The organism is Pseudomonas sp. MF6755 (genome assembly GCF_016405635.1).
GTDB lineage: Bacteria > Pseudomonadota > Gammaproteobacteria > Pseudomonadales > Pseudomonadaceae > Aquipseudomonas > Aquipseudomonas haemolytica.
In genome coordinates this window covers 114150-228134 of sequence record NZ_JAEKDA010000005.1, presented here as the reverse complement: position 1 = coordinate 228134, position 113985 = coordinate 114150, and the positions used below count along the sequence as shown (strand labels likewise).

At 60.8% G+C, this 113985-nt stretch carries 106 protein-coding genes and 1 riboswitch (2 of these 107 running past the window's edge); of the genes, 51 read left to right on the top strand and 55 right to left on the bottom strand.

Annotated features, from left to right (window positions below; genetic code table 11):
- The 7 genes from rdgB to JFT66_RS08195 form a co-directional block, all read right to left on the bottom strand.
- Positions 1-286: the start of an RdgB/HAM1 family non-canonical purine NTP pyrophosphatase gene (rdgB, locus tag JFT66_RS08225; RefSeq protein WP_034116242.1), read on the bottom strand. 311 nt of this gene lie to the left of the window's left edge; the window shows 286 of its 597 coding nt (coding positions 1-286); the start codon lies at positions 284-286; the stop codon falls past the left edge of the window.
- The gene (locus JFT66_RS08220; RefSeq protein WP_034116241.1) at positions 283-717 is read right to left on the bottom strand and encodes a DUF4426 domain-containing protein; all 435 of its coding nucleotides are present in this window, start codon (positions 715-717) and stop codon (positions 283-285) included. Before JFT66_RS08220 ends, rdgB begins: the two co-directional genes overlap by 4 nt.
- Positions 718-738: 21 nt before the next feature.
- Positions 739-1359 (bottom strand): methionine biosynthesis protein MetW, encoded by a 621-nt coding sequence (gene metW, locus JFT66_RS08215; protein ID WP_005792273.1) that lies wholly within the window; start codon positions 1357-1359, stop codon positions 739-741.
- A 7-nt stretch (positions 1360-1366) separates the two neighbouring features.
- A complete protein-coding gene (gene metX, locus JFT66_RS08210; RefSeq protein WP_153837448.1) occupies positions 1367-2506 on the bottom strand; it encodes a homoserine O-succinyltransferase MetX in 1140 nt (379 codons plus the stop codon).
- Between the two features lie 194 nt (positions 2507-2700).
- A complete protein-coding gene (locus JFT66_RS08205) occupies positions 2701-3288 on the bottom strand; it encodes a YggT family protein (RefSeq protein ID WP_034116239.1) in 588 nt (195 codons plus the stop codon).
- 25 nt (positions 3289-3313) lie between these two features.
- Entirely contained in the window at positions 3314-4132 is an 819-nt protein-coding gene (gene proC, locus JFT66_RS08200) for a pyrroline-5-carboxylate reductase (RefSeq protein WP_034116238.1), read from the bottom strand.
- A 33-nt stretch (positions 4133-4165) separates the two neighbouring features.
- Complete coding sequence (locus tag JFT66_RS08195; RefSeq protein WP_198859088.1) at positions 4166-4852, bottom strand: YggS family pyridoxal phosphate-dependent enzyme; 687 nt, start codon at positions 4850-4852, stop codon at positions 4166-4168.
- A 57-nt stretch (positions 4853-4909) separates the two neighbouring features.
- On the opposite strand from JFT66_RS08195, the gene JFT66_RS08190 reads away from it, so the two are divergent.
- On the top strand, positions 4910-5944 hold the full coding sequence (locus JFT66_RS08190) for a type IV pilus twitching motility protein PilT (RefSeq protein ID WP_198859087.1): 1035 nt from the start codon (positions 4910-4912) through the stop codon (positions 5942-5944).
- A 140-nt stretch (positions 5945-6084) separates the two neighbouring features.
- On the opposite strand, the gene JFT66_RS08185 is transcribed toward JFT66_RS08190, so the two are convergent.
- A complete protein-coding gene (locus JFT66_RS08185; RefSeq protein ID WP_153837451.1) occupies positions 6085-6723 on the bottom strand; it encodes a C40 family peptidase in 639 nt (212 codons plus the stop codon).
- A gap of 249 nt (positions 6724-6972) precedes the next feature.
- On the opposite strand from JFT66_RS08185, the gene JFT66_RS08180 reads away from it, so the two are divergent.
- Positions 6973-7401: a TM2 domain-containing protein gene (locus JFT66_RS08180; protein WP_034116234.1), complete on the top strand. Its 429-nt coding sequence runs from the start codon at positions 6973-6975 to the stop codon at positions 7399-7401.
- 140 nt (positions 7402-7541) lie between these two features.
- Here JFT66_RS08180 and JFT66_RS08175 read toward each other — a convergent pair whose 3' ends face one another.
- The 7 genes from JFT66_RS08175 to gshB form a co-directional block, all read right to left on the bottom strand.
- Positions 7542-8813 (bottom strand): dihydroorotase, encoded by a 1272-nt coding sequence (locus tag JFT66_RS08175; protein WP_162524798.1) that lies wholly within the window; start codon positions 8811-8813, stop codon positions 7542-7544.
- Positions 8810-9814, bottom strand: coding sequence for an aspartate carbamoyltransferase catalytic subunit (locus tag JFT66_RS08170; RefSeq protein WP_198859086.1), 1005 nt, complete (start codon positions 9812-9814; stop codon positions 8810-8812). Before JFT66_RS08170 ends, JFT66_RS08175 begins: the two co-directional genes overlap by 4 nt.
- Before the next feature lie 24 nt (positions 9815-9838).
- Positions 9839-10345 (bottom strand): bifunctional pyr operon transcriptional regulator/uracil phosphoribosyltransferase PyrR, encoded by a 507-nt coding sequence (gene pyrR, locus JFT66_RS08165; RefSeq protein WP_198859085.1) that lies wholly within the window; start codon positions 10343-10345, stop codon positions 9839-9841.
- A gap of 82 nt (positions 10346-10427) precedes the next feature.
- Positions 10428-10865 carry a Holliday junction resolvase RuvX gene (ruvX, locus tag JFT66_RS08160; protein WP_003195067.1) on the bottom strand — a complete coding sequence of 146 codons (438 nt, stop codon included), beginning with the start codon at positions 10863-10865 and terminating at the stop codon, positions 10428-10430.
- The gene (locus JFT66_RS08155) at positions 10865-11434 is read right to left on the bottom strand and encodes a YqgE/AlgH family protein (protein WP_017139445.1); all 570 of its coding nucleotides are present in this window, start codon (positions 11432-11434) and stop codon (positions 10865-10867) included. The genes ruvX and JFT66_RS08155 overlap by 1 nt, the downstream gene beginning before the upstream one ends.
- Before the next feature lie 86 nt (positions 11435-11520).
- A complete protein-coding gene (locus tag JFT66_RS08150; protein ID WP_034116230.1) occupies positions 11521-12426 on the bottom strand; it encodes an energy transducer TonB in 906 nt (301 codons plus the stop codon).
- 77 nt (positions 12427-12503) lie between these two features.
- Complete coding sequence (gene gshB / locus JFT66_RS08145; protein ID WP_034116229.1) at positions 12504-13457, bottom strand: glutathione synthase; 954 nt, start codon at positions 13455-13457, stop codon at positions 12504-12506.
- A gap of 239 nt (positions 13458-13696) precedes the next feature.
- Here gshB and pilG point away from each other — a divergent pair, with 239 nt between their 5' ends.
- The 6 genes from pilG (at position 13697) to JFT66_RS08115 (ending at position 23470) form a co-directional block, all read left to right on the top strand.
- Positions 13697-14104, top strand: a complete 408-nt coding sequence (gene pilG / locus JFT66_RS08140; protein WP_034116228.1) for a twitching motility response regulator PilG — start codon at positions 13697-13699, stop codon at positions 14102-14104.
- A gap of 46 nt (positions 14105-14150) precedes the next feature.
- Positions 14151-14516 carry a twitching motility response regulator PilH gene (gene pilH, locus JFT66_RS08135; RefSeq protein ID WP_034116227.1) on the top strand — a complete coding sequence of 122 codons (366 nt, stop codon included), beginning with the start codon at positions 14151-14153 and terminating at the stop codon, positions 14514-14516.
- Positions 14517-14528: 12 nt separating this feature from the next.
- Entirely contained in the window at positions 14529-15053 is a 525-nt protein-coding gene (locus JFT66_RS08130; RefSeq protein WP_034116226.1) for a chemotaxis protein CheW, read from the top strand.
- Positions 15050-17101 (top strand): methyl-accepting chemotaxis protein, encoded by a 2052-nt coding sequence (locus tag JFT66_RS08125; protein WP_198859084.1) that lies wholly within the window; start codon positions 15050-15052, stop codon positions 17099-17101. Before JFT66_RS08130 ends, JFT66_RS08125 begins: the two co-directional genes overlap by 4 nt.
- Positions 17102-17208: 107 nt before the next feature.
- Positions 17209-23022: an Hpt domain-containing protein gene (locus JFT66_RS08120; protein ID WP_198859083.1), complete on the top strand. Its 5814-nt coding sequence runs from the start codon at positions 17209-17211 to the stop codon at positions 23020-23022.
- Positions 23015-23470, top strand: a complete 456-nt coding sequence (locus JFT66_RS08115) for a chemotaxis protein CheW (protein ID WP_034116223.1) — start codon at positions 23015-23017, stop codon at positions 23468-23470. The genes JFT66_RS08120 and JFT66_RS08115 overlap by 8 nt, the downstream gene beginning before the upstream one ends.
- A gap of 147 nt (positions 23471-23617) precedes the next feature.
- Here the strand turns inward: JFT66_RS08115 and JFT66_RS08110 are convergent, their stop codons facing one another.
- Positions 23618-23905 (bottom strand): HigA family addiction module antitoxin, encoded by a 288-nt coding sequence (locus JFT66_RS08110; RefSeq protein ID WP_034116222.1) that lies wholly within the window; start codon positions 23903-23905, stop codon positions 23618-23620.
- Between the two features lie 435 nt (positions 23906-24340).
- Between JFT66_RS08110 and JFT66_RS08105 the strand changes: the two genes are divergently transcribed.
- From JFT66_RS08105 to madM, 10 genes are all read left to right on the top strand, one after another.
- Positions 24341-24595, top strand: a complete 255-nt coding sequence (locus JFT66_RS08105) for a DUF6124 family protein (RefSeq protein WP_198859082.1) — start codon at positions 24341-24343, stop codon at positions 24593-24595.
- Between the two features lie 252 nt (positions 24596-24847).
- Positions 24848-26518: a malonate decarboxylase subunit alpha gene (gene mdcA, locus JFT66_RS08100; protein ID WP_198859081.1), complete on the top strand. Its 1671-nt coding sequence runs from the start codon at positions 24848-24850 to the stop codon at positions 26516-26518.
- Entirely contained in the window at positions 26519-27352 is an 834-nt protein-coding gene (locus tag JFT66_RS08095; protein WP_153871379.1) for a triphosphoribosyl-dephospho-CoA synthase, read from the top strand.
- The gene (locus JFT66_RS08090) at positions 27352-27651 is read left to right on the top strand and encodes a malonate decarboxylase subunit delta (RefSeq protein ID WP_153837459.1); all 300 of its coding nucleotides are present in this window, start codon (positions 27352-27354) and stop codon (positions 27649-27651) included. The genes JFT66_RS08095 and JFT66_RS08090 overlap by 1 nt, the downstream gene beginning before the upstream one ends.
- The gene (locus tag JFT66_RS08085) at positions 27644-28486 is read left to right on the top strand and encodes a biotin-independent malonate decarboxylase subunit beta (RefSeq protein WP_034116217.1); all 843 of its coding nucleotides are present in this window, start codon (positions 27644-27646) and stop codon (positions 28484-28486) included. Before JFT66_RS08090 ends, JFT66_RS08085 begins: the two co-directional genes overlap by 8 nt.
- The gene (mdcE, locus tag JFT66_RS08080; RefSeq protein WP_034116216.1) at positions 28483-29253 is read left to right on the top strand and encodes a biotin-independent malonate decarboxylase subunit gamma; all 771 of its coding nucleotides are present in this window, start codon (positions 28483-28485) and stop codon (positions 29251-29253) included. Before JFT66_RS08085 ends, mdcE begins: the two co-directional genes overlap by 4 nt.
- On the top strand, positions 29247-29843 hold the full coding sequence (locus JFT66_RS08075) for a malonate decarboxylase holo-ACP synthase (protein WP_198859080.1): 597 nt from the start codon (positions 29247-29249) through the stop codon (positions 29841-29843). The genes mdcE and JFT66_RS08075 overlap by 7 nt, the downstream gene beginning before the upstream one ends.
- Positions 29840-30739 carry a malonate decarboxylase subunit epsilon gene (gene mdcH / locus JFT66_RS08070; RefSeq protein WP_153871382.1) on the top strand — a complete coding sequence of 300 codons (900 nt, stop codon included), beginning with the start codon at positions 29840-29842 and terminating at the stop codon, positions 30737-30739. Before JFT66_RS08075 ends, mdcH begins: the two co-directional genes overlap by 4 nt.
- A gap of 67 nt (positions 30740-30806) precedes the next feature.
- Positions 30807-31199, top strand: a complete 393-nt coding sequence (madL, locus tag JFT66_RS08065) for a malonate transporter subunit MadL (RefSeq protein ID WP_034116213.1) — start codon at positions 30807-30809, stop codon at positions 31197-31199.
- 5 nt (positions 31200-31204) lie between these two features.
- On the top strand, positions 31205-31969 hold the full coding sequence (gene madM, locus JFT66_RS08060) for a malonate transporter subunit MadM (protein WP_153871384.1): 765 nt from the start codon (positions 31205-31207) through the stop codon (positions 31967-31969).
- 123 nt (positions 31970-32092) lie between these two features.
- Here the strand turns inward: madM and JFT66_RS08055 are convergent, their stop codons facing one another.
- On the bottom strand, positions 32093-33013 hold the full coding sequence (locus JFT66_RS08055) for a LysR family transcriptional regulator (RefSeq protein ID WP_198859079.1): 921 nt from the start codon (positions 33011-33013) through the stop codon (positions 32093-32095).
- 145 nt (positions 33014-33158) lie between these two features.
- On the opposite strand from JFT66_RS08055, the gene trhA reads away from it, so the two are divergent.
- Positions 33159-33776 (top strand): PAQR family membrane homeostasis protein TrhA, encoded by a 618-nt coding sequence (gene trhA, locus JFT66_RS08050; protein ID WP_034116211.1) that lies wholly within the window; start codon positions 33159-33161, stop codon positions 33774-33776.
- A 28-nt stretch (positions 33777-33804) separates the two neighbouring features.
- Here the strand turns inward: trhA and JFT66_RS08045 are convergent, their stop codons facing one another.
- A complete protein-coding gene (locus tag JFT66_RS08045; RefSeq protein ID WP_034116687.1) occupies positions 33805-34707 on the bottom strand; it encodes a LysR family transcriptional regulator in 903 nt (300 codons plus the stop codon).
- Positions 34708-34814: 107 nt separating this feature from the next.
- Between JFT66_RS08045 and JFT66_RS08040 the strand changes: the two genes are divergently transcribed.
- Entirely contained in the window at positions 34815-36056 is a 1242-nt protein-coding gene (locus JFT66_RS08040; RefSeq protein ID WP_034116210.1) for a D-amino acid dehydrogenase, read from the top strand.
- 93 nt (positions 36057-36149) lie between these two features.
- Positions 36150-37067, top strand: a complete 918-nt coding sequence (locus JFT66_RS08035; protein WP_198859078.1) for a transporter substrate-binding domain-containing protein — start codon at positions 36150-36152, stop codon at positions 37065-37067.
- Positions 37068-37080: 13 nt separating this feature from the next.
- Here JFT66_RS08035 and JFT66_RS08030 read toward each other — a convergent pair whose 3' ends face one another.
- A complete protein-coding gene (locus tag JFT66_RS08030) occupies positions 37081-37800 on the bottom strand; it encodes a 16S rRNA (uracil(1498)-N(3))-methyltransferase (protein WP_153871387.1) in 720 nt (239 codons plus the stop codon).
- Between the two features lie 58 nt (positions 37801-37858).
- Positions 37859-39265 (bottom strand): adenosylmethionine--8-amino-7-oxononanoate transaminase, encoded by a 1407-nt coding sequence (locus JFT66_RS08025; RefSeq protein WP_198859077.1) that lies wholly within the window; start codon positions 39263-39265, stop codon positions 37859-37861.
- Positions 39266-39537: 272 nt separating this feature from the next.
- On the opposite strand from JFT66_RS08025, the gene JFT66_RS08020 reads away from it, so the two are divergent.
- Both JFT66_RS08020 and JFT66_RS08015 read left to right on the top strand, forming a co-directional pair.
- Positions 39538-40089, top strand: coding sequence for a cytochrome b (locus tag JFT66_RS08020; RefSeq protein WP_034116206.1), 552 nt, complete (start codon positions 39538-39540; stop codon positions 40087-40089).
- A 32-nt stretch (positions 40090-40121) separates the two neighbouring features.
- Positions 40122-40721, top strand: coding sequence for a YceI family protein (locus JFT66_RS08015; RefSeq protein ID WP_034116205.1), 600 nt, complete (start codon positions 40122-40124; stop codon positions 40719-40721).
- 68 nt (positions 40722-40789) lie between these two features.
- On the opposite strand, the gene JFT66_RS08010 is transcribed toward JFT66_RS08015, so the two are convergent.
- From JFT66_RS08010 to ahcY, 5 genes are all read right to left on the bottom strand, one after another.
- Positions 40790-42685 carry a DEAD/DEAH box helicase gene (locus JFT66_RS08010; RefSeq protein WP_034116204.1) on the bottom strand — a complete coding sequence of 632 codons (1896 nt, stop codon included), beginning with the start codon at positions 42683-42685 and terminating at the stop codon, positions 40790-40792.
- A 222-nt stretch (positions 42686-42907) separates the two neighbouring features.
- Positions 42908-43711 (bottom strand): substrate-binding periplasmic protein, encoded by an 804-nt coding sequence (locus JFT66_RS08005; protein WP_034116203.1) that lies wholly within the window; start codon positions 43709-43711, stop codon positions 42908-42910.
- 62 nt (positions 43712-43773) lie between these two features.
- Positions 43774-44856: a hypothetical protein gene (locus JFT66_RS08000; RefSeq protein WP_034116202.1), complete on the bottom strand. Its 1083-nt coding sequence runs from the start codon at positions 44854-44856 to the stop codon at positions 43774-43776.
- Between the two features lie 79 nt (positions 44857-44935).
- Positions 44936-45781: a methylenetetrahydrofolate reductase [NAD(P)H] gene (gene metF, locus JFT66_RS07995; protein ID WP_034116201.1), complete on the bottom strand. Its 846-nt coding sequence runs from the start codon at positions 45779-45781 to the stop codon at positions 44936-44938.
- Positions 45782-45959: 178 nt separating this feature from the next.
- Positions 45960-47369, bottom strand: coding sequence for an adenosylhomocysteinase (gene ahcY, locus JFT66_RS07990; protein ID WP_034116200.1), 1410 nt, complete (start codon positions 47367-47369; stop codon positions 45960-45962).
- Between the two features lie 21 nt (positions 47370-47390).
- Positions 47391-47497, bottom strand: a riboswitch (S-adenosyl-L-homocysteine riboswitch).
- 198 nt (positions 47498-47695) lie between these two features.
- Between ahcY and JFT66_RS07985 the strand changes: the two genes are divergently transcribed.
- From JFT66_RS07985 to JFT66_RS07975, 3 genes are all read left to right on the top strand, one after another.
- Positions 47696-48100, top strand: a complete 405-nt coding sequence (locus tag JFT66_RS07985) for an acyl-CoA thioesterase (protein WP_034116199.1) — start codon at positions 47696-47698, stop codon at positions 48098-48100.
- Between the two features lie 100 nt (positions 48101-48200).
- On the top strand, positions 48201-50120 hold the full coding sequence (locus tag JFT66_RS07980; RefSeq protein ID WP_198859076.1) for a patatin-like phospholipase family protein: 1920 nt from the start codon (positions 48201-48203) through the stop codon (positions 50118-50120).
- A 72-nt stretch (positions 50121-50192) separates the two neighbouring features.
- Positions 50193-51080, top strand: a complete 888-nt coding sequence (locus JFT66_RS07975) for a formate/nitrite transporter family protein (protein WP_034116197.1) — start codon at positions 50193-50195, stop codon at positions 51078-51080.
- Here the strand turns inward: JFT66_RS07975 and JFT66_RS07970 are convergent.
- Positions 51074-52333 carry a cation:proton antiporter gene (locus JFT66_RS07970; protein WP_034116196.1) on the bottom strand — a complete coding sequence of 420 codons (1260 nt, stop codon included), beginning with the start codon at positions 52331-52333 and terminating at the stop codon, positions 51074-51076. The two genes, JFT66_RS07975 and JFT66_RS07970, sit on opposite strands and share 7 nt — an antisense overlap.
- 102 nt (positions 52334-52435) lie before the next feature.
- Between JFT66_RS07970 and JFT66_RS07965 the strand changes: the two genes are divergently transcribed.
- Both JFT66_RS07965 and JFT66_RS07960 read left to right on the top strand, forming a co-directional pair.
- Positions 52436-53269: an EamA family transporter gene (locus tag JFT66_RS07965; RefSeq protein ID WP_034116195.1), complete on the top strand. Its 834-nt coding sequence runs from the start codon at positions 52436-52438 to the stop codon at positions 53267-53269.
- 31 nt (positions 53270-53300) lie between these two features.
- Entirely contained in the window at positions 53301-53687 is a 387-nt protein-coding gene (locus JFT66_RS07960) for an MAPEG family protein (protein ID WP_198859075.1), read from the top strand.
- Positions 53688-53747: 60 nt separating this feature from the next.
- Here the strand turns inward: JFT66_RS07960 and mltA are convergent, their stop codons facing one another.
- Positions 53748-54941, bottom strand: a complete 1194-nt coding sequence (gene mltA, locus JFT66_RS07955; RefSeq protein WP_153837473.1) for a murein transglycosylase A — start codon at positions 54939-54941, stop codon at positions 53748-53750.
- A 129-nt stretch (positions 54942-55070) separates the two neighbouring features.
- Here mltA and JFT66_RS07950 point away from each other — a divergent pair, with 129 nt between their 5' ends.
- Positions 55071-55520, top strand: a complete 450-nt coding sequence (locus tag JFT66_RS07950) for a c-type cytochrome (RefSeq protein ID WP_198859074.1) — start codon at positions 55071-55073, stop codon at positions 55518-55520.
- A 6-nt stretch (positions 55521-55526) separates the two neighbouring features.
- Here JFT66_RS07950 and JFT66_RS07945 read toward each other — a convergent pair whose 3' ends face one another.
- The 5 genes from JFT66_RS07945 to JFT66_RS07925 form a co-directional block, all read right to left on the bottom strand.
- The gene (locus JFT66_RS07945) at positions 55527-55922 is read right to left on the bottom strand and encodes a DUF1090 domain-containing protein (RefSeq protein ID WP_034116191.1); all 396 of its coding nucleotides are present in this window, start codon (positions 55920-55922) and stop codon (positions 55527-55529) included.
- A 39-nt stretch (positions 55923-55961) separates the two neighbouring features.
- Positions 55962-57623: an NAD-dependent DNA ligase LigB gene (gene ligB / locus JFT66_RS07940; protein WP_198859073.1), complete on the bottom strand. Its 1662-nt coding sequence runs from the start codon at positions 57621-57623 to the stop codon at positions 55962-55964.
- Positions 57624-57721: 98 nt separating this feature from the next.
- Complete coding sequence (locus JFT66_RS07935; protein WP_034116189.1) at positions 57722-58072, bottom strand: hypothetical protein; 351 nt, start codon at positions 58070-58072, stop codon at positions 57722-57724.
- Between the two features lie 212 nt (positions 58073-58284).
- Complete coding sequence (gene metK / locus JFT66_RS07930) at positions 58285-59475, bottom strand: methionine adenosyltransferase (protein ID WP_003194964.1); 1191 nt, start codon at positions 59473-59475, stop codon at positions 58285-58287.
- Positions 59476-59494: 19 nt separating this feature from the next.
- Complete coding sequence (locus tag JFT66_RS07925) at positions 59495-60490, bottom strand: ArsR/SmtB family transcription factor (protein WP_034116188.1); 996 nt, start codon at positions 60488-60490, stop codon at positions 59495-59497.
- A gap of 260 nt (positions 60491-60750) precedes the next feature.
- Here JFT66_RS07925 and tkt point away from each other — a divergent pair, with 260 nt between their 5' ends.
- The 6 genes from tkt (at position 60751) to fba (ending at position 66970) form a co-directional block, all read left to right on the top strand.
- Positions 60751-62748 carry a transketolase gene (tkt, locus tag JFT66_RS07920; protein WP_034116187.1) on the top strand — a complete coding sequence of 666 codons (1998 nt, stop codon included), beginning with the start codon at positions 60751-60753 and terminating at the stop codon, positions 62746-62748.
- A gap of 142 nt (positions 62749-62890) precedes the next feature.
- The gene (epd, locus tag JFT66_RS07915; protein ID WP_034116186.1) at positions 62891-63949 is read left to right on the top strand and encodes an erythrose-4-phosphate dehydrogenase; all 1059 of its coding nucleotides are present in this window, start codon (positions 62891-62893) and stop codon (positions 63947-63949) included.
- A 17-nt stretch (positions 63950-63966) separates the two neighbouring features.
- On the top strand, positions 63967-65130 hold the full coding sequence (locus JFT66_RS07910; RefSeq protein WP_153837478.1) for a phosphoglycerate kinase: 1164 nt from the start codon (positions 63967-63969) through the stop codon (positions 65128-65130).
- A 31-nt stretch (positions 65131-65161) separates the two neighbouring features.
- The gene (locus JFT66_RS07905; protein ID WP_034116184.1) at positions 65162-65389 is read left to right on the top strand and encodes a hypothetical protein; all 228 of its coding nucleotides are present in this window, start codon (positions 65162-65164) and stop codon (positions 65387-65389) included.
- A gap of 60 nt (positions 65390-65449) precedes the next feature.
- Positions 65450-65782 (top strand): MliC family protein, encoded by a 333-nt coding sequence (locus JFT66_RS07900; protein ID WP_034116183.1) that lies wholly within the window; start codon positions 65450-65452, stop codon positions 65780-65782.
- A 123-nt stretch (positions 65783-65905) separates the two neighbouring features.
- Positions 65906-66970: a class II fructose-bisphosphate aldolase gene (gene fba, locus JFT66_RS07895; RefSeq protein ID WP_003177554.1), complete on the top strand. Its 1065-nt coding sequence runs from the start codon at positions 65906-65908 to the stop codon at positions 66968-66970.
- Between the two features lie 59 nt (positions 66971-67029).
- Here the strand turns inward: fba and JFT66_RS07890 are convergent, their stop codons facing one another.
- Positions 67030-67695 (bottom strand): polysaccharide lyase family 7 protein, encoded by a 666-nt coding sequence (locus JFT66_RS07890; protein ID WP_034116181.1) that lies wholly within the window; start codon positions 67693-67695, stop codon positions 67030-67032.
- Positions 67696-68005: 310 nt separating this feature from the next.
- Between JFT66_RS07890 and JFT66_RS07885 the strand changes: the two genes are divergently transcribed.
- The 3 genes from JFT66_RS07885 to JFT66_RS07875 are packed head-to-tail and all read left to right on the top strand — an operon-like array spanning position 68006 to position 70968.
- A complete protein-coding gene (locus JFT66_RS07885) occupies positions 68006-70111 on the top strand; it encodes a putative bifunctional diguanylate cyclase/phosphodiesterase (RefSeq protein ID WP_034116180.1) in 2106 nt (701 codons plus the stop codon).
- A gap of 42 nt (positions 70112-70153) precedes the next feature.
- A complete protein-coding gene (locus JFT66_RS07880; RefSeq protein ID WP_034116179.1) occupies positions 70154-70654 on the top strand; it encodes a M48 metallopeptidase family protein in 501 nt (166 codons plus the stop codon).
- A 17-nt stretch (positions 70655-70671) separates the two neighbouring features.
- Positions 70672-70968 (top strand): winged helix-turn-helix domain-containing protein, encoded by a 297-nt coding sequence (locus JFT66_RS07875; RefSeq protein WP_153837481.1) that lies wholly within the window; start codon positions 70672-70674, stop codon positions 70966-70968.
- 107 nt (positions 70969-71075) lie between these two features.
- Here the strand turns inward: JFT66_RS07875 and JFT66_RS07870 are convergent, their stop codons facing one another.
- Positions 71076-71528: a GNAT family N-acetyltransferase gene (locus tag JFT66_RS07870; RefSeq protein WP_198859072.1), complete on the bottom strand. Its 453-nt coding sequence runs from the start codon at positions 71526-71528 to the stop codon at positions 71076-71078.
- 198 nt (positions 71529-71726) lie between these two features.
- Between JFT66_RS07870 and JFT66_RS07865 the strand changes: the two genes are divergently transcribed.
- A complete protein-coding gene (locus JFT66_RS07865) occupies positions 71727-72464 on the top strand; it encodes a substrate-binding periplasmic protein (RefSeq protein ID WP_198859071.1) in 738 nt (245 codons plus the stop codon).
- Positions 72465-72569: 105 nt separating this feature from the next.
- Here JFT66_RS07865 and yccS read toward each other — a convergent pair whose 3' ends face one another.
- From yccS to betI, 10 genes are all read right to left on the bottom strand, one after another.
- Complete coding sequence (gene yccS / locus JFT66_RS07860; protein WP_034116175.1) at positions 72570-74753, bottom strand: YccS family putative transporter; 2184 nt, start codon at positions 74751-74753, stop codon at positions 72570-72572.
- Positions 74754-74973: 220 nt separating this feature from the next.
- Positions 74974-76152, bottom strand: a complete 1179-nt coding sequence (locus JFT66_RS07855; protein WP_198809666.1) for an NAD(P)/FAD-dependent oxidoreductase — start codon at positions 76150-76152, stop codon at positions 74974-74976.
- 161 nt (positions 76153-76313) lie between these two features.
- On the bottom strand, positions 76314-77651 hold the full coding sequence (gene dbpA / locus JFT66_RS07850) for an ATP-dependent RNA helicase DbpA (RefSeq protein WP_231501119.1): 1338 nt from the start codon (positions 77649-77651) through the stop codon (positions 76314-76316).
- Between the two features lie 130 nt (positions 77652-77781).
- The gene (mdtD, locus tag JFT66_RS07845) at positions 77782-79209 is read right to left on the bottom strand and encodes a multidrug transporter subunit MdtD (RefSeq protein WP_153837485.1); all 1428 of its coding nucleotides are present in this window, start codon (positions 79207-79209) and stop codon (positions 77782-77784) included.
- A 35-nt stretch (positions 79210-79244) separates the two neighbouring features.
- A complete protein-coding gene (locus JFT66_RS07840) occupies positions 79245-80135 on the bottom strand; it encodes an alpha/beta fold hydrolase (protein ID WP_034116172.1) in 891 nt (296 codons plus the stop codon).
- Positions 80136-80379: 244 nt separating this feature from the next.
- A complete protein-coding gene (locus tag JFT66_RS07835; RefSeq protein WP_034116171.1) occupies positions 80380-81696 on the bottom strand; it encodes a TldD/PmbA family protein in 1317 nt (438 codons plus the stop codon).
- Positions 81696-83138: a TldD/PmbA family protein gene (locus tag JFT66_RS07830; protein WP_034116170.1), complete on the bottom strand. Its 1443-nt coding sequence runs from the start codon at positions 83136-83138 to the stop codon at positions 81696-81698. The genes JFT66_RS07835 and JFT66_RS07830 overlap by 1 nt, the downstream gene beginning before the upstream one ends.
- 205 nt (positions 83139-83343) lie before the next feature.
- Entirely contained in the window at positions 83344-85047 is a 1704-nt protein-coding gene (betA, locus tag JFT66_RS07825; protein WP_034116169.1) for a choline dehydrogenase, read from the bottom strand.
- A gap of 143 nt (positions 85048-85190) precedes the next feature.
- Positions 85191-86663 (bottom strand): betaine-aldehyde dehydrogenase, encoded by a 1473-nt coding sequence (gene betB, locus JFT66_RS07820; RefSeq protein WP_034116168.1) that lies wholly within the window; start codon positions 86661-86663, stop codon positions 85191-85193.
- 110 nt (positions 86664-86773) lie between these two features.
- Complete coding sequence (gene betI / locus JFT66_RS07815) at positions 86774-87367, bottom strand: transcriptional regulator BetI (RefSeq protein WP_034116167.1); 594 nt, start codon at positions 87365-87367, stop codon at positions 86774-86776.
- 391 nt (positions 87368-87758) lie between these two features.
- Between betI and JFT66_RS07810 the strand changes: the two genes are divergently transcribed.
- Positions 87759-89693 carry a BCCT family transporter gene (locus JFT66_RS07810; protein WP_235365370.1) on the top strand — a complete coding sequence of 645 codons (1935 nt, stop codon included), beginning with the start codon at positions 87759-87761 and terminating at the stop codon, positions 89691-89693.
- A gap of 186 nt (positions 89694-89879) precedes the next feature.
- Here the strand turns inward: JFT66_RS07810 and choV are convergent, their stop codons facing one another.
- The 3 genes from choV to JFT66_RS07795 all read right to left on the bottom strand — a co-directional run bounded on the left by choV (position 89880) and on the right by JFT66_RS07795 (position 92916).
- On the bottom strand, positions 89880-91058 hold the full coding sequence (choV, locus tag JFT66_RS07805; RefSeq protein WP_034116165.1) for a choline ABC transporter ATP-binding protein: 1179 nt from the start codon (positions 91056-91058) through the stop codon (positions 89880-89882).
- Entirely contained in the window at positions 91055-91900 is an 846-nt protein-coding gene (gene choW, locus JFT66_RS07800; protein WP_034116164.1) for a choline ABC transporter permease subunit, read from the bottom strand. Before choW ends, choV begins: the two co-directional genes overlap by 4 nt.
- A 68-nt stretch (positions 91901-91968) precedes the next feature.
- A complete protein-coding gene (locus JFT66_RS07795) occupies positions 91969-92916 on the bottom strand; it encodes a choline ABC transporter substrate-binding protein (RefSeq protein WP_034116163.1) in 948 nt (315 codons plus the stop codon).
- Between the two features lie 416 nt (positions 92917-93332).
- On the opposite strand from JFT66_RS07795, the gene JFT66_RS07790 reads away from it, so the two are divergent.
- A complete protein-coding gene (locus JFT66_RS07790) occupies positions 93333-94709 on the top strand; it encodes an L-serine ammonia-lyase (RefSeq protein ID WP_198859070.1) in 1377 nt (458 codons plus the stop codon).
- Between the two features lie 504 nt (positions 94710-95213).
- On the top strand, positions 95214-96317 hold the full coding sequence (locus tag JFT66_RS07785; protein ID WP_034116160.1) for a GlxA family transcriptional regulator: 1104 nt from the start codon (positions 95214-95216) through the stop codon (positions 96315-96317).
- 95 nt (positions 96318-96412) lie between these two features.
- Here JFT66_RS07785 and JFT66_RS07780 read toward each other — a convergent pair whose 3' ends face one another.
- The 5 genes from JFT66_RS07780 to JFT66_RS07760 all read right to left on the bottom strand — a co-directional run bounded on the left by JFT66_RS07780 (position 96413) and on the right by JFT66_RS07760 (position 100369).
- Positions 96413-96676: a hypothetical protein gene (locus JFT66_RS07780; protein WP_034116159.1), complete on the bottom strand. Its 264-nt coding sequence runs from the start codon at positions 96674-96676 to the stop codon at positions 96413-96415.
- Between the two features lie 255 nt (positions 96677-96931).
- Positions 96932-97408, bottom strand: coding sequence for a thioesterase family protein (locus JFT66_RS07775; protein WP_034116158.1), 477 nt, complete (start codon positions 97406-97408; stop codon positions 96932-96934).
- A 13-nt stretch (positions 97409-97421) separates the two neighbouring features.
- Entirely contained in the window at positions 97422-98387 is a 966-nt protein-coding gene (locus JFT66_RS07770) for an L-carnitine dehydrogenase (protein ID WP_198859069.1), read from the bottom strand.
- Between the two features lie 64 nt (positions 98388-98451).
- Positions 98452-99339 (bottom strand): 3-keto-5-aminohexanoate cleavage protein, encoded by an 888-nt coding sequence (locus tag JFT66_RS07765; RefSeq protein ID WP_034116156.1) that lies wholly within the window; start codon positions 99337-99339, stop codon positions 98452-98454.
- Positions 99340-99424: 85 nt separating this feature from the next.
- The gene (locus JFT66_RS07760; RefSeq protein ID WP_153871401.1) at positions 99425-100369 is read right to left on the bottom strand and encodes a choline ABC transporter substrate-binding protein; all 945 of its coding nucleotides are present in this window, start codon (positions 100367-100369) and stop codon (positions 99425-99427) included.
- A 194-nt stretch (positions 100370-100563) separates the two neighbouring features.
- On the opposite strand from JFT66_RS07760, the gene JFT66_RS07755 reads away from it, so the two are divergent.
- Entirely contained in the window at positions 100564-101508 is a 945-nt protein-coding gene (locus tag JFT66_RS07755) for a GlxA family transcriptional regulator (RefSeq protein ID WP_198859068.1), read from the top strand.
- Between the two features lie 68 nt (positions 101509-101576).
- Complete coding sequence (locus JFT66_RS07750) at positions 101577-102755, top strand: AAA family ATPase (RefSeq protein ID WP_153837495.1); 1179 nt, start codon at positions 101577-101579, stop codon at positions 102753-102755.
- A 31-nt stretch (positions 102756-102786) separates the two neighbouring features.
- Here the strand turns inward: JFT66_RS07750 and JFT66_RS07745 are convergent, their stop codons facing one another.
- Both JFT66_RS07745 and JFT66_RS07740 read right to left on the bottom strand, forming a co-directional pair.
- Positions 102787-103203, bottom strand: a complete 417-nt coding sequence (locus JFT66_RS07745; protein WP_198859067.1) for a DUF3010 family protein — start codon at positions 103201-103203, stop codon at positions 102787-102789.
- 41 nt (positions 103204-103244) lie between these two features.
- Positions 103245-103646, bottom strand: coding sequence for a lysozyme inhibitor LprI family protein (locus JFT66_RS07740; RefSeq protein WP_034116151.1), 402 nt, complete (start codon positions 103644-103646; stop codon positions 103245-103247).
- 218 nt (positions 103647-103864) lie between these two features.
- On the opposite strand from JFT66_RS07740, the gene JFT66_RS07735 reads away from it, so the two are divergent.
- From JFT66_RS07735 to etfB, 6 genes are all read left to right on the top strand, one after another.
- A complete protein-coding gene (locus JFT66_RS07735; protein WP_015373138.1) occupies positions 103865-104842 on the top strand; it encodes a dipeptidase in 978 nt (325 codons plus the stop codon).
- Between the two features lie 52 nt (positions 104843-104894).
- On the top strand, positions 104895-105425 hold the full coding sequence (locus tag JFT66_RS07730; RefSeq protein WP_034116150.1) for a DUF5943 domain-containing protein: 531 nt from the start codon (positions 104895-104897) through the stop codon (positions 105423-105425).
- A gap of 16 nt (positions 105426-105441) precedes the next feature.
- Positions 105442-107502 carry a dimethylglycine demethylation protein DgcA gene (gene dgcA, locus JFT66_RS07725; RefSeq protein WP_034116149.1) on the top strand — a complete coding sequence of 687 codons (2061 nt, stop codon included), beginning with the start codon at positions 105442-105444 and terminating at the stop codon, positions 107500-107502.
- A gap of 95 nt (positions 107503-107597) precedes the next feature.
- Complete coding sequence (dgcB, locus tag JFT66_RS07720; RefSeq protein WP_198859066.1) at positions 107598-109553, top strand: dimethylglycine demethylation protein DgcB; 1956 nt, start codon at positions 107598-107600, stop codon at positions 109551-109553.
- Positions 109553-110773 (top strand): electron transfer flavoprotein subunit alpha, encoded by a 1221-nt coding sequence (gene etfA / locus JFT66_RS07715; protein WP_198859065.1) that lies wholly within the window; start codon positions 109553-109555, stop codon positions 110771-110773. Before dgcB ends, etfA begins: the two co-directional genes overlap by 1 nt.
- Before the next feature lie 10 nt (positions 110774-110783).
- On the top strand, positions 110784-111554 hold the full coding sequence (gene etfB / locus JFT66_RS07710; protein WP_153871408.1) for an electron transfer flavoprotein subunit beta: 771 nt from the start codon (positions 110784-110786) through the stop codon (positions 111552-111554).
- A gap of 718 nt (positions 111555-112272) precedes the next feature.
- Here the strand turns inward: etfB and gbcA are convergent.
- Positions 112273-113568 carry a glycine-betaine demethylase subunit GbcA gene (gbcA, locus tag JFT66_RS07705; RefSeq protein ID WP_034116145.1) on the bottom strand — a complete coding sequence of 432 codons (1296 nt, stop codon included), beginning with the start codon at positions 113566-113568 and terminating at the stop codon, positions 112273-112275.
- A 282-nt stretch (positions 113569-113850) separates the two neighbouring features.
- On the opposite strand from gbcA, the gene gbcB reads away from it, so the two are divergent.
- Positions 113851-113985, top strand: partial view of a glycine-betaine demethylase subunit GbcB gene (gene gbcB / locus JFT66_RS07700; RefSeq protein ID WP_034116144.1) — the 5' end (the start) only. 966 nt of this gene lie beyond the right edge of the window; the window shows 135 of its 1101 coding nt (coding positions 1-135); its start codon is at positions 113851-113853; the stop codon falls past the right edge of the window.

The window sequence follows — 113985 nt, the reverse complement described above, 5'->3', positions numbered from 1 at the left end:
CGCCCTTGCCGTCGGCATAACGGGCCGAGTAGATCCCGGGTGCGCCGCCAAGAAAATCCACCGCCAGGCCCGAGTCATCCGCCAGCGCCGGCAGGCCGGAGATACGGGCGGCATTGCGTGCCTTGAGGATAGCGTTTTCGACGAACGACAGGCCGGTCTCTTCCGGCTCCACCTGGCTGAACTCGCCAATCGAGCGCAGTTGCACGGATTCACCGAGCATCGCCTGCAGTTCTTTGAGTTTGCCGGCGTTATGGCTGGCCAGTACGAGTTGGGTAAGGTTCATCATTCGGCCGGGAACAGTTCTTGGTTGAATTGGAAGCTATGGGCTTTGCCACCGGTTTCAACGTTGATGGTAAACGTCTTGTATTCGCGCTGGGTCACGGCGTAGGGCGCGAGATAGTTGATTCCACCTTTTTCGTTAATTTGCTTGAAGGTGAGGATCTCGCTCTTGCCGCCCAAATCCTTGATGGTGCCCGTCACTTGTGCGGCCACTGGGGTCACGCCCTTGATCACGGTGACATTGATCAAACCCTTCTCCTTGCTGCGCACCACGCCGACTTCCTGGGCGGTTTCCGGTTGCAGGAAGCTGGAAGTGAAGGTGTTGTAGTGAACAGTGATATCGCCGAAATCTTTCTTGCGATTAGCGTCGATAGCGTCTGCGGCCATGGCGCTCGCGCCCAGGCATGCGGTCAATAGAAAAACAGCCAAACGACTCATGAACGTCCCTCTTGAAGATGGTTAGACGGCAACTTTGTGGTCGGTCAGGCCAGGGCTGCTGACCCGGTAAATACCGATTTCGCCCAACAGATTGGGCCATAGCTTACTCGCCCAGCCGTGGCGATGCTGTTGATCGACGGCAAGACGGTTGATCACCTTGGCTTCACGCTCACCACACAATGCCTCGAAGTCTTCGAAGGTGCAGAAGTGGATGTTGGGCGTGTTGTACCAAGTGTACGGGAGGAAATCCGAGACCGGCATGCGCCCCTTGGTGGCCAGGTACCAGCGGCAGCGCCAGTGGCCGAAGTTGGGGAAGGTAATGATGCATTGGCGGCCGACGCGCAGCATTTCGTCGAGGATGCGGTCCGGGTAGTGCACCGCTTGCAGGGCCTGGGTCATCACCACGATGTCGAAGCTGTTGCTGGCAAAGTTGCCCAGGCCCTTGTCCAGGTCCTGCTCGATCACGTTGATGCCCTTGGCCACGCACTGGGCGATGTTGTCAGGGTCGTTTTCCAGGCCATAGCCGGTGACTTGCTTGTTGTCGCGCAGCCAGCTCAGCAGTTCGCCATCGCCGCAGCCCAGGTCGAGCACGCGGCTGCCGGCGGGGATCCAGTCTTGGATGATTTCCAGGTCGGCTCTCATGGCGTTCTCACAATACGATTCGATTCATATAGTTGCTGAAAGCCTGCAGATAACGTGGGATCGGAATCAGGAAGGCGTCATGGCCTTGCGGTGCGTCGATCTCCAGGTAGCAGACGTCTTTCTTGGCGGCCATCAGCGCATCCACCAGCTCACGGGAGCGGGCCGGCGAGAAGCGCCAGTCGGTGGTGAACGACATCACGCAGAACTTGGCCGTGGCGCCTTCGAAGGTTTTCGCCAGGTCGTCATCGAAGTTTGCGGCCGGGTCAAAGTAGTCCAGGGCCTTGGTCATCAGCAGGTAGGTGTTGGCGTCGAAACGCCCTGAAAACTCCTCGCCCTGATAACGCAGGTAGCTTTCCACCTGGAACTCGACGCTGTGGAAGTCGTAGTTGAGCTTTTCGCTCTTGAGGCCACGGCCGAATTTTTCGCCCATGGAATCATCGGACAGGTAGGTGATATGCCCGACCATCCGCGCCAGCATCAGGCCACGCTTGGGGATCACGCCGGCTTCCTGGAACGAACCGCCGTGGAACTCGGGGTCGGTGAGGATGGCCTGGCGCGCCACTTCGTTGAAGGCGATGTTCTGCGCCGACAACTTGGGCGCCGAGGCGATAGCCAGGCAATGGCGCACGCGGTCCGGGTAGCTGATGGTCCATTGCAGCGCCTGCATGCCGCCCAGGCTGCCACCAATCACCGCGGCCCACTGGCGGATGCCCAGCAGGTCGGCCAGGCGTGCCTGGCTATGCACCCAGTCTTCCACGGTCAACACCGGAAAGTCCGCGCCGAACGGCTTGCCGGTTTCCGGGTTGAGGCTGCTGGGGCCGGTGGAACCATTGCAGCCGCCGAGGTTGTTCAGGCTGACCACGAAGAATTTGTTGGTGTCGATGGGTTTGCCGGGGCCGATGCAGCTGTCCCACCAGCCGGGCTTGCGCTCGTCCACGCTGTGGAAACCGGCGGCGTGATGGTGGCCGGACAGGGCGTGGCAGATCAGCACGGCATTGCTCGCCGTGGCGTTCAGTTGGCCGTAGGTTTCGTAGATCAGGTCGTAGGCAGGCAACGAACGGCCGCAGGCCAGGGCCAGCGGTTCGCTGAAGTGCGCCACTTGAGGCACGACCAGTCCAACAGAATCGGGGGGGAAGGCAACTGGCATCGACCCTGCTCTCGTTTAAATGAGGCGTAAGTCTAAAGAGCGGGGCCCCTAGCGGCAAGCAATGGTCTGTACCAGTACGCAGATACAAAATGTGGGAGGGGGCTTGCTCCCGATAGCGGTGGATCAGTCACTCTTATGTCGACTGACACTCTGCTATCGGGAGCAAGCCCCCTCTCACATTTTTACAGCATATTTCAGATCAGGCCGAACAGCTCTTTTGGCATGAACGCGTAGAAAGCCAGGCGCGGAATCACCCAGCTTTGCAGCAACTGAATCACGATAAACGCAAAGATCGGCGAGATATCCAGGCCACCCAGGTTCGGGATCAGCCGACGGAATGGCGCCAGCACCGGTTCGGTAATCTGCGCCACCAGTTCAGCGCCCGGGCTGCGGCTGCCGGGTGCGACCCACGACAGGATCACGCTGATGATCATTGACCAGAAAATGATCTTCAAGAACAGCGAGAAAATACCGATCAGGCCCCAAGGCAACAGCAGCAGGGTGAAAGCCTGGTAGCCGTTGAGCATCAGGATCACCACGAACAGCAGGATCTGCAGCAGCAACGCCAGCACCAGCGACGACATGTCCAGGCCGAACAGGCTCGGGATCACCCGGCGCAGTGGCTTGAGCAGCGGTTGGGTGGCCTTGACTACGAACTGGCACAACGGGTTGTAGAAGTTCGCCCGCACCAGTTGCAGGATAAAGCGCATCAGCACGATCAGCAGGTACAGGCTGCCCAAGGTCTGAATGATGAAAATGGCAGCGTCATTGATTCCGAGCATGTTTGATTACCTTGGTAAGGGACGACTATTTGCCCAGTTGCTCAGCCATCTCGGCCGAACGATGTGCCGCGGCACCCAGTGCTTTTTCCACCAGGGCCTCAAAGCCCCCGGCCTGGAACGATTCGATGGCCGCTTGCGTGGTGCCGCCCGGGGACGTCACACGACGGCGCAGCTCGGCGGCATCCACATCGCTGCCGACGGCCATTTTCGCGGCGCCCAGGGCCGTTTGTTCAGCCAACTGCTCGGCGACGTCATGGGGCAGGCCCAGCTTGACGCCGGCGGCGGTCATGGCTTCGATCAACAGGAAGAAGTAGGCCGGGCCGCTGCCGGAGACCGCGGTGACCGCGTCCATCTGCTGTTCCTGCTCCAACCACACGGCGATGCCCACGGCAGACAGCAATTCCTGGGCCTGGTCGCGTTGTTGCGCCGTGACTTCGTGGGTGGCGTACAAGCCGCTGACGCCTTGGCGCAGCAGCGCCGGGGTGTTAGGCATGCAGCGTACGATTGGCTGGGCACCGAGCCAGGCGTTCATACTGGCGCAGGTGATACCGGCGGCAATCGACACCACCAGTTGATGGGGTTGCAAGTTCGGGCGCAGGGTCTCGCACACGGCTTTCATGGCCTGGGGCTTGACCGCCAGCACGATCACATCGACGCCGTGGATGGCCTCGGCGTTATCGGCGAAGGTTTTGATGCCGTGTTCGGCGCTGACGCGCTCGCGGGTCTCGGCGCCGGGGTCGCTGGCGCGGATCTGCTCGGCGTCCAGGCCCTTGGCCCGCAGGCCACCGATCAGGCTGGCCGCCATGTTGCCGGCGCCGATAAAGGCAATACGCGTGTTGCTCATGACAGGTCCTTATTCAGAGGGAAGTCAGCCATTTCATGGCTGGCCGTAGTCGCGGGCGCCAAACAGGGCGGTACCGATCCGCACCCAAGTGGCGCCTTGGGCAATGGCCGACTCAAGGTCATGGCTCATGCCCATGGAAAGTGTGTCCAGCGGCAGGTTCAGGCTGGCTTGCAGGTCGCGCACCCTGGCGAACGCTGCATCCTGTGCGGCCCGATCTTCAGTCGGCTCGGGGATCGCCATCAGGCCACGCAGTTTCAAGCGCGGCAGGGCGCTGATTGCATTCGCCAGGGCTGGCAGGTCGGCAGGCGTACAGCCGGACTTGCTGGCTTCGCCGCTGACATTGACCTGGATGCAGATATTGAGCGGCGGCAGGTCGGCCGGGCGTTGTTCGGACAGGCGTTGTGCAATTTTCAGGCGGTCCACGGAATGCACCCAAGCGAAGTTCTCGGCGATCGCGCGAGTCTTGTTCGATTGAATGGGGCCGATGAAGTGCCAACTCAAGGGCAGGTCGGTTAATTCGCTCTGTTTGCCCAAGGCTTCCTGCAGGTAGTTCTCGCCAAAGTCGTGCATGCCGGCGGCAAAGGCTTCGCGTACCGCCTGCGAGGGTTTGGTCTTGCTCACAGCCAGCAGGTGGATGCTGCTTGCGTCACGTTGCACGGCGTCGGCTGCGGCGCGGATGCGCTGGCTTACCAGGCCAATGTTGTCTGCTATCGTCGACATTCAAGTTGCGCCCGTGGATATGGAGTCCGCGGCATTCTACTGGAAATGGAAAGCCCTATGGATATCACGCAATTGCTGGCGGTCAGCGTAAGCCGAGGCGCCTCCGACCTGCACCTGTCGGCCGGCCTGGCACCGATGCTGCGCATTGATGGCGAAGTCTGGCCGATGGATTGGCCGGTGCTGAACGCGTCGCAAATGGTCGACCTGGTGTGCCCTTTGCTGAATAAACACCAACAAAAGGATTTCGAAACATCTCTTGAAACGGATTTTGCCTTCGAGTTGCCAGGGGTGGCACGCTTTCGGGTGAACGTGTTCCGCCAGGATCGCGGCGTGGGTGCCGTGTTTCGTACTATCCCGACTGAGGTCCAGAGCCTGGAAGAGCTTGGGTTGGGCGAGGTGTTCCAGGGTATCGCCCAGCTCCCGCGGGGCCTTGTATTGGTTACCGGGCCTACCGGTTCGGGAAAATCCACGACTTTGGCGGCGATGATCGACCACCTCAATCGGCATCGACGCCAGCATATCCTCACGCTGGAAGACCCCATCGAATTTATCCACAGGCCGAAAATAGCCCTGGTCACCCAGCGCCAGGTGCACCGTGACACCCACAGTTTCTCGGTGGCCCTGCGCTCGGCCCTGCGGGAAGACCCGGATGTGATCCTGGTGGGTGAATTGCGCGACCTGGAAACCATCCGCCTGGCGCTGACGGCCGCTGAAACCGGTCACCTGGTGTTTGGCACCCTGCACACCTCATCGGCTGCAAAGACTGTAGACAGGCTGATGGACGTCTTTCCAGCAGGGGAAAAGGCCATGGTCCGCTCGATGCTGTCGGAGTCGTTGCAGGCGGTGGTGTCCCAGGTACTGGTGAAGAAGGTCGGCGGCGGGCGCGTGGCTGCCCATGAAATCATGCTGGGCACACCGGCGATTCGCAATCTTGTCCGCGAAGACAAGGTGGCGCAGATAGTCTCTGCGATCCAGACCGGGGGGGCATTGGGGATGAAGACGTTGGATATGAGCTTGAAGGCGTTGGTCGGCGCGGGGTTGGTCAGCCGGGAAGAGGCGCGGGAGAAGGCGAGGGTGCCTGCAGACATATGAGGTCTTTCAGGCAATAAAAATCAAATGTGGGAGCGGGCTTGCTCGCGAATGCGGTAGATCAGCCAGCATATTCGTCGGCTGACACACCGTATTCGCGAGCAAGCCCGCTCCCACATTGTTTACTGCATTCCAGCTTTAGATCAGCGTTGCACGATCCGCAGGTTGTTGTTCTGCTCTTTCGGCAACACCCGCTTGGCAATCACGTAGTTCTTGTCCCAGAACGGCTTTTTCAGCGTGTCGATGCTCACCGACTTGCCACGACGTGGTGCGTGGATAAAGCGGTCGTTGCCCAGGTAGATGGCAACGTGGTTGACCTGGCGGCTCTTAAGTTTGAAGAACAACAGGTCGCCCGGTTTCAGGTCTTTGCGGTCAACCTTCAAGCCGTGGCCGCTAGCCATGGCGTTGGAGGTGCGTGGCAAATCCACCGCTTTTACATCGTTAAAGGCATATTTCACCAAGCCGCTGCAGTCGAACCCTTTACTTGGGCTGCTGCCGCCCCAACGATAAGGAGTACCGAGCACGTTGACGGCACGGCTGAGGACGTTGCTGCTTTGCTTGGTATTGACTGCCATCAGGCCTGGAGTCGCTTTACCGTGGGCCTTGCTCAGTTGAGTCGGGCGGTTGACGGTCAGCTTTACCGATTTGGCCGTGCTGGTTGTGCTGTGTACTTTAGGGGTGAAACCATTGACGTTCGGAAGTCGTTGCTCACGATTGGTGGCGTGGGCGGCCAGTGGCATTAATAGGCAGATGGTCAGCCATGTCTTGAAAAATGGTCGCATTAGGCGTGGCTCTTATGGGTTTGCGCGCAACTTTATAACAGCTTTTTGTGTCGTTCTGAGGCCGTTTGTCGACTGAACCTTGGGGTCAAACTCAGGAAAAACGCGACGAATTGCCGCAATTGTCCTACACAAGTCAGGTGGCATAAGGCTTTGAGGGCAGAAAGATACCATTTGCCATACGTCGGGCGCCTGTAAAAAAGTCACAAAGAAAATGAAAAAATTTATCTATCGAAGCAAAAGAGGTACTCCATGAACACCTATCAACAGGTTGGTCAGCAGCAAGATACCCATAGCAAGGTAATCGGTTACCTGCTGTGGATTTTCGGTTTCACCGGGGCGCATCGCTTTTATTACGGCAAACCCGTGACCGGTACGATCTGGTTTTTCACCTTCGGCTTGCTGGGCATTGGTTGGCTGATCGACTTGTTCCTGATCCCGGCCATGGACCGTGAGGCCGACTTGCGGTTTACCGCCGGGCCCATCGAATACAACGTCGCGTGGATTCTGTTGGCATTCCTGGGTATGTTCGGTGTGCACCGTATGTACCAGGGCAAATGGATCACCGGCCTGATCTACCTGCTGACCGGCGGTTTGTTCCTGCTTGGGGTGCTGTATGACTTCTGGACGCTGAATACGCAGATTTCGATTCGTAACGCCGAGCGCAATGCCGGGCGCTGATCTTTCGGCCATATAGAGAACCAAATGTGGGAGGGGGCTTGCTCCCGATTGCAGTGGGTCAGCTACAGATAAGCCGGCTGATCCGCCGCTATCGGGAGCAAGCCCCCTCCCACATTTACTATGCCCACTTCAGATCTGTCTTAAGCCTGGTAGCTGATCCGCCCATCCATCAAGGTGTACCGCACCGTCGCCGGCAGGCTATGGCCGATGAACGGGCAGTTTTCGCCCTTGGACAACCAGTGCTCCCCGGCAACCGTCGAGCTGCCCAGGTCGAACAGCACCAGGTCCGCCGGCGAACCTACCGCCAGCTTGCCCGCTGGCAGGCGCAAGGCCTCGGCCGGGCCGGCGCTCAGGCGCGCCAATAGCGTCGGCAGGTCGAGCAAGCCGTCCTCCACCAACGTCATCGCCAATGGCAGCAACAGCTCCACACTGCTAATACCCGGCTCGGTCGCACCAAACGGCGCCAGCTTGGCGTCTCGCTCGTGAGGCTGGTGATGGCTGGAAATCGCCGACACCACACCCGACTTTACCGCCGCCCGCAAACCGTCGCGGTCGGCCTTTGTGCGCAGGGGCGGCTGTACGTGATACAGGCTGGAGAAGTCGATCAACGCTTCATCCGTCAGGATCAGTTGGTACAGCGCCACGTCGGCCGTCACCGGCAAGCCACGGGCCTGGGCCTGGGCGATCAGGGCAACGCCACGGGCGCTGGTCAGTTGGCTGAAGTGCGCGCGCACACCGCTTTGCTCCACCAGCAGCAGGTCACGGGCCAGGGCCACGGTTTCGGCGGTTTCCGGAATGCCCGGCAGGCCGAGGAAGCTGGCCACCGCGCCTTCATGGGCCAGGCCGCCTTCGGCCAGGTCGCGGTCCTGGGAGTGGAAGATCACCGTCAAGTCGAAGGTGGCCGCGTATTCCAGTGCGCGGCACAGGGTGCGCGTACTGCGGAAACTCTCCAGGCCATTGCCGAAGGCCACGCAACCGGCGTCGCGCAGGGCGATCAGCTCGGCGAGTTGTTCGCCGTCCAGGCCTTTGCTCAGGGCGCCGATAGGGAACACCTTGCAATTGCCGGCTTCGCGGGCGCGGTCGAGGATCAGTTCGGTCACAGCCGAAGTGTCCAGCACCGGCTTGGTGTTCGGCGGGCAGCACAGGCTGGTCACGCCACCGGCGGCGGCGGCTTGGGTTTCGCTGTTGATGTTGCCTTTGCGGCTATAGCCCGGTTCGCGCAGCGCGACGTTCAGGTCCACCAGCCCAGGTGCGGCCACCAGGCCCTTGGCGTCGATGCTCTCGACGGCGCTGAAGCCTGCAGGCGCGGCGCCAATGGCGATAATCTTGCCGGCGTCCAGATGTAGATCGGTAACTTGGTCCAGGCCACTGGCTGGATCGATGACTCGGGCGCCGAGAATGCTGAGCTTCACTGGGCCTGCTCCTGCTCGAATTGACGTTGCGCGGTTTGCCCGCTCATGGCCATGGACAGCACGGCCATGCGCACGGCGATGCCGTAGGTCACTTGGTTCAAGATCACCGACTGCGGGCCGTCGGCCACCGCCGACTCAATTTCCACGCCGCGGTTGATCGGCCCCGGGTGCATCACGATGGCATCCGGCTTGGCTCCGGCCAGACGGGCAGTGGTCAGGCCGAACAGGCGGTAGAACTCGCCTTCGCTTGGCAACAGGCCACCGGCCATGCGCTCGCGTTGCAGGCGCAGCATGATCACCACGTCCACATCCTTGAGGCCTTCGGTCATGTCGGTATAGACCTTCACGCCGTACTGTTCGATACCGATGGGCAGCAAGGTCTTCGGTGCAATCACGCGAATATCCGGGCAACCCAGGGCCTTCAGGGCCAGCATGTTCGAGCGCGCCACCCGCGAGTGCAGGATGTCGCCGACGATGGCCACTGAAAGCTTTTCAAAACTGCCCTTGTGCCGACGGATGGTGAGCATGTCGAGCATGCCCTGGGTCGGGTGGGCGTGACGGCCGTCGCCGCCGTTGATGATCGCTACGTTCGGGCACACATGCTCGGCAATGAAGTGCGCAGCGCCGGAGTCGCCGTGGCGTACCACAAACATGTCGGCCGCCATGGCTTCCAGGTTGCGCAGGGTGTCGAGCAGGGTCTCGCCCTTGCTCGCCGACGAGGTGGACACGTTCAGCGTGATCACGTCGGCCGACAGCCGTTGGGCCGCCAGTTCAAAGGTGGTGCGGGTACGGGTGGAGTTCTCGAAGAACACATTGCAAATGGTTTTGCCGCGCAACAGCGGGACCTTCTTCACCGCCCGGCCACCGACTTCGAGGAACGAGTCGGCGGTGTCGAGGATTTCGGTGAGCAGTTCGCAGGGCAAACCGTCGAGGGACAAGAAGTGTTGCAACTGGCCCTGAGCATTGAGCTGCAGCGGGCGCTTGGCATCTAGAGGCGTCATCGCGGGGACTCTGTACAAGGCGGTTTAAAGGGCAAGGTCTTGCAGTTCGAGTTCGAGCGGCGTGGGACCGGACAATTTTACCCGCTGCCGGGCACAAAGTGACAGCGTAGCGCCGACCACGTCCGGGCTGATCGGCAATTCGCCGGCGTCCAGATCCAGCAGGCACACCAGGGTCACGCTGGCCGGGCGGCCGTAGTCGAACAGCTCATTCAGGGCGGCGCGGATAGTGCGGCCGCTCATCAGCACGTCGTCGATCAACACCAGGTGCTGGCCTTCGATCTCGAACGGCAGGGCCGACGGGCGCACTTGCGGGTGCAGGCCATTCTGGCTGAAGTCATCGCGGTAGAAGGACACGTCCAGCGTACCCAGGGGCGAATCGCTGCCCATCTCTTCCAGCAACGCCTGGGCCACCCACACACCGCCGGTGCGGATGCCGATAAAACGCGGCTCGCTGATGGCGCGGTGTTCCAGGTGCGCCTTGAGGCGTATCGCCATCTGGCTGATCAGTTCGGCGGGATTGGGCAGGCTCATGGATGCTCCTTCTAGGCCTTGCTCGGTGGGGTAGCGGCAAGGTCCGGGCTCAAACGTAAAAAGACGCGGCAAGCCGCGTCAGTCAGGATTCAAATAAAGCGGTGTTTTCATCCAGCCAACCCTGCAACAGCAAGGCGGCGGCGATGGCGTCCACGGGGTTGTCGCGGTAGCTGCCTTTCTGCCCGCCACGGTCGCGACGCTCACCCTTGGCTTCAAAGGTGGTGAGGCGCTCGTCGTGGGTATAGAAGGGCAGGTTGTAGCGGCCATTGAGGCGGCGGGCGAACTTTTCGGCGCGCAGGCACATGTCGCTGGGCGTGCCGTCCATGTTCAGGGGCAGGCCGACCACCACCGCATCAGGCTTCCACTCTTTGATGAGCGCTTCGACCTGGTTCCAGTCCGGCACGCCGTTCTGGGCCTTGAGGGTGCACAGCTCGCGGGCCTGGCCGGTGATGACCTGGCCGACCGCTACGCCGATCTGTTTGGTGCCGTAGTCAAAACCGAGGATCAGACGCAAAGCCATCAGGCGTGCCCCGCCTGGCTGGTCAACAGGCTGAGGTTGACCCGCAGCTTGGCCGCGGCCGCTTCCAGACGCAGTTCGCTGGCGGTATTGAACAGGATATCGGCATCGAACGGGCAGGTCAGCCAGGCATTGCTGGCCAGTTCAGCCTCCAGTTGCCCGGCTTCCCAACCTGCGTAACCGAGGGTGATCACGCTTTGCTCAGGGCCAACGCCGTCGGCGATGGCGAACAGCACGTCCTGGGAGGTGGACAGTGACACGCCTTCAAGGTCTACCGTGGCCTGGAACTTCGGCCCGGTGGGGTGCAGCACAAAGCCGCGATCAGTCTGCACCGGCCCGCCAATATAGATCGGCACACCTTGGCAACGAGCCGGTGGGTCTATTTCCGGGCGCAATTGCTCGAGGATATCGGCCAGGTTCAGCTCCTGAGGGCGGTTGACCACCAGCCCCATGGCACCATTGGCCGTGTGCTCGACGATGTAGGTCAAGGTCTGCGCAAAGTTCGGGTCGGCCATATGGGGCATGGCGATCAGGAATTGGTGCTTGAGGTAGGTCGGGCTGACATTTTTCATGTCCGCTAGTGTGGCGTTGGAGGGGCGAACTGACAAGCTGGAGTTAAGCCTCAATGGCAGTCGGTCGAGGCGCACTCGTCACAGCGTCAGTTGCTGGACAGCCGGTCGCCTTTGGCAAACTTCCAGGTACGGATGATTTCCAGGCGGTCCACGTCGTTCAAGTCGCCGCTGAACGGCGCAAAGGGCGCGGCCAGGCGCACGATGCGCTGGGCGGCCTGGTCCAGCAACGGTTGGCCGGAGGACTCCAGCACCTGCACTTCATACAGCGAACCATCACGGTTGATCGAAACCAGCAAGCGCAAGTTGCCATAAATCTGCTGGCGCCGGGCTTCGTCCGGGTAGTTGAGGTTGCCGATGCGCTCGACCTTCTTGCGCCACTCGTCCTTATACCAGGCACCTTTGTCGCGCATGGTCGAGGCGGCGTTCAGGCGGTAGATACGTGGGCGCTTGGCGTAAAGCTGTTGTTCATGGGCCAGTTCGGCTTCCAGGCTGGAAATTTCATCGGACAGCGTCGAACTGTCGAAGGTAGGTGCGGGTTTCACCGGCTCGGGCTTGGGTTCGGTCTTGGCTTTTTCGCGTTGGGTCGGGGCTTTTTGCGGCTTGGGTGCGACGGTGGTCACGGCGGCCTTGGGTGCAGCCTGCTTGACCTCGGGCTTGGGCGCCGGCGGCGGAGTGACCTTATTGACCTTGTTGTCGTGGAAGGGCGCGACTTCGGTAGTCTTGGGCACCGCTTTCTTGTCGAGGGTGCCGCTGCCTTGCTGGTTGTCCTGGGCGAGAAAGTCGGCCTTTTCGGGCTTCTTTTCGCTCTTGAACGTGGCGAGAGTGATTTCCATGGTCTTGGTGATCTGCTTGGGCTCCACCAGGGTGAAACCCACACCAAGAAGCAATGCAAGGTGAACCAGCGCGGCGAGAAACAGGGTAAATCCGAGCCGATCAGCCGGGCGCACGCCGCTGTGGGAGAGTTCGGGGGGCAGTTCGGACGGGAGTGTCATGACAAGAAAACCAACATCGCGCTTTTCACAGGTGGCGCATGATAACGCAATGTTGGTGAGTGTCCGGCTGTTCTATGTCACTTGGCTTGTAGCTTGCGTTCAATGGCTGCCATCAGCATTTCGCCGATGTTCGTGCCAAATGCGTTGTCGATCTCGCGAATACAGGTCGGGCTGGTGACGTTGATTTCAGTGAGATGCTCACCAATTACGTCTAATCCGACAAACAGCAGACCTTTTTCCCGCAGGGTTGGGCCGACTTGAGCTGCGATCCAGCGATCCTTGTCCGACAAAGGCCGTGCTTCACCACGACCACCGGCGGCCAGGTTGCCACGGGTCTCGCCCGCTGCCGGGATGCGCGCCAGGCAGTAATCCACCGGCTCGCCGTCGATCATCAGGATGCGCTTGTCGCCGTCCTTGATCGCCGGCAGGTAGGCCTGCCCCATGATCTGCTGGGTGCCCAGGGCGGTCAGGGTCTCGAGGATCACCGAGAGGTTCGGGTCGCCGGCGCGGTGACGGAAGATCGAGGTGCCGCCCATGCCGTCCAGCGGCTTGAGGATCACATCACCATGCTTGGCGGCGAACTCACGCAGCACATCGGCGCGGCGGCTGACCACGGTCGGCGGCGTGCACTGCGGGAACAGGGTGGCGAACAGCTTTTCATTGCAGTCACGCAGGCTCTGCGGCTTGTTGACGATCAGCACGCCGGCGCGTTCAGCCTGCTCCAGCAGATAGGTGGAATACACAAATTCCATGTCGAACGGCGGGTCCTTGCGCATCAGGATCACGTCGAGGTCACTCAGGGGGCTGTCGATTTCGTCCGAAAGCTCGAACCACTTCTCAGGGTTGGCGAACACCTGCAGCGGGCGCATGCGTGCGCGTGCCTCGCCGTCACCCTGGTAAAGATCGCGCTGCTCCATATAGAACAACGTCCAGCCGCGGGCCTGGGCGGCCAGGAGCATGGCCAGCGAACTGTCCTTTTTATAGGAAATGCTGGCGATAGGGTCCATGACAATGCCGACGCGAACGCTCATGGGGGATTTCCTCTAGCAAATTAGGGCGCATAAAAGTGGCGTCAGAGTGGCGCTGCGGCTGTTGTGGGTCAAGGAAAAACCACCGGGCGGGTGCCTCGATAGATTGCGCCCGGAGACTGTGCTAAAAAGACTGCCACAACGCAGCAGCCCTTGAATTCCAAGGCTTGCGGCGTTCATCCTGTGCAACATCAGGCAGTACACACCGAAAACCGATTCGCTGTGGCGATGGTAGAGCAGATATGGAACAGCATTCCAACGCCTTGAGGGTGATGGTGATCGACGATTCGAAAACGATCCGCCGCACCGCCGAGACTCTGTTGAAGAACATGGGGTGCGAGGTCATCACGGCTATCGACGGTTTCGATGCCCTGGCGCGGATTGTGGATCATCACCCGCACATTATCTTTGTCGACGTCATGATGCCGCGCCTGGATGGCTACCAGACCTGCGCCCTGGTGAAGAACAACCCGGCGTTCAAGTCGATCCCGGTGATCATGCTGTCCTCCAAGGACGGCCTGTTCGACAAGGCCAAGGGGCGTATCGTGGGTGTCGATCAGTTTTTGACCAAGCCTTTCAGCAAGGAAGAACTGCTGGGTGCGATCAAGGCCTATGTGCCTGCCTTCGCTGCAGTAGAACAAGCACACTGACGCCACCCCACAAGGGCCGGCGCCGACCAATGTAGTGGGGAAAACCATGGCACGTGTTCTGATCGTCGACGATTCGCCGACTGAAATGTACAAACTCACCGGCATGCTGGAAAAGCATGGTCACGAAGTTCTCAAGGCCGCCAACGGCGGCGATGGTGTGGCGCTTGCCCGCCAGGAAAAACCTGACGCGGTATTGATGGACATTGTGATGCCCGGCCTCAATGGGTTCCAGGCCACGCGCCAACTGACCAAAGACAAGGAAACCGAGCACATCCCAGTGATCATCATCACCACTAAAGATCAGGAAACCGACAAGGTGTGGGGTACTCGCCAGGGCGCCAAGGACTACCTGACCAAACCGGTGGACGAAGAGACCCTGATTGCCACCCTGAACAAGGTACTGGCCGGCTAAAGGCTCGCGATCATGACCGAGTCGCAAACCGCCTTCGAGCTGCTGCTGGACATCGACCGCCGCTGCCGCCTGCTGGCCGCCGATCTGCCGTCCCAGGAAACCCGCCTGCAACGCTGGAGCGGCATTGCTTTCCGTGTGGGGCCAAACGGGTACGTGGCGCCCATGGGCGAAGTCGCCGAAGTCTTGCATGAGCCGCGTTGCACCCTGATGCCCGGGGTCAAGCCCTGGGTCAAGGGCGTGGCCAACCTGCGCGGGCGCTTGCTGCCAGTCATGGACCTGGGTGGCTTCCTCGGCCTTGGGCTGTCCAAGGCGCGCAAGCAACGGCGCGTATTGGTGGTGGAGTTCAACGACCTGTTTGTCGGGCTGCTGGTGGACGAGGTAGTGGGCATGCAGCATTTCGCATTGGACGCATGGATGGCGAGCACCGCCTCCGGCGCGCCGTTTATCCAGGGCCAGTTCGACGGCGACCAGCAATGGCAAGTCTTCAGCCCCTTCGCCCTGGCCCAGGCCCCTGGCTTCATGGATGTCGCCGCATGAGTACCGTTACCACGCCCAAACCCCAGGCCGCCTCGCGCAGCCGTTCGCAGATCATCGTGCTATTTATCGCCTTGATCGTGTTCATCATGCTGCTGTTCGCCAACTTTGCTTACCTCAACACCCAGTCCACCTACGATAAACAGTACATCGGCCACGCCGGTGAGTTGCGCGTGCTGTCCCAGCGCATCGCCAAGAACGCTACCGAAGCCGCCGCCGGCAAAGCCGCCGCGTTCAAGCTGCTGGGCGATGCGCGCAACGACTTTGCCCAGCGCTGGGGCTACCTGAAAAAAGGCGACCCGCAAACCGGCCTGCCCGCCGCACCCAGCGCGGTGCGCGCCGAAATGCGTGCGGTGCAGACCGACTGGGAAGCGCTGCTGAAAAACACCGACGCGATCCTCGCCAGCGAGCAGACCGTATTGTCCCTGCACCAGGTGGCCGCGACCCTGGCCGAAACCGTGCCGCAATTGCAGCTGGAATCGGAAAAGGTCGTCGACATCCTGCTGCAACGTGGCGCCCCGGCCAGCCAGGTAGCTTTGGCCCAGCGGCAGTCGCTGCTGGCCGAGCGCATCCTGGGGGCGGTCAACACCGTGCTTGCCGGGGATGAAACCGCGGTGCAGGCCGCCGATGCTTTTGGTCGCGACGCTAACCGTTTTGGTGTGGTGCTCAACGGCATGCTCAACGGCAACCCGGGGCTGCGCATCACCCAGGTCGAAGACCATGACGCGCGGGCGCGGTTGGCGGAAATTTCCGAGCTGTTCGAGTTTGTCTCCGGCTCCGTGGATGAAATCCTCGAGACCTCGCCGCAGTTGTTCCAGGTGCGGGCCTCGGCGAGCCATATTTTCAATCTGTCACAAACCCTGCTCGATGAAGCCTCGCACCTGGCCACCGGTTTTGAAAACCTCGCCAGTGGGCGCAGCTTCGATACCATCGGCGGGTATGTGCTGGGCCTGCTGGCGCTGGCCTCGATCATCCTGATCGGTCTGGTCATGGTGCGTGAGACCAACCGCCAACTGTATGAAACTGCCGAGAAGAACGAGCGCAACCAGAACGCAATCATGCGCCTGCTGGATGAAATCGAAGACCTGGCCGATGGCGACCTCACTGTCACGGCCTCGGTCACCGAAGATTTCACCGGCACCATCGCAGACTCCATTAACTATTCCGTGGACCAGCTGCGCGATCTGGTCGCCACCATCAACCTCACCGCCGGGCAAGTCGCTGGTGCGGTGCAGGACACCCAGGCCACCGCCATGCACCTGGCCCAGGCGTCGGAGCATCAAGCCCAGCAGATCGCCGAAGCGTCCACGGCGATCAACCAGATGGCCCAATCTATCGACCAGGTTTCGGCCAACGCTGCAGAGTCCTCGGCGGTGGCGGAGCGCTCGGTGGAGATCGCCAACAAGGGCAACGAAGTGGTGCACAACACCATCCACGGCATGGACAACATTCGTGAGCAGATCCAGGACACTGCCAAGCGCATCAAGCGCCTGGGCGAGTCGTCCCAGGAGATTGGCGACATCGTCAGCCTGATCGACGACATCGCCGACCAGACCAACATCCTCGCTCTCAACGCGGCGATCCAGGCGAGCATGGCCGGCGATGCCGGGCGCGGGTTTGCGGTGGTGGCCGATGAAGTGCAACGGCTGGCCGAGCGCTCGTCGGCGGCCACCCGGCAGATCGAAACCCTGGTACGGGCGATCCAGGCCGACACCAATGAAGCGGTGATTTCCATGGAGCAGACCACCACCGAAGTGGTGCGTGGCGCACGCCTGGCTCAGGACGCGGGCGTGGCGCTGGAAGAGATCGAAGGTGTGTCGAAAACCCTGGCGGCGCTGATCCAGAGTATCTCCAACGCGGCGCAGCAACAGACGTCGTCGGCGGGGCAGATTTCCCTGACCATGAATGTCATCCAGCAGATCACCACGCAGACGTCGTCGGGCTCCACTGCAACAGCCGAGAGCATTGGTAACCTGGCGAAGATGGCCAGTCAGTTGCGCAGGTCGGTGTCGGGTTTCACCCTGCCTCCAGCCAAGCAGGTGGACGATTGAAATGCGATCAAAATGTGGGAGGGGGCAAGCCCCCTCCCACATTGGATCTCCTCTTGATTTGAGATCTGAGCAACACACGCAACCCATGAATTCTAAGCGGAGCAGTTATGGTTGATCGGCACGACTACGTGGCCCTCGAATGGGTCAAGGACGACATTGCCGAAACCCTGAAACAGGCTCGTTCGGCGCTGGACGCATACGTTGAAACCGGCGATGCCCTCGACGAGTGCCTGGCGGGTATCCACCAGGTGCATGGCGCGCTGCAAATGGTCGAGTTCTACGGCGCGGCGCTGCTGGCCGAGGAGATCGAAGAACTGGCCCTGGCCCTCCAGGCCGGTCGTGTCAGCCAGCGCGATGAAAGCATTCGCCTGCTGCAACAGGCCCTTGGCCAATTGCCGCTGTACCTCGACCGCGTGCACAGCGCCCGCCGCGACTTGCCGCTGGTGGTGCTGCCGCTGCTCAACGACTTGCGTAGCGCCCGGGGTGAAAGCCTGCTGTCGGAAACCAGCCTGTTCAGCCCGCAACTGCTGTCGATTACACCGCTGCCTGACGAAGCCCTCGCCCAACGGGCAACGCCTGGTTTGCATGAGCAGTTGCATCAATGGCACCAGTTGCTGCAACAAGCCCTCGCCGGATTGCTGCGTGAGGACCACGGCCCGAGCAACCTGGAAGACATGGCGCGGGTGTTCGCACGCCTCGAAGCGCTGTGCCAGGGCGCGCCTTTGTTGCCGCTGTGGCAGATCACCTCGGCCTTGGTCGAAGGCATGCTCACTGGCGTGATTGCCAACAGCCCGGCGCTGCGCAGCCTGCTCAAGGCCAGTGACAAGCAGCTCAAGCGCCTGCTGGTCCAGGGCATCGGTGGTATCAACCAGCCAGCGCCGGATGAGTTGCTCAAGAGCCTGTTGTTCTACGTTGCTAAAGTCACCCGACCGACGCCGCGCATGCAAAGCCTGAAAGAACGCTACGGCCTGGATGAAGCCTTGCCCGACAGCGCCGTGGTCGATGCCGAGCGTGCGCGGTTGGCGGGGCCGGATCGTAATGCCATGGGCTCGGTGCTCGGTGCCTTGTGTGAGGAACTGGTGCGGGTCAAGGAGCGCCTCGACCTGTTCGTACGCAGTGACCGTCAACACACCCACGACCTCGATGCATTGCTGGCGCCGCTGCGGCAAATCGCCGATACCCTTGCCGTACTGGGTTTCGGCCAACCGCGCAAAGTGATCATCGACCAACTCGCCGTGGTGCTGAGCCTGGTCCAGGGGCAGCGCGAACCCAGTGACGCGGTGTTGATGGACGTGGCCGGTGCGTTGCTCTATGTCGAAGCGACGTTGGCCGGGATGATCGGCACCGTCGAGCCGCAAAGCCGCGAAGAGAGTCGCCTGCCGACCACCGACCTGACGCAGATTCATCAACTGGTGATTCGTGAGTCCTGCCAGTGCTTGAAGCAGGCCAAAGAACTGGTGATCGACTGCATCGAGGCCCACTGGGACCGCCAGCGTCTGGAGTCGCTGCCGGAGCTGTTGAGCCAAGTGCGCGGCGCCCTGGCGATGATCCCCTTGCCGCGGGCGGCGAGCCTGATGCGTGGTTGCACCGACTATGTCGATGAGCAATTGATGGTCAATGACGCAGCGCCCTCCGAGGCGCAGTTGGCGCATTTCGCCGATGTGATCAGCAGCCTGGAGTACTACCTCGAACGCATGCTCCAAGATCCTGACGCGCCAGGAGAAAAAGTGCTGGAGCTGGCCACCCAGGGCTTGAGCGCACTGGGCTACCTGCCGGCGGAAAAACCCTGGCGCCAGGCCCTGGCTGTGCCCGATGGCGCGCTGTCCACCGAGACCGCACCGAGCCAGTCCCAATTCGATGCACTGGCCAGCCCCACCTCACGTCTCAACCCTCCGGCCTTGCAGCGTCCGGGCAGCCTCTTGCCGCCGCCAGCCGATGAAGCGCCGATTGACGATGAGCTGCGCGAAGTCTTCCTCGAGGAAACCGATGAAGTCCTCGGCGTACTGCATCGCTACCTGCCCAACAGTGCGGACAAAATCGCCCAGGGCGAAATGCGCCGCGCCTTCCACACCCTCAAGGGCAGTGGTCGCATGGTGCGCGCGCTGGTGGTGGCCGAGCTGGCCTGGGCCGTGGAAAACCTGCTCAACCGCGTGCTGGAACGCAGCGTGACCCTTGGCCCTGAGGTGCAACATGTGCTCGATGAGGCCGTTGCCCTGCTGCCAGAATTGATCGCCGATTTTGCCATCGACGACCAACGCCAGCGCGATGACGTCGACGCCCTGGCCGCCCGTGCCCATGCCTTGGCCAGCGGTACACACGCGTCGGTTGCCGAACCCCATGACCCGATGTTGCTGGAGATTTTCCGTAACGAAGCCCAGAGCCACCTGGACAGCCTCGACCACTTCCTGCAATTGGCCGCCGAGCATGTGCCGCTGCAGGTCACGGATGAACTGCAACGCGCCCTGCACACGCTCAAGGGCAGTGCGTATATGGCCGGCGTGTTGCCCATTGCCGAACTGGCCCGCCCGCTTGATCACCTGACCCGTGAATACAAGGCCCACCGCCTGCCGCTGGACCTGGACGAAGTGGAGTTGCTGCTCGAAGCCCAAGGGCTGTTCCAGCGCGGGTTGCGTGACCTGGGCAGCGATCCACTGGTGCCGATCAAAGACGCAGCCGACCTGATCAGCCGTACCCAAAGCCTGCTGGATAAGCAGCTTGCAGCACTGCTCGACGCTCCCAGTACCGGCCTGCGCATCAAGCGTGATCCACACCTGATCACCAATTTCCTGGCCCAGGGCATGGACATCCTGCTCGACGCTGAAAGCCTGCTGCGCCGTTGGCAGCAACACCCTGGCGAGCGTCAGGAACTCACGGCGTTGCTGGATGAACTGACCACCTTGGGCGAGGGTGCACACATCGCCGACCTGCACCCCATCGATGCGCTGTGCGAAGCCTTGCTCGACCTGTATGGCGCCGTAGAAGAAAGCAGCCTGGCGGTCAGCGAACGGTTTTTCCATGAGGCCGAACAGGCCCATGAAGCGCTGATCAATATGCTTGACCAGTTGGCCGCCGGCCAGGAAATCAGCCCGGCGCCGGCACGCGTGCAGGCCCTGCGCGAGTTGTTGGATGACGCACTGGACCCATCCGCTACCGGCCTGATCAAAAGCGACGGTAGTCGCGCCCTGAGTATCTCCGAGTTGGGCGCCGCCACTGCGCAGTTGGATCAGCAAACGGCAATGGACGACGAAATTGTCGAGATCTTCCTTGAGGAAGCCGTGGATATCCTCGACAGCGCCGGGCAGTCCCTCAAGCGCTGGCTGTTGGAGCCCGACAGCGCGGCGCCGTTGTCTTCGTTGCAACGGGACCTGCACACCCTCAAGGGCGGTGCGCGCATGGCCGAAATCGACCCGGTGGGCGACTTGGCCCATGAGCTGGAATGCCTGTATGAAGGCCTGGTGGACCGCCGCTATAGCTATTCCACCGAGCTGTCCCAGGTACTGATGGCCAGCCATGAACGATTGGCCTTGCAACTCGAAGAGCTGCAACACCAGCAACCCTTGAGCGGTGCTGCCGAGCTGGTCGCCAAGCTGCGCGAGCTGCGCCAGAGCAACACACCCGCAGCTCCGGTTGCTGTGGATCCGGCCTCGGGTGCCGACCCTGAATTGCTGGATATCTTTCTCGAAGAAGCCGCCGATATCCTCGACAGCTCAGGCAGCGCGCTGCTGCGTTGGCAAGCCGAGCCGGGCAATCGCCAGGAAGTGGAAACCCTGCTGCGTGACCTGCACACCCTCAAGGGTGGGGCGCGCATGGTCGAGATCGGGCCAATTGGCGATTTGGCCCATGAGCTGGAATTTCTTTACGAGGGGCTGTCTGCTGGTTTGCTCGCGCCGACCCAGGAGCTGTTTGCGTTGCTGCAAGGTTGCCATGACCGTTTGGCGCAGATGATCGACGCCGTAGCGGATGGATTGCCCGTTGGCTCGGTGGACAAACTGATCGAACGCATCAAGAGCCTGGTGCACCCCAGTGATGAACCGGTCATGCCGGTGGCGTTGCCGGCGGGTAAGGCCGAAGCAGTGATCGACCCCGCCGCCGACATGGTGAAAATCTCTGCCGACTTGCTCGACGACCTGGTCAACCTGGCCGGCGAAACCTCGATCTTCCGTGGCCGTATCGAGCAGCAGGTCAACGATGCACGCATCGCATTGAATGAGGTGCAAACCACCATCGAGCGTATGCGCGACCAACTGCGCCGGCTCGACAGCGAAACCCAGGGCCGCCTCCTCAGCCGCCAGCAGGCCGACGCCGAGCGCCTGGGCTACGAAGAGTTCGACCCGCTGGAAATGGACCGCCATTCGCAACTGCAACAGTTGGCCCGTGCGCTATCTGAATCGGCCTCCGACCTGCTCGACCTCAAGGACACCCTTGAGCGCCGCAACCAGGATGCCCATGACCTTTTGCAGCAACAGGCGCGCATCAACACCGAGTTGCAGGAGGGCCTGATGCGCACGCGCATGGTGCCTTTCGAGCGCATGCTGCCACGCCTCAAGCGCATCGTGCGGCAAGTGGCGCAGGAGTTGGGCAAGGATGTGGAGTTCATCGTCGGCAACGCCGAAGGCGAGATGGACCGCAACGTGCTGGAACGCATGGCGCCGCCCCTGGAGCATATGCTGCGCAACGCCGTCGACCACGGCCTGGAGTCTCGCGAAGTGCGGTTGCAGGCAGGCAAGCCGGAGAGGGGCCGCATCACCCTGGACCTGACCCACGAAGGCGGCGATATCGTTTTCGACATGCGCGACGACGGCGCCGGTGTGCCCCTTGAAGCGGTGCGGCGCAAGGCGATCAAGCGCGGCCTGCTCGCCCCCAATCAAGAGATCAGCGACCGTGACGTGTTGCAGTTCATCCTGCAGCCAGGCTTCTCCACCGCAGAAAAGATCACCCAGATTTCCGGGCGTGGTGTGGGCATGGACGTGGTGCATGAAGAAGTGCGCCAGCTCGGTGGCTCGATGGTGATCGATTCGACCCCGGGCGTGGGTGTGCACTTTCGCATTCGCCTGCCGTTTACCGTATCGGTCAATCGTGCGCTGATGGTGCAATGCGCGGACGACCAATACGCGATCCCGCTCAACACCATCGAAGGCTTAGTGCGCGTATTACCCCACGAACTGGCGGGGCACTATCAGCAAGACCCGCCGCATTATGAATACGCCGGCCAGCGCTACGAGTTGTTCTACCTGGGCGACCTGCTGCACACCGCCAGCCGCCCGAAACTGCTGGGCCAGTACCAGCCCGTGCCAGTGCTGCTGGTGCACTGCAATGAACGCCGCGTGGCGGTGCACGTGGATGCCATGGCCGGTACCCGCGAGATCGTGGTCAAGGGCCTGGGACCGCAGTTCTCCGGGGTGCAGGGCGTGACCGGCGCGACCATCCTGGGCGACGGCCATGTGGTGCTGATCATCGACCTGCTGGCGCATATCCGCGCCCGGCAACCGGCCTTGCCGGCCCAGGCGGTGGATGCGCCGCTGATCCTCAACGATCCACTGAAAAAACGCCCACTGCTGGTGCTGGTGGTGGACGACTCGGTCACCGTACGCAAAGTCACCAGCCGCCTGCTGGAGCGCAACGGCATGAACGTGCTCACCGCCAAGGACGGCATCGACGCCATCGCCCTACTTGAAGAACACACCCCGGACCTGATGCTGCTCGACATCGAAATGCCGCGCATGGACGGCTTCGAAGTCGCCATTCAGGTACGCAACGATCCACGGCTGATGCGCTTACCGATCATCATGATCACCTCGCGCACCGGCCAGAAACACCGCGACCGCGCGATGGCCATAGGCGTCAACGACTACCTCGGCAAGCCGTACCAAGAGTCGGTGCTGCTGGAAAGCATCGCCTACTGGAGCAAGTCCCATGCTTGACCACCGCACCAGCCAACTCACCGGCCTGCTGCTGCCCCTGGCCGACCGCCACCTGGTGCTGCCCAATGTCGCCATCGCCGAACTGATCGACTTCCAGCGCGGCGAACCGGCCAGCGATGCACCGCCGTGGTACCTGCGCCAGGTGACCTGGCGCGATCGGCAGATCCCCTTGATCAGCTTTGAAGCCGTGTGCGGTGAAGCCAGCGTGACCGGCGAACGTTCGCGGATCGTAGTGTTGAATGCCTTGGGTGGAAGGCCGACGTTGAAGTTTATTGCGCTGGTGATTCAGGGCATTCCGCGCTCGTACAAGCTCGATAGCGAATTGAGCTATGTGGATGTGCCGCTGTGCCCGCTGGAACTGGCGGCGGTGCAGGTGGGGGAACAAGTGGCGAAGGTGCCGGATTTGATGGGCATCGAAGCGCTCTTAGTTGAATCCGGCTTGGCTTGATTGCCCACCTATTCAAATCCCTATGAAGATCCAAATGTGGGAGCGGGCTTGCTCGCGAAAGCGGTGGGTCAGTCACTGATATATGGCTGACATACCGCTTTCGCGAGCAAGCCCGCTCCCACACTGAATTGTGTTCATCTCCAGACCTCAATCAATCCGCGCAAACCGCTCAATCACCGGTTGCTCCCGATGCTCGGCCTGCCACAAATCGTAGGCACTTTGCATCGACAACCATAACTGGGCTTTACTCACGCCCGCCCGCTCCAACCGAACGGCAAGATCCGGGCTGACCGGGGCGTGGCCATGCAAGATCCTTGAAAAAGTCTCGCTGGGTATTCGCAGGTGCTGGGCCATTCGGGCAAGGGTGATGCCTAGTGCTGGGATAACGTCTTCAAGGAGTATTTCACCTGGATGAGGTGGGTTATACATCGGCATGTTGGTACGTCCTCCGGCGATGGGCATTCAACCGCGAAGGCTAGAAGGGCCCGTTCCGAGCAACAACCCCAAAACGCCGTATGAAATTTCCTGTACGCCCCTCGACCCAAGAGGCTTCGGATTTTTCCTGCAAGATTTTGGGCCGCGCTTGAGCTTGTCGCGTGCAGCCAGCGCGCCTAGTTTTCGTCCCGTCATCGCAAAAAACGGTGACACGGACGTGCAAGTCCGGTTACATGTCGGCGCACAAACGCCCATAGCCATTCAACGGGCATTTTTTATGCCTGCTGTACTCGTTATGGCGGCTGTGCGTGGGAGATCCTTTGGGGTCTGCCGGGGTCCGATATGCCCGGTCTTGCACACCTGCGCACGGCTGCCACCTTCATTCGCGTGCAAGCGGAAGAGGGTAGCTTCCATCACATATCGGAGCTGTAAATCATGGTCAAACCTACCCCCAATCCACCTCTCTTCACCGTAAACCCCCACCAGAACACCGAAACCCTGCTGGTCAACGCCAGCGAAACCCTATCCTCCCTCAACGCACTCACCTGCAACCTGGCCTTTGACCTGGACACTTCCCAGCGCGCCATCATGCTTGGAATTCAGCAAATGGCAGAGTTGGGGCAGTTGTTGGTCGATAGGGCACTTGAGCAAATCAGCCCTTCGCCGGAATTTTCAAACGGTCCAAAATAGGGACTGATCGGTCCTTGTTTGGGACCGATATCTAACAGGCGCTACTGAGCAAATGTGGGAGGGGGCTTGCTCCCGATAGCGGTGTATCAGCCATAAATTTACTGGCTGACCCACCGCTATCGGGAGCAAGCCCCCTCCCACATTTTGATCTTCGTTACTCCAGGCGTAACGGTCTGTCGCTGAGCTTGATTGATGGCCCCCGAATTCACTCCTAAGGTACAGCCCCACGACAGCAAACCCCGTGGAGCGACCATGACAACAACCATCACCCCCGACTCGCGCTGGACGCGGCGGCGCGACGAGAAGCAGCGGCGGCTCGGGCTGGTCAAACAGTATGCAGACGGGGCGGTGTTGCCCAGCGACAAGATCGTCGCGGCCCTGGAAGCGCTGATCCTCCCCGGCGACCGCGTGGTGCTGGAGGGCAACAACCAGAAGCAGGCCGACTTCCTCTCGCGCTCCCTGGCCAAGGCTGACCCGGCCAAGCTCCACGATTTGCACATGATCATGCCCAGTGTCGGGCGCGCCGAGCACTTGGACTTGTTCGAGAAAGGCATCGCCCGCAAGCTCGACTTTTCCTTCGCCGGCACTCAATCCCTGCGCATCAGCCAGTTGCTGGAAGACGGCCTGCTGGAAATCGGCGCGATCCATACCTACATCGAACTCTATGCGCGCCTGGTGGTGGACCTGATCCCCAACGTGGTGCTCTCGGCCGGCTTCATGGCCGACCGCGCCGGCAATATCTACACCGGCGCCAGCACCGAAGACACCCCGGCGCTGATCGAACCCGCCGCGTTCAGCGATGGCATCGTCATTGTGCAGGTCAACCAGTTGGTGGACGACGTCACCGACTTGCCCCGTGTGGACATCCCCGCAAGCTGGGTCGATTTCGTGGTGGTGGCCGACAAGCCTTTCTACATCGAACCGCTGTTCACTCGCGACCCACGCCATATCAAGCCGGTGCATGTGCTGATGGCGATGATGGCGATCCGTGGCATCTACGAAAAGCACAATGTGCAGTCGCTCAACCACGGCATTGGTTTCAACACCGCTGCCATCGAGTTGATCCTGCCCACCTATGGCGAATCCCTCGGGCTCAAGGGCAAGATCTGCCGCAACTGGACGCTCAATCCGCACCCCACGCTGATCCCGGCCATTGAAAGCGGTTGGGTGCAAAGCGTGCATTGCTTCGGCACCGAACTGGGTATGGAGAACTACATCGCCGCGCGCCCGGATGTGTTCTTTACCGGCCGCGACGGTTCGATGCGCTCCAACCGGATGTTCTGCCAACTGGCCGGCCAGTACGCGGTGGACCTGTTTATCGGCGCCACCCTGCAAGTGGATGGTGACGGGCATTCCAGCACGGTGACCCGTGGCCGCCTTGCCGGTTTTGGTGGTGCACCGAACATGGGCCACGACCCACGCGGTCGCCGCCATGGCACGCCTGCCTGGCTGGATATGCGCCACGGCGATGCGCCAGAAGCCTTGCTTGAACGCGGCAAAAAACTCGTAGTGCAAATGGTCGAGACCTTCCAGGAAGGCGGCAAACCGACCTTTGTCGAGACCCTCGACGCGGTGGACGTCGCACGCAAAAGCGGCATGCCCCTGGCGCCGATCATGATCTACGGCGACGACGTCACCCACTTGCTCACCGAAGAAGGCATCGCCTACCTGTACAAGGCGCGTTCCCTGGAAGAGCGCCAGGCGATGATCGCCGCCGTCGCCGGGGTGACCGCCATCGGCCTGCGCCATAACCCCAAGGACACCGCACGCATGCGCCGCGAAGGCTTGATTGCTTTGCCTGAAGATTTGGGCATCCGCCGCACCGACGCCACCCGCGAGCTGTTGGCCGCCAAGAGCGTGGCCGACCTGGTGGAGTGGTCCGGTGGCTTGTACAACCCGCCTGCCAAATTCAGGAGCTGGTAAATGCGTGCTTTCAAACTGCATGAATTGAGCCTCGCCGATCGCCTGGCGGATATGGCCGTGGATGCGCTGATAGACGAAGCGGATTTGTCGCCCAAGCCCGCCTTGGTGGATCGGCGCGGCAACGGCGCCCATAGCGATTTGCACCTGGGGTTGATGCACGCGTCGGCGCTGTCGTTGTGGCCGATGTTCAAGGAAATGGCTGAGGCCGCGCTCGAAATCGGCGAAATCGGCTTGCCCTTGCGCGAAGCCCTGGGGCGTATTGGCCGCGAAGGGGAGCAAGCGATGCTCATCACCACCAACGGCGTAAATACTCATCGCGGCGCGATCTGGGCCCTCGGTTTGCTGACCGCAGCGGCCGCCCTGGAACCTCGCGCGATACCGCTGAATGCAGCCAAACTGGCCCTGCTCAATGACCGCTTCGCTCCGCAACCCATGAGTCACGGCGCTCAGGTGGCCCAACGCTACGGCGCACGTGGTGCCCGTGAAGAAGCGCAGTTGGGCTTCCCCGCCGTGATGCAACGCGGCTTGCCGCAACTGCACAAAAGCCGCCAGCGAAACGCCGGCGAGCAGAACGCACGCCTGGATGCCTTGCTCGCGATCATGACCGAGCTGGCCGACACCTGCGTGCTCTACCGCGCCGGCACCGAAGGCTTGACCACCATGCAACAGGGCGCCCAAGCCGTGCTCGACGCCGGTGGCAGCGCCACCCTCGCCGGTCGTCGCCAACTGCACGAACTGGACAACCAACTGCTGGCCCTGAATGCCTCCCCCGGCGGTGCCGCCGACCTGTTGGCCGCCTGCCTGTTTATCGACCGCCTCGACGGAGCGCTGTGATGGAAACCTTATCCTTTGAATTCCCCGCCGGGCAGCCCGGCAAAGGCCGTGCGCTGGTGGGTTGCGTCGGCTCAGGCGATCTGGAAGTACTGCTGGAACCCGGCACGGCCGGCACGCTGACCATCCAGGTGCAGACCTCCGTCAATGGCGCCGAGCAACGCTGGCAGCACCTGTTTGAACGCATCTTCCAAGAGCAGACGCCGCCTGCGTTGAAGATCGATATCCACGATTTCGGTGCCACGCCCGGTGTGGTGCGTTTGCGCCTGGAGCAAGGCTTCGAGGAGATCGGCCATGACTGACTTGCTTGCCAAACACAGCTTTGTCGAACTCGGTGCACGGCAGCGCGCCAAGGCGTTGTTGGATGCCGGTACCTACCGTGAACTGATCGACCCATTCCAGCGCGTCATGTCGCCGTGGCTCAGCCGTCAAGGCGTGGTGCCCCAGGCCGATGACGGTGTGGTGATCGCCAAGGGCAGTATCGCCGGGTTGCCGGTGGTGGTTGCCGCGATCGAAGGTAATTTCCAGGGCGGCAGCCTCGGTGAAGTCGGCGGCGCGAAGATCGCGGGCGCCCTGGAACTGGCCGCCGAAGACAACCGCAACGGCACCCCCACCCGCGCCGTGCTGCTGCTGGAAACCGGTGGCGTGCGCTTGCAGGAAGCCAACCTGGGCCTGGCCGCGATTGCCGATATTCATGCGGCGATTGTCGACCTGCGCCAGTACCAGCCGGTGATCGGCGTGGTGGCAGGCAGTGTCGGCTGTTTTGGAGGCATGTCCATCGCAGCCGGGCTCTGCAGTTACCTGGTCGTCACCCGCGAAGCTCGCGTGGGCTTGAATGGCCCGCAGGTGATTGAACAGGAAGCCGGCCTGCAAGAATACGACTCCCGCGACCGACCTTTCATCTGGAGCCTTACGGGCGGTGAGCAACGCTTCAACAGCGGCTTGGCCGACCGTTACGTGGCGGACGATGTAGCGCAGATCCAGCACACCGTCAGCACGCTGTTGCAGCAAGGAGCGCCCGACCAACAACGCAGCCGTCGTGCTGAGTTCTACCTGGGGCGCCTGGCCGAACTGGACGCGACGGCGCAAATCGAGCCGGCGACGGTTCGCGCTCTGTATCAGGGAGAACGCCCATGAGAGGGTTGCAGTGGTTTAACGCATTGAGCGCCGGTGCGACCCCCGTGAAGGGGTTGCCGGACTCATTGAAAGTCGCAGACGGCGTCTTGGGTGAACAGGCGGTGCGTTTTATCGCCGTGGTCACCGACCCCAATAACCGCTTCCCGCGTGCGCGCAATGGCGAAGTTGGCTTGCTGGAAGGTTGGGGGCTTGCCAAGGCTGTTGATGAAGCCATCGCGAGGGGTGACAAACGCCCGCTGATCGCCATCGTCGACGTGCCCAGCCAAGCCTATGGCCGTCGCGAAGAGGCTCTGGGTATCCACCAGGCCCTTGCCGCCGCCGCCGACAGCTACGCTCGCGCACGTCTGGCCGGCCATCCGGTGATCGCGCTGCTGGTGGGCAAGGCCATGTCTGGCGCATTCCTCGCCCACGGCTACCAGGCCAATCGCCTGATCGCCCTGCGCGACCCTGGCGTGATGGTGCACGCCATGGGCAAGGCCTCGGCTGCACGGGTGACGTTGCGCAGCGTCGAGGAGCTGGAAGCCCTGGCCGCCAGCGTGCCGCCAATGGCCTATGACATCGACAGCTATGCCAGCCTCGGTTTGCTCTGGGAGACCTTGTCGGTGAGCCAGATTGAACAGCCGACGCCGGACGATGTGGTGCGGGTCAACGACTGCCTGATGCAGGCTATCAACGATGTCGCGGGGCCTGATTTAAAAGGCCGCCTCGGCGCGACCCATCGCGCTGCCTCCAGCCACGTACGCCAGCTGCTGCGGGAACAATGGTGAACGCCCATGACCTGCTCTGGGGCATGACCTCGGCGCATCTGCCCGCTGACGCTCCGGCCTGGGTGCTGGATGCGCTCAGTGCCGGTCATCCGGTGGTGGTGCGGCGTGCCATCGCTGAGCGGGGCCAGGTGGCAGTGGGTGTACGCGGACGTTTGCGTGAGCAGCGTTTTGCGGCGGTGATGCCCATTGCCGCTGTGCAACGGCGAGTCATACCGGAGGCACTGTGCGGCGTGACCTCGCCTCGGAATCTACCGGCGTTGCGCGCGCTCGATCTACTGCGGCCGGTGTTGGCACACAAGGCATGGGGCGTCACCGGCAGTGCGGGTTTCGAGTTGGCCAGCGGCATTCAAGCGCTGCACGAGCAGAGTGACCTGGATTTGATCCTGCGCACACCTCAGCGGCTTGAACGCAGCGATGCCGAGGGTCTGCTGGCGATAGTGGACAGCGCTCCGTGCGCCGTGGACCTGCAACTGCAAACTCCCTTTGGCGCCGTCGCCTTGCGTGAGTGGGCTGGCGGATCACGGCGTGTTCTGTTGAAAGCCGCCGGCGGCGCGCACCTTGTGCTTGATCCTTGGCAGGCGGTGGTATGAGTAGCCTTCTGGTCTTTCCTGGGCAGGGCGCGCAACGACCAGGCATGCTCCAGGCATTGCCGGCTGATGTGTTGGAGCAAGCCAGTGATGCGCTGGGCGAGGACGTTCGCCAACTCGATACGGCGCAGGCCCTTGAGTCGACCCGCGCTGTGCAACTGTGCCTGCTGATCGTTGGCGTCGCCCATGCGCGCCAGTTGCACCACACGCCTGATTACGTGGCGGGCTTGTCCATCGGCGCCTACCCGGCGGCGGTGATCGCGGGGGCATTGGCGTTCGACGAGGCAATCAAACTCGTCAGCCTGCGCGGCGAACTGATGCAAAGCGCTTACCCACACGGCTACGGCATGACCGCGATCATCGGCCCGCCGTTATCCACCGTCGAAACCTTGCTGGCCGACATTCATAGCCCACAAACACCGGTTTATCTGGCCAATATCAACGCCGACAACCAGACCGTCATCGCGGGCAGCAACGAGGCGATGCAGCGTGTCGCCGAGCGCATCAAAGGCAACGGCATCGCCAAGCGCCTGGCCGTCAGTGTGCCGTCCCACTGCGTGCTGCTGGAGCAACCCGCCCAGGCCCTGGCCCAAGCTTTCGTCCCGCTCAAGGCGCCGCGTATCACCTATCTGAGCAGCACCCGCGCGCGGCCCATCCATAACCCCGAGCAACTGCGCGACGACCTGGCCTTCAACATGTGCCGCGTCGTCGATTGGCGCGGCACTGTGCAAAGTGCCTACGAGCGCGGTGTGCGCCTGCAGATCGAACTGCCCCCGGGCGCCGTACTCACCAGCCTGTCACGCCGCGTGTTTGAACAAGGCACGGTGATCGCCTGCGAAGGCGCACGCCTGGACACCTTGCAGGCCCTGCTGCAAGAGGAGGAGCGCCGCCACCGATAAAGCAGCACCCAAGGCTTTCGAAGCACAAAAACAACAATTTCGAACGAGCACTTTGAGGATAACAACCATGATTATTTACGGTGTGGCGTTTCTGGCGCTGTGCACATTGGCTGGCCTGTTTGTCGGTGAACTGCTGGGCAAATGGATGGGTATCCCGGCCAACGTCGGCGGGGTGGGTATCGCCATGTTGCTGTTGATCGGCCTGGGCAGTTACCTCGGTAAGCGCGGCTTGTTTACCGGCAAGTCGGAGCAGGGTGTGAGTTTCTGGGCCGCAGTGTATATCCCGATTGTGGTGGCGATGGCTGCCCAGCAAAACGTGTATGGCGCCATCAGTGGCGGGCCCATGGCGATTCTGGCCGGGACCGTTGCGGTGGTACTGGGATTTGCCCTGGTACCGGTGCTGGTGCGTATCGGTAACCGCGAACCTGTGGCGGCTGTTCCCACCAAAGAAGCCGGGTGATCGCCATGTACGAATCGATTATGAAAGTGATCACCGGCTACGGCTTGATCAGTGGTTTTGCCGTGATCGGCCTGACCATGTGGGTCTCGTATTGGATTTCCGACACCTTTACCAAAGGCCGCCTGCACGGCTCGGCTATCGCCATTCTGCTGGGCTTGTTGCTGTCGTATGTAGGCGGGGCCTTTACCGGTGGCTCGAAGGGTGTGGTGGATATTCCGCTGTTGTCAGGCATCGGCCTGTTGGGCGGCGCGATGCTGCGCGACTTCGCCATTGTCGCCACGGCGTTTGGGGTGAGTGTCGATGAGCTCAAGCGCGCCGGATACGCTGGCGTGCTGGCGCTGTTTGTTGGCGTGGGTTCGTCGTTTATTGCCGGGGTTGGGGTGGCGATGGCGTTCGGTTATACCGATGCGGTTAGCCTTACCACTATCGGCGCCGGGGCCGTGACCTATATCGTTGGCCCGGTGACCGGCGCTGCGATTGGGGCCAGTTCCGAGGTGATGGCGCTGTCCATTGCTGCGGGGTTGATCAAGGCGATTCTGGTAATGGTGATGACGCCGTTCGTGGCGCCGCTGATCGGGCTGAACAACCCGCGCAGTGCGGTGATCTTCGGTGGCTTGATGGGCACCTCCAGCGGTGTGGCGGGCGGCTTGGCGGCGACTGATCCGAAGCTGGTGCCGTATGGGTGTTTGACAGCGGCGTTCTATACGGCGCTGGGGTGTTTGCTGGGGCCATCGTTGTTGTTTTTGGTGATGAGGGGGTTGGTGGGCTGACCTGAGGATTTTCAGTGTCTGGACTGACGTAATCGGGGGCAAGCCCCCTCCCACATTTTGACCGAATTCTCAGGTTGGAACTCGGTCAAGTGTGGGAGGGGGCTTGCTCCCGATAGCGGTCTGTCAGGGTATCGCCTGCCGATTGGCATACATCCGACACTCGGCCAACAACGCCAGCAAGTTCGGGTCGCGCTCCTTGGCTTTCAAGAACACCACGCCGATATGCTGCTGCAACCGGTACCTGGGTTGCAACGGTATCAGCTTCACGCGGTTCTCATACACCGCCGCAATCCGCCCCGGCAGCAGCGCATAACCCACGCCTGAACTGACCATGCTCAGCAGCGTGAAGATGTCATTGACCTGCATCGCCACCTTCGGCTCGAACCCCGCTTGCTTGAACACCCGGTTGCCATCCTGGTGCGTGGCAAAACCCTGGGTGAGGGTGATGAAGGTGGCGTCGCGTACCTCGGCCAAGTCGATTTCCTGGTTGCGGTCCAGCGGTGAGTCGGCCGGGGTGGCGAGGAAGATGTCATCGCTGAACAGCGCGATCTGCTCACAGTCGGGGTCGTTGGCGTGTTCTTCGAGGGAGATCAGGATCGCATCGACTTCCATGTTCTTGAGCTTGTAAAGCAGGTCGAAGTTGGAGCCCAGGATCAGGTCGATATTCAGTTCGCTGCGCCGGATTTTCAGGCCCATGATCAACTGCGGCACGGTCTTGACCGTCAGCGAATACAGCGAGCCGAGCTTGAAGCGTTCGGCGGAGAACCCGGCGGCTTCGCGGGTCAGGCGCACGCTGTCGACCACATCGGCCACCAGTTTCTGCGCGCGCTCTTCGAGCACGTAGGCGCTTTCCAGGGGTGTGAGGTTGCGGCCTTCGTGTTTGAACAGCGGGCAACGCAGGGCGCTTTCCAGGGAGTGGATGGCGCGGTGCACGCTGACGTTACTGGTTTGCAGTTCGGCGGCGGCGCGGGCCAGGTTGCCGGTACGCATGAACGCCAGGAAGATTTCCAGCTTCTTGAGGGTGAATTCTTCGTCGATCAGCATGGCCGTGGGCTCTTGTTCGATTGCACTCGATTGTGCCCGTAAACGCTGCTGTCGTCGCCGGAACGTCACACGCCACTTGCACTCTTATGCGCAAGGCGGGACGCTTGTCCGCCTGTTCTTAAGGGTTGCAGGAGGTCGGTGACAGATGTACCACGGGGAACGTTTCAACGCCTGGAGCCATTTGCTCGGTGCAGTCGCGGCGTGTATTGGCGCCGTATGGATGTTGGTGGTGGCAAGCCTGGACGGCAGCCCCTGGAAGATCGTCAGCGTGGCGATCTATGGCTTTACCCTGATGGTGCTGTACAGCGCATCGACGGTGTACCACAGCGTGCAAGGGCGGCGAAAAGAGATCATGCAGAAGGTTGATCACTTTTCCATCTACCTGTTGATCGCCGGCAGCTACACGCCGTTCTGCCTGGTGACCCTACGCGGGCCGTGGGGCTGGACGTTGTTCGGGATTGTGTGGGGGCTGGCGGTGATTGGCATCCTGCAAGAGATCAAGCCGCGCTCGGAGGCGCGGATTCTATCCATCGTGATCTACGCGGTGATGGGCTGGATCGTACTGGTGGCGGTCAAGCCGCTGATGGCGGCGCTGGGTACGGCAGGGTTTATCTGGCTGGCGTCGGGCGGGGTGCTGTACACCGTCGGCATCATCTTTTTTGCCCTGGAAGATCGCCTGCGTCATTCCCATGGCATCTGGCATTTGTTTGTGATCGGCGGCAGCCTGCTGCATTTCGTGGCGATCATGCATTACGTGCTTTGACCTGTGGTAGCTGGCAAGCCAGCCCTGTCTACAATCGATCAAGCAACTCGCGCGCCCGGTTGCCGAAGATCTGCAGCAGGTCGGCTAACATATGCGGAGGCGGTTCGTTGGCGCGGGTCAGGGCGTACAGGGTAATCGGTAGCTGCGGGACCAGCGTGCGGATGCACATTGTCGCCGTGGAGGCACCGAGGGCCGTAAAGGGGTCGATCACGGTTATCCCCGCACCGGACTCAACCATGGCCCGCGCAAGGGAATAGGTTTGTACGGAAATGCTTATTTGCGGCGGTGGGTCGAGATTTTCCAGATAGCTGTCGAGCTTGGCCGCCAATGGATCAGCGCTGGAAAGACCAATCAGCGATGTATTGGCCAGTTCGGCCAAAGGTAATGGCCTATTTGATTCAGCCTCAGGCCAGTACGCCTTGGCGGCTAAAGCCACCAGCGCCCCGTTCGCCAGTACCTGGGAGGTGAGCCCAGGGTGGCCGGAGAAATTCAGGGTAAGCGCCAGGTCGATCTCACGCATCAATAACTGCTGTACGAGCTCGCGGCTATGGTCGCTGGACAGCTCACAGACCATGTCCGGGTAGCTGCGCTTCCATTCGAGTATGGATGGCGGCAGCAGTGACTGCGCCAGCGCGGGGATAGCGCCAATGCGCACGCTTTGCTTCGGCGCATGGCGCAAACTCTTGGCCAGGCGCAGCACCCCTTGCAGGCTCGTGGTGACTTTCTGGACTTCACTTTCCAGTGCCAGGGCTTCCGGGGTGGGTTGTAGTTTGCCGCGCACCCTGAGAAACAACGGAAAGCCCAACTGCAGTTCAGCGTGCTGCAACACCTTGCTCACCGCCGGTTGCGAGACGTGCAGCAACTGTGCGGCGGCACTCACGGAGCCTGTCTGACGGATGGCTTGGAAAATTTCGATATGTCGCAAGCGCATGGATTTCATAACCTTAACTTATAGGTGGCTTACCTTTATTCATTGTTCAACTTTTGTCACTTGAACCTACTCTGGATTTCGTTTCAATCCATGTGAGGTTTTTCGGAATGGCAAAGCGAGTATGTATCATCGGCGGCGGCGTCATAGGCTTGGCGAGCGCTTATGCATGTGTGCGTGCAGGCATGGAAGTCACCTTGGTCGAAGCGCAAAAAAAGTTGGGTAATGCCACCAGTTTTGCGAACGGCGGCCAACTGTCCTATCGCTACGTCACGCCCCTTGCCGATGCCGGCGTGCCACTCCAGGCGCTTGGTTTTCTGCTGCGCTCGGAGTCGCCCCTGAAACTCAGGCCCCGGCTGGACCTTTCGCAATGGCGCTGGCTCGCCTCTTTCATAGGGGCCTGCCGTTCCTCGGTCAACCGTACAAACTCCGCACATTTGCTTCGCCTGGCAGCGATGAGCCAGGACGTCTTGAACCGTTGGCGGGTAGAGGACCATCTGGAGGGGTTCAACTGGAAGCGCAATGGAAAACTGCTGACCTTCCGCTCTGCCGACAGCTTCGCACAGGGTCGGCGCAAATTGACTGATCCCCTCCAGCAACAGGTGCTATCGGCTGAAGACTGCCGCAAGCTTGAACCGTCCCTGATGGAAGGGACTTTTGTTGGCGGCATTTACAACCCCACTGAAGAAGTTGCCGATTGCCATGCATTCTGCCAGCAGCTTGGTGGGCATTTGGAGGCGTCGGGACGCTGCCGCATCGTCTACGGTCGCAAAGTGCGACGTATCCATGAAGCGTTTGGTGCGGCTGTGGCCGTGGAGCTTGAAGACGAAGTCATACCTGTAGAGAACCTGATCCTGGCGGCAGGCCACAACAGTCCCAGCCTGGGTTTGCCAGGTATGCATTTACCGCTTTACCCCCTCAAGGGCTACAGCCTTAGCGTGCCCATCGGCGAGCAGCACAGTGCGCCGAAGATCAATGTGACCGATTACGATCGCCGAACTGTTTATGCCCGCATCGGCGAAGAGTTACGTGTCGCGGCCATGGTCGACATGGTGGGTTTCAACAGCGCACCGGAACCTAAGCGCCTGGCGGTGATAAAACGCCTGGCTCGCCAGACGTTTCCGATGGCCGGGAATTATGACGCTGCGGTTGAATGGGCAGGAATGCGGCCAGCGACGCCCACAGGCCTGCCACTGATTGGCGCCAGTTCCTATCGCAATCTGTGGCTCAACCTCGGGCATGGCGCTCTTGGCTTTACGCTCGCGTGTGCCAGCGGCCAGTTGTTGGCTGAAATGATTGCAGAACGGTCGACTTCGATCGACGCCCATGTGTTTCTTCCCAGGGCAGCCTGACCTTTGATTATTGGAGTGTAAGAAGATGAACCCAGCTGTCTGGATAGGGCAAGTACTGGCTCCAACTACAGCTATAGCGAGCGATATTGCCCTATGCAAAAAACAGTCGTGAGCCGTAGCCTTTGCAAGGCTTGCGCTGCGGTTTCGTTGGTGTTGGTAGGGCACTTGGCATCAGCGAGCGAATTCAGCGCAACCTTGAAAAAAATCACGACGAACCAGCAAATTTCCGTTGGTTATCGTGATGCGTCAGTACCTTTCTCGTATATAGGCGATCAAAGCGGCAAGCCGATGGGGTATTCGGTGGACCTCACGCACAGGATCGTCGAGCGTATCCGGGAACACACCGGCCTGACAAACCTGCGCGTCAAGTATCGTCTAGTGACGTCCCAGACCCGCATTCCATTGGTGCAGAATGGCACCGTGGACCTGGAGTGTGGCTCCACCGGGGTGACCGCCGAACGGCAGAAGCAGGTGGCCTTTTCCTATGGGTTCATCTATGTGAAAGGGCAGCTATTGACGGCCCAAGACAGCGGCGTCAATGGCTTTTCCGATCTCAAGGGCAAGAACGTGGTAACCACCGCCGGCACCACCAACGAGCGCTTTCTCAAACGCTACAACGCCGAGCATCAGAGCAACATGTTCGTGATCAGCGCCAGGGATCATGGCGAAGCGTTCAAGATGCTCGAGACCGGCCGCGCCGTAGCGTTCTATATGGACGATGCATTGCTCTACGGCGAGCGCGCCAAGGCCCGGGACCCGCACCGTTGGGTGGTAGTGGGCAAGGAGCAATCGCGGGAGATCTACAGTTGCATGGTACGTAAGGACGACCCGCAGTTTCTCGCGGTGGTGAACCAGACCTTGGGCGATCTATACCGCTCGGGGCAGATCAACGGGATTTACCAGCGCTGGTTCGAGCAGCCGATTGCGCCGAATGGGTTGAACCTGGAATTCCCGATGACCAGCGAGTTGAAGGCGATCATCGCCCAGCCGGTGAGTGATCCGGTTGAGTGATCACCTCCCAGATTTAGAAGTCGCCCCAGAGTTGCTGGGCGACGGCCAGCGCTACCACGGGTGCGGTTTCGGTGCGCAATACCCGTGGCCCCAACCGCGCGGCATGGAAGCCAGCGCCCTGGGCGGTTTCAACTTCCCCATCCGTCAAGCCACCTTCCGGCCCGATCAGAAACGCCAGGCTTGATGGCTTGGCGTGGCTGACCATCGGCTCGGCCACTGGGTGCAGCACCAGCTTCAGGTCGGCGTCGACCTGTTTCAACCAATCCGCCAGCAGCAGCGGTGCATGAATGACCGGCACCGTCGAACGTCCACATTGCTCGCAGGCGCTGATCGCCACCTGGCGCCAGTGCAGCAGGCGCTTGTCGGCGCGTTCGTCCTTGAGGCGCACTTCGCAGCGCTCGCTGAAGATCGGCGTGATCGCGTTGACACCCAGTTCGGTGGCTTTCTGGATCGCCCAATCCATGCGCTCGCCCCGGGACAGGCCCTGGCCGAGGTGGGTGTGCAGGGGTGATTCGGCCTGGCCGGCGAAGCTTTCGGTTAGCTGCACGCTGACGCGTTTTTTACCGACTTCCAGCAACGTGCCCCGAAACTCTTGGCCAGAGCCGTCGAACAATTGCACGGCATCGCCCTCGCCCATGCGCAACACACGGCTGATGTAGTGTGCCTGGGCTTCGGGCAGTTCGTGATCACCAAGGCTGAGCGGGGTGTCGGTGAAAAAGCGGGACAGTCTCATTTCTGTTCTCTGAGGTGTGCAGGGCGGACGCGGAGCGTGGGTACGATCATGGGGAAGATCAGCCTGGGTCACGGAAGCCTGGGTGGAAGTCCTTGGGCACCGCCACACTGACTTTGCTGTTGGTGGCGATATCGATGCCTTCACTGGCGACCTCGGCGAGGAAGTCGATCTGCTCCGGCGTGATCACATAGGGCGGCAGGAAATACACCACGCTGCCCAATGGCCGCAACAGTGCGCCGCGTTCCAGGGCATGCTCGAAAACCTTCAGGCCACGGCGTTCCTGCCATGGGTAGGCGGTCTTGGTGGCTTTGTCCTGCACCATCTCGATGGCCAGCACCATGCCGGTCTGGCGGACTTCCGCTACATGGGGATGATCGACCAAGTGCGCGGTGGCAGTCGCCATGCGCTGGGCCAGGGCCTTGTTGTTTTCGATGACGTTGTCTTCTTCGAAAATATCCAGGGTCGCCAGGGCCGCGGCGCACGCCAGCGGATTGCCGGTGTAGCTGTGGGAATGCAGGAAGGCGCGCAGGGTTGGGTAGTCATCGTAGAAGGCGCTGTAGACGTCTTCGGTGGTAACCACCGCCGCCAGCGGCAGGTAGCCGCCGGTGAGGGCCTTGGACAGGCACAAGAAGTCCGGACGGATGCCGGCCTGTTCACAGGCGAACATGCTGCCGGTGCGACCGAAGCCCACGGCGATTTCATCGTGGATCAGGTGCACGCCGTAGCGGTCGCAGGCTTCGCGCAGCAGCTTGAGGTACACCGGGTGGTACATGCGCATGCCGCCAGCGCCCTGGATCAGCGGCTCGACGATGACCGCCGCGACGGTGGCGTGGTTGTCGGCCAGGGTCTGCTCCATGGCCAGGAACATGTTGCGCGAGTGCTCCTCCCAGCTCATGCCCTCGGGACGCAGGTAGCAATCCGGGCTGGGCACCTTGATGGTGTCGAGCAGCAGCGCCTTGTAGGTTTCGGTAAACAGCGGCACGTCGCCCACCGACATCGCGGCGATGGTTTCACCGTGGTAGCTGTTGGTCAGGGTGACGAAGCGCTTCTTGTTTGGCAGGCCACGGTTGAGCCAATAGTGGAAGCTCATCTTCAGCGCGACTTCGATGCAGGATGAACCGTTATCGGCGTAGAAGCAGCGGGTCAGGCCCTCAGGCGTCATCTGCACCAGGCGCTCGGACAGCTCGATCACCGGCTGGTGGCTGAAGCCCGCGAGGATCACATGTTCCAACTGATCGACCTGATCCTTGATGCGCTGGTTGATACGCGGGTTGGCGTGGCCGAACACATTGACCCACCAGGAACTGACGGCGTCGAGGTAGCGCTTGCCTTCGAAGTCTTCCAGCCATACGCCTTCACCGCGTTTGATCGGAATCAGCGGCAGTTGCTGGTGGTCTTTCATCTGGGTGCAGGGATGCCACAGCACCGCGAGGTCGCGTTGCATCCACTGGTTGTTCAAGCCCATCGGTTATCTCCTCGAAGCGGTCCTGCGGCGGGCGCAGGTGAAACAATCGCGCAAGCCTATGCAATGGTGGCGCGTGTCACAAGCCATTGTCAGAGAATTGGCAGTAAATGCAGGACGGTCTGTCACGTTTCTTGGGAATAGTCTTAATCCCTTGTTAATTTATGATGCCTAGCCTCTTCATCGTATTTCTCGATATTTCAAAGCGAAATTTTCCGCTTTAATTCGATAGGTAAATCGCTAGTCTTGGGCACAGTTCTTACGGGATTAAGTACATGCAGCTACGCAATTCGCCCGCCCGCTATGGCTGGGTCAGCATGGTTTTGCACTGGGGCGTAGCCTTGGTGGTGTTCGGTCTGTTCGCTCTGGGCCTGTGGATGGTTGGTCTCGACTACTACAGCGCCTGGCGCAAAGATGCTCCCGACCTGCACAAAAGCATTGGCATCACGCTGTTCGCCATCATGCTGGTGCGTATCGTCTGGCGCCTGGTCAGCCCACCGCCACCGCCGCTGGCTAGCTATAGCCGTATGACGCGGATCGGTGCGGCATTTGGGCACGCGTTCCTGTATGTGGGGCTGTTTGCCGTGATGATTGCCGGTTACCTGATTTCCACCGCAGACGGTGTCGGTATCCCGGTGTTTGGTCTGTTTGAAATTCCTGCCGTGGTTTCCGGTCTACCGGACCAAGCAGACACTGCTGGTTGGGTGCACCTGTACCTGGCCTGGGTGTTGGTGGTCTTCGCCGGCTTGCATGGCGTGGCCGCGTTGAAACACCACTTTATCGATCGTGATGCGACCCTGACGCGAATGCTGGGGCGCAAAGCCTGATGTTCAACCTCGACTCATAAGGAATAGAAAGCATGTTGAAAAAAACACTCGCTGCGTTGGCAATCGGTTCTGCCCTGCTGTCCGCAGGTTCGGCGATGGCTGCTGACTACGTGATCGACAAGGAAGGCCAGCACGCCTTCGTCGACTTCAAGATCAGCCACCTGGGCTACAGCTACATCACCGGTACCTTCAAGGACCTGGACGGCAAGTTCAGCTTCGACGCCGCCAAGCCAGAAGACGCGAAGGTTGAAGTGAATGTTCGCACTGCCAGCGTGTTCTCCAACCACGCCGAGCGCGACAAGCACGTCAACAGCGCAGACTTCCTGGAGTCGGGCAAATTCCCTGACGCCAAGTTCGTCTCCACCAGCGTCAAGCCAACCGGCAAGAACGCTGATGGCAAGCAGACTGCTGATGTAACTGGCGACCTGACCTTCCATGGCGTAACCAAGCCTATCGTGGTCAAGGCTACGTTCCTGGGCGAAGGCAAGGACCCTTGGGGCGGCTACCGTGCCGGCTTTGAAGGCACCACCTCGATCAGCCGTAAAGAGTTCGTTCCGAAGGGCATGGACGTAGGTCCACAGTCCGACGTGGTTCAGCTGTACATCACCTTTGAAGGTGTGAAAGCGAAGTAATTTTCGCCGCGCATACAAAAATGCCCCGCATCTTTCGATGCGGGGCATTTTTTATGGCGCGTTGAAACTCAGCGGTTGCGGGTCAGCAGCGCTGGTTTTTCACCACGAGGACGGCCTGGCAGTTGGTCCAACTGCTCGGGTGTCGGGAAGCGATCAGCTTTCGACTCCTTGTGGATGATCTTCGGCGCCGGGCCGCCACGCGGGTTTTGCACCGCTGGCTCGGACAGGCGTGGCTGGTCGTCACGGGCCGGGCGGCGGTTGTTGCTGCGCGAATCTTCGCGACGCGCCTGGCCATCACGCGGTGCACCATTACGCGGGCCGCTGCGCTTGGCAGGCGGGGTACCGGTGGTGCCGCCGCTGCTGTTGCGTGGACCGTTCTGACGACCGCCCTGAGGCTGGCCGCCACGCGGAGCACCTGCACCTGCACTGGCGCCTTGTGCCGGGGCACCTGGACGACGGCCACGGCCCTGGGCAGGCTTGGCCTGGGGCACGTAGTCGACGCGGTTACCGAAGTTATCCACATCGTCGTCGAGGAATTCGTCCGGGGCACGGTCGGCGGCTGCGGCGCGTGGTGGCTGGCTCGGCTGGCGCTGTTCGCGGGCCGGGGTGCCTTCACGAGGCTTCTGCTCACGGGCTGGGCGTTCGCCACGGCCGTTGGTCGGCGCTTTTTCCTTGCCGCCTTTGTCCTTGCCCTTATCGCGACGACCACCGCCGCCACCGCCGCCGTTCGGGCCATCGCCCTTCGGACCGCGTGGGTTGCGTGGGTTACGCACATCCGGACGCTCGCGCGCTTCAGGCTTCTCGGCCTCCACGGCGCTGGCATCGAAGCCCATCAGGTCGCCGTCGGCGATTTTCTGCTTGGTCATGCGCTCGATGCTTTTCAGCAGTTTTTCTTCGTCCGGCGCGACCAGGGAAATGGCCTCGCCCGAACGCCCGGCACGGCCAGTACGGCCGATACGGTGCACGTAGTCTTCATCGACGTTTGGCAGCTCGAAGTTGACCACGTGTGGCAGTTGGTCGATGTCCAGGCCGCGGGCGGCGATATCGGTGGCTACCAGGATGCGCACGGAACCGGCCTTGAAGTCGGCCAGGGCCTTGGTACGCGCGTTCTGGCTCTTGTTGCCGTGGATGGCGACGGCGGTGAGGCCGTGTTTGTCCAGGTACTCGGCCAGGCGGTTGGCGCCGTGCTTGGTGCGGGTGAACACCAGTACCTGTTCCCACGCGCCGGCGGTGATCAGGTGCGCCAGCAGTGCACGCTTGTGGCTGGCGGCCAGGCGGAACACGCGTTGCTCGATACGCTCGACCGTGGTGTTCGGCGGTGTGACTTCGATGCGTTCCGGGTTGTGCAGCAGCTTGCCGGCCAGGGCGGTGATGTCCTGGGAGAACGTTGCCGAGAACAGCAGGTTCTGACGTTTGGCCGGGAGGCGAGCGAGGACCTTTTTCACGTCATGGACAAAGCCCATGTCGAGCATGCGGTCGGCTTCGTCCAGCACGAGGATTTCCACGTGGGACAAATCGACGCTGCCTTGGCCGCACAGGTCAAGCAAACGACCGGGGCAAGCCACCAGCACATCAACGCCACGGGACATGGCTTGAACCTGTGGGTTCATGCCGACGCCGCCGAAAATGCAGGCGCTGACGAACTTCAAGTCGCGGGCATACAGCTTGAAGCTGTCGTGCACCTGGGCGGCGAGTTCGCGGGTAGGGGTCAGGACCAGTACACGCGGTTGGCGTGGGCCGTGACGCTGGGATTTGTCCGGGTGACCGTTGGGAAACAACCGCTCCAGGATCGGGAGGGCGAAACCGCCGGTTTTACCGGTACCTGTCTGAGCCGCAACCATGAGGTCGCGACCTTGCAACACGGCGGGAATGGCCCGCTGTTGCACCGGAGTAGGCTCGGTATAGCCCGCTGCCTCGATGGCGCGGACTAAAGCCTCGGAGAGACCGAGGGAAGCAAAGGACATGAGTAATCCTGTTTTAGTTAGGGCTTGGCCCAAAGGGATAATCTTGCCGGGCGTGAATGGCGCTTAGGGGAGCGCAATCCCGTCCGGTCCTGCTGCGTCTGGCGGGCACTCCACCGGCTCGCGCGGGCTGCAAAGCTGCGCAGTAGCTGGGTTGGGTGCCTTTTTCAAGACCTCAGCGGCCGGGCGTAAGCCTGGCGGAAAGGCCGGAGTATAACAGAGCAATCACGGTGCGCTGCTTTCCTGCTGCTCAACGGCGTGCCTGCGGGCTGGCATCGTCGCTGTTTGCGGGTGTATTCCAGCATATTTGGCACTCAAGGAGGCATAGGCCGGCTCTTGCTTGAAGCGCTTGAGCTCGGCGGCAAAGCGTTGTACCAGCAGGTCCATGCCTGCGCCACGCCGTACCGCGAGGAATTGCTGCTGGTGGCTGACTACCACCGATGCCTGGCTGACCTTGCCCTCCAGGCCCAGCGCCTTGATCACGTGCTGCCCTACTCGCCGGTCAGTCACCACCATATCGATACGCCCGAGCATGAGCTTGCCGAAATTGGCTTCATGGCTGGGGGCGGGTTCACGCTGGAATGCGCTGGACTCACTGAATGCATCGCCATAGAGGTAGCCGGGGGAAATACCAACGGTCAGGCCACGCAGGTCATCCAGCGTTTCGGCGGGGTGAGGGCGTTCGTTGGCGTAGAACAGCACGAATTCGACTGCTGACAAGGGCTCGCTGGGATAGAGCAGCAGAGCGTCACGGTCCTGGCTGTGGAAGATATCCAGCGCGCCGTCGGCATGGCCCTGTTCGAGCATCGCCAGGCAGCGCTTCCAGGGCAGGAACTGCCATTGCACCTCCACGCCCAGGCGCTGGAAGACGATCACAGTGGTTTCATAATCCAGCCCGGCCATGCTGCCGTTGTCCTCATAAACGTAGGGGGCCCAGGGCTCGGTGACAATGCGCAATTTCTCGCCATAAGCGGCCAGGCTCAGGCAAGCAAAAAGTGCAGCGGTCAACAGCTTGAAAAGGACAGGCATACCTGAGGTTACGACGCTCCCGGAAGAAAGAGAAGCTCTGGCACGCGCATTGGCGGGCGGCCTTATTTCACCGGAGCGTCCAGTAGGTGTTCGTGGATCGCGGCACGGCGCTCGCCCAGAATCAGGCGCACCACGGGGTTGGCGAACCAGTGTTCCAACTGGTGGGCATCGATCGGGCGCTTCTGGCGTTCTTCCTGGTTTTGTCGGGCCTTGTCCCACCAAACCGGGCCGCAGGCCTGGTCGAATTCGTTCTCGTGTTCGTAGCAGCCGTAGAGGATCTCACGGATGAACTGTTGCTGGTGCTTGGGCAGCAGCAGGGTAATCAGCTTGTACATCAGGCGCTGCAAGCGCGGCGGGCGCGGCAGGTGCGAGGAGACCTGGCGAGTATCGGCCAGGGCTTGCGCGCTGGTCGGGGCGCTGGCGTGCTTGGCGATCCACGCCTTGACCTTGGCCCGGAACAGCTGCTTGCGGCTCCAGTAATGATGGATCAGGTCTGGGCACTCGCGCACGTTGACGGTGCGGTAGGCGGCGATGGACAGGCAGAACTCTTCCAGGGTGTAGGCGCCCTGGGCGTGGGGGAACAGTTCATCCATCAATTCGATGGAGCGGTCGAGGATGTGGGCATCCTGTTGGGTCAGGCCCATGACCCCGGAGTTGAGGGTCATCATGTCATCGTCGGCCACGCCCATGTCCAGCAGGCGCTGGTGCAGGGCGGTGTAGAGGATGCTTTCGTGGTTGTCGCCGTACTTGGTGTAGAAGGCGTTGCACAGCAGGGTGCCGGGCTGTACGCGTTCGAACAGGGCCATGGGCGAATGGTGGAAGAAGGTGTCGGTGTCGATCAGCAACGCCACCGGGGATTCTTCCAATACTTGGCGCAGCACCACGTGTTTGGTGCGGAAGTGATAGCCGTGGGGCTCGCTCCAGCGTTTACGCGTGGCGTCGTCGAGGGGACGCACGCGTACTGGCAGCAGGCGATAAGGCTCGGGGTTGTCGCTGAATACCTGGATGTCCACGTTCGCGTCCGGGGTGTCCTGCAGGAACGCCAGTGCGCTGGCGATGCTGAAGACTGCTTCCTGGTGGTAGGTCTCGGCACCGAAGACCAGGTAGACCAGTTGCGGGCGGGAAGTCGGGGGCACTGTATTCATGGACTGCGGGGTTCCGTGGGTCACGTAAAACGACAAAGGCCCTCGTCTGGACGAGGGCCTTGGCACAACCGGTCAAGCCTTAGCGTGGCAGCTTGAGGTTGTTCCAGACAGCAAGGCTCGGTTCAGCCTGGTTCAGGGTATAGAAATGCAGCCCTGGCGCACCACCTTGCAATAATTGCTCACACATTTCGGTGATGACCTGCTCGCCGAACGCCTGGATGCTCTTGACGTCGTCGCCATAGGCTTCCAGCTGCTTGCGCACCCAGCGTGGGATCTCCGCACCGCAGGCGTCGGAGAACCGCGCCAGCTTGCTGTAGTTGGTGATCGGCATGATGCCCGGCACGATCGGGATGTTCACACCCATCGCCCGTACACGCTCAACGAAGTAGAAGTAGCTGTCGGCGTTGAAGAAGTACTGGGTGATTGCGCTGTTGGCGCCAGCATTGGCCTTGCGCACGAAGTTCTGCAAATCGTCTTCGAAATTGCGCGCCTGTGGGTGCATCTCCGGGTAAGCGGCCACTTCGATATGGAAGTGATCGCCGCTCTCTTCGCGGATGAAGCTCACCAGCTCGTTGGCGTAGCGCAGCTCACCGCTGGCCATGCCCATGCCGGATGGCAGGTCGCCGCGCAGGGCAACGATGCGCTTGATGCCGGCTTGCTGGTAATGGGTGAGCAGGCCGCGCAGGTCGTCCTTGCTGTCGCCCACGCACGACAAGTGCGGAGCGGCGGGAACTTTGACTTGGCTTTCCAGCTGCAACACGGTGTTGATCGTGCGGTCGCGGGTCGAACCGCCGGCGCCGTAGGTGCAGGAGAAGAAGTCGGGGTTGTAGCTGGCCAACTGCTTGGCAGTCGCCATCAGTTTTTCATGCCCAGCATCGGTCTTGGTCGGGAAGAACTCGAAGCTGTAGCGACGGTCTTGGGACATGGTAATAACCCTATGAAACTCAGATACCGGAAGTCATGCACCGATTTAATGTGGGAGCGGGCTTGCTCGCGAATGCGGTGTGTCAGTCGCCGAATGTATGGGCTGATACACCGCATTCGCGAGCAAGCCCGCTCCCACACAAGCCCGCCCCCACAATAGAGAGCGGGCAGCAGGCAAATCAGTAGCGGTAAGCGTGCGGCTTGAACGGACCTTCAACCGTCACGCCGATGTAGTCGGCCTGGGTCTTGGTCAGTTGAGTCACTACGCCGCCAAAGCCGCGGACCATTTCCAGGGCCACTTCTTCGTCGAGTTTCTTCGGCAGTACTTCCACGGTCAGGCGCTCGGCTTTCTGGGCCGGCGAGAGGTCGGCGTATTTCTGGCCGAACAGGAAGATCTGGGCCAGTACCTGGTTGGCGAACGAGCCATCCATGATGCGGCTTGGGTGGCCAGTGGCGTTACCCAGGTTAACCAGGCGGCCTTCGGCCAGCAGGATCAGGTAGTCATCGTTCTGCGGGTCGAAATCACCAGCGCCGGTACGGTGAACCTTGTGTACCTGTGGCTTCACTTCTTCCCATGCCCAGTTTTTGCGCATGAAAGCGGTGTCGATTTCGTTGTCGAAGTGACCGATGTTGCACACCACAGCACGCTTTTTCAGGGCTGCGAGCATGTTGGCGTCGCAGACGTTCACGTTACCGGTGGTGGTGACGATCAGGTCGATCTTGCCCAGCAGAGCCTTGTCGATGCTGGCGGCGGTGCCGTCGTTGACGCCGTCGATGAACGGCGAAACCACTTCGAAACCGTCCATGCAGGCTTGCATGGCGCAGATCGGGTCAACTTCGGAAACCTTGACGATCATGCCTTCCTGACGCAGGGACTGGGACGAACCCTTGCCCACGTCACCGTAGCCGATCACCAGGGCTTGCTTGCCCGACAGCAGGTGGTCGGTGCCGCGCTTGATCGCGTCGTTGAGGCTGTGACGGCAGCCGTACTTGTTGTCGTTCTTGCTCTTGGTCACCGAGTCGTTGACGTTGATGGCCGGGATTTTCAGCTCGCCCTTGGCCAGCATGTCCAGCAAGCGGTGTACGCCGGTGGTGGTTTCTTCGGTCACGCCGTGGACGCGGTCGAGGATCTGCGGGTACTTCTTGTGCAGCAGCTCGGTCAGGTCGCCGCCGTCGTCGAGGATCATGTTGGCATCCCATGGCGCGCCATCCTTGAGGATGGTTTGCTCCAGGCACCACTCGTACTCTTGCTCGGTCTCGCCTTTCCAGGCGAATACCGGGATACCGGCAGCAGCGATAGCGGCGGCGGCCTGGTCTTGAGTCGAGAAGATGTTGCAGGACGACCAGCGCACTTCGGCACCCAGGGCAACCAGGGTTTCGATCAGTACGGCAGTCTGGATGGTCATGTGGATGCAGCCGAGGATCTTCGCGCCCTTGAGCGGCTGCTCAGCGGCGTACTTGCGACGCAGGCCCATCAGGGCAGGCATTTCGGATTCGGCGATAAAGGTTTCGCGACGGCCCCAGGCAGCGAGGGACATGTCGGCGACTTTGTAGTCGTTGAAATCTGCAGGCGTAATTACAGCGCTCATGAAGAGCCTCCATTCGTAGTGTGCGAATGGGCGCCGTTGTGCGTTTAGTATCAGGCCAGGGCAACCGGGCCGGACAACGCCCCATCCGAGCCTGACAGGTTGAACCTGCTGCAGCGCCCCTCGGACAGGTGGCGGGAGAACGGTATCAATCGAAGATGACCGTTTTGAAGCGGGGGCGATTATAGCCGTGTACGCCGTACTTCCCAAGCCTTTCCGTCAGCGGCATGAAGATCGCTCATGGGGTTGATAGGCAATGGCTCATAGAGCTTGGGCCCAGGCTCTGCCATGATGTTTCCCATCATTTCGCAAGACGCTTTGGAGTGACCATGAACTTCCACACCCGCAAATGGGTAAAACCTGAAGACCTCAACCCCAACGGCACCCTGTTCGGTGGCAGCCTGCTGCGCTGGATCGACGAAGAAGCAGCCATCTACGCCATCGTCCAGTTGGGCAACCAACGCGTAGTGACCAAGTACATCTCCGAAATCAATTTTGTCAGCGCCTCGCGCCAGGGCGACATCATCGAGCTGGGCATCACCGCCACCGAGTTCGGCCGCACCTCCATTTCCCTGACCTGTGAAGTGCGCAACAAAATTACCCGCAAAAGCATCCTGACCGTGGAAAAAATGGTCTTCGTCAACCTCGGCGAAGACGGTTTGCCGGCGCCCCACGGGCGTACCGAAATCAAGTACGTGAAGGACCAGTTCAAGGACGACGGCCTTCCCGAGTAACACTTGCGCCGCGTGATTTGCTTTACCAAATCATTCCGCATGGATCATTCCGAGGCTCTCTCAACACTCAGGACTACATCCTGTAGAGAGAGCCCCGTGTATGAAAGTATCCAGTTCGGCTGTACACCATCAACCCCCACTGCCTCAAACCACCGACCAGGACGTGAAGACGCCTTTGGTCAAAGGCGTGGGCGAGCGCAACCTGAGTATTTATCGTCACGGCGATGGGCGTGTGGAGGTGGTGTTGTCACCGCCCCCGCCGGCACACTTGGTGCTCAGTGGCGGTGGCGCCAAAGGCATTGCTTTCCCGGGCATGGTGCAGGCGCTTGAAGGCGCCGACAAACTCAAAGGCATCAAGGTGGTCTCCGGCTCCTCTGCCGGTGCGATTTCCGCAACGCTGCTTGCCAGTGGCATGGACGCCCAGTCGTTCACGAAACTGTCGAACAACCTTGACCTGCCCAGCTTGCTCAACAGCAAAGACCCGGTGATGGCCTGGTTGCAGGATGCCAGTTCCACGCTTGGCAAGCTCGCCGGAAAACTGCCTGGCCCGGCCGGTAATATTTCTCAACTGCTGCTGACCCTGTTGCCGCGCCTGCAAACCGAGGCGCAGCCCCTTGAGGACTTGATTCGCAACGAATCGCGTCAATCGATTCTTGCCCATATCGCTGCGATGCCTGCGGCCAACCGACCACCCGAAGTCACGCAAATCGCCAGCAAACTCAGCGCCGGAGCAGGGCCCACCTTTCGCGACCTGGAGGTATTGAGCCGCCATATCCCGGCGATCAAGCAACTGAACATCACCGGCACGGGCATGTTCGATGGCCGCCCGCAGTTGGTGGTGTTCAATGCCAGCCTGACACCGGATATGGACATCGCCCGTGCTGCACGTATTTCGGGCGCGTTGCCGGGCCTGTTCAAAAGCCCGACCGAACAAGGCCATGGGTTCCAGACGGTCGCGCAGGTCACGGCTTTTCAGGATGGTGGACTGCTCCTCAATACGCCGGCCCCTGGTGTCATCGAGCGTTCTTTTCCAGAGAGCCCACTGGGCAAGGACGAATCGCTGATCGTCAAATTCGAGTCCGAAGATACGTCAGCACCGCCCCAAAGCGGAGGTGTTTTCAGTTATCTGGCGGACACTTTCACCGGCACGCCGCATACCGCTGCTGAGGCTTACCAAAATGACCGGCTCAACGATTTTGTGGCGCAGACGGTCACGTTGCCGCTGAACTCGGAAAAAGGTGATTTTCGCGGCCTGCTTAACGGTACAGTCAACTTCACCATGACCCCGGACCAGAAACAGTACTTGCAGGTCAAGGCCCATCAAGCGGTACTCGGGCACCTGGCAAAGCGCGAGGTGGTGCGTGAGCGCCACGAGTTCGCTTCGGTGGACGATGCCGTGATGGCGATGGATGATCAAATGCTGGCCAGTGTGCAGAATGAGCTGCAGAAGGACCCGGCCAGCGCAGACGCGTTGCGGTTTCGCAAGGAGGCGCAACAGGCATTACAGGCGCTGGACAGTGCAATTGCCGAAGCTAATCAGTCCAGCACGTCCCTGGTAATCACGCCCAAGTTAGCCTCGGCGCTACGCAACCTGGATGCCCTGGCGCGCAGGCCAGAGGATATCGACTGGCTTGGCAAGCGCCTGAATGCGCCGGGCCATCGTAATTTCCAGCAGCTTTTGCAGGTGGGCGCCAAGCTGGCATCGGGCAATGCATCAGGCATGTCCAAAGTGTTGGACAGTGCCATTGCTGAAATGCAAAGACGGGATATCAAGGTCAAGGCTGAAAACTTTACGCGGGAGGTTATTTACCCATCGCTATACCGGCCTGGCCAGCCGGCAGCCAACGTTGAGCTGTTACAGCGCGCGGTGCGTGACCTGGGCGAGGCAACGACCCCGGCTGACTTCAACAGCGTGCTCGACGGCATCATCAAATATTATCAAGCGCGCAATAAGCCCTGGAAAACACCGTTCAGCTCCACCACCGTGGAACAGGCCAAGGCCTGGCGTATTCCGGTTTAGTTGCCGAGGCCGCTGAACAGCTACCGCCGCGGCGTGTCGTAGCTACAGGCACCCCTTGGACTCTGGTACATCATGGCCACTCAAGCAGACGGCAAGACCCCCAACCTGTCGCAGGAAGAGCAGCAGGACGTTGACAAGAACCAGCCGCCGCGCGCGGCTGTGTTGCACGAAATCATCCGCACCCAAGGCGACCAGGAGCTGGAGCGCAGTGTCGCCGCCTTGTGGTGGTCGGCACTGGCCGCCGGGCTCACCATGGGCCTATCGCTGATGGCCATGGGGTTGCTCAATTCACGCCTGCCGGACGCTGAGGCATTCAAAGTGATTGCCAGCTTTGGCTATTGCGCGGGGTTTCTCGCAGTGATCCTGGCGCGCCAGCAACTGTTCACTGAAAACACTCTGACGGCCGTGCTGCCGGTCATGAGCAAGCCTACGCTGGGCAATGCCGGGCGACTGCTACGGCTATGGACAGTGGTGCTGGTGGGTAACCTGTGCGGTACGTTGCTGGTGGCTTACGTGATGTTGCACCTGCCGATTTTCGATACCAAGACCGACATGGCTTTCCTTGAGATCGGCCGCAAAATCATGGAAAACGACCCCGGGCAAATGTTTGCCAAGGGCATTGTTTCCGGTTGGATGATCGCGACTATGGTGTGGATGATCCCGTCGATGGAAAGCGCCAAGTTGTGGATCATCATCCTGATCACCTACCTGATGGCGCTAGGGGATTTTACCCATATCGTGGTTGGCTCGGCGGAAGTGTCGTACTTGGTGTTTGCCGGCGAGTTGCCGTGGAAGGACTTCTGGCTGGTCTTCGCCGGACCGACCCTGGCCGGCAACATCATCGGCGGCAGCTTCATCTTCGCGCTGATCAGCCATGCGCAAATTCGCAGCGAGACCAGCCTGCCGGGTAAAGCGGCTGCGGACCCAAGGCATCCGCAACAGCTCAATAAGGATCAGTGAAGTTCAGGCGTGGCCTGAGGCTCATCCCGGGTCACGTGCTTGACCAGCTTGCCGATGCTCAAGCCCTGCAACAGGATCGAAGACAGCACCACGATGTAGGTGATGCTCAGCAACAAGTCACGCTCCGGGCCGAGTGGCAGGGCCAAGGCCAGTGCTACCGAGACGCCACCACGCAAACCGCCCCAGGTGAGTATGCGGATCGTACCGCGTGGCACCGTGCGCCAGCGCCGCAGCAGCAGGATCGCCGGGGCCACGGTCAGCAGGCGCGAGAGCAGGATCGCCACCGCCAGCAAACTGGCCGCGAACACGTGCAGCCAGTTGAACGGCAATAGCAACAGCTCCATGCCGATCAGCGCAAACAGCAAGGCGTTGAGCATGTCATCGAGCAGTTCCCAGAAGCCATCCAGGTAGCGACGCGTCATGTCGTTCATCGCCAGCTTGCGTCCCAGGTTGCCGATGATCAGCCCTGCGACCACCATCGCAATCGGCGCGGAAACGTGCAGTTCCGAAGCCATGGCCGAGCCACCGATCACCAGGGCGAGGGTCAGCATGACTTCGATCTGGTGCTGTTCGATGCTTTTGATCATCAGGTACACGAGGTAGCCGATCAGCCCGCCAAAGACCACGCCGCCAATGGCTTCGTGGGCAAACAGCATGGCGGTGGCGCCCACGGTGGGTGTCTCACCCAACTGCGCGATGCCCAGCAGCACGGTAAACACCACCACGGCAGTACCGTCGTTGAACAGCGACTCGCCGACGATGGTGGTTTTCAACGGTTTCGACGCGTTGGCGGTACGCAGCACGCCGAGCACTGCGATCGGGTCGGTGGGGGAAATCAGTGCGCCGAACAGCAGGCAGTAGAGGAAGCTGACGTGCCAGCCAAACAGGGCGAAGATGTAGTATGCCAGGCTGCCGATCACCACGGTGGCAATCAACACACCAAAGGTTGCCAGCAGGCCGATGGGCCAGCGATAGCTGCGCAAATCGTTCAAGTTGACATGCAAAGCACCGGCGAACAGCAAGAACGAGAGCATCCAGTTCATCAGCAAATCGCCAAAGTCGATCTGGCCGATCAGTTGCTGGACGCGTTCCTCCAGGCCCGGGTAGCCGAGCACGCTCAGGCCTTGCAGGATCAGCGAGAAGATTAGCGCGGTGACCATCACGCCGATGGTCGGCGGCAGGCCGATAAAGCGGAAGTTCACATAGGTGAGCAGGGTGGTGAGGCAAATGAAGGCGGCGACAAGTTCAAGCATCCGGGGTCCTTGGAGCAGGGGAATGTAGGCGCACGGGTGCGCGGAGGCAGCGTTTAGTATAAACAGGTGCAGTTACATGAAGAATCAATTGAGGAGGTTCTAGTGGTAGCGACAGCACTGGTGCTGGTAGCGGCGTTGTTGCATGCGACGTGGAACACCTTGATCAAGTTCAGTGGCGAGCGCCTTTTAGTCATTGCCTGCATGGACAGCGTGGCGTTGTTGTTCGTGGTGTTTGCGGTGGGGTTTGTGTCCTTGCCGCCGCTGGAAATCTGGCCGTGGATCATTGCCTCGGCGTTGTTTGAATTGCTCTATCGCTATTTGTTGATCCAGGCCTATCGAGTCGGTGACCTGGGCCTGGTGTATCCGTTGATGCGCGGTTTGTCGCCGTTGGTGGTGCTCGTGCTGACCCTGGTGTTTGCCGGCGAAGTGCTGAGTACCCAGCAGGTTCTGGGGATCCTGCTGATCCCGTTCGGCATGTTGTGCCTGTTGTGGCAGGGCGGTGGTGGTGACCGGTTGCCCTGGTCGATGCTACCGGTGGTGTTGCTGATCGGCCTGTGTATTGGTTGCTACACCTTTCTGGATGGGCAGGCGCTACGGCGCTGGTCGCACCCGTTGGATTACCTGGTGTGGCTGACGCTGATCAGCGCCTGGCCGTTTCCGTTGCTGGCGCTGGTGCGCAAACGCGCGGCGTTCAGCCTGTTCTGGCGCACTCAGTGGCAGTTGGGGCTGAGCGTGGGGTTATGCGTGTTGTTGAGCTACGCTTTGGTGCTTTGGGCCATGCAGTTGGGCTCGATTGCCGAGGCCGCCGCGCTGCGGGAAGTCAGTGTGATCCTGGTGGTGTTGTTCGGTATGCGTTACCTGAAAGAACCTTTCGGCCGCCCACGGCTCATAGCCTGTGGGTTGGTGTTGATCGGCATGTTCGTGATGAAACTCTAACCGTCTGATAAATCCAAAAAAGGAATGAGTGATGACAGTGGCTTTCTGGTGTGTGTTGATCGCAATCTTTCTGCCGTACCTGTGCACAGGTGTGGCCAAGTTCAGCGGCGGCAAGTTCGGGCCGCGGCAGAACCACGACCCGCGTGCCTTCCTCGATTCCCTCGAAGGCTTCGCCAAACGCGCCCACAGTGCGCAACTCAACAGCTTTGAAGTGACCCCGGCGTTTGCCGCCGCTGTGATCATCGCGCACCTGGCCGGCACGGCGTCGCTGGTGACCCTTAATGTACTGGCGGTGCTGTTTATCACCAGCCGCCTGCTGTACATCATCTGCTACCTGGCGGACTGGGCGATGTTGCGGTCGTTGGTGTGGTTTGTGGGGATGGCTTTGATTGCGAGCTTTTTCTTCGTCTCGATCTAGGGGCTGACGCAAACCCTATGTGGGAGGGGGCTTGCTCCCACATTTGATTTTTAGCGCCTGTCAGGTACCTGCTGGTGCATCCGGTACCTGGGGCAACGTTGCACCCTTGGGCCACAACATCCAGATCTGCCCTTGTTGCTTCATATTCCCTGCCATCTCGCCCGCGGCGTCACCCGTGCCCCAGAACAAGTCTGCGCGCACTTCGCCAGTGATTGCGCCCCCGGTGTCCTGGGCCGCGACGGGTCTTGTGATCGGTGAGCCGTCGGGTTTAGTGGTCGACAGCCACAGCAGGCTACCCAGGGGGATCACCTTGCGATCCACTGCCACGCTGTAGCCGGCGGTCAGTGGCACGTTCAGCGAGCCGCGTGGGCCTTCGTTACTGTCGGGGCGGGCGCTGAAGAAGACGTAGCTGGGGTTGCTCGCCAACAGTTCTGGAATGCGCTGCGGGTGTGCCTTGGCCCAGGCGCTGATGGCGCCCATGGTCACATCTTCTTTTTTCAGCTCGCCTTGCTCTACCAGCCAACGGCCGATAGGGCGGTAGGGGTGGCCGTTCTGGTCGCCATAACCGACACGCAGCTGGCGCCCGCCGGCGAGTTGAATACGCCCCGAGCCCTGAATCTGCAGGAATTGCAGGTCCATCGGATCGGTCAGCCAGGCAATCGGTTTGGCGGTGGAGCCTTGGCTGTTGAGGGTGCTGGCGTCGTCATAGGGCTTGAGCACACGGCCTTCCAGGCGTCCGCGCAGGCGCTTGCCCTTGAGTTCGGGGTAGATGCTTTCAAGGTTGACGATGATCAGGTCATCCGGCACGCCGTATACCGGCACGTGGGCGCTGGCAGTTTCGGTCAGGCTGCCGGGGTAGACCGGCTCGTAGTAGCCGGTGATCAAGCCGTGTGGCGTGTTGTCAGCCGAACGCAGGCCGAATACATCCAGGTGCTCCTTGAGGAAGCCACGCACCGCCACGGCATCGCCGGGTACGCTGGCCGCTGCGGCGCAGGTCGTGCCCCAGACCGGGTCGGCCTTGAGGCGCTGGCAGGCGCTGCGCCAGGATTCAAACCCGGCCAGTAAATCGCTGTCGGAGACAACCGGCAAGGCTTCCCACGGAGCGCTTACATAGGTGGCTACAGCGTGAGGTTTGGCTTCTTCCTTGGCGACTTCCTTGCCGGTGTCTTTACCTGCATCGCAGCCGGCCAGCAGTGCGATCATCGGCAGAGCCAACGCCAGGCGGCGGCTCCAGGGTTTCAAGGTGACATTCATCTAAGCAATTCCTGAAGCGGTTGCCCGTGCTTCATTGCATTCGGACAACCCTTATTATTAATAGGGCTATTGGTCTTTGTGGGCGGTGCGAGGATACTGGCCGCCGTTTCCCGTGACCTTGAAGCCATCATGATGTTAAAAAAACTCACCGTTGTACTGCTGGCCTGCCTGGCCTTGTCCGCCTGTGGCGGGGTTGACCCCAATTCTCCCCTGGGTCAGCGCAAGGCGATCTTCAAGCAGATGCTCAAGACCGGCGAAGACCTGGGCGGCATGTTACGTGGGCGTATCCCGTTCGATGGCGCCAAGTTTGCTGAGGGTGCGGTCAAGCTGGATGCCTTGTCCCATGAGCCGTGGAAACACTTCCCGAGCGTGCGCGAAGAAGACCGCACCAGTGCCAAGGACGACGTGTGGCAAAAACAGGCGCAGTTCCAGCAACTGGCCCGCGACCTTGAGGCGGCCACCGGTGAGTTGGTGATCGCCAGCCAAGTGCAGCCCTACAAGGCCAGCAACCTGGGCCCGGCGGTGCAAAAAGTCGAAGATGCCTGCAGCGCCTGCCATAAACAGTTTCGCGACCACTGATCAGTTTTACTGGTCGAGTTCTTCCACCGCGTCCTGCAACTCTTTGCGCGATTCTGCCAGCTTGTCCTTACGCTTGTTGATCTTGTCCGGGTCGCCTTTTTTCATCGCCTTGTCGAGGTCGGCCTGACGGCGGCTGACTTCGTGCTTGGCGTCCAGCACCTTGTTCTCGCGCTCTTTGCGCAGGGAAGCATCGGTGCAGTGGGCGGTGACTTCAGCCAGGGCTTTTTCCAGACCGGCTTGTTGTTGGCTGTTACCGTGGGCCTTGGCCTGTTCAATTTGGGTGCTGATGGCCTGGCGCTTGGCGGCGCAGCCGCTGAGCGGTTGCACGTCTTCGGCGGCCAGCAGCGGCGTGGCCATGAAGGTTGCGAGGGTCAGCAGGGCAAAGGGGGCGAGAAATTTCATATAAAGCTCCAAGGTCGCAATCAGGTGGCCGGGCGGGGTTCAAAACCCATCTACCCCGGCTCCGCGTAATGTTTCAGCCAAGGCCTGTACCTGCGGGTCGCGAAAAAAAGCGCTGAGTTGCGCCGCGCGCCCCGGGCCGATGCCGTCTGAGGCCTGCCAGGCTTGGGTGTCTTTGGCGACCAGCGTCTGCCAGTCGCCTTCCAGGTTGTTGCGCGCCACCGGCGGTACGCCCAGGGCCTTGAGCCATTGTGAAAAAGGGCGTTGCCGAGCGCTTTGAATACTGTCGAGCACCCGCGCACGGGTGCGATCACCGAAGCCCTCAATGGTAGCAAGCTGCGTCGCATCCAGGGTTAACCAATCGAGAAAGCCTGCGATTAGACCGGCCTGGATCAATATGTTCCAAGTCTCACGGCCTATATGCGGCAAGGCCAGGCCTTGTCTGCCGCTCAGCCAGGTCAAGCGGGCGAGCAATTGATCTTCGCAGCCGGGATCCAGTTGCCAACAGCTCAGGGCGTGAAAATCCTGGGGGTCGGGTATCGGCACCTCCATGCGTGTTTCGTTGCGCAGGATCACCTCGTCCAGCCGAGGAATCACCTGGCCCGCCAGACTGATTGACACGTGGTCGCCAGGGCGGATATCCAGGATCTGCCAGCGTTTCAGGGAGCTGGCGCTGACCCGGCTGATCTGCCGATCATCCAGCCGAACGGGTTCCAGTTCGAGAATAGGGGTGATGCGCCCGGTGCGACCCACCCTGAACTGCACCTTGCGCACCAGTGCCAGGGCTTTGATAGTTGGGTACTTCCAGGCAACCATCCAGTAAGGCGCACTGGCTTGCCAGCGCTTGCCCGGCGCCCGCGCAGCCTGGTGCAGCACCACGCCGTCGCTGGCAAAGGGCAGTGGTGCGTTGTACCAATGTATGCGCCAATGCGCGGCTTCGCTGATGTCCACAATGGGATGACTGTAACGTTGGCTGTCGGTAAACCCCCAGTGGGCCAGGGTGGACAGGCGTTCGTTGAAGTCCGTGGGGCCGTCTGGCCAGGCCCAGACGAATAAACCGATCCCTGCCGCCTCGGCGTCGCTCAACTGGTGACGGTTCATCAGCCCGGCCACTTTGCTGCGCGCATTGAGCCCACCCTTCATTGATTGCACATGGTGGTCCAGACGCCAATAGAGTTCGCCTTGCAGCACCACATCAACTACATCTGGCAGTTGTTGGACGATGCCGGGGATCTTCGCAGCTGAGGCTGACCAGTCGTGCCCCAGCAAACCATCGCCTCGGCTGATGAGCTGCTGCAAGCGACCCTGACGATACACCAGGGTCACCGCGACGCCGTCGACCTTGGGCTGGACCCATACGTCTTGACGGGTGCTGAGCCAGTCACTGACTGCCGATGCGTCCAATAGCTTTTCCAGGCCCGTGTGCGCGACCGGGTGAGGTAATGTGCCGCGCGAACTGGCCAGCGGGTTGTCAGCTTTCGGCGTGGGCTGGCGAGCGCATTCGCGCCAATGCGCGAGGCGCTTGCGGGCCTGGTCATAGAGTTCGTCGCTGACAGGGGACTGGCCCTGACGGTGGTAACCGTCGTCCCACTGGCTGACTTGCCTGGCCAGGGTGTCGAGTTGCGGGTGAACGTCATCGGGGCACGCTTCGGCCCACGCCAAGCCCGGTAGAACGCTGATAAAAAAAGCCATTAACACATGCATGCTGAGCATCCTTGCCCGAAAGGAGCGCCCAGCCTAAGTGATTCACACGGCCACAAAAAAGCCCCGTCTGAGCGGGGCTTTTTACCGAGTGTTTCTGTTTACTTGAACAGACCACCCAAGGCTTTCACTGCGTCGTTGTTTTCAGCCTTGGCCTGCTGCTTTTGCTGCTTGGCGTCGACCTTGGCCTGTTTTTCAGCGATTTTGTTGCAAGCTTTGTTTACCTGTTCCAGCGCGGACTCATACGCCCGCACTTTCAAGATGTCGTTCTTGGCGTTGGCCGCATCGATCTTGGTTTGCAGGTCTTTGGCTTGCTGCTGGCAGTCGCCGGCATTGCCCCCACCGAGTTGGGCACTCAGGGCGCCGCTCAGTGCGTTCAGGTCGGCGGCATGGGCCGGCAGGGTGAACAGGCTGAGCAGAAGGGCGGCAGGGGCGAGCGTGGAAATGCGCATGAAAACCTCAATGTTCGATTGCCTGCGCGTTTATCCGTCCCGGGCGGGCGCAGTGCAATATCCAAATAAGGTGAAGGGCCCGAGAGGGCGCGGATTCTAGTGGGCCATCATTTGGCCTGCAAGCTTTGGATCCAAAAAATCTGAGATTGGCTTTCCAGACACTAAAAAGCCCCGCCGGGCAGGCCCGGCGGGGCTTTATGTACCTCGAACGATTACAGGCCGGCGGCGGTGCGCAGGTCGTTGGCGCGGTCGGTTTTTTCCCAGGTGAAGGTGCTGAAGGTGTCATCGCCAACAGTCTTCTGCGCAGGGGTACGACCGAAGTGGCCGTAGGCTGCGGTTTCCTGGTACATCGGGTGCAGCAGGTCGAGCATGGTGGTGATCGCGTAAGGGCGCAGGTCGAAGATCTCACGCACCAGCTTGACGATCTTGTCATCGCTGATCTTGCCGGTGCCGAAGGTATTCAGCGAGATCGACGTAGGCTGGGCTACACCAATGGCATAGGAAACCTGGATTTCGCAACGCTCGGCCAGGCCGGCAGCCACGATGTTCTTGGCCACATAACGACCTGCGTAAGCCGCGGAACGGTCAACCTTGGATGGATCCTTGCCGGAGAACGCGCCACCGCCGTGACGGGCCATGCCGCCGTAGCTGTCGACGATGATCTTGCGACCGGTCAGGCCGCAGTCGCCCACCGGGCCGCCGATGATGAACTGGCCGGTCGGGTTGATGTGGAACTGGGTGTCCTTGGTCAGCAACTCGGCAGGCAGCACGTGCTTGACGATCAGTTCCATCACGCCTTCGCGCAGGTCGGCGTAGGACACGTCCGGGTTGTGCTGGGTCGACAATACAACGGCGTCGATACCCACTACCTTGCCGCCTTCGTAGCGGCAGGTGACCTGGGACTTGGCGTCCGGGCGCAGCCATGGCAACACGCCAGACTTGCGCGCTTCGGCCTGCCTTTGCACAAGCTGGTGCGAGAAGGTGATCGGCGCCGGCATCAGCACGTCGGTTTCGTTGCTGGCGTAGCCGAACATCAGGCCCTGGTCGCCTGCGCCCTGGTCTTCAGGCTTGGCACGGTCGACGCCCTGATTGATGTCGGGCGATTGCTTGCCGATGATGTTCATCACGCCGCAGGTCGCGCCGTCGAAGCCGACGTCGGAGCTGTTGTAGCCAATATCGGTGATCACGTCACGAACGATCTGCTCGAGGTCGACCCAGGCCGTGGTGGTGACTTCGCCGGCGATGATCGCCACGCCCGTTTTCACCAGCGTCTCGCACGCCACGCGGGCGAACTTGTCTTCAGCGATGATAGCGTCCAGCACCGCGTCAGAGATCTGGTCGGCGATTTTGTCCGGATGCCCTTCAGACACGGACTCGGAGGTGAAAAGGGAGTATTCGCTCATCTCGATGTTTTCCTGATATTTACCGATGGTGAGTGTCGCCAGCCGGTCGCTGAAAATGGCGGACCTGAATCTGGAAACCATTACGTAAACCTACATAGAGGCTTTCCCCGGGAACGAGTCCCGCAGCGGTGGCCCAACGGGCCAGATCGTCCTGTTCAAAACCCAGCCAGAGATCACCGCAGGCCTCCTTGGCCCAATTCTGGTTGTGGCTGCATAAATCCGTAACCAGCAGGCTACCGCCGGGGTGCAGTAACCCGGCCATTTGCTTGAGGGCGTCGGCCGGGGCGGCGAAATGGTGCAAGACCATGTTCAGCACCACGCAATCGGCCCGCAGGCTGGTGTCACTCAGGGCGTCGGCCAACTGCAGCCGCACATTGCCCAGGGCTTCGCGCTCACAGAGCTGGCGCGCCAGCTCGAGCATTGCCGGGCTGTTGTCCAGCGCCGTGACCTGTTCAAAGCGGCGCGCCAGTTCCGGCAGGAAACCGCCGTCGCCAGGGCCGACTTCCAAGGCCGTGGCCTCCTTACTGAAGCTCAGCTTGTCCAACAGCGCCAGTACGCTTTCGCGGTACTGGGCCAACCCGGCGATCAGGTCCTGCTGGGCGCGAAACTTGTCGGCAACCCGGGAGAAAAAGTCCTGGCTGGCGGCGGCGCGTTGCCCGTGCACCTGGCCGATACGCGACTGCACATCGCTCGGCAGGCCCAGGTTGTCCACTTCTTCGAGCAGGGCAGCGTGCAATTTGCCGCCCAGCAGCTCGGTATGCGGCAGGGCGCGGCGGTAAAAAATCGCGTTGCCTTCGCGGCGCGTTGCCACCAGGTCGGCCTGGGCCAGTACCTTCAAATGGTGGCTCATGCCGGACTGGCCAATGGCAAAGATCTGCGCCAGTTCCAGTACCCCGAAGGAATCGTTTGCCAGTGCGCGCAATACGTTCAAGCGCAACGGATCACCGGCGGCCTTGCATAAGGCTGCCAATTCATCGCCGTTGTCAGGACGCAGGGAGGGCACGGGTAGGTTCATAAGGCCAGCAGTCTAGTGACGGGTGTAAATCCCTGCAAGGGCAATATCAAAAAGTTTTGATATTGATCGATAAGTGGCGGTTATAAGCAGCCGCTATAACCTTTAGACGAACCGGTTAAAGGTTTCTGCAAGCGATTGCCGCCCAAAGCACAGGAAAAACACCCTCAAGTGACTATCTGTCATTGCCCGCAGGCGGTGGCTGAGGGAAAATGCCGGTCCTTTTTTCCGTTTCTTCTATCTCAAACTCCAGGAGATCAGCGATGCCCAGCCGTCGTGAGCGTGCCAACGCCATTCGTGCCCTCAGCATGGATGCCGTGCAAAAAGCCAACAGCGGCCATCCCGGTGCCCCGATGGGCATGGCGGATATCGCCGAGGTACTTTGGCGTGACTACCTGAAACACAACCCGAGCAACCCGTCGTTCGCCGACCGTGACCGCTTCGTGCTGTCCAACGGCCACGGCTCGATGCTGATCTACTCGCTGCTGCACCTGACCGGCTACGACGTCACCATCGATGACCTCAAGAGCTTCCGCCAGTTGCACAGCCGCACCCCGGGCCACCCGGAATTCGGCTACACCCCAGGCGTCGAGACCACTACCGGTCCCCTGGGCCAAGGCCTGGCCAACGCTGTTGGCTTCGCGCTGGCAGAAAAAGTCCTGGGCGCGCAGTTCAACCGCCCTGGCCACGACATCGTCGACCACCACACCTATGTATTCCTGGGTGACGGCTGCATGATGGAAGGCATTTCCCACGAAGTTGCTTCCCTGGCCGGCACTCTGGGCCTGGGCAAGCTGATTGCCTTCTACGATGACAACGGCATCTCCATCGACGGCGAAGTCGAAGGCTGGTTCACCGATGACACCCCGAAGCGTTTCGAAGCCTACAACTGGCAGGTGATCCGCAACGTTGACGGCCACGATCCGGAAGAAATCAAGACCGCCATCGACACCGCTCGCAAGAGCGCGCAGCCGACCCTGATCTGCTGCAAAACCACCATCGGTTTCGGCTCGCCGAACAAGCAAGGTAAAGAAGACTGCCACGGCGCCCCACTGGGTGACGCGGAAATCGCACTGACCCGCGAAGCGCTGAAGTGGAACCACGGCCCGTTCGAAATCCCGGCCGACATCTATGCCGAATGGGATGCCAAGGAAAAAGGCCTGGCCACCGAAGCCGAATGGGACCAGCGTTTTGCTGCCTACTCTGCCGAATTTCCGGAGCTTGCCAACGAGCTGGTACGACGCCTGGCCGGTGACCTGCCTGCCGACTTCTCGGAAAAAGCCTCGGCTTACATCGCCGAAGTCGCGGCCAAGGGCGAGACCATCGCCAGCCGTAAAGCCAGCCAGAACACCCTGAACGCCTTTGGCCCGCTGCTGCCTGAGTTCCTCGGCGGTTCGGCTGACCTGGCCGGTTCCAACCTGACCCTGTGGAAAGGTTGCAAAGGTGTCTCGGCCGAAGACGCCAGCGGCAACTACATGTACTACGGCGTACGTGAGTTCGGCATGAGCGCCATCATGAACGGCGTGTCCCTGCACGGCGGCCTGGTGCCTTACGGCGCGACCTTCCTGATGTTCATGGAATACGCACGTAACGCCGTACGCATGGCTGCGCTGATGAAGAAGCGTGTGATCCATGTCTACACCCACGACTCCATTGGCCTGGGCGAAGACGGCCCGACGCACCAGCCGGTCGAGCAACTGACCAGCCTGCGCACCACGCCGAACCTGGATTGCTGGCGCCCAGCCGACGCGGTCGAATCCGCCGTGGCCTGGAAGCACGCCATCGAGCGTAAGGACGGCCCTTCGGCGCTGATCTTCTCGCGTCAGAACCTGCAGCACCAAGTGCGTACCGACGCGCAGATCGCCGACATCAGCCGTGGTGGTTATGTGCTCAAGGACTGCATCGGCGAGCCGGAGCTGATCCTGATCTCCACCGGTTCCGAAGTGGGCCTGACCGTTCAGGCCTACGACAAGCTGACCGCCCAAGGCCGTAACGTGCGCGTTGTGTCCATGCCATGCACCAGCGTGTTCGAAGCCCAGGACGCCGGCTACAAGCAATCGGTATTGCCCTTGCAGGTCAGTGCGCGTATCGCCATCGAAGCGGCTCACGCCGACTACTGGTACAAGTACGTGGGCCTGGAAGGCCGCGTGATTGGCATGACCACCTACGGTGAGTCGGCGCCGGCACCGGCATTGTTCGAAGAGTTCGGTTTCACCCTGGAAAATATCCTGGGTCAGGCTGAAGAGCTGCTGGAAGACTAAGGCTGTAGATTGGGGTGGCTGTACTGACGCCTTCGCGAGCAAGCCCGCTCCCACATTTGGAATGCATTTCAACTGTGGGAGCGGGCTTGCTCGCGAAGGCGGTGGCACATTCACCCCATTACCCAAGGTAATCGAGAACCCCATGCCTCAACCGCGCCCCTACAAAGTTGCACTCAACGGCTACGGCCGCATTGGTCGTTGCGTCTTGCGTGCTCTGTTCGAGCGAGGGGCGGCGGCCGGGTTTGAAATTGTCGCGATCAACGATCTGGCCGACATGGCCAGCATCGAATACCTGACACGCTTTGACTCCACTCACGGCCGCTTCCCCGGCGAAGTGCGGGTAGACGGCGATTGTCTGCATATCAATGGCGACTGCGTGAAAGTGTTGCGCAGTGCCACCCCCGAGGGCATCGACTGGGCGGCGCTGGGCGTCGACCTGGTGTTGGAATGCTCCGGTGCTTATCACACCCGTGCCGATGGCCAGCGTTTTCTCGACGCCGGTGCACCGCGTGTGCTGTTTTCACAGCCGATGGCCAGCGAGGCGGATGTCGACGCCACCATCGTCTACGGCATCAACCAGGATTGCCTGACCGGTGATGAGCTGCTGGTGTCCAACGCTTCGTGTACCACCAACTGCAGCGTGCCGTTGTTGCGCCTGCTGGATCAGGCGATCGGCCTGGATTATGTGTCGATCACCACGATTCACTCGGCGATGAACGACCAACCGGTGATCGACGCCTATCACCACGAAGACCTGCGCCGGACGCGTTCGGCGTTCCAGTCGGTGATTCCGGTGTCCACAGGCTTAGCTCGCGGCATCGAGCGTCTGTTGCCGGAACTTGCCGGGCGAATCCAGGCCAAAGCCGTACGGGTGCCGACTGTGAACGTGTCTTGCCTGGATATCACCATGCAAACCGTCAGCGACACTGATGCGACGGAGGTCAACCGGATACTGCGTGACGCCGCGACCAGCGGCCCGCTCAAAGGCTTGCTGGCCTACACCGAGTTGCCCCACGCCAGTTGTGATTTCAACCATGACCCGCATTCGGCGATTGTCGATGCCAGCCAGACACGCGTTTCCGGCCCGAGGCTGGTGAACATCCTGGCCTGGTTCGACAACGAATGGGGCTTTGCCAACCGAATGCTGGATGTCGCGGAACATTATCTGCACATCGCCTCTAAACAACCTCATCAACAGTAATTCAGGAACTGCGACCCATGACCGTGTTGAAGATGACCGACCTCGATCTGCAAGGTAAGCGCGTACTGATTCGCGAAGACCTCAACGTCCCAGTCAAGGACGGTGTTGTCACCAGCGATGCGCGAATCCTGGCCTCGCTGCCGACCATCAAGCTGGCCCTGGAAAAAGGCGCGGCCGTGATGGTCTGCTCCCACCTGGGTCGCCCGACTGAAGGTGAGTTCTCTGCCGAAAACAGCCTCAAGCCGGTAGCCGATTACCTGAGCAAGGCCCTGGGCCGTGACGTGCCGTTGGTGGCGGACTACCTGGGCGGTGTTGACGTTAAGCCTGGCGACATCGTGCTGTTCGAAAACGTGCGCTTCAACAAGGGCGAGAAAAAGAACAGCGACGAACTGGCCCAGCAATACGCAGCGCTGTGCGACGTGTTCGTGATGGACGCTTTCGGCACTGCCCACCGCGCCGAAGGTTCGACCCACGGCGTAGCCAAGTTCGCCAAGGTTGCGGCGGCGGGCCCGCTGCTGGCTGCCGAGCTGGATGCGTTGGGCAAGGCCCTGGGCGCTCCGGCGCAACCGATGGCTGCCATTGTTGCCGGTTCCAAAGTCTCCACCAAGCTGGACGTGCTCAACAGCCTGAGCCAGATCTGCAACCAGTTGATCGTCGGCGGCGGCATCGCCAATACCTTCCTGGCAGCAGCCGGTCACCCGGTGGGCAAGTCCCTGTATGAGCCGGACCTGCTCGACACCGCCCGCGCTATCGCCGCCAAGGTCAGCGTGCCGCTGCCGGTAGACGTGGTCGTTGCCAAAGAGTTTGCAGAAAGCGCCGCAGCCACCGTAAAGCTCATCGCTGACGTGGCCGAAGACGACATGATCCTGGATATCGGCCCACAAACTGCAGCCAACTTCGCCGAGCTGCTCAAGGCATCCCAGACTATCCTGTGGAATGGCCCGGTAGGCGTGTTCGAGTTCGATCAGTTCGGCAACGGCACCAAAGTGCTGGCTAAAGCGATCGCTGAAAGCTCGGCCTTCTCCATCGCTGGCGGTGGCGATACCTTGGCGGCCATTGATAAATATGGCGTTGCTGATCAGATCTCCTACATTTCCACCGGTGGCGGCGCCTTCCTCGAATTCGTCGAGGGCAAGGTCCTGCCGGCCGTGGAAGTGCTGGAAACCCGAGCCAAAGGTTAAGGCTCGCGTGATCAGGAAAAGGAGTGTTCCCATGATCAAGTCGTTGGCACTGGTGATCGCAGCGGGCCTGTTGGCCGGCTGCGGCAGCACACCCAGCGCGGCGCCCGACGCGGATAACGCCACGGCACCGTTGAGAAAGAGCTGTTACCAGGCTGACTGGCAAGCCGAGACGATGCCGGTTATCAACAAGCGCATCGGCAACGAACGGCTGGAGAAATATGACTCCGCGCCCAACGGTCAGGAACAGGGTTGCCCATGACGGGTCTGATCCACTAACCGACAGCCACGGCGACCCCAGGTCGCCCTGCGAGGATTGGCAATGAAAGGCGTTTTCGCCCTGGCAGCCCTGGTCTTGCTGGCCGGCTGCAGCAGCATGAATATGTTCAACAAGGCCGAGCCGGCCGACAAGTGGACCACCTGGACCTGCGACAGCAAGGCCGAGGTCAACTGGCGCTTTGCTAACCAAGACCGTTCGCAGGTGGATGTACGCCTCGGCGGTTCGGACCAGGTTTACCGTCTCAAGCAAGAAATTGCCGCCTCGGGCGTGCTGTTCAGCGACGGCCAGTTGGCGTTTCACACCAAAGGTGAGGAAGGCCTGGTGTACTGGGTTGCCACCGATGATTTGATTGGGCGCGGCTGCAAAGCCAACTGAACCCGACAGCAATAACGATTCAGCAGTTCAAGCTTAACCCCTTGATCTGCAATAACTTGAATAGCAGTCGCCGCTACGGCAGGCTTGCACGATTAACGACCCTCGACCGGGAGAGACAACACAATGGCACTTATCAGCATGCGTCAAATGCTGGACCACGCAGCCGAGTTCGGCTACGGCGTCCCAGCCTTTAACGTCAACAACCTTGAGCAGATGCGCGCCATCATGGAAGCCGCTGACAAGACCGACTCCCCCGTGATCGTCCAGGCTTCGGCCGGTGCGCGCAAATACGCCGGCGCCCCATTCCTGCGCCACCTGATCCTCGCCGCCATCGAAGAGTTCCCGCACATCCCGGTGTGCATGCACCAGGACCACGGCACCAGCCCTGACGTGTGCCAGCGCTCCATCCAACTGGGCTTCAGCTCGGTAATGATGGACGGCTCCCTCGGCGAAGACGGCAAGACCCCAACCGACTACGAGTACAACGTACGCGTTACCCAACAAACCGTGGCCATGGCTCACGCCTGCGGCGTTTCGGTTGAAGGCGAGCTGGGCTGCCTGGGTTCGCTGGAAACCGGCATGGCCGGCGAAGAAGACGGCATCGGCGCCGAAGGCGTGCTGGATCACAGCCAGATGCTGACCGACCCGGAAGAAGCCGCCGACTTCGTCAAGAAGACCCAGGTCGACGCCCTGGCCATCGCCATCGGCACCAGCCACGGCGCCTACAAGTTCACCAAGCCGCCTACTGGCGACGTGCTGGCCATCGACCGCATCAAGGAAATCCACAAGCGCATCCCTAACACCCACCTGGTGATGCACGGTTCTTCCTCGGTACCGCAAGAGTGGTTGGCGATCATCAACCAGTACGGCGGCGACATCAAAGAAACCTACGGCGTACCGGTTGAAGAAATCGTCGAAGGCATCAAGTACGGCGTGCGTAAGGTCAACATCGACACCGACCTGCGCCTGGCGTCCACGGGTGCGATGCGTCGCCTGATGGCCACTAACCCAAGCGAATTTGACCCACGTAAATTCTTCGGCGCTACCGTGACTGCGATGCGTGATGTGTGTATTGCGCGCTACGAAGCTTTCGGCACTGCTGGTAATGCGTCGAAGATCAAGCCGATCTCGTTGGAAGCGATGTACCAGCGGTATTTGAAAGGTGAGTTGAACGCTAAGGTAAACTAAGCCTCAGTCGTTAATAAAAAACCCGCAGAGATGCGGGTTTTTTGTGCCTGTTAAAACGTTTATTCGTGATCAATATCCAGCTTCGCAAACGTTACCCGTGCGCCTTCCTTGCTGTCCCCGCTGTTGTCCTGCACATACACCCCCGCCTTGAAGTACAACGGCTTGTCGCCCCAGGCCGCGCCAATGCGTTCATTCCACTCGCTGTCGGCGGCATACACGCTGAGCAGCCCGGCTTTGTTGAGGTTGATTACATAGGTGAAGCTCTTCTCCAGCGGCACATTGGAGGCGACGATGATCACCCGGCTTTCGGCTTCATCCGGGCGCATGCGCACCTTGGCGACGATGTTGCCGGTCTGGGTTTTTTCCTTGAACTGGTACTCCAGTTTGATCAGCGGTTTCTGGCTGTCGTAGGCGTGGATCTGGCCGATCACGATCTTGCCGGAGGAGGGCACTTGGTTAACTGCCAGCGTGGCGCGCAGGAAGTTGTCGGCTTCGGGGTAGGTCCAGTTGCGCAGACGCCCGTCGGCGTAGGTTTCGCGCAGTTCGCTGCGCGGGTAGATGGCGTTTTCGGTGCGGGTGCCGGTGACGGGGGTCCAGAACTGCACATCGCTGCCTTCGGCCTGGAAGTATTGATCGTTGAAGCCGCTCAGCAGCTTCGGTGTATCGATGGTCGTAGGCGGGGAGCCGACCGGAATGCTCAGGTTCCAGGTGGAAAGGTCGATCATGGTGTTGGCCTTTTACAGAGGGTGAAGGCGTTGGCCCAAGGGCCTTACAGGTTCTTTATAGGCGGTGACCTTGGGATTGTTAAACAATTGCTGGCAATTTCTTGGCGTCAAAGGAATGCCAAAAAGCCATGTTGCCCATGAACCGCGGGCTACAGGCTCTGACCGTTAGTCGGCTTCCCCGGCTTTGGCGCAATGAGGGCATCTACGTCACTTCTGCTTTTTAGGATCCAAGGCTAGAGTGAGGCCTCAAAGTTTGTCCGGGTTTTCTGTCAGAAATGACCGGAGTTGCTCCTTAAGGAAGAGACGTAGCATGGAATGCGCTCCACATTACGGTGATGGCAATTCGGTTCTTCTGGTGGTCGATGACTACCCGGAAAACCTGATCAGCATGCGCGCTCTGTTGCAGCGTGATGACTGGCAGGTGATGACCGCAGCTTCGGGCCTGGAAGCGCTGGAACTGCTACTGGAGCATGACGTCGACCTGGTACTGCTGGATGTGATGATGCCCGGCATGGACGGTTTTGAAGTCGCTCGCCTGATGCGCGGCAATCAGCGTACGCGCATGACGCCGATAATTTTCCTGAGTGCCAACGCCCAATCGGCAGCTGCCGTATTGGAAGGCTATGCCAGCGGCGCTATTGATTACCTGTTCAAGCCCTTTGACCCGCATATCCTCAAGCCCAAGGTGCAGGCGCTGCTGGAGCATCAACGCAATCGCCGTGCCTTGCAGCGCCTGAGCCATGACCTGGAGTTGGCTCGCGCCTTCAATGCCTCGGTGCTGGATAACGCCGCCGAGGGCATTCTGGTGGTGGGCGAAGCCAGTGTGATTGAGTACGCCAACCCGGCGATCTCGCGGCTGCTGAATGCCACGATGGCCGAGTTGCAGGGCGAGAGTTTCCTGAGTTTCCTGCAAAAACCCCATGTGCCCACTTGGTTGGGGTTCCCGATGTACGAGGCGTATCGCAAGGGCGAGACGTGGCGCCAGCACGACGCCATTTTGCGCACTGGCCGTGGCCAGCAGGTGCCGGTGGCGTTGTCCTGCGCGCCCTTGCCCGCCGAGCAGAAGGCCATGGTGGTGACGGTGCTGGACATGTCTGAAGTGCGTCATCTGCATCAGCAATTGGAATTCCAGGCCGTGACCGACCCATTGACCGGCTTGCTGAACCGGCGTGGCTTTCATCAGGCGGTGGAAAACACCTTGCTGCGCAGCGAGCGCAACGAGCAGGCACTGGTGTTGCTGTACCTGGACCTGGATGGCTTCAAGCGAGTCAACGATACGCTGGGCCACGACGCTGGCGACCGCGTGCTGCGTTGGGTGTCTGAACAGATGCAGGCGTGTCTGCGTTCCTACGACATTCTCGGGCGCATGGGCGGAGACGAGTTCACCGCGCTGCTGGAGCTGGAATTCCCCGAGCAGGCAGCGAAGATTGCGGAAAAGCTGATCGAGCGGGTGTCTGTGTGCCAGCAGGTCGACGGCTTGGAGGTGATGCTCGGCGTCAGTATCGGTATCGCGACGTTCCCGGATTGCGGCTCGGACCTGAACGGCCTGCTGCGGGCGGCGGACATCGCCATGTACGAAGCCAAGCGCGCCGGCCGTCAGCAATATCGTTATTACGATCAGGAAATGAACGGCCGCGCCCGCTCGCGGCTGATGCTCGAAGACAGCGTGCGCAACGCCATTCAGAACAAGGATTTCACCCTGGTGTACCAGCCCCAGGTGTCTCTGGAGGATGGGCGTTTGCGTGGCGTCGAGGCGCTGTTGCGCTGGCAGCATCCGAGCGTCGGCGATGTGCCGCCGGGTTTGTTCTTGCCGCTGCTGGAAGAGGCGCGCTTGATCAGCCAGCTGAGCGCCTGGATCTACCAGCAAGTTGCCGCCCAGCGCCAGGCCTGGCAAGCCACCTTCGACCCTGAGCTGGTGCTGAGCGTGAGCCTGAGCAGCAGCCAGTTCAATATGCCCAACCTGGCCAACCAACTGCAGCAGGTACTGGAGCGACATGGGCTGCGGGGGCGGCAGTTGGAGGTGGAAATCGGCGAGGACTGCCTGATGAGTAATCTTGAAGAGTCCACCAAACAACTGCAGTTACTGCGCCGGATTGGGGTGCGAATTGCCCTGGATGACTTTGGCACGGGCCATTGTTCCCTGGCCCATTTGCGCGACTTGGAATTCGACACCCTTAAGCTTGACCCACGACTGGTAGCCCGCCTGCCTGGATCGGCGCGGGATGCGGCGATGGCCCACAGCATCATCCAACTGTGCGGGCATTTTGATGTGCTGGTGATCGCCGAAGGTGTGGAGACCGTTGAACAAACCGAGTGGCTCAAGGCTAATGGCTGCACCTGTATCCAGGGCCCGTGGGCGGCGCTGCCACTGATGGCCGATGACGTTGCCGGTTGGTCGTACCCTCGCGCGCGTTGAATTCGCTACACTGGCGCCCGTCCCAATTGCGTTGCAGACCCCATGACCGCGTTGAAATACCTCCAGGCCTACCCCGCTGCGCTCCAGGAGCAAGTGCGACAACTGATCGCCAAGGATAAGTTGGGTGCCTACCTGGAAGAGCGTTACCCCGAGCGTCACGCCGTGCAGAGCGACAAGGCCCTGTACGCCTACGCCCTGGCCTTGAAGCAGGAGCATCTGCGCAACGCACCGTCTATCGATAAGGTGCTGTTCGATAATCGGCTGGACCTGACTCATCGCGCCCTGGGTTTGCACACCACGATTTCCCGAGTGCAGGGTGGCAATCTCAAATCCAAAAAAGAGATTCGCATCGCTTCACTGTTCAAGGAGGCTGCGCCAGAGTTTCTGCGCATGATCGTGGTGCACGAGCTGGCGCACTTCAAAGAGTCGGACCACAACAAAGCGTTCTATAAACTCTGTGAATACATGATGCCGGGCTACCATCAGGTGGAATTCGATCTGCGCGTGTACCTCACCTGGCGCGATTTGCAAGGCAAGCCCTAACCCCAAGGCGACTGACCATGGATGTGAGCAAGACCAAAAGCAGCTTCTACCGCCGCCTGTACGTGGCGTACTTGATCGACAGCCAGGTGGCCAGCAGCGTCCCGGCGCTGACCGAGGCTACCGGCATGCCTCGACGCACGGCCCAGGACACGATTGCGGCGTTGGCTGACTTGGATATCGTTTGCGAGTTTGAACAGGAAGAGGGTGCCCGCAACCATGCCGGGCATTACCGGATTCGCGAGTGGGGTGCGATTGATCGGGGGTGGATCGAGGCCAATCTTGCGTCGATCAAGCAAGTGCTGGGTTATCCCTGAGGCAGGGGGGCGGCTGGTCTGGCGCCATCGGGAGCAAGCCCCCTCCCACATTTTGAATATGTTCACAAATCAAAATTGTGGGAGGGGGCTTGCTCCCGATGAGGCCCTCAAGCTCGCCGCATACCAATATGTGGAATGTCGTCCTCCAGGTATTCTTCGCCCGCCACCACAAACCCATACCGCCCGTAATAGCCCTGCAAGTGCGCTTGCGCCGACAGATAAATTGGCGTTTCTGGCCAGATATCCTCTATACGCTTGAGTGTCTCTTCCATCATTTGATGCCCAAGCCCGGTGCCCCGTGCCACCTTTGCTACGATGACGCGGCCGATCACCACGTCGCCGCCCTGGGATTCCGGGTCTAGTAACCGCAGGTATGCCACCAGCTCGTCATTTTGCCAGGCCATCAGGTGGTGGGTGTCACCCGCCAGGTCCTGGCTGTCAATGTCCTGGTAAACGCATTTTTGCTCGACGACGAAGACCTCGCTGCGCAGGCGCAGGATGGCGTATAGCTGTTCCTTGCCCAAGTCGTCGTGATGTTTGCAGACCCAATCAACCGTCATGATGTGTGCTCTTATAAAGACGTGTCACGGATAGTAAGCGCGGCAGGCGCCACTGTCTAAAATCGGCAATTTTGTGAATGGCGTCAATTTGCCATCATTCAGTGCGTGCGGCGTTGGCTTCTTTGTGTAATCTGCAATGCACGCTCATTGATGAGCTACTGTTATCAGGCCACCGCCTGCCCGCCAAGGACTTTAAGCATGCCGCGATTGACTCGTGCCGTTGCTTTGATCGTAGTGCTGCTGCTGGCTCAACCGGCGCTGGCACAACGCCTGCGCCTGGTGGCGGATGGCTGGCCACCGTTTACCGATGCCACCTTGATCAATGGTGGCTTGGCCACGGACCTCGTCACTACGGCGCTGGCGCGTGCGGGGTACGCCAGTGATTTTGAGCAGGTGCCCTGGGCTCGGGCGTTGAAGGGTGTGGGTGATGGGCGCTACGACGTGCTGATCAACGCCTGGTATGACGACGCCCGCACGCAGCTGGGGCAGTTTTCCGGCGAGTACTTGCTCAACCGTGTGCGCTTTCTCAAGCGTAGCGACGACTCGATCGACTATCACAGCCTGGAGGAACTGCACGACGAGGCCATCGCTGTGGTGCGCGGTTACGCTTATTCGGCGGCGTTTGATCAAGACACCCAGTTACAAAAAGTGCCGGTGCATAACTTCGCCATGGCCGTGCGCATGCTGGCGGCGCAGCGCGTGCGGTTGACACTGGAGGATGAATACGTAGCGCGTTACTACCTGGCACGGGAGTCACCACGGGTACGCAATGCCGTGGCGTTTGTGGGCAAGCCGCTGAGCGAGAACAGCCTGCATATCCTCGTCAGTTTGAAGAATCCCGAGCATGCGCAGATCGTCGCCAGTTTTGATCGGGAGATTGCCAGGATGAAGGCTGATGGCAGTTATGCGCGGTTGATGAAGGCGCATGGGATGTAGCGTGCTTGCGGGCCTCATCGGGAGCAAGCCCCCTCCCACATTGGCTCCGCGTATGTCTTTTGGAATGCGGTCGAATGTGGGAGGGGGCTTGCTCCCGATAGCGGTCTATGCCGCGCTGGTATCTTTGATCAGATGCGCCGCCAGTGTGCGCAACGGCCCCAACTGCCGACAGATCAACGCCAATTGCGTCTGCACCAACCGTTGCCCCTCATCAATCTCATCCGGCATTTGCTCCAGCTCTGCCGCCAATGCCTCCTCGGCATCACTCTGAATCGCAATCGGCTGTTTATTCGCCAGCCCGCTTGCGATTTCATCGATGCTCATCGCCAGGGTGTGGCCGGCACCGTCGATCAAATGCTCGCGCACATCGGTCGGCAGCAGCGTTTCTCGATGCGCCCCCAGCCCCGACAAATAGCTGAGCAAGGTGTGTGACAGCACCAGAAAGCGGAAGCCCACGTCGGCCTCCTTACGGAAGTGCCCCGGTTCCATCAGCATGTTCGCCAGGGTGGTGGACAGCGCGGCATCGGCGTTGTGGGCGTTGCGGCGGGCCAGGCGGTAGGCCAGGTCGTCGCTCTTGCCGGCGGCGTATTGCTGCATGATCTGGCGCAGGTAGATGCTGTTGCAGGTCAGGGTGTTGGCCAGCACTTTGTTCAAGCGCCGGCCTTGCCAGTCCGGCAGGAACAGGAATACCGCCAGGCCCGCGATCAGGCTGCCGAGCAAGGTGTCGAACAGCCTTGGCAGGAACAGCCCGTAGCCATCGCCCACCTGGTTGAAGCAGAACAGCACCATCAGGGTAATCGCCGCGGTGGCCAGGGTGTAGCGCGTGGTGCGGTTGATAAAGAACACCAGGCCCGCAGCGATGGCGAACATCGACTGCACCACGGGGTTGGGGAACAGGTCGAACAGCGCCCAGGCCACGGTGAGGCCGATGGCGGTGCCGATGATCCGCTGGCCGAGCTTGCGCCGGGTCGCACCGTAGCTGGGCTGGCAGACAAACAGGGTGGTGAGGATGATCCAGTAGCCTTGGGAGGCGTGGATCGCATGCAGGGTGCCATAGCCGATGGTCAACGCCAGGGACAGGCGCAGGGCGTGGCGAAACAGCAGCGAGGTCGGCGTCAACTGGGTACGCAGGCGCGTCCACATTTCCTTGAGGTTGCGCGGGGCGCGGTCGAGCAGGTTGCTGTCGGTCGCGTCGGCCAGGGCATCGGGGTTGCTGGCGTCACCCAGCAGGCGGTCGAGGGTGGACAGGTTGGCCGCCAAGGCACGCAACGAACGCAGCAGGCCACGCCAGGCCGGGTTGCTCTGGATGCGCAGGTGTTCCAGGGAGGCGTTCAAATCGCCGAGGGCTTGGGCGAAGCTGTCGTCATAGATGAACGGTTGGCGCAGTTGGATCGATTCGGCCAGGGTCTGGCACGCCTTGCCTTGCTGGCGCAGCAGGCGCTGGCAGCGGAACAGCACATCGCTGTGGAAAAAGGCGTCGGTGAGCGCGTTGTAGGGGTAGTGGGAGGAGCTGGCGCGCTCGTGGATGTCTTGGGCCAGAAAGTAGAGTTTCAGGTAGCGGCTGACCTTCGAGCCTGGCCGCCCGTTGCCGACGCGATGCAGGATGATTTCCTTGGCCGCATTCAGCGCAGCGACCACCCGGCCATTTTGCTGCGCCAATTCCAGGCGTCGCGCTTCCACATCCAGCTGGCGGATCGGCTCGAACAGAGACGACTTGAGCTTGAGGTAGCGCCCCAGTTCACGGAATAACCGTGCCAGGCTCTGCTGCACCGGCTGGTTGGAAAACAGCGCCTGCCACAGCACCGACAGCACGCCGTACCAGGCGGCACCGGCCACCAGCAGCAGCGGCTCGTGCCAGAAGTCCGTGACGGCACCGCCGCGCTGGTCTACGCCGATCATGGTGTAGACCGACAGAATCAAGGTGGCTGAGGCAATCGCGCCATAGCGTTCGCCCAGGGCGCCGAGCATGGTCAGGCAGAAACTGGCCAGGGCCAGCGCGATGGCAAAGATCCACGGGTAAGGAAACAGCAGCTCCACTGACAGCGCAGCGATGCTGAAGCACACCAGCGTTACCGCCAGGGCATTGAGGCGGCCTTGCCAACTGTCATCGGTCTCGGCCAGGGCGCTGGCGATGATCCCCAGGAACAGCGGGATCAGCAGCGTCATTTCATCCTGGTACCAACACAGCGCCATGCTGCCGGTGAGGGCGATGAACACCCGTACGCTGTAGCTGAATTTATCCAGCGCCCACAGGCGCCGCATGGACTGCTTGAACGAGGTCGATGACATGAAGTCTGGAGTCTTCCGGGACAGTGCCGCTAAATTGAGCTATCAAGGACGCCACGGCAAGGGTGGTGATCACATACAACTGCAAATTTTCTTCAGGCACACCGCAAATCAAAATGTGGGAGGGGGCTTGCTCCCGATTGCAGTGTGTCAGCCAGAACATCTGTGACTGATACACCGCTATCGGGAGCAAGCCCCCTCCCACATTTTTTACTGCGTCGTGTCAAACAAACTGAGCTGCGGCGTAACCGGAAGCCCAGGCCCACTGGAAGTTGAACCCGCCCAGGTGGCCCGTTACATCCAGCACTTCCCCAATAAAGTACAAACCAGGGCTTTTCAGCGATTCCATGGTCTTGGACGACACTTCCCGCGTATCCACCCCACCCAATGTCACCTCGGCGGTGCGATAGCCCTCGGTGCCCGCCGGCACCAATTGCCAGCTACCGAGCTTTTGCGCAATGTCGGCGATTTCAGCGTGGGTGTACTGCTTCATCGGCTTGGACACAAACCAGATCTGCGCCAACAGGTTGGCCATCTTCTTGGTGAAAATTTCGCCCAGCAGGGTTTTCAACTCGCTGTTGGGATGCTCGACCTGTTGCTGTTGCAGCCAGGCATGGGCATCGTGATCGGGCAGCAGGTTGATTTCCACCGTGTCGCCGGATTCCCAATAGGAAGAAATCTGCAAAATCGCCGGCCCGCTCAGGCCGCGATGGGTAAACAGGATGTTCTCGCGAAAGCTCTGGTCGTTGCAGCTGACCAGGCAATCCACCGACGTACCGGATAACTCGCCGCACAATTCCTTGAGCTGGTCGGTGATGGTGAACGGCACCAGCCCGGCGCGGGTCGGCAGCAGTTCGTGGCCGAATTGCCTGGCCACTTGATATCCGAAACCGGTGGCGCCCAGGGTCGGGATCGACAGGCCGCCGGTGGCGATCACCAAGGATTCGCAGCGCAGCTCGCCCAAGGTGGTTTGCAACTGATAGCCGCTGTCGATCCTGGCAATTTCCTCAATCGAAGTGTCCAGGTGCAGGCTCACGCCGGTCTGGATGCACTCATCGAGCAGCATGCCAAGGATGTCGCTGGACTTGTTATCGCAGAACAACTGGCCGAGTTTTTTCTCGTGGTAGGGCACACCGTGCTTGGCCACCAGCGCGATAAAGTCCCACTGGGTGTAGCGCGCCAGGGCCGACTTGCAAAAGTGTGAGTTGTGCGAGAGGAAGTTGGCCGGCTCGGTGTACATATTGGTGAAGTTGCAGCGGCCACCGCCGGACATCAGGATCTTCTTGCCGGCCTTGTTGGCGTGGTCGATCAACATCACCTTGCGCCCACGCCCGGCGGCGGTCAGTGCGCACATCAAGCCTGCGGCGCCGGCGCCAATGATCACAACTTCGGTCGAGCGCACAGCAATGTCCTCATACAAGTTCTAATTTGAAATACAGTCAAATGTGGGAGGGGGCTTGCCCCCGATAGCAATCTGTCAGTTACAGATGTACTGACTGACACACTGCTATCGGGGGCAAGCCCCCTCCCACATTTTAATCTCCACTCGGCAGGAGAGATTTTTTACAGGATCCGAACACGCAACGACCGGCCCTTGATCTTGCCGTCATTCAAGCGCTGCAACGCCTGCTTGGCGATCCCGCGTTCCACGGCCACGAATGCCTGGAAGTCGAAAATCGCGATCTTGCCGACCTGGGCGCCCGGGATGCCGGCTTCACCGGTCAACGCGCCAAGGATGTCGCCTGGGCGAACCTTGTCTTTACGCCCGGCTGCGATGCACAGGGTGCTCATCTGCGGCAGCAGCGGACCACCGCTTTGCGGCTTGAGGTTGTCCAGTTGGTCCCAGTTCAGTGGTGATTTCTGCAACTGCTCGATGGCCTGGGCGCGGTGCGCTTCGGACGGCGCCACCAGGCTGATGGCGATACCGGTCTCGCCGGCACGACCGGTACGGCCTACACGGTGAATGTGGATTTCCGAGTCGCGGGCCAGTTCGACGTTGATCACCATGTCCAGCGAGTCGATGTCCAGGCCACGGGCGGCGACGTCAGTGGCTACCAGCACCGAAGTGCTGCGGTTGGCGAACATCGCCAGTACCTGGTCACGGTCGCGCTGTTCCAGGTCGCCGTGCAGGCCGACGGCGGAAATGCCTTTGGAGGTCAGGTGGTCGACGGTTTCCTGCACCTGCTGCTTGGTGAAGCAGAACGCAACGCAGGAGGCCGGGCGGAAGTGCGCCAGTACCTTGGTCACGGCGTCCATGCGCTCTTCCGGGGAGATCTCGTAGAAGCGCTGTTCGATCTGGTCGTCGGAGTGAAACGCTTCGGCTTTCACCTGTTGCGGCGCCCGCATGAACTTGGACGCCAGTTGCTTGATGCTGACCGGGTAGGTGGCCGAGAACAGCAGGGTCTGGCGGCGGGGCGGGGTCTTGCTGATGATGTCTTCGATGGCGTCGTAGAAGCCCATGTCGAGCATGCGGTCGGCTTCGTCGAGGATCAGGGTGTTCAAGCCGTCCAGTACCAGCGAGCCTTTGCGCAGGTGCTGCTGGATGCGGCCCGGGGTGCCGACGATGACGTGGGCGCCGTGCTCCAGGGAAGCGATCTGCGGGCCCAAGGACACGCCGCCGCACAGGGTCAACACCTTGATGTTGTCTTCGGCACGGGCCAGGCGGCGGATTTCCTTGGCGACCTGGTCGGCCAGCTCACGGGTCGGGCACATCACCAGCGCCTGGCAACCGAAGTAACGCGGGTTGATCGGGTTCAACAGGCCGATACCGAACGCGGCGGTCTTGCCGCTACCGGTCTTGGCCTGGGCAATCAGGTCCAGCCCTTTGAGGATCACCGGCAAGCTTTGCGCCTGGATCTGCGTCATCTCGACATAACCCAGCGAGTCGAGGTTAGCCAGCATGGCGGCGGACAGGGGCAAAGTATTAAAAGCGGTGGCGATGGTAGTCACGGGACTGGCTCTGCAAAACAAAATGTCGCGCAGTGTAACAGGCCCCCTTGGGTTTCCCCGCAAGTTCTCGACGAGAAGCCCGTTAGTGCTCGATGTCGTGCTCGCGGCTGACCACGCGTTTGCCGTCTTTTGGCGACAGTTGCAGGAAGATCGCCGCGGCCAGCATCGCCATGATGCCTACGGTGAGGAAGGTCAGCTGGAAGGCGCCAAGTACACTTTCCACGCCGTCATTGCCGGTTTCGGCGGTAAAGCCGCCGAGCAGTGCGCCGGCACAGGCCACGCCGAGGCTCAGGGATAACTGCGCCACCACCGACAACAAGCTGTTGCCACTGCTGGCCTGGGCGTCGTCGAGGTCGATCAGGGTCACGGTGTTCATCGCGGTGAACTGCAAGGAGTTGATCGCTCCCAGCACCGCCAGCATGCCCAGCAGCAGCGGGTAGGGCGTGTGTTCGCTGACCAGGCCCATGCTCGCCAGCATGATGCCCAGGGCCAACGTGTTGCCGGTCAGCACGATGCGGTAGCCGAGGCGCTCGATCAGCGGCCTGGCCACGGACTTGGCAAACATCGCTGCCGCAGCCAGCGGCAGCATGCTCATCCCGGCTTCCGCCGGTGAGTAGCCCAGCGCCACCTGTAACAGCAGCGGTACCAGGAACGGCAACGCGCCGCTGCCCAGCCGTGCGAACAGATTGCCCAGGATGCCCACGGCAAAGGTGCGGGTCTTGAACAGCACCGGGGAGAACAGCGGGTTATCGATATGCCCGGCGCGCAGCCAGTACGCTGCCAGGCACGCCAGCCCGCCGAACAGCAGCAACATCACCCGCAGGTGCGGCAGGTGCAGTTCGCCCAGGCCCTCCATGGCGATGGTGATCAGCACCATCGCCGCGCCGAACAGCAGGAAACCCAGGCCGTCGAAGCGTGTGCGCTCACTGCCACGCAGGTCGGGGATGAACTTCCACACGGCGTAGCAACCGATCATGCCCACCGGCAGGTTGATCAGGAAGATCCAGTGCCAGGTCAGGTATTGCACCATCCAGCCGCCCATGGTCGGGCCGAGCAAGGGGCCGAGCAGGCCGGGGATGGTGATGAAACCCATGATGCGCACCAGCTCGGAACGCGGATAAGCCCGCAGCACCACCAGCCGCCCGACCGGCAGCATCAGCGCACCGCCCAAGCCCTGGATCACCCGAGCACCCACCAGCATGGTCAGGCTGCTCGATAGTGCACACAGTAGAGAGCCGATGCTGAACAGCATGATCGCGCCAAAGAAGATCTTCTTGGTACCAAAGCGGTCAGCGATCCAGCCCGACGCGGGAATCAGCAAGGCGACGGTGAGCATGTAGGCGATCACCACGCCCTGCATACGTAGCGGGTTTTCTGCGAGGTCCCGGGCCATGGCCGGCAGTGCGGTGTTGAGAATCGTCCCATCCAGCGACTGCATGAAGAAGGCAATCGCTACCACCCAGGGTAGCCAGCGGGCGGTCTTGGCATCGAGAGGGGCGCGATCAGGCATGGGAACCCTTTTATTAGCAGGCTATGTGTCGGCGATTATGCGCCATCCGTCGCTCCTTTTCCCACTGGCGGTTCGTCTAAATCCGACAACGTTGCATGCTCCCCCACCAGGAAGTCCAACAGCGCACGGTGCACCGCCAACGCAGCTTCCCGGGACTCCAGGTCCAGCAGATGGCCGGTGTGTTCGGCGACGGCAAAGCTACTGCGGCCCACATACTGCTTGAACAGCCGGGCCTCGGCCGCCGGGGTGTATTCATCCAGAGCGCCGTTGAGGAAGTGCACCGGTGTTTCAATCTGCTTGAGCGCTGGCAAATAGTTGCCATCACCCAAGGCCAGCACTTGGTGGATATGAAAGCGCGCCTGGCGATACTCGGTGGTGGCCATGTTCGACAGGTGCCGGTGGTTGTTGCGCTTGAGGCGGGGAGACAGGTATTTGCCGACCGTCTCGTTGAGCAGGTGGCCGACCGCGGACTTGTCATCGGCGTCGATCAGCACGCGCACGCGCTCTACGTATTCGAGCATGGCCTGGTTGAGGTTGGGTGCCAGGGCCATCACCACCGAGCTTTCGATGGAGGGGGGGTTGTGCGCCAGGGTCAGCAGCGTGGAGATGCCGCCCCACGAGGCGGATACCAAATGGTTGACCTCGAAGCGCTCTACCAGGGCGCGCAGGATTTGCACCTCGTCGTCCTTGGTGACCAGGTCGAGGTCGGTGTTGTGCTCGCGCGAGTAGCCGGAGAACGGCAAGTCGAACAGGAGCACATTGAAATGCTCGGCCAGGCATTTACTGGTGCGGGCAAAGGAACGCGTGGTGGACAGGGCGCCATTGACCATCAGCACGGTTTTTCTTTCTGGGTTGTTACCGAGCTGCTCTACGTGAACGTTGTAGTGCTTGAACAGCCTTTCAATGACAAAACTTCCATGGTTCATGTCAACGCTCCAGCTTGCCGTTTCCCGGGCAAGGTCATGCATCACGTGCGGGCACGTGGGTGGGGTGGCGGGATGCCACTAACCGTTATAACGAGGTTTTTTGCAGGCGACAACCAGGCGCACGCTCAAGACCGTGAGTTAAGAAATAGCGGTAGGAAACGGCGAAAAGGCTGACTCAGAAGGGCCAATAGCCCCTGTAGGAACGCGCGAGTTCGCGCCTACAGAGGGCTGGGGTCAGCGGGGTTTACAAGGTCAAGGTCAGGCGCTTGACCAAGGCACCTGGCAGCAGGTTGGAGGCAGTATTGCGCTGGCTGTAAGTGCTGGCCGACAGCAGCAACTCCCGATCAGCGGTCAGGGCTTCGAGCTGCGAACCGAGCAATTGATAGACGCTGTCATCAAAGCGCATGGTGCTGACCGGTGCCTTGATCTCGCCGTTTTCCACCCAGAAAGTGGCAAAGCGCGTCATGCCGGTCAGGCGTGCCGCCGGCAGGTCGGAGTAGTTCAGGTACCACAGGTTGCTGATGTACAGCCCTGTGCCCAACTGCTTGAGGATATCGGCCTGGGCCAGGCTGCCTGCCGCCACTTGCAAGGCGCTGGGTGACTCGTCGCTGCTGGCGCCGTTGGTGCTCAAGCCGTATTCGGCGGCGCTGCGAGAGTTGATCAACTGGCCCTCGGCCTTGCCTGCCTTGATCAGGGTTACGTCTCCACGCGGGTAGCCTTCGGTGGAAAACGCCTGGCTGAGGGAGCCACTGATCTGTTCGTTAACGGTCACCAATGGGCTCAACGACTGTTCACCGGCGTACAGGCGTTGCAGCGAGCTGCCCTTGCTGGCAATGGCCTGGGCCGAAAAGCCGCCCCACGTGATGATGCTGATGATTTCTTCCAGTGCTGCTGGCGCAAGGTAGGCGCGGTACTGGCCGGGCGCCAGGTTGTGCAGCGGGCGGCCGAGAAACGCCAGTTGCTCACGGGCCTGTTGGAAGCGTGCGACGAATTCGGCGCTATTCCAGGTGTGCCCGGCGTAGCTGGCCTTCACCGCTTCACCATTGGCGTGGAACAGGCTGAAGTCGAAGTTGAAGCTATTGGCCTGGTGCCAGCCGAACGCCCCTGATGAACTGGCGAAACCACGGCTGATAGGGCCGGCGGCGTAGAAACCGACCAGGTCCACGCCTTCGGCAGCCTGGCGGATGTCTTCCAGTACCTGGGCGAGTTCCGGCAGCGGTCGAACCTGTTCGTTATGGCTTTGCCAGGCGTTGTGGTTCAGCAACAGGTACGGGTCACGCGGCAGCAGCGGCAAGGTTTCGCGCAGCTGTTGCAGGCCATCGGCCAGGCGTTGGCGATCCACGTCTGGCTCGCCGGACAGGGTGATGCCCAGGTCTGCGTGGCGACCATCGTTGATCAGCTTGAGGTTCAGGCTGGCCTGTTGTACCTGGCCGGCCTGGCGCACCTGCGCGTGGTTGAAACGCACGAATTCGGACGATTCATCCGCATAGCCGAGGTGAAAGTGTTCCTTGTCGGTGACGGCCTGCTTGAGCCAGTCCACCAGTGCCTTGAAATGATTCATCAGGCATCGCCCCCAAATACGTCAACGTTGCTGAACACACAGGCCGGCGACGCATGGCCGACACGTATCACCTGGTTGGGCTCGCCTTTGCCGCAGTTCGGCGTGCCCAATACCTTGAAGGTGCTGGCATCGCCGACGGCGCTGAGGTTGCGCCAGAACTGCGCGGAAATCGCCCGGTAATTGGGGTTCTTCACCACACCCTTGAGCTCGCCGTTTTCAATCAACTGGCCCCATTCGCAGCCGAACTGGAACTTGTTGCGCGCATCGTCGATGGACCACGAGCGGTTAGTCGACATCAGGATGCCGTTTTCAATGCCACCCACCAGTTGCGCGAGGCTTTTATCGCCGGCCTCGATATTCAGGTTGGCCATGCGGTCGATGGGCGGGCGGTTCCAGCCGCAGGCGCGGCTGTTGGCAACGCCAGGCAAGTCGGCGCGAAATTGCGACAACGCACCGCCCAAGGGCTTGAGCAGCAGGCCATCGCGGATCAGGAATTGCTTGCTGGCGCGGGTGCCGTCGTCGTCATGACGGTAGCTGGCCAGTTGCTCAGGGATGTCTGGGTCGAAGGTCACGTTGAGCAACGGTGAACCGTATTGCAGGTGGCCGAAGTCGCTGGCCTTCACAAAACTGGTGCCGGCATAGTTGCGCTCATCACCGAGGATGCGGTCCAGCTCCAGCGGGTGGCCGATGGATTCGTGGATCTGCAGGATCATCTGGTCAGGCATCAACAGCAGGTCACGTTGGCCGTGGGGCGTATTCGGTGCGAGCAGCAATTGCAGGGCTTCGTCGGCCACCTTGCTGGCGGCGCCCACCAGGCCGAAGCGCTGGATCACACCGGCACTGCCTTGCTGGCCGAAGTTGGTGCCGCCCAGGGTGCGGGTCTGGCTATCGTTGCCGTCGAAGGCAGTGACGCTCAGGCCGGGGAAGACGAAACGCTGGGCCTGGCGCAACTGCGCGCCAGCACTGTTGAGGTAGATCTGTTCAACCCGGGTGGTGCCCAGGCTGACTTCCCAGGTTACCAGGCGTTCATCCTTGGGCACGGCGGCAGACTCATCGCCGAGCAATTGGTAGCAATCGCTCAGGGACGGGAAAGGCTGGTCGAGGTCGGGGGACAGGTAGTCGGCAACGTCACTGGAAACCGGCTGCTGGTGCAGGTCGAGCAGGGCGTGGGGCTGGATCAACCGGGCTTGCTGTTCGGCACGCTCGAGCGCGGCTTGCAGGCCGGCCAGGGACATATCGTTGGTCGCGGCATAGGCTTCCACGCCATTGAGACGCACGGTGAGCATGGCGCCTTCATCGTGACCCAGGTGTGGCGGCTCGGCGACGTTCTTGCGTACCGACAGGTACTGGCCGGATTCGCGTACGTAGCGCAGCGAGAAGAATTCAGCGCGGGTGCGCAGGGCACTGAAGTGCTTTTTGAGTGTGGCGTGGTGTTCGAACATGGGGCCTTCCTTGTGGGCGGCTCGGCGCGGGCAGGCAAACAGAGTAGGCCTGGGCTGGGAGCTGATCAAGGAAAGTGTAGAGGGGAGGTTTTGTAGTGTCTTTCAGGGCCTCTTCGGGAGCAAGCCCCCTCCCACATTTGATTGGATTTACACAGTCAAAGGTGGGAGGGGGCTTGCTCCCGATGAAGGCGCCGCGGTGTATCAGTTACTGCGCAGTAGGACCTACTTCACGCAACGGCTTGCCACGTACCGGCGCCTCGCCTGCCACGTAGTAGTCGGCGGTGCTGCGCGGCAGCGGCTGGCGGCCACGGATCTTGTCGGCGATTTTCTCGGCGATCATGATCGTCGGCGCGTTCAGGTTGCCGGTGGTGATGATCGGCATGATCGACGCATCGACCACTCGCAGGCCCTGCATGCCATGCACGCGGCCTTCGCCATCCACTACGGCCATCTCGTCGGTGCCCATCTTGCACGAGCAGGACGGGTGGAACGCGGTTTCGGCGTGCTCACGGATGAACTTGTCCAACTGCTCATCGGTTTGCACTTCAATACCCGGGCTGATTTCGCGGCCACGGTATTGGTCCAGTGCCGGCTGCTGCATGATTTCACGGGTCAGGCGGATGCCGTCGCGGAATTCCTGCCAGTCCTGCTCGGTGGCCATGTAGTTGAAGAGAATGCTCGGGTAGTCCCGTGGGTTCTTCGACTTCAGTTGCACGCGGCCACGGCTTGGCGAACGCATGGAGCCCATGTGTGCCTGGAAACCATGCTCTTTCACACCGTTGCTGCCGTTGTAGTTAATCGCTACCGGCAGGAAGTGATACTGGATGTTCGGCCATTCGAATTCCGGACGCGAGCGGATAAAGCCGCCGGCTTCGAACTGGTTGCTGGCGCCGATGCCAGTGCCGTTGAACAACCACTCGGCACCGATGGCCGGCTGGTTGTACCAAAGCAGCGACGGGTACAGCGACACCGGTTGGGTGCAGGCGTATTGCAGGTACAGCTCAAGGTGGTCCTGCAGGTTTTCGCCGACGCCTGGCAGGTCGTGGACCACCGGGATGTCGAGGCTTTCCAGCAGTTTGGCCGGGCCGACGCCGGAGCGTTGCAGCAGTTGCGGCGAAGCGATTGCGCCGCTGCACACCAATACTTCTTTGCGTGCACGGGCTTCAACGCGCTCTTCGGCGGCGCCGATCAGGTAACGCACGCCAACCGCACGCTTGCCTTCGAACAGCACTTTGTCGGTGAGGGCGTGGGTGACGATGGTCAGGGTCGAACGCTTTTTAGCCGTGTCCAGGTAACCGCGAGCGGTGCTGGCGCGACGGCCGTTTGGCGTGACGGTACGGTCCATCGGGCCGAAGCCTTCTTGCTGGTAACCGTTCAAGTCTTCGGTACGCGGGTAACCGGCTTGTACACCAGCTTCGACCATGGCGTGGAACAGCGGGTTGTTGCCCGCTTTCGGCGTGGTCACGCTGACCGGGCCGTCGCCACCGTGGTAGTCGTTAGGGCCGATGTCGCGGGTTTCGGCTTTACGGAAATACGGCAGGCAGTCGAGGTAGGTCCAGTTTTCCAGGCCTGGAAGTTTTGCCCAGTTGTCGTAGTCCATGGCGTTGCCACGGATGTAGCACATGCCGTTGATCAGCGAAGAACCACCCAGGCCCTTGCCGCGACCACATTCCATGCGGCGGCCGTCCATGTGTGGCTCTGGATCGGTTTCGTAGGCCCAGTTGTAGCGACGGCCTTGCAGCGGGAACGCCAGTGCGGCAGGCATCTGGGTACGGAAATCGAGACGGTAGTCAGGGCCGCCGGCTTCCAGCAGCAAAACGGTGACGCCTTCGTCTTCGGTCAGACGGGTCGCCAGGGTGTTACCGGCGGAGCCGGCACCCACAATGATGTAATCGTATTCTTGGGACATTGAATGCACCCTCTATGAAGTGTGGTCAGGTCGGGCCACATCGGGAGCAAGCCCCCTCCCACAATTTGAATTGTGAATACCTTCAAATGTGGGAGGGGGCTTGCCCCCGATGGCGGCCTCAAAGGCAACACAAAGCTCGGGATTTAGAACACCGAGGCGTAGTCGCCCAGCTCAACCTGTACCGATTTGATGCGGGTGAAGTTGTTCAGCGAGCTGATGCCGTTCTCACGGCCCACACCGGATTGCTTGTAGCCGCCGACCGGCATCTTGGCGTCGGACTCGCCCCAGGCGTTGATCCAGCAGATACCCGCTTCCAACTGATGAATCACGCGGTGAGCGCGGTTCAGGTCCTTGGTCACCAGACCAGCGGCCAGGCCGAAGTCGGTGTCGTTGGCGCGGCGGATCACTTCTTCTTCGGTTTCGTAGGTGAGGATGCTCATCACCGGGCCAAAGATTTCTTCACGCACGATGGTCATCTCATCGGTGCAGTCAGTGAATACGGTCGGGGCAACAAACGCGCCTTTGGCGAAGTCGCCATCGGTCAGACGGTCGCCGCCGCACAATACACGGGCGCCTTCTTCCTTACCTTTGGCGATGTAGCCGAGCACGCTTTCCATGTGGGCGAAGCTGACCAGCGGGCCGAAGTTGGTGTTTTCGTCCTGCGGGTCGCCGACACGGATGCGCGCAACGCGCTCAACGATCTTGGCTTCAAACGCAGCTTGCAGGTGCTTAGGCACGAACACACGGGTGCCGTTGGTGCAGACCTGGCCGGAGCTGTAGAAGTTGGCCATCATCGCGATGTCGGCGGCGCGATCCAGGTCGGCGTCTTCGAACACGATCAGCGGCGACTTGCCGCCCAGTTCCATGGTCACTTCCTTGAGCGACGAGCTCGAAGCGCTGGCCATGACTTTCTTGCCGGTGTCGGTACCGCCAGTGAACGAGACTTTCTCGATGCGCGGGTGCTCGGTCAGCCAGGTGCCGACTTCACGGCCGCTGCCGGTCAAGACGTTGAACACGCCTGCCGGAACGCCAGCTTCGGTGTAGATCTCGGCCAGTTTCAGGGTGGTCAGCGAGGTGACTTCGCTTGGCTTGAAGATCATCGCGTTACCCGCGGCCAGGGCCGGTGCGGATTTCCACAGGGCGATCTGGATCGGGTAGTTCCACGCGCCGATACCGGCGACCACGCCCAGCGGCTCACGGCGGGTGTAGACAAACGAGGTGTCGCGCAGTGGGATCTGCTCACCTTCGATGGCGGGCACCAGGCCGGCGTAGTATTCCAGCACGTCAGCGCCGGTGACGATGTCGACGTATTGGGTTTCGGAGAAGGCTTTGCCGGTGTCCAGGGTTTCCAGGGCGGCCAGTTCATCGTTGCGCTCGCGCAGGATGTCAACGGCGCGACGCAGGATGCGCGAACGCTCCATGGCGGTCATGGCGGCCCAGATTTTCTGGCCTTTTTCAGCGCTGACCACGGCACGCTCGACGTCTTCTTTCGTGGCGCGTTGCACTTGGGCGAGAACTTCACCGTTAGCCGGGTTGATGGCTTCAAAGGTGGCATCGCTGCCAGCGTCGCTGTAGCCGCCGTCAATGTAGAGTTTTTGCAGGTCGAAACGGGCCATAAAGTCCTCGCAAGTGCATAAGTGGTTGGCGTTACCCGCCGAACAGTGGGCCATGGGGTTGTGGCAACACTGAGCGGCAGACGTTCAGGGGTTGAGCGTTTGTAAGTGCTCTAACTCACCTGCTTGGCCAATTGGAAATCCATGTATTCGTAAGCGATCCGTTGCGCCTGCTCCGTGTCGAAAGCGTCTCCCGACAGGGCGCCGCGCAACCACAAACCGTCGATCAAAGCCGCCAGGCCGCGGGCTGCGCTGCGAGCCTCAGGCAACGGCATCGCACGGCGGAACTGGCAGCACAGGTTGGAATACAGGCGGTGATCGTTGATCCGCTGCAACCTGTGCAATGACGGGTGATGCATGCTGGTGGCCCAGAAGGCCAGCCAGGTTTTCATTGCCGGGCCGTTGACCTGGCTCGCGTCGAAGTTGCCTTCGATGATCACCTGAAGGTGCGCCCGTGGGCTGTCATCCTTCAAGGCACGCCTGCGTTCCTGGACGTTCTCGATCAGCACATTCATCAGGTAGCGCATCGTCGCTGCGATCAGACCGTTCTTGTCCTGAAAATAGTGACTGATGATGCCGTTCGAGACGCCTGCCAGACGCGCAATCAGCGCAATGCTGGCATCTCCCATCCCGACCTGATCGATCGCCGTTAGCGTGGCTTCGATCAACTGCTGGCGGCGTATGGGTTGCATACCGACCTTGGGCATGTAGCACCTCTCCTTAGGCCTGCCGATGGGCGACGAACGTCCGTCGGCTTGAGGGCCAGTCTATTTTGTTTTGATTGAACGTTCAATCAACAAAGAATAAGATCTGCGACAAATGGTCGCTGCCTACAGAAATTTCCTACCTGCTGGCCGCAACCGCTGACACCTGTAAAAACCCTTGAAACAGGCCAGATCAAGGCCTGCCCACCACGTTGGTGGGGCTCAGGAATTTTCGGGGAGTCTTTATAACACCCGTCCGTCGACTGCCGAAAAATCGATGTCCCGGGATAACCGCTGCCTTGTGTTTCTCTCTCGCACTGCCTGGAGCATCTGCGCCATGAGTTCTGCCTCTCTTATAAAGACCCCGCCGGAAAAGGTCCGGGTCAACGGTTGGGTGTTCTACACCTCCACCGCGCTGATTCTGTTGTTGACCGCCATCCTGATCATCGCCCCGCAGGAGGCCGGGCGCATGCTCGGCGTAGCACAGGCCTGGCTTTCCAAAAGCTTCGGCTGGTACTACATGGTGGTGATCGCCGCTTACCTGGTGTTTGTGGTCGGCCTGGCGTTTTCGTCCTACGGGAAATTGAAACTGGGTAGTAAAGACGACACCCCGGACTTCAGCTACGGCGCCTGGGCCGGCATGTTGTTCTCGTCGGGTATCGGTATTTCGCTGTTGTATTTCGGTGCGTCCGAGCCGTTGGACCACTACTTCAACCCGCCCGAAGGCGCTGCCGCCAGCAATGGTGCGGCCCGCCAGGCGCTGCAACTGACTTTCCTGCACTGGGGCCTGCACGGCTGGGCGATCTACGCGCTGGTCGGCCTGGCCGTGGCGTACTTCGCCTACCGTCACAACCAGCCGCTGGCCTTGCGTTCGGCGCTGTACCCACTGGTGGGTGAGCGTTGGGTGAAGGGCGCGGCCGGCCACGCAGTAGACGGTTTCGGTATGTTCGTGACCCTGCTGGGGCTGGTGACCAACCTGGGGATCGGCTCGATGCAGGTGTCGTCGGGGCTGGAAAACCTGTTCGGCATGGAACACAGCAACACCAACCTGCTGATCGTGATCATCGTGATGAGCACCGTGGCGACCATCGCTGCCGTATCGGGTGTGGAGAACGGCATTCGCCGTCTGTCCAACCTCAACATCGTATTGTTCAGTGGCTTGCTGATCTTCGTGCTGCTGTTCGGCCCCACCCTGCACCTGCTCAACGGTCTGGTGCAGAACACCGGTGATTACCTCAACGGCATCATCCTGAAAACCTTCGACCTCTATGTGTACGAAGGCGATGCCGACAAGACCGAACGCTGGATGGGCCTGTGGACCCTGTTCTATTGGGCCTGGTGGATTTCCTGGGCGCCATTCGTGGGCATGTTCATCGCACGTATTTCCCGTGGTCGTACCGTGCGTGAGCTGGTGGCTGGCGTATTGCTGATCCCGCTGGGCTTTACCCTGGCGTGGCTGTCGATCTTCGGTAACTCGGCGCTGGACCTGGTGTTGAACCACGGCGCCGTGGAGTTGGGCAAGACGGCGCTGGAACAACCGTCCATGGCCATCTATCAATTGCTTGAGCATTACCCTGCGTCGAAAGTCGTCATCGGCGTGTCGATCTTCGTGGGTTTTGTGCTGTTCCTGACACCGGCGGATTCCGGCGCGGTGATGATGGCCAACCTTTCCTGCAAAGGCGGCAACGTCGACGAAGATGCGCCGCACTGGTTGCGGATCTTCTGGTCGGTCGTGATCACCCTGGTGACCATCGGCCTGCTGTTTGCCGGTAACTTCGAAGCCATGCAAACCATGGTGGTGCTGGCAGGCCTGCCGTTCTCGGTGGTGCTGATCTTGTTTATGTTCGGTTTGCACAAGGCCATGCGTCAGGATGTGGCAATCGAACAGGAGCAGGCGCAGTTGGCCGAGCGTGGCCGCCGTGGTTTCAGCGAGCGCTTGACCGCCCTGGATCTGCAACCGAGCCAGGCCACCGTGCAGCGCTTTATGGACAAGCACGTAACGCCGGCGCTGGAAGAAGCCGCGGTTGCGTTGCGTGAGCAGGGCTTGGAAGTGCAGACCCTGCTGGGTAAATCCAAGCGCTGCATCGGCGTGCGTATCGAGATGGAGCAGGGCAATCCGTTTGTCTACGAGGTGAGCCTGGACGGTTACTCGGCGGCGCCGGCTGACTTGCCTGAAGAAGAACGCACCCGTTACTACCGTGCCGAGGTGTACCTGCACAATGGGCCGCAGGAGTATGACCTGATGGGCTTTACCCAGGAACAGATCACCCGGGATGTGCTCGATCAGTTTGAAAGCCATCGGCAGCTCCTTGGCCGTGTCTATAGCTGATAGTTGAAACCTGGTGGTGTCCTCACTGACACCACCTGCTCTCTGTTGAAATAGAGATCAAATGTGGGAGGGGGCTTGCTCCCGATAGCGGTGTGTCAGTCAGTACATCTGTTACTGATACACCGCTATCGGGAGCAAGCCCCCTCCCACATTGACCCAGTTCCTGCAGTTGTTTTGCAGTGTCTGTCAGCCCAGGTTCTTGCCTAAGAGGGCATGGTAGAGCTCACTGTCACCCAAGATCCCCACCACCTTGTTGTTGTCATGCAACACCAGCTTATTCCCCGTCTGGTAGCGAATCTGCAACGCATCGCGCATGCCGATGTTCGAGTCCACCAGCGTCGGCACGCGGCCCAACCCTTCCACCGCTTGCCCTGGCGCCCAGTTCTGCAAATTCATCACCACGCCATTCTGGCGTGCGCCCTGGATGGTGTTGCCTTCGGCCAGGTCCAGCCATGAGTCGCCGCCCGGATCAAGACACACCGAGCCATTCACCCGCGTGCAGTTATCCAGGGTGCGCATCAGGCTGCGCCCGCACAGTACGTTCAACGGGTTGGTGTGGGCGACGAAGGTGCGTACATAGTCGTCTGCCGGGTTCAGCACGATCTCTTCCGGCACGCTGTACTGGATGATCTTGCCGTCTTTCATGATTGCGATACGGCTGCCGAGCTTGAGTGCCTCGTCCAGGTCGTGGCTGACAAACACGATGGTCTTGCTCAGCTTGCGTTGCAGCTCCAGCAGTTCATCTTGCAAACCCTGGCGAATCAGCGGGTCGAGGGCCGAGAAGGGTTCGTCCATCAGCAGGATATCGGCGTCCATCGCCAGCGCACGGGCCAGGCCGACACGCTGCTGCATACCACCGGACAGCTCGTCGGGCTTCTTGTTGCGCCATTGGCTCAGGCCCACCAGTTCGAGCTTTTCATCCACCAGGGTGCGCCGTTCTTTCTCCGGGCGGCCCTGCATTTCCAGGCCGAAGCTGATGTTTTCGCGCACTGTCAACCAAGGCATCAAGGCAAACTTCTGGAACACCATGGCGATGCGTTTGGTTCGCATCATTTTCAGCTCGGCCGGGGTGCAGGAGGCGATGTCGATCTGGCGACCTTCATGCTCCACAAACAGCTGGCCACGGCTCACGGTGTTGAGACCGTTGATGCAGCGCAGCAGGCTCGACTTGCCGGAGCCCGACAGGCCCATCAGCACGCAGATCTCGCCTTTCTCGATATCCAGGCTGGCGTTTTCGACGCCGACAATCTGCCCGGTTTTTTTCAGGATCTCGTTACGGCTCATGCCCTGGTCCAGCAGCTTGAGCGCTTCGCGTGGGTCTTTGGAGAAGATCACGTCGACTTTGTCGAATCGGATAATGCTCATGCATCACCCCCTACTTTAGCGTCGGGTTGTTTGCAGATACGGTCGAGCATGATGGCGAGCAACACGATGGCCAGGCCTGCTTCAAAGCCCAGGGCAATGTCGGCCGTGTTGAGTGCGTTGACCACCGGCTTGCCGAGGCCGTCGGCACCCACCAGGGCGGCGATCACCACCATCGACAACGACAGCATGATGCATTGGGTAATGCCGGCGGCGATGCTCGGCATGGCGTGGGGCAGTTCAATGCGCGAAAGCAACTGACGGCGCGAGCAGCCAAAGGCCTTGCCGGCGTCCATCAACTCTTGCGGCACATCGCGGATACCCAGGTAGGTCAGGCGGATAGGCGCGGCAATCGCGAACACCACCGTGGAAATCAGCCCAGGCACCACACCCAGCCCGAAGAGGGTCAGGGTAGGGATGAGGTAGACGAAGGTCGGTACGGTCTGCATCAGATCGAGCACCGGCCGCATCATGGTGTAGAACAGCGGTTTGTGCGCGGCAACAATGCCCAGCGGCACACCGATGACCACGCAGACCAGGGTGGCAAACAGCACCTGTGCGAGGGTCTCCATGGTTTCCTGCCAGTACCCCAGGTTGAGGATCAGCAGAAAGGAGGCAATGACAAATACCGTCAGGCCCCACTTGCGTTGAATGAAGTGAGCCAGCAGCGCAATCAGACCGATCAATGCCAGCGGATTGAACCAGGTCAGCGCAAACGTCACGCCGTGGATCATCGTTTCCAGGGTCGATGCGATTGCGTCGAAATAGTTGGCACCGTGTTGGGTCAACCAGTCGACGAAGGCAGCGATGTACTGGCCTAGTGGGATTTTCTGTTCAGTCAGCATGGTAGTGAATGTCCACATGCGAAGGGAAAACATCCCGGGCCAGCGCACCGGCCCGGGGTCAGCGGGTGCTATTTGGCGAGGTAAGCTTTAACGGCATCGAGCCCTGGTTTGCCATCAACGGTGGTGACACCGGCGAGCCAGGTGTCGAGCACTTGCGGGTTCTTCTGCAGCCAGGCCTTGGCGGCGGCGTCGGGCTTCATCTTGTCGTCCAGGACGTTACCCATCAGGGTGCTTTCCATGTTCAGGGTGAACACCAGGTTTTTCAGCAACTGGCCGACGTTGCTGCATTCCTGGGTATAGCCTTTGCGGGTGTTGGTATAGATGGTGGCCTGGCCGTAGTTGGGGCCGAACGAGTCGTCACCGCCGGTCAGGTACTTCATCTTGAAGCGGGTGTTCATCGGGTGCGGTTCCCAGCCGAGGAACACGATGGCCTGGCCGCGCTTGGTGGCGCGTTCAACCTGGGAAAGCATCCCGGCTTCGCTGGATTCCACCACCTTGAAGCCAGCGTCTTTCAAGCCGAACTGGTTCTTGTCGATCACGGTCTGGATGGTGCGGTTGCCGTCGTTACCCGGCTCGATACCGTAGATCTTGCCGCCCAGCTCATCCTTGAATTTGGCGATATCGGCGAAGTCTTTCAGGCCCTTGTCATACAGCGCCTCGGGTACGGCCAGGGTGTACTTGGCGTTCTCCAGGTTGGCGCGCACGGTTTCCACGGTGCCGGCATCACGGTACTGCTTGATGTCGTTTTCCATGGTCGGCATCCAGTTGCCGAGGAAGATGTCCATGTTCTTGCCGTCGGCCAGGGACTTGTAAGTCACAGGTACCGAAATCATCGTGGTGCGCGGCTTGTAGCCCAGGCCCTTGAGGATTTCGCTGGTGGTCGCGGTGGTGACGGTGATGTCGGTCCAGCCGACATCGGAGAAGTTGACGGTCTTGCACTGTTCCGGTTCTGCAGCGTGTGCCACAACTGGCAGACTCAGCATGGCGGCCAACAACAACGAGGGTGAACCTTTCATCGGGGTAGACTCCTGTGTCTTTTTCTGGCGGCGTTCGCCGCGCTTTATAAGTGTTGCGGTTGGAGCGTGCGGTGAAGCTCTGGCACGGTGCCTTGCAAACGAGTCGAGACTGATCATGTACCAGTGAAAATCTGACGCCTACAGGGGGCGTCGTATCCAGTACAGGGATGGTCGTATCCAGTGTCGGTGACGTCGCTTACAGATTTTTTCCACGACAAAACTGCAGTTTTAATCGATCTGCACCGCAAAAAACGGCCAAAACGCCTGCTCGCTCAGGGGCGACGCTGGTGAGCATGAGTACGTCGGTGTGAGACGCCGTGAGCGACAACAAAAGCCTGATGATGCCGCCATCTGGGCGATCTGAGCGTAGCAGCTTGTTGATGCCTGGCCTGTGCTCAATGAGGAGTTTCACGGCAATGGCTATCAGTGTTTTCGACCTGTTCAAGATCGGCATCGGGCCTTCGAGTTCTCACACCGTCGGCCCCATGCGCGCCGCGGCGTTGTTCGTCCAGGCGTTGCGTGAACGTGACGTGTTGGAACAGGTGCGGCGTGTCGAAGTTCAGCTCTACGGCTCGCTGTCGGCCACCGGCATCGGCCATGGCAGCGACACCGCGACCATCATGGGCCTGATGGGCGAGTGGCCGGACGCAATCGACCCGTCGCAAATCGGCGTGCGCATTCACACCCTGCGTGAAACCGACACCTTGTTGCTCGACGGCCGCCTGCCGGTGCCTTTCGTATGGGCGCGGGACATGCGCCTGCTCGACGAAAACCTGCCGTTCCACCCCAATGCCATGACCCTGGTGGTGTGGGGCGATGACGGCGAACTGCACCGTGACACCTACTATTCGGTTGGCGGCGGCTTTGTAGTGGATGAGGCCCAGGCCCGAAGCGGTGTGGCCGATAGGGACCGCACCGAACTGCCTTACGATTTCTCCAGTGCGGCGCAGCTGTTGCAGTTGTGCAACACCCACAACCTGCGCGTCGCCGAGCTGATGCTGGCGAATGAAAAGACCTGGCGCACCGAAGATGAAATCCGCAGTGGCTTGATGAAGCTCTGGCGTGCCATGCAGGACTGTGTGGAGCAGGGCTTAAAGCACGAAGGCATCCTGCCCGGTGGCCTCAATGTGCGCCGCCGCGCCGCCAGGTTGCACCGCAGCTTGCAGGAGCTGGGCAAGCCCAATGTAATCGGTTCGACCTTGAGCGCCATGGAGTGGGTCAACCTGTTCGCCCTGGCGGTCAACGAAGAAAACGCCGCCGGTGGGCGCATGGTGACGGCGCCCACCAACGGCGCAGCGGGGATCATCCCGGCGGTACTGCACTACTTCATGAAGTTCAGTGAGGAAGTCACCGAAGCCAACGTGGTCGACTACCTGCTTGGTGCGGCGGCGGTGGGGATTCTGTGCAAAAAGAACGCCTCAATCTCCGGTGCCGAAGTCGGCTGCCAGGGCGAAGTCGGTTCAGCCTGCGCCATGGCCGCGGCCGGCTTGGCGGAGATTCTCGGCGCCACGCCGGAGCAGGTGTGCAACGCCGCCGAAATTGGCCTGGAACACAACCTCGGCCTGACCTGCGACCCGGTCGGCGGGCTGGTGCAGGTGCCGTGCATCGAGCGCAATGCGATTGCGGCGGTGAAGGCGATCAACGCGGCGCAAATGGCCCTGCGTGGCGACGGCCAGCACTTTATCTCCCTGGACCGAGTGATCCGTACCATGCGTGACACCGGGGCGGATATGCATGACAAGTACAAAGAGACGTCGCGGGGTGGGTTGGCGGTGAGTGCGGTGGAGTGCTGAGACCGAGTCGCCTGTATCGGGAGCAAGCCCCCTCCCACATTTTGAATTGTGAATACCTTCAAATGTGGGAGGGGGCTTGCTCCCGATAGCGGCAGTTCAAACAATACTGCTCATAAAGTGAGCACCTGGATCCCAATGCGCCACCTTTTAGCGCGTCGCAAACAGATAAGTAGCTCCCAAACGATTTCTCCTCCAATACTCGCCCATCGTGCGTTGGGTGACAGACTTTTCCCGCGCCCGCAAAGCGCCTTCCCACAAGTGCTACCGATTTGCTCACGCTGCTTGAGCAGGACGGTTCCTACGCTTTTTTCGGCCATATCCCGCACTTCCCGCACGGGCTTATATAGACGCATCAACAGGTCGTTTTCAGGAGTTATTGAATGGCCATTCAATTTTAGGCATGGCATTTGCTCTATCAATTCAAAGCCTCTCCTTTCCAGGGCGAGCGCAATAACAAGAGCCTCGCCTGAGGCCATCACCCGCTTTGTGTGAGGAGATACCGCGATGACGTCGTTCAACTCCGGGGCCCAACCCCAGAACCGTGCGCCTCAATCCATCGGCTTTCTGCTGCTGGACAATTTCACGCTGATTTCCCTGGCTTCGGCAGTGGAACCGCTGCGCATGGCCAACCAGTTGTCCGGCCGCGAGCTGTATCGCTGGACCACCCTGAGTGTCGACGGCAACCAGGTATGGGCCAGCGACGGTCTGCAAATCACTCCCGATGCTTCCATGCACAAAGCCCCGGCCCTGGACACCGTTATCGTGTGCGGCGGTGTGGGGATCCAACGCACGGTCACCCGTGAACATGTGTCGTGGCTGCAAGGCCAGGCGCGCCAGTCTCGGCGCCTGGGCGCGGTATGTACCGGCAGTTGGGCCTTGGCCTGCGCGGGTTTACTCGACGGTTTTGATTGCAGTGTGCACTGGGAATGCCTGGCGTCGATGCAGGAAGCCTTCCCGCGCGTGTCCATGAGCACGCGCCTGTTCACCCTCGACCGCAACCGCTTCACCAGTTCCGGCGGCACCGCGCCGCTGGACATGATGCTGCACCTGATCAGCCGTGACCACGGTCGTGAATTGTCGGCAGCGATCTCCGAGATGTTCGTGTACGAACGCATCCGCAATGAACAGGATCACCAGCGCGTACCGCTCAAGCACATGCTCGGCACCAACCAGCCGAAGCTGCAGGAAATCGTCGCGCTGATGGAGGCCAACCTGGAAGAGCCGATCGACCTGGATGAGCTGGCGGTGTACGTCGCCGTATCGCGCCGGCAGTTGGAGCGGCTGTTCCAGAAATACCTGCACTGCTCGCCATCGCGCTACTACCTCAAGCTGCGCCTGATCCGTGCCCGGCAACTGCTCAAGCAAACACCCATGTCGATCATCGAAGTGGCGTCGGTGTGCGGGTTTGTCTCTACGCCGCACTTCTCCAAGTGCTACCGCGAATACTTCGGCATACCGCCGCGCGATGAGCGCGTAGGTTCCAATACCACCCAGCAAGTGGCGATGATGCCGATTCCGCAGGCATTGGTGTTGTCACCGTTGTCGGGGCCGATGTCGGCGTTGAGCCAGGCGCGCAATGAGTCGACTTTCGCGAGCGTACGGCTTTAGATCGAGTTGACTGCATCGGGAGCAAGCCCCCTCCCACATTTTGAATTGTGAACACCTTCAAATGTGGGAGGGGGCTTGCTCCCGATAGCGATCTATCAGGCACCAGAGTTCTGCTTGAACTGCACCAAAGCCGGCAACAACTGCTTATCAATAGCCTGGCGCACAGCCGGCAGAATCGTCGCCTTGCCGGTGTACATCTGCTCCACCATGCCCTTGAGCGCTTTGGCCCGGGCCGGGCTCAAGCCGCGCACTGCACACTCACACGCCTGCTCGGCGGTGGCACCGCTGGACACTTCAAAACCCAGTGAGCGCAGTTGGCTCAGCAGGTCATCCTGGTCAATCAAATCCGCGTGCATCATGACGTTCATCCTGGTGTAGGGAGCGGGGACTGACCTGGATTCTGGTAGGCCCCTGGCCGGTCGGCAAGGGCAGAATCGATGGATGGCTCGGATGGCTATGAACAGGTCGTTTTCGGGTCACTGATCGCTAGAAGGAATAGGCACACTCACTCCCAGGCACGCAGCTTGAAGGTTTGGTCACCCTCGGGATGCACAGCTCACACAAGGCACTCTGCCCCGATTCAGTCACGGCTGGATCGGGGCTTTTTTTGCCGACTATTTTTTGCCTGGTAATCCAATCACTCGGCCGAGCAGGGCGGGGCGCGGCAGGTCGGCTTGCGCACTGCTTATGGTCGCGAGCCTTGCAAGCGTTGCCTCGGTAAAAGGCGCTGAGTGCGGCCCAGCCAGGTCAACGTGCAGCAGCATCTGTTCGTTGCCGGCCAGTGCTTTCTCATCGCCCACTAAATGCAGGCTGTGGTAGAGGTGCAGGCGCTTGGCGTCGTGGGCGATCAGTTGGGTTTGCACCTCAACGTCGGCGCCGCGTTTCACTTCATGCAGGTAGTTCAGGTGCAGTTCCAGGGTGAACAGCGAATGACCGCTGGCTTCACGGTTGTCGCTGTCCAGGCCGAGGGTGTCCATCAGCGCATCGGTGGCGTAGCTGAAGATCAGCAGGTAGAACGCGTCGCGCAGGTGGCCGTTGTAGTCCACCCAGTCTGGAAGGACTTGGGTGGTGTAGGTGGTCAATGCAGGCATTATCGGGTTCCTGTTATTCGGCGAAGGTCATGCCGTGCTTGGCCTTGGTGGTTTTTACCGCCTCCAGCACCGCCAGCAGGCAATCATCACGATAGCGCTCCAGTGCCGAAATGCTGTGTTTACCCAACTGCTCGCGGGTGCCATCGACCACATCGTCAATCAATTTGTCGGTCAGTTCAGGCGCTGGTAGATACGTCCACGGCAACTGCAACGCCGGCCCGAACTGCGCCATGAAGTGCCGCATACCGGCATCGCCGCCCGCCAGGGTGTAGGTGAGGAAGGTGCCCATGAACGACCAGCGCAAGCCGGCGCCAAAGCGAATGGCATCATCGATTTCGCCGGTGGTCGCCACGCCGTCATTGACCAGGTGCAGCGCCTCGCGCCAGAGCGCTTCGAGCAAGCGATCAGCGATAAACCCAGGCACTTCCTTGCGCACATGCAGTGGGCGCATGCCGAGGGATTCATACACCTTGATGGCCGCCTGGACCGCTTCCGGCGCTGTGTTCCTGCCGCCGACCACTTCCACCAGTGGCAAGAGGTAAACCGGGTTGAACGGGTGGCCGACCACGCAGCGTTCCGGGTGGGTGGAGCCCTCGTAGAACTCACTCGGCAATAGCCCGGATGTGCTCGAACCGATCAACGCATTCGGCTTGGCCGCCGCGCTGATCGTGCTGTGCAATTGCAGTTTCAGCTCCAGGCGTTCCGGGGCGCTTTCCTGGACGAAGTCGGCATCCTTCACACAGTCTTCGATGGTGCTGACAAAGCGCAGGCGGTCTTGTGATGCGCCGGGTGCGAGGCCCTGTTTTTCCAGGGCGCCCCAGGCATTGGCGACGCGTTTGCGCAGCGCCGCTTCGGCACCGGGCGCTGGGTCCCAGGCCACTACATCCAGGCCGTGGGCGAGGGCACGGGACACCCAGCCGCTGCCGATAACACCGCTGCCCAGAGCGGCGAAGGTTTTGATTTCAGTGATAAAGCGCATGTCGACATTCCTGAATAATGTGAAAAACCCATGTGGGAGGGGGCAAGCCCCCTCCCACATTTTTTTAGCCGCGCTTGGTCAGGCCCATCTTCACGCGCCCCTCGGCCGGGGTCATGACCCGAGCACCCAGGCGGCTGAGGATTTCACCGGCGCGTTCCACCAGTTGGCCGTTGGTGGCGAGCACGCCTTTGTCCAGCCACAGATTGTCTTCCAGGCCAACCCGTACGTTGCCGCCCAGCAGCACCGCTTGCGCGGCCATCGGCATTTGCATGCGGCCGATCCCGAAGCCGGCCCACACCGCGCCAGCGGGCAGGTTGTCGACCATGGCTTTCATGGTGGTGGTGTCGGCCGGAGCGCCCCATGGAATACCCAGGCACAGTTGGAACAGCGGGTTATCGAGCAGCCCTTCCTTGATCATCTGCTTGGCAAACCACAAGTGGCCGGTGTCGAAAATTTCCAGCTCGGCCTTTACCCCCAGCTCTTGAATACGCTTGGCGCCGGCACGCAGCTGTGCCGGGGTGGACACGTAAATGGTGTCGCCGTCACCGAAGTTCAGCGTGCCGCAGTCCAGGGTGCAGATTTCCGGCAGCAGTTCTTCCACATGAGCCAGGCGGGTCAGCGGGCCGACCAGATCGGTGTTGGGACCGAACTCCATGGGGTTTTCGCCGCCGCCGATCTCCAGGTCGCCGCCCATGCCGGCGGTGAGGTTGACGATGATGTCGATGTCGGCCTCACGGATGCGCTCCATCACTTCGCGGTACAGCGCCACGTCACGGCTGAACTTGCCGGTGTGCGGGTCGCGTACATGGCAGTGCACCACGGTGGCGCCGGCCTTGGCGGCTTCTACGGCGGCGGCGGCGATTTGTCTGGGGGTGACCGGCACGTGCGGGCTTCTGGCGGTCGTGTCGCCAGCACCGGTGAGTGCGCAGGTGATGATGACGTCATGGTTCATGAGGCGGTTCCTTACAGGCGTGATTTCAAGGGCGTGGCGATGCCGTTCGCGGTCGAGTGACCGCGAAACGGTGATTGAAATGGGTTTACTGACTGGTTAATTGCAGGTTGGTCGCTGCCGGTTTGCCGTCGAAGGTGGTCACGCCTTCCAGCCAGCGCGCCTGGTCTTGGGGGTGATCCTTGAGCCACTGCCTGGCGGACTCGATGGCGTCCTTGTGATCCAGCAACGGCTGCATCATCCGGCTCTCGTCGGCGGCGGTGAAGGTCAGGTTGGTCAGCAGTTTGTGTACGTTGGGGCACTGCTCGGCGTAGGTCGGCGCGGTCACGGTCCACACGGTGGCCATGCCTTCGTTCGGGCCCAGGGCGCCATCGCTACCGGTGAGGTAAGTCATCGCCACGTTGACGTTCATCGGGTGTGGTGCCCAGCCGAAGAACACTACAGCCTCCTTACGGCGCACGGCGCGGTCCACGGCGGCGAGCATCCCGGCTTCGCTGGACTCCACCAGCTGGAACTTGCCCAGGCCGAACTGGTTCTTGGCGATCATTGCCTTGATCTGGGTATTGGCACCTGAGCCCGGCTCGATGCCGTAGATCTTGCCGCCCAGTTCTTTCTCGAACTTGGCGATGTCGGCGAAGGTTTTCAGGCCCTTGTCCGCCAGGTAGGTGGGTACTGCCAAGGTGGCGCGGGCATCTTCCAGGCTGGGTTTGTCGAGGACTTTGACTTGCTTGGCGTCCACGAACGGCGTGATGGTCTGGGTCATCAGCGGGTTCCAGTAGCCGAGGAACAGGTCCAGGCGCTGGTCGCGGATACCGGCAAAGATGATTTGCTGGGACGCGCTGGTTTGTTTGGTCTTGTAGCCGAGGCCGTCGAGCAGCACTTGAGTCATGGCGCTGGTGGCGATGACGTCGGTCCAGTTCACCACGCCCATGCGCACGTTCTGGCAAGAAGCGGCGTCCGCTGCCATTACGGTGTTACTCAAGATGGCACTGGCGCTGAGTGCAAGCACGCAGCGGCTGATCAGTCGGTTCATGGTGGATCCCTCGGCAGGTCGTTATTGTGGTGTCCGACGTCTTTGTGCGCCGTGAGATCAAGTTACGCAGCTTGAGGGCCGACAACGCGCACGGCGGCGACCCACTCTTGCACTGCAGCGACCTGTGCCCTTGAATGGCCGGTTGAACTGGCGTATCACAGTGACCACGCTGCCCGTCCTACGAGAGCGCCACCATGTCCCAGGATTTCTACTTCTTGCTGATGCCAGGTTTTTCGGCCATCGGCTTTATCTCCGCATTGGAGCCGTTGCGGGTGGCTAACCGCTTTCGTGGCGAGTTGTATCGTTGGCATATATTGAGCGCCGATGGCGGTGCAGTGCTGGCGAGCAACGGCATGTCGGTCAACGCCGACGCCGCGCTGGAGCCGCTGAAAAAAGGTGCGACGTTGTTGGTGGTGGCCGGCTTCGAACCGTTGCAGTTCGTCACTCCTGTGCTGGAACACTGGCTGCGTCGTCTCGACCATGATGGCGTAATCCTCGGCGCCATCGACACCGGTGCCTGCGTGCTGGCTGAAGCTGGCCTGCTCGACGGCCACCGCTTGACCCTGCACTGGGAAGCCATCGACGCCTTCAAGGAATCCTATCCACACCTGAGCGTGACCCAGGAACTCTTCGAAATCGACCGCCGCCGCATCACCTGTGCCGGCGGCACCGCTTCCATCGACCTGATGCTTGACCTGATCGCCCAGGCCCACGGCCCCGAGCTGGCGATTCAGGTCTCGGAGCAATTCGTACTCGGCCGCATCCGCCCACGCAAAGACCACCAGCGCATGCAGATCGCCACGCGCTATGGCATCAACAACAAGAAACTGGTGCAAGTGATCGGCGAAATGGAGCAACACACCGAACCGCCGCTGAGCACCTTGGCATTGGCCGATGCGATCAAGGTAACGCGGCGCCAACTGGAGCGGCTGTTTCGCCTGCATTTGAACGACACACCGAGCAACTTCTACCTCGGCCTGCGCCTGGAGAAAGCCCGGAAACTGCTGCGCCAGAGCGACATGAGTGTGCTGGAGGTGAGCATTGCGTGTGGGTTTGAGTCGCCGTCGTACTTCACTAGGAGTTATCGGGCGAGGTTTGCCAAGTGCCCGAGGGAGGATCGGCGACGGGAGGTGGTTTGACGGACAATTATAGTCAATTATACTCTCTACTATAATTTATAGTCCTTTCCATAATTGAGTATAAAACCATGTCCAAGCACAGCGGCTTTGTGTTTCGCCGCCCCACCCTGGCAAGCAGTATTGCCGATGGCCTGGTGGGGGCCGGTATTCAGGATTTCACCTCCGGCCTGTTTCTCGCGGCGCCCCGTCGCACGGGCAAAAGCACTTTTCTGCGCGAAGACCTGATACCGGAATGTCAGCTCCGGGGCTGGCTGGCGGTGTATGTCGACCTGTGGGCCGACAAGGAAAAAGACCCCGCCGAGCTGATCGCGAGTGCCATTGCGGGGGCGTTGGTGCCGTTTGAAAAGGGCATTCGCAAACTGGCCAAGAACATTGGCATCGAGAAACTAAGCTTTCTGCGTACGCTTTCCTGGGACTTTACCAAGCCACAATTGCCTGTCGGTGCGACGCTGACCCAAGCGTTGGAATTGCTCCACAGGGCTGCAGAAAAACCCGTTGTGCTGGTGATTGACGAAGCACAGCACGCATTAACCACCGAGTCAGGTATCAATGCGATGTTCGCGTTGAAGGCTGCCCGGGATCAGCTCAACCAAGGCCGTGACGAGGAGGGCAGCGGTTTGCGCCTGGTGTTTACCGGATCCAATCGCGACAAACTCGCGCATTTGGTATTGGGTAAAAGCCAGCCATTCTTCGGTTCCAGCATCACGCCGTTTCCGCTGCTGGGCAAAGAGTTCACCCAGGCCTACACCGTGCACCTCAACGCGCACCTGGCCAAGAACAACCAATTCAACGCGGCTGATATTGATGAGGCGTTCGAGCTGGTAGGTCGGCGTCCCGAGATGTTGCGCACGATCATCGGTGAAGTGGCGCTGGAGCTGGGGGAGGCAAGCAACCTGGGCCAACTGTTGCACAGTCGCGCAGAACTGCTGCGCGCCGGGGTGTGGACCGAATTCGAAAGCGCCTGGAACGCCCTGACCATCCCGCAGCGCGCCGTGCTGGAGGTGATGGTGGAGCGTTCTCAAAACAACGAACCCTTCGCGCCATTCACCGACAGCACCCTCACGGCTGTCAGCAAGGCGCTGGAAGAGATGGGCAGCGATGTGGTGCCGGGTACCCAGACCATCCAGGCCTGCATCGATGCCCTGCGCGACAAGGAACTGGTGTGGAAGTCGAGCCGAGGCGGCTATGCCCTGGAGGACAAAACCTTCGGCGACTGGCTGCAACACAAGAGCCGTACACCGCGCTAAAAGGCCGGCTCCTACAGAGAGCAGGTGTGGCTTATTTCTTTACCAGGGCCGAGCACGCCGCCTTGTAGGCCTCATGCTGATACTTGTTCAGCGTCGCCGGCAGTTCAAAGTTGTGCTTCTTGTTCTGCGCATTGATGGTCTGCGGCGACAGTAGCGTCACTTCAACCCCCTCCAGTAGTTGAAACACCCCTTCAATCTTGAACGTCGTCGGGCCACCGGCGAATTCACCTTTCTTGCTGCGCCTCTTGATGGCGATACGTTCAATGGCGTTGTCCTGCACGAACGCCTTTACCTGGGCGGCGAAGGCTTTGACGTTGGCGGCCTCATCGTCGTCATCGAGGGCGATTTTCTTGGTGGCCAGGGCGATGTGAGTCAGCGCCTGGTTGTCCAGGGCAGCGAGGGCGAAGATGGCTTCGCTGCCTTTGATTTCGATGCCGCAGATTGTCATGAGTAGCCTTGGTCAAAAGAGAGAGTGGAGGGGATTGTCGCTTATTCCTGACCAATCGACTCCAAAAACTCCGACCGCTCATCACTCATCCGCGCCAGGCAATCGTTCTGCGCAATCGCATAGTCCTTGCTGCCGTTCACCGCCGGGAAGGTGTCCACTGCGCAATCAGCGTCACGCAGTTTTTCCCACTTCTGCTGGGCGTCCTTCAGACGAGCGGTAATGTCGGCCAGCTTGGTCTTGTCGCTGCCATAGGTCGAACCCATGCGCTCCAGCAGGCCTTGGTAGTTATCCTTGAGCAATTGCTCGGCGGTGGTTTTGTTGTAGGTGGCGCAAGCCAGGGTCTGTTTGTCGTTTTCGATGCCATCGCACGGCGTGCTGTCGGTGTCTTCGGCCGCGTGGGCGGTGGTTGCGATGAGTGCCAAAGCCAGGAAAATCGATTTCATTGCGCCGTCTCATATCAGGTGATGCGGAATTCTGGCTCAAGCGTAAGACAAAGAACAGCCGCCCGTCAGACCTGTCTTGGCAGCCTTTGTCGCGGATTGACGCTTTCGGCAATTCCCCTGTCGTTTTTGCACCCGGCTCCGTCGGTCCCTGGGCATATGCTGGCCCCAAAGCGCCGGCACACGATTCGGCGCATGAATCGCCAATAAGGGGACGCCTGATGAGCCCAGCCGAACTGCACGCCGACAGCATCGTTATCGACGGGCTGATCATTGCCAAGTGGAATCGCGACCTGTTCGAAGACATGCGCAAAGGCGGCCTCACTGCTGCCAACTGCACCGTGTCGGTGTGGGAAGGGTTCCAGGCCACCATTAACAATATCGTGGCCAGCCAGACCCTGATCCGTGAGAACAGCGACCTGGTAATCCCGGTGAAAACCACCGCGGATATCCGCAAAGCCAAAGAGCAAGGCAAGACCGGCATCATCTTCGGCTTCCAGAATGCCCATGCCTTTGAAGACCAACTCGGCTATGTGGAGATCTTCAAGCAGCTCGGCGTGGGTGTGGTGCAGATGTGCTACAACACCCAGAATCTGGTGGGCACCGGTTGCTATGAACGCGATGGCGGCCTGTCGGGTTTCGGTCGCGAGATTGTCGGTGAGATGAACCGCGTGGGCATCATGTGCGACCTGTCGCACGTCGGCTCCAAAACCTCCGAAGAGGTGATCCTCGAATCGAAAAAACCGGTGTGCTACTCCCACTGCCTGCCCTCGGGCCTTAAAGAACACCCGCGCAACAAGTCCGATGAAGAACTCAAGTTCATCGCCGACCACGGCGGTTTTGTCGGCGTGACCATGTTCGCGCCGTTCCTGGCCAAGGGCATCGACTCGACCATCGACGACTACGCCGAAGCCATCGAATACACCATGAACATCGTCGGCGAAGACGCCATCGGCATTGGCACCGACTTCACCCAGGGGCACGGCCAGGATTTCTTCGAAATGCTCACCCATGACAAGGGCTACGCCCGGCGCCTGACCAGCTTCGGCAAGATCATCAACCCCCTGGGCATCCGCACCGTGGGCGAGTTCCCCAACCTCACCGAGACATTGCTCAAGCGCGGCCACAGCGAGCGCGTGGTGCGCAAGATCATGGGCGAGAACTGGGTCAACGTCTTGAAGGACGTTTGGGGCGAATAAGCCAAGCACCCTCGGGCAACACCACAACGAATTTTTCTGGAGTTAAGTTTCCATGGCCAAGATCGCCCCGCAATTGCCTATCGAAGTCGACAGCGAAACCGGTGTCTGGACGTCCGACGCCCTGCCGATGCTGTACGTACCGCGGCATTTCTTCGTCAATAACCACATGGGCATTGAAGAAGTACTGGGCGCCGACGCCTATGCCGAAATCCTCTACAAAGCCGGCTACAAATCCGCCTGGCATTGGTGTGAAAAAGAAGCCGAATGCCACGGCCTGGAAGGCGTCGCGGTGTTCGAGCACTACATGAAACGCCTGTCGCAACGCGGCTGGGGCCTGTTCAAGATCCAGGACATCGACCTCGACAAAGGCACCGCCAGCGTCAAGCTCGAACACTCGGCCTTCGTCTACGTGTACGGCAAGGTCGGGCGCAAGGTCGACTACATGTTCACCGGCTGGTTTGCCGGCGCCATGGACCAGATTCTGCAAGCGCGCGGCAGCCAGATTCGCACCGTCGCCGAGCAAGTCTACGGCGGCTCCGAAGAGGGCCACGACGACGGCCTGTTCACCGTCAAGCCGTTGTAAGTCGAGGAACCCAGTCATGGCTTTCGAAGCAATGTTCGCGCCGATCCAGATCGGCAAACTGACCATCCGCAACCGCGTGCTCAGTACCGCCCACGCCGAGGTGTATGCCACCGACGGCGGCATGACCACCGACCGCTATGTGAAGTACTACGAAGAGAAAGCCAAGGGCGGCATCGGCCTGGCGATCTGCGGCGGCTCCTCGGTGGTGGCCATCGACAGCCCCCAGGAGTGGTGGAGCTCAGTGAACCTGTCCACCGATCGCATCATCCCGCACTTCCAGAACCTGGCCGACGCCATGCACAAGCATGGCGCCAAGATCATGATCCAGATTACCCACATGGGTCGGCGCTCGCGCTGGGACGGCTTCAACTGGCCGACGCTGATGTCGCCGTCCGGCGTACGTGAGCCCGTGCACCGCGCCACCTGCAAGACCATCGAGCCGGAAGAAATCTGGCGCGTGATCGGCAATTACGCCCAGGCTGCGCGTCGGGCCAAAGCCGGTGGCCTGGACGGTGTGGAACTGTCCGCGGTGCACCAGCACATGATCGACCAGTTCTGGAGCCCACGGGTCAACAAGCGTACCGACGAATGGGGCGGCACCTTCGAAGGCCGCATGAAGTTCGGCCTGGAAGTGCTCAAAGCCGTGCGCGCCGAGGTCGGTGATGACTTCTGCGTGGGTATGCGCCTGTGCGGGGATGAGTTCCATCCGGACGGCCTGTCCCACGAGGACATGAAGCAGATCGCCAAGTATTACGACGACACCGGCATGCTCGATTTCATCGGCGTGGTGGGCTCGGGTTGCGACACCCACAACACCCTGGCCAACGTGATCCCCAACATGAGTTACCCGCCGGAGCCATTCCTGCACCTGGCGGCCGGTATCAAGGAAGTGGTCAAGGTTCCGGTGCTGCACGCGCAGAACATCAAGGACCCGAACCAGGCCACGCGCATTCTCGAAGGCGGCTATGTGGACATGGTCGGCATGACCCGTGCGCATATCGCGGACCCGCACCTGATCGCCAAGATCAAGATGGGCCAGATCGATCAGATCAAGCAGTGTGTCGGCGCCAACTATTGCATCGACCGCCAGTACCAGGGCCTGGATGTGCTGTGCATCCAGAACGCCGCGACCTCGCGTGAATACATGGGCGTGCCGCACATCATCGAGAAGTCCACCGGGCCCAAGCGCAAGGTGGTTGTGGTTGGTGCCGGCCCGGCCGGGATGGAAGCCGCACGCGTGGCTGCCGAACGTGGCCACGACGTGACCCTGTTCGAGAAGAAAGAATTTATCGGCGGGCAGATCACCACCGCCTCCAAAGCCCCGCAGCGGGACCAGATCGCCGGTATCACCCGCTGGTTCCAGCTGGAGCTGGCGCGCTTGAAAGTCGACCTGCGCCTGGGCGTGGCCGCCGATGCCGAGACCATCCTGGATCTGCGTCCGGACGTGGTGGTGCTGGCGGTCGGCGGGCATCCGTTTATCGAGCAGAACGAACATTGGGGCGCCGCCGAAGGCTTGGTAGTGAGCAGTTGGGATGTGCTCGACGGCAAAGTCGCGCCGGGCAAGAACGTGCTGGTGTACGACACCATCTGCGAGTTCACCGGCATGTCGGTGGCGGACTTCCTGGCCGACAAAGGCAGCCAGGTGGAGATCGTCACCGACGACATCAAGCCGGGCGTGGCGATTGGCGGTACGTCGTTCCCGACCTACTACCGCAGCATGTACCCCAAGGAAGTGATCATGACCGGCGACATGATGCTGGAAAAGGTCTACCGCGAGGGCGACAAGCTGGTAGCGGTGCTGGAGAACGAATACACCGGCGCCAAAGAAGAGCGGGTGGTCGACCAGGTGGTGGTGGAGAACGGCGTGCGTCCGGACGAGGCCATCTACTACGGGCTCAAGGAAGGCTCGCGCAACAAGGGCCAGATTGACGTTGAGGCGCTGTTTGCGATCAAGCCGCAGCCGTGCCTGAGCGAGGCGGGTGACGGGTATTTGCTGTTCCGCATTGGCGACTGTGTGGCGCAGCGTAATACCCATGCTGCGATCTATGACGCCCTGCGCCTTTGCAAAGACTTTTGATGAGGTGAACTCGGTCAAATGTGGGAGGGAGCAAGCCCCCTCCCACATTTAGGCCAGTTTCACAGTAGACCTGTGCGGTCTGTGGGAGCTTCACCATGTTGAACACCTTGCTGCCTATTCTCTTGTTTGCCGCCCTGGGCCTTGCCGTCCTCGGCGCGCTGCGGCGCGTCATGATGTGGCGCCGTGGTCGCGCGTCCAAGGTCGACCTGCTGGGCGGCCTTTTAGCCATGCCCAAGCGCTACATGGTCGACCTGCACCACGTAGTCGCCCGCGACAAATACATTGCCAACACCCACGTCGCTACCGCCCTGGGCTTTGTGCTGTCGGCGTTGCTGGCGATTCTGGTGCATGGTTTCGGCCTGCAGAACCGTATCCTCGGCTATGCCTTGTTGTTGGCCTCGGTGCTGATGTTTGTCGGTGCCACGTTCGTCTATCTGCGCCGTCGTAACCCGCCGGCGCGCCTGTCGAAAGGCCCGTGGATGCGCCTGCCGAAAAGCCTGATGGCGTTCTCGGTGAGCTTCTTTCTGGTGACCTTGCCGGTGGCGGGGATTCTGCCGGCGGATTTCGGCGGCTGGCTGCTCGCTGCGCTGCTGAGCGCGGGCGTGTTGTGGGGCGTGTCCGAGATGTTTTTCGGCATGACCTGGGGCGGGCCGATGAAGCACGCCTTTGCCGGCGCCCTGCACCTGGCCTGGCACCGCCGCGCCGAGCGCTTTGGAGGTGGCCGTTCCACCGGTTTGAAACCTCTGGACCTGAGCGACAAAACGGCACCGCTGGGTGTGGAAAAACCCAAGGATTTCACCTGGAACCAACTGCTCGGCTTCGACGCCTGCGTGCAATGCGGCAAGTGCGAAGCGGCGTGCCCGGCGTTCGCTGCCGGCCAGCCGCTGAACCCGAAAAAACTCATTCAGGATATGGTGGTCGGCCTGGCCGGCGGCACGGATGCCAAGTTCGCCGGCAGCCCGTATCCATCTATTAACGGCGGCGGCAAACCGATCGGCGAACATAGCGGCAACCCGCACCAGCCCATCGTCAACGGCCTGGTGGACGCCGAGACCCTGTGGTCGTGCACCACTTGCCGCGCCTGCGTGGAAGAGTGCCCGATGATGATCGAGCACGTGGACGCCATCGTCGACATGCGCCGCCACCTTACCCTGGAGAAAGGCGCCACGCCGAACAAGGGCGCTGAAGTCCTGGAAAACCTGATCGCCACCGACAACCCGGGCGGCTTTGCACCTGGTGGCCGGCTGAACTGGGCGGCGGATCTGAACCTGCCGCTGCTCAGCGACAAGGGCAGTTGCGAAGTGCTGTTCTGGGTCGGTGACGGCGCCTTTGACATGCGCAACCAACGCACCCTTCGCGCGTTCGTCAAAGTGCTGAAAGCGGCCAAGGTCGATTTCACGGTACTCGGCCTGGAGGAGCGCGACAGCGGTGACGTTGCGCGGCGCTTGGGCGATGAAGCGACCTTCCAACTGCTGGCTACGCGCAATATCCAGACCCTGGCCAAGTACAGTTTCAAGCGCATCGTCACCTGCGACCCTCACAGTTTCCATGTGCTGAAAAACGAGTATGGCGCCTTCAGCGGCAATTACCTGGTGCAGCACCACAGCACCTTCATGGCCGAGCTGATCGGCGACGGCGCGCTGAACCTGGGCCAACACAAAGGCAACAGCGTGACCTATCACGACCCTTGTTATCTGGGCCGCTACAACGGCGAATACGAGGCGCCGCGCCAAGTACTACGGGCGCTGGGGATCGAGGTCAAGGAGATGCAACGTTCCGGTTTCCGCTCGCGTTGCTGCGGTGGCGGTGGCGGCGCGCCGATTACCGATATTCCCGGCAAGCAACGTATTCCCGATATGCGCATGGACGACATCCGCGAAACCGGTGCCGAGCTGGTAGCCGTAGGTTGCCCGCAATGTACGGCAATGCTTGAGGGCGTGGTCGAACCTCGGCCTTTGATCAAGGACATCGCCGAGTTGGTGGCCGATGCTTTGCTGGAAGACCCCACGCCGGCTAAAGCGCCTAAACGTGAACCTGCGGAGGTGCACTGATGAGCGACATAATCCGCCGCGACCCACGGGCCGAATGGATAGCCCGTAACCGCCTGCACCCGCTGCATGCGGCCATGCAACCGCTTCAACACAGCTGGATGGGCCCTAACGGGATCATCCGCAAGAATGTGCATGGCGTCGGTTTTATCGGCCCCAACGGCATCAAGCGTATCGACCGCAGTGGTGCCCAGCAGGGCGGCGCGGCCAAGCGTACGGCGGCAGTAGAGGTGCAACTGCCGCTGCATCAGGTGCCGGCGCCCGCGTTCTACATCAACGTGGTGCCGGACATGGTCGGTGGCCGCTTGAGCAGCCACGACCGTGACCTGTTCGGCCTGGCGCGGCAACTGGCTGGCAGCGACGGCGCGGTGCTGGCGGTGGTGTTTGGCGAGCACAAGGAAACGGCGTTTGCCACGGCGGGCGTTGATCGCTTGTTGGTGCTGGAAGGCCATGAGTTCGACGGTTATTCACCGGAGCAGCGGGTACAGGGTTTGCGGGCTGTGGATAACCAGTTCAGCCCGCGCCACTGGCTGCTGCCGGACAGCCGCAGCGGTGGTGGCGAGCTGGGCCGACGCTTTGCCGCCAGCCTGAAGGAACGCCCGGCTACGCGGGTATGGCAAATCAAGGGCAATGAGTGCATCGGCCGTGCGGGTGCTGGCCAGGAAGACTTGGCCCGACCGCTGCCGCGCCTGGTTCTGGCGGCCGTCGAATGCGCCGAGCCGGTCAGCGAGACGCGCCATGAAGTGTTGCCTGTGCAGTTATCCACAGCCCTGGCCCGCAGTTTGCCGCGTATCGAGGATCTCGGTGCGGTGGCAGTGGACCCGGCGGCGATTCCCATGGCCGAGGCCGAATTCATTTTCTCCGGCGGCAACGGCGTGACGGATTGGGCGCTGTTTCACCAGACCGCTGCGGCCTTGGGCGCTACCGAAGGCGCCTCACGGGTGGCAGTGGACGATGGTTTCATGGCCCGGGACCGCCAGGTCGGTGCCAGCGGCACCTGGGTCACGGCGCGGGTGTACGTGGCCGTGGGCATCTCCGGGGCGATCCAGCACCTGCAAGGCATCGGTGCCTGCGACAAGGTGGTGGCGATCAATCTCGACCCGGGCTGCGACATGATCAAGCGTGCCGACCTGTCAGTGATCGGCGAAAGCGCCGCGATACTGCAAGCCTTGATCACGGCGGTCGAGACCTACCGCAACGGCGCCAAGCGCGATGCAGCTTAAGGATATGGCCATGACGATCAATGTAATCAGCCTGGTGTCCATCGGCGCCCACCCTACCTCGGGGCGCCCACGGCGCGCCGAGCAGGACGCGCGCGCCGTCGAACTCGGCCTGCAACTGGCTGGGGATAAGTTGCAGGTGCTGCATGCTGGCAACATCGCCGAACCGACCCTGCGCAGCTACCTGGGCATGGGCCTGCCGCAGTTGCAGGTACTGGAGCAACCGCCAGGCTCCGATGCCTTGCCGGTACTGAATGAGTATCTGCGCGACGCCGGCGCCCAGGTGGTGCTCACCGGCAGTCAGGCGGAAACCGGAGAAGGCTCGGGCATGTTGCCGTTCCTGTTGGCCGAGCAATTGGGCTGGCCGCTGATTGTGGGGCTGGCCCAGGTGGAGTCCATCGAGGGCGGCGTGGCCCATGTGCTGCAGGCGTTGCCCCGTGGCCAGCGGCGGCGCCTGAAGGTGCGCCTGCCGTTTCTCGCCACGGTGGATAACGCCGCGCCCAAGCCACGCCAAAGTGCCTACGGCCCGGCGCAGCGGGGTGAGTTGGCGGCTCATGAAGTCGAGATTGAACAAGACGACTTATTCACAGGTGCGCTGCTGCAACCGGCCAAGCCCCGACCCAAGCGCCTCAAAGTGATCAAGGCCAAGAGCGGCGCCGACCGTATGAAGGCTGCAACGGCCAAGGCCAGTGGTGGCGGTGGGCAGGTGCTCAAGGGGTTGAGTGCCGAAGCCGGCGCCGAGGCCATCCTTAAGCTGCTCATAGAGGAAGGCGTCGTGCGCTGATTGTTTACCCACAATCCCTGTTGACCCGTCTGTGGATAACCTGTTCGCGGTTGTCCACAGCCCCTGTTTATCAAGCCCTACAGCCCTCTGTACAAAAAACAACCAGGCTAAGCTACGGTTTTTCCTTGGGTTTTCCCTCGTGGCACGGATCGAGTTGCCCCCAAAGTCTGTTGGCGCTTCTGTGGATAAGATGTTCGCTATCAGCTACAGGCCATATACAACGGGGCTTTCATAAGGTTGGTCAAGTTTTGATCAATTAGCGCTCTTTGCCGCTTTAAAATGCTGGATCGCCAGATTTATGAAGGTTTGGCGTGGTTTTCCACAGCATCGGCAGAGTTGCCCCCAAAGTCTGTTGGTGCATCTGTGGATAAGGTGTTCGCTTACCGCGGGAAGCCACGTTAATAAAGGTCTCCAAAGGTTTGATCAATAAATGATCAGCTGAGAATAAAATCCGGTCGTTCGAATAAGTCACGGATTTTCTTGATTTAATTTGGCTGCACGGCGTACTTGCCCACAATTGCTGTGGGTGGCTTTGTGGATAAGTTGTTGGGCAACGGCTGGAGGGTAGACTGCTAGCGGTGTGCGAGAGATCTGATCAAATATTAAGCAGTACCGAGATTTAAGTGTGGGAGCGGGCTTGCTCGCGAAGGCTGAGTGTCAGTCAACAGATTCATCAACTGACCCACCGCTTTCGCGAGCAAGCCCGCTCCCACATTTTTTATTCGTGTGCGGCTACACCTTTGAGGTAGGGCGCTGGCGCCGCACCCAGGTTGTTCAACATGCGCTCGCTGTACCAGTCGACAAAATTCACCACACCAAACTCATAGGTCTTGGAGTATGGCCCTGGCTGGTAGGCGGTGGAGTTGATCCCGCGCTGGTTCTCTTCGGCCAGGCGGCGGTCCTGGTCGTTGGTTGCATCCCACACCTGGCGCATGCGGTCTACGTCGTAGTCCACGCCTTCCACGGCGTCCTTGTGCACGATCCACTTGGTGGTGACCATCGTTTCCTGGGCACTGATCGGCCACACGCTGAACACAATGATGTGATCGCCCATGCAATGGTTCCAGGAGTGGGGCAGGTGCAGGATGCGCATCGAACCCAGGTCCGGGTTCTTGATACGGCCCATGAGCTTGGCGCAGCCCTGCTTGCCGTCCAGGGTCATCGACACGGTGCCCTTTAGCAGCGGCATGCGCACGATGCGGTTACGCAGGCCGAAGCTGGCGTGGGCGTAGGGGATCTTCTCGGCGTCCCAGGCGGCGGCCGAAGCAGCCACGTGGTCCTTGAAGGCCTGGTCGGCGCGTGGGTCGGTGACGTCGTCCCACTCCAGCAGGGTTTTCAGCAGCTCCGGGTGCGACGCATTGCAGTGGTAGCACTCGCGGTTGTTTTCCAGCACCAGTTTCCAGTTGGCTTTTTCGAACAAGGTGGTCTGGATCGCCACCTTGGTGTTTTCCATGTCGTAGGGTTCCATGTAGTGGCTGAGTGTCGACAGGAAGTCATCGATGGCCGGCGGGTTCTCGGCCAGGCTAATGAAAATGTAGCCGCCGGCGGTCTTTACGTTCACCGGCTTGAGGCCGTATTGCTTCATGTCGAAATCGGCGCCCATCTCGGTGCCGGCGAACAGCAGGCGACCGTCCAGCTCGTAGGTCCACTGGTGGTAATGGCACACCAGCTTGGCGACCTTGCCCTTGTCGCTGGTGCACAAGCGTGAACCGCGATGGCGGCACACGTTGTGGAACGCATGCACCACGCCGTCGGCGCCACGGATCACGATGATCGGGTTCTTGCCCACTTGCAGGGTCAGGTAGTTGCCCTTGGTGGGGATCTCGCAGGTCATACCGGCGATCAACCACTCTTTCTGGAAGATTTCCTGCATATCGATATCAAACAGCCGCTCGTCAGAGTAAAACGGCTGCGGCAGCGAAAAAGTGCGCTCGCGCTCTTGCAGCATGTGCGCGGTGGCCTTGCGTGCGGGTTCCAGCGGATCGCCCAAGCTTAAGGTTGCGGTGACGTCCATCGTGTGTGTCCTCATGGCCATTCTGTGTGGCCGGCGAATAGTGGCTACGGTTGGTGCTGTGCAAGGCGTAAAGAAAGCGTCGTTGTTGGAAGCGAGTGTGGGCCTGCCGATGCGCCGAACCTTGTCCATTAACGACACGGCCCACTCTGATCCCGACGCGCAACCCCAGTGGTATGGGGGCTGGTCGCGATAAGTATGTGAATGTCGCAGATAGGTAAATGGGTGGTTCCGGCGTTACGCAGAATCGCCACCATAAGGCCGACGTCGGCGGTGGAGAACAACATGTCCAATAGTTTCCTGAATCCGGTAACCACCCAGACCTGGGCCAATGGTCGACACATCGTCCGTTGCGTCAAAGTCATCCAGGAAACCTGGGACGTGCGCACCTTCTGCTTCATGGCCGACCAGCCGATCCTG

Coding starts and splice junctions, on each gene's coding strand:
- JFT66_RS07770 (WP_198859069.1), bottom strand. CDS start 98,387: ATGCGCTTTATCACTGAAATCAAAACCTTCGCCGCTCTGGGCAGCGGT.
- trhA (WP_034116211.1), top strand. CDS start 33,159: ATGTACCACGGGGAACGTTTCAACGCCTGGAGCCATTTGCTCGGTGCA.
- madM (WP_153871384.1), top strand. CDS start 31,205: ATGTACGAATCGATTATGAAAGTGATCACCGGCTACGGCTTGATCAGT.
- metX (WP_153837448.1), bottom strand. CDS start 2,506: ATGCCAGTTGCCTTCCCCCCCGATTCTGTTGGACTGGTCGTGCCTCAA.
- betI (WP_034116167.1), bottom strand. CDS start 87,367: ATGCCCAAGGTCGGTATGCAACCCATACGCCGCCAGCAGTTGATCGAA.
- JFT66_RS07910 (WP_153837478.1), top strand. CDS start 63,967: ATGACCGTGTTGAAGATGACCGACCTCGATCTGCAAGGTAAGCGCGTA.
- pilG (WP_034116228.1), top strand. CDS start 13,697: ATGGAACAGCATTCCAACGCCTTGAGGGTGATGGTGATCGACGATTCG.
- etfB (WP_153871408.1), top strand. CDS start 110,784: ATGACGATCAATGTAATCAGCCTGGTGTCCATCGGCGCCCACCCTACC.
- dbpA (WP_231501119.1), bottom strand. CDS start 77,651: ATGCTGGCTAACCTCGACTCGCTGGGTTATGTCGAGATGACGCAGATC.
- JFT66_RS07765 (WP_034116156.1), bottom strand. CDS start 99,339: ATGAACCATGACGTCATCATCACCTGCGCACTCACCGGTGCTGGCGAC.
- JFT66_RS07730 (WP_034116150.1), top strand. CDS start 104,895: ATGGCCAAGATCGCCCCGCAATTGCCTATCGAAGTCGACAGCGAAACC.
- JFT66_RS08030 (WP_153871387.1), bottom strand. CDS start 37,800: ATGAGACTGTCCCGCTTTTTCACCGACACCCCGCTCAGCCTTGGTGAT.
- dgcA (WP_034116149.1), top strand. CDS start 105,442: ATGGCTTTCGAAGCAATGTTCGCGCCGATCCAGATCGGCAAACTGACC.
- JFT66_RS08180 (WP_034116234.1), top strand. CDS start 6,973: ATGAACACCTATCAACAGGTTGGTCAGCAGCAAGATACCCATAGCAAG.
- JFT66_RS08055 (WP_198859079.1), bottom strand. CDS start 33,013: ATGCTGATCGACGAAGAATTCACCCTCAAGAAGCTGGAAATCTTCCTG.
- JFT66_RS08010 (WP_034116204.1), bottom strand. CDS start 42,685: ATGTCCTTTGCTTCCCTCGGTCTCTCCGAGGCTTTAGTCCGCGCCATC.
- JFT66_RS07870 (WP_198859072.1), bottom strand. CDS start 71,528: ATGACGGTTGATTGGGTCTGCAAACATCACGACGACTTGGGCAAGGAA.
- betB (WP_034116168.1), bottom strand. CDS start 86,663: ATGGCCCGTTTCGACCTGCAAAAACTCTACATTGACGGCGGCTACAGC.
- metK (WP_003194964.1), bottom strand. CDS start 59,475: ATGAGCGAATACTCCCTTTTCACCTCCGAGTCCGTGTCTGAAGGGCAT.
- JFT66_RS07885 (WP_034116180.1), top strand. CDS start 68,006: ATGGAATGCGCTCCACATTACGGTGATGGCAATTCGGTTCTTCTGGTG.
- JFT66_RS08185 (WP_153837451.1), bottom strand. CDS start 6,723: ATGCGACCATTTTTCAAGACATGGCTGACCATCTGCCTATTAATGCCA.
- JFT66_RS08045 (WP_034116687.1), bottom strand. CDS start 34,707: ATGCGCTTGCGACATATCGAAATTTTCCAAGCCATCCGTCAGACAGGC.
- JFT66_RS07830 (WP_034116170.1), bottom strand. CDS start 83,138: ATGTTCGAACACCACGCCACACTCAAAAAGCACTTCAGTGCCCTGCGC.
- JFT66_RS08020 (WP_034116206.1), top strand. CDS start 39,538: ATGCAGCTACGCAATTCGCCCGCCCGCTATGGCTGGGTCAGCATGGTT.
- JFT66_RS07865 (WP_198859071.1), top strand. CDS start 71,727: ATGCCGCGATTGACTCGTGCCGTTGCTTTGATCGTAGTGCTGCTGCTG.
- JFT66_RS07740 (WP_034116151.1), bottom strand. CDS start 103,646: ATGAAATCGATTTTCCTGGCTTTGGCACTCATCGCAACCACCGCCCAC.
- madL (WP_034116213.1), top strand. CDS start 30,807: ATGATTATTTACGGTGTGGCGTTTCTGGCGCTGTGCACATTGGCTGGC.
- JFT66_RS07985 (WP_034116199.1), top strand. CDS start 47,696: ATGAACTTCCACACCCGCAAATGGGTAAAACCTGAAGACCTCAACCCC.
- JFT66_RS07840 (WP_034116172.1), bottom strand. CDS start 80,135: ATGAACCATGGAAGTTTTGTCATTGAAAGGCTGTTCAAGCACTACAAC.
- JFT66_RS07760 (WP_153871401.1), bottom strand. CDS start 100,369: ATGAACCGACTGATCAGCCGCTGCGTGCTTGCACTCAGCGCCAGTGCC.
- JFT66_RS07835 (WP_034116171.1), bottom strand. CDS start 81,696: ATGAATCATTTCAAGGCACTGGTGGACTGGCTCAAGCAGGCCGTCACC.
- JFT66_RS08005 (WP_034116203.1), bottom strand. CDS start 43,711: ATGCCTGTCCTTTTCAAGCTGTTGACCGCTGCACTTTTTGCTTGCCTG.
- JFT66_RS08000 (WP_034116202.1), bottom strand. CDS start 44,856: ATGAATACAGTGCCCCCGACTTCCCGCCCGCAACTGGTCTACCTGGTC.
- JFT66_RS07755 (WP_198859068.1), top strand. CDS start 100,564: ATGTCCCAGGATTTCTACTTCTTGCTGATGCCAGGTTTTTCGGCCATC.
- mdcE (WP_034116216.1), top strand. CDS start 28,483: ATGAGAGGGTTGCAGTGGTTTAACGCATTGAGCGCCGGTGCGACCCCC.
- etfA (WP_198859065.1), top strand. CDS start 109,553: ATGAGCGACATAATCCGCCGCGACCCACGGGCCGAATGGATAGCCCGT.
- metW (WP_005792273.1), bottom strand. CDS start 1,359: ATGAGAGCCGACCTGGAAATCATCCAAGACTGGATCCCCGCCGGCAGC.
- proC (WP_034116238.1), bottom strand. CDS start 4,132: ATGAGCAACACGCGTATTGCCTTTATCGGCGCCGGCAACATGGCGGCC.
- ligB (WP_198859073.1), bottom strand. CDS start 57,623: ATGCATGTGTTAATGGCTTTTTTTATCAGCGTTCTACCGGGCTTGGCG.
- JFT66_RS08170 (WP_198859086.1), bottom strand. CDS start 9,814: ATGACGCCTCTAGATGCCAAGCGCCCGCTGCAGCTCAATGCTCAGGGC.
- JFT66_RS07750 (WP_153837495.1), top strand. CDS start 101,577: ATGTCCAAGCACAGCGGCTTTGTGTTTCGCCGCCCCACCCTGGCAAGC.
- metF (WP_034116201.1), bottom strand. CDS start 45,781: ATGTCCCAAGACCGTCGCTACAGCTTCGAGTTCTTCCCGACCAAGACC.
- dgcB (WP_198859066.1), top strand. CDS start 107,598: ATGTTGAACACCTTGCTGCCTATTCTCTTGTTTGCCGCCCTGGGCCTT.
- JFT66_RS08040 (WP_034116210.1), top strand. CDS start 34,815: ATGGCAAAGCGAGTATGTATCATCGGCGGCGGCGTCATAGGCTTGGCG.
- JFT66_RS07890 (WP_034116181.1), bottom strand. CDS start 67,695: ATGATCGACCTTTCCACCTGGAACCTGAGCATTCCGGTCGGCTCCCCG.
- JFT66_RS07785 (WP_034116160.1), top strand. CDS start 95,214: ATGACGTCGTTCAACTCCGGGGCCCAACCCCAGAACCGTGCGCCTCAA.
- JFT66_RS07950 (WP_198859074.1), top strand. CDS start 55,071: ATGATGTTAAAAAAACTCACCGTTGTACTGCTGGCCTGCCTGGCCTTG.
- gshB (WP_034116229.1), bottom strand. CDS start 13,457: ATGAGCGTTCGCGTCGGCATTGTCATGGACCCTATCGCCAGCATTTCC.
- ruvX (WP_003195067.1), bottom strand. CDS start 10,865: ATGGCTTTGCGTCTGATCCTCGGTTTTGACTACGGCACCAAACAGATC.
- JFT66_RS08220 (WP_034116241.1), bottom strand. CDS start 717: ATGAGTCGTTTGGCTGTTTTTCTATTGACCGCATGCCTGGGCGCGAGC.
- JFT66_RS08125 (WP_198859084.1), top strand. CDS start 15,050: ATGAGTACCGTTACCACGCCCAAACCCCAGGCCGCCTCGCGCAGCCGT.
- JFT66_RS07905 (WP_034116184.1), top strand. CDS start 65,162: ATGATCAAGTCGTTGGCACTGGTGATCGCAGCGGGCCTGTTGGCCGGC.
- JFT66_RS07795 (WP_034116163.1), bottom strand. CDS start 92,916: ATGAAAGGTTCACCCTCGTTGTTGTTGGCCGCCATGCTGAGTCTGCCA.
- JFT66_RS07880 (WP_034116179.1), top strand. CDS start 70,154: ATGACCGCGTTGAAATACCTCCAGGCCTACCCCGCTGCGCTCCAGGAG.
- choV (WP_034116165.1), bottom strand. CDS start 91,058: ATGAGCATTATCCGATTCGACAAAGTCGACGTGATCTTCTCCAAAGAC.
- ahcY (WP_034116200.1), bottom strand. CDS start 47,369: ATGAGCGCTGTAATTACGCCTGCAGATTTCAACGACTACAAAGTCGCC.
- mdcH (WP_153871382.1), top strand. CDS start 29,840: ATGAGTAGCCTTCTGGTCTTTCCTGGGCAGGGCGCGCAACGACCAGGC.
- JFT66_RS07790 (WP_198859070.1), top strand. CDS start 93,333: ATGGCTATCAGTGTTTTCGACCTGTTCAAGATCGGCATCGGGCCTTCG.
- JFT66_RS08015 (WP_034116205.1), top strand. CDS start 40,122: ATGTTGAAAAAAACACTCGCTGCGTTGGCAATCGGTTCTGCCCTGCTG.
- JFT66_RS07900 (WP_034116183.1), top strand. CDS start 65,450: ATGAAAGGCGTTTTCGCCCTGGCAGCCCTGGTCTTGCTGGCCGGCTGC.
- mltA (WP_153837473.1), bottom strand. CDS start 54,941: ATGAATGTCACCTTGAAACCCTGGAGCCGCCGCCTGGCGTTGGCTCTG.
- JFT66_RS08195 (WP_198859088.1), bottom strand. CDS start 4,852: ATGTCGACGATAGCAGACAACATTGGCCTGGTAAGCCAGCGCATCCGC.
- JFT66_RS07975 (WP_034116197.1), top strand. CDS start 50,193: ATGGCCACTCAAGCAGACGGCAAGACCCCCAACCTGTCGCAGGAAGAG.
- choW (WP_034116164.1), bottom strand. CDS start 91,900: ATGCTGACTGAACAGAAAATCCCACTAGGCCAGTACATCGCTGCCTTC.
- yccS (WP_034116175.1), bottom strand. CDS start 74,753: ATGTCATCGACCTCGTTCAAGCAGTCCATGCGGCGCCTGTGGGCGCTG.
- mdcA (WP_198859081.1), top strand. CDS start 24,848: ATGACAACAACCATCACCCCCGACTCGCGCTGGACGCGGCGGCGCGAC.
- pilH (WP_034116227.1), top strand. CDS start 14,151: ATGGCACGTGTTCTGATCGTCGACGATTCGCCGACTGAAATGTACAAA.
- JFT66_RS08095 (WP_153871379.1), top strand. CDS start 26,519: ATGCGTGCTTTCAAACTGCATGAATTGAGCCTCGCCGATCGCCTGGCG.
- JFT66_RS08190 (WP_198859087.1), top strand. CDS start 4,910: ATGGATATCACGCAATTGCTGGCGGTCAGCGTAAGCCGAGGCGCCTCC.
- JFT66_RS07945 (WP_034116191.1), bottom strand. CDS start 55,922: ATGAAATTTCTCGCCCCCTTTGCCCTGCTGACCCTCGCAACCTTCATG.
- JFT66_RS08075 (WP_198859080.1), top strand. CDS start 29,247: ATGGTGAACGCCCATGACCTGCTCTGGGGCATGACCTCGGCGCATCTG.
- JFT66_RS08155 (WP_017139445.1), bottom strand. CDS start 11,434: ATGAAAAATGTCAGCCCGACCTACCTCAAGCACCAATTCCTGATCGCC.
- JFT66_RS07970 (WP_034116196.1), bottom strand. CDS start 52,333: ATGCTTGAACTTGTCGCCGCCTTCATTTGCCTCACCACCCTGCTCACC.
- JFT66_RS07735 (WP_015373138.1), top strand. CDS start 103,865: ATGAGCCCAGCCGAACTGCACGCCGACAGCATCGTTATCGACGGGCTG.
- JFT66_RS08150 (WP_034116230.1), bottom strand. CDS start 12,426: ATGACACTCCCGTCCGAACTGCCCCCCGAACTCTCCCACAGCGGCGTG.
- JFT66_RS08130 (WP_034116226.1), top strand. CDS start 14,529: ATGACCGAGTCGCAAACCGCCTTCGAGCTGCTGCTGGACATCGACCGC.
- JFT66_RS07935 (WP_034116189.1), bottom strand. CDS start 58,072: ATGCGCATTTCCACGCTCGCCCCTGCCGCCCTTCTGCTCAGCCTGTTC.
- JFT66_RS08085 (WP_034116217.1), top strand. CDS start 27,644: ATGACTGACTTGCTTGCCAAACACAGCTTTGTCGAACTCGGTGCACGG.
- JFT66_RS07745 (WP_198859067.1), bottom strand. CDS start 103,203: ATGACAATCTGCGGCATCGAAATCAAAGGCAGCGAAGCCATCTTCGCC.
- JFT66_RS08205 (WP_034116239.1), bottom strand. CDS start 3,288: ATGCTCGGAATCAATGACGCTGCCATTTTCATCATTCAGACCTTGGGC.
- JFT66_RS07960 (WP_198859075.1), top strand. CDS start 53,301: ATGACAGTGGCTTTCTGGTGTGTGTTGATCGCAATCTTTCTGCCGTAC.
- JFT66_RS08035 (WP_198859078.1), top strand. CDS start 36,150: ATGCAAAAAACAGTCGTGAGCCGTAGCCTTTGCAAGGCTTGCGCTGCG.
- JFT66_RS07775 (WP_034116158.1), bottom strand. CDS start 97,408: ATGCCTGCATTGACCACCTACACCACCCAAGTCCTTCCAGACTGGGTG.
- JFT66_RS07925 (WP_034116188.1), bottom strand. CDS start 60,490: ATGAACCTACCCGTGCCCTCCCTGCGTCCTGACAACGGCGATGAATTG.
- JFT66_RS08105 (WP_198859082.1), top strand. CDS start 24,341: ATGGTCAAACCTACCCCCAATCCACCTCTCTTCACCGTAAACCCCCAC.
- JFT66_RS08115 (WP_034116223.1), top strand. CDS start 23,015: ATGCTTGACCACCGCACCAGCCAACTCACCGGCCTGCTGCTGCCCCTG.
- JFT66_RS08110 (WP_034116222.1), bottom strand. CDS start 23,905: ATGCCGATGTATAACCCACCTCATCCAGGTGAAATACTCCTTGAAGAC.
- betA (WP_034116169.1), bottom strand. CDS start 85,047: ATGTCCCAAGAATACGATTACATCATTGTGGGTGCCGGCTCCGCCGGT.
- JFT66_RS08090 (WP_153837459.1), top strand. CDS start 27,352: ATGGAAACCTTATCCTTTGAATTCCCCGCCGGGCAGCCCGGCAAAGGC.
- JFT66_RS07780 (WP_034116159.1), bottom strand. CDS start 96,676: ATGATGCACGCGGATTTGATTGACCAGGATGACCTGCTGAGCCAACTG.
- pyrR (WP_198859085.1), bottom strand. CDS start 10,345: ATGAGCCTGCCCAATCCCGCCGAACTGATCAGCCAGATGGCGATACGC.
- JFT66_RS07980 (WP_198859076.1), top strand. CDS start 48,201: ATGAAAGTATCCAGTTCGGCTGTACACCATCAACCCCCACTGCCTCAA.
- gbcA (WP_034116145.1), bottom strand. CDS start 113,568: ATGGACGTCACCGCAACCTTAAGCTTGGGCGATCCGCTGGAACCCGCA.
- epd (WP_034116186.1), top strand. CDS start 62,891: ATGCCTCAACCGCGCCCCTACAAAGTTGCACTCAACGGCTACGGCCGC.
- tkt (WP_034116187.1), top strand. CDS start 60,751: ATGCCCAGCCGTCGTGAGCGTGCCAACGCCATTCGTGCCCTCAGCATG.
- JFT66_RS08120 (WP_198859083.1), top strand. CDS start 17,209: ATGGTTGATCGGCACGACTACGTGGCCCTCGAATGGGTCAAGGACGAC.
- mdtD (WP_153837485.1), bottom strand. CDS start 79,209: ATGCCTGATCGCGCCCCTCTCGATGCCAAGACCGCCCGCTGGCTACCC.
- JFT66_RS07875 (WP_153837481.1), top strand. CDS start 70,672: ATGGATGTGAGCAAGACCAAAAGCAGCTTCTACCGCCGCCTGTACGTG.
- fba (WP_003177554.1), top strand. CDS start 65,906: ATGGCACTTATCAGCATGCGTCAAATGCTGGACCACGCAGCCGAGTTC.
- JFT66_RS08025 (WP_198859077.1), bottom strand. CDS start 39,265: ATGGGCTTGAACAACCAGTGGATGCAACGCGACCTCGCGGTGCTGTGG.